The 89900-nt window shown below is 69.2% G+C and carries 93 protein-coding genes, 1 tRNA gene and 1 pseudogene; 46 read left to right on the plus strand and 49 right to left on the minus strand.

Translation table 11 applies throughout. The features are described 5' to 3' along the window. Positions 1–276, plus strand: a 276-nt coding sequence (locus KLK06_RS55565; RefSeq protein ID WP_214639903.1) for an aldehyde dehydrogenase family protein, incomplete at its 5' end; no start/stop codon positions are given. 179 nt (positions 277–455) lie between these two features. Then, positions 456–1301 carry an aldehyde dehydrogenase gene (locus KLK06_RS55570; RefSeq protein WP_214643989.1) on the plus strand — a complete coding sequence of 282 codons (846 nt, stop codon included), beginning with the start codon at positions 456–458 and terminating at the stop codon, positions 1299–1301. Positions 1302–1304: 3 nt separating this feature from the next. Here the strand turns inward: KLK06_RS55570 and KLK06_RS55575 are convergent, their stop codons facing one another. After that, a complete protein-coding gene (locus KLK06_RS55575; protein ID WP_214643990.1) occupies positions 1305–2621 on the minus strand; it encodes an FAD-binding oxidoreductase in 1317 nt (438 codons plus the stop codon). Between the two features lie 70 nt (positions 2622–2691). Here KLK06_RS55575 and KLK06_RS55580 point away from each other — a divergent pair, with 70 nt between their 5' ends. Next, complete coding sequence (locus tag KLK06_RS55580; RefSeq protein ID WP_214643991.1) at positions 2692–3582, plus strand: LysR family transcriptional regulator; 891 nt, start codon at positions 2692–2694, stop codon at positions 3580–3582. A 13-nt stretch (positions 3583–3595) separates the two neighbouring features. Here the strand turns inward: KLK06_RS55580 and KLK06_RS55585 are convergent, their stop codons facing one another. From KLK06_RS55585 to KLK06_RS55595, 3 genes are read right to left on the minus strand one after another with little or no spacing between them, the layout of a single operon-like run. Then, the gene (locus KLK06_RS55585; protein ID WP_214643992.1) at positions 3596–5038 is read right to left on the minus strand and encodes an amidase; all 1443 of its coding nucleotides are present in this window, start codon (positions 5036–5038) and stop codon (positions 3596–3598) included. Positions 5039–5057: 19 nt separating this feature from the next. Beyond that, positions 5058–5219 (minus strand): hypothetical protein, encoded by a 162-nt coding sequence (locus KLK06_RS55590; RefSeq protein WP_214643993.1) that lies wholly within the window; start codon positions 5217–5219, stop codon positions 5058–5060. Further along, on the minus strand, positions 5212–6042 hold the full coding sequence (locus tag KLK06_RS55595; protein ID WP_214643994.1) for an SPFH domain-containing protein: 831 nt from the start codon (positions 6040–6042) through the stop codon (positions 5212–5214). Before KLK06_RS55595 ends, KLK06_RS55590 begins: the two co-directional genes overlap by 8 nt. Positions 6043–6100: 58 nt before the next feature. Here KLK06_RS55595 and KLK06_RS55600 point away from each other — a divergent pair, with 58 nt between their 5' ends. Continuing rightward, entirely contained in the window at positions 6101–7276 is a 1176-nt protein-coding gene (locus KLK06_RS55600) for a pyridoxal-phosphate dependent enzyme (RefSeq protein WP_214643995.1), read from the plus strand. Between the two features lie 70 nt (positions 7277–7346). On the opposite strand, the gene KLK06_RS55605 is transcribed toward KLK06_RS55600, so the two are convergent. Genes KLK06_RS55605 through KLK06_RS55615 form a run of 3 tightly spaced genes read right to left on the minus strand, consistent with a single transcriptional unit; the run spans position 7347 to position 10960 of the window. Beyond that, positions 7347–8045: a hypothetical protein gene (locus KLK06_RS55605; RefSeq protein ID WP_214643996.1), complete on the minus strand. Its 699-nt coding sequence runs from the start codon at positions 8043–8045 to the stop codon at positions 7347–7349. 46 nt (positions 8046–8091) lie between these two features. Next, positions 8092–10656, minus strand: coding sequence for an ATP-dependent RNA helicase (locus tag KLK06_RS55610; protein ID WP_214643997.1), 2565 nt, complete (start codon positions 10654–10656; stop codon positions 8092–8094). Next, positions 10643–10960, minus strand: a complete 318-nt coding sequence (locus KLK06_RS55615; protein WP_214643998.1) for a helix-turn-helix transcriptional regulator — start codon at positions 10958–10960, stop codon at positions 10643–10645. The genes KLK06_RS55610 and KLK06_RS55615 overlap by 14 nt, the downstream gene beginning before the upstream one ends. Positions 10961–11043: 83 nt before the next feature. Here KLK06_RS55615 and KLK06_RS55620 point away from each other — a divergent pair, with 83 nt between their 5' ends. Then, the gene (locus tag KLK06_RS55620) at positions 11044–12219 is read left to right on the plus strand and encodes an MFS transporter (protein ID WP_214643999.1); all 1176 of its coding nucleotides are present in this window, start codon (positions 11044–11046) and stop codon (positions 12217–12219) included. On the opposite strand, the gene KLK06_RS55625 is transcribed toward KLK06_RS55620, so the two are convergent. Both KLK06_RS55625 and KLK06_RS55630 read right to left on the minus strand, forming a co-directional pair. Continuing rightward, on the minus strand, positions 12188–13018 hold the full coding sequence (locus KLK06_RS55625; protein WP_214644000.1) for an undecaprenyl-diphosphate phosphatase: 831 nt from the start codon (positions 13016–13018) through the stop codon (positions 12188–12190). The two genes, KLK06_RS55620 and KLK06_RS55625, sit on opposite strands and share 32 nt — an antisense overlap. Positions 13019–13059: 41 nt before the next feature. After that, positions 13060–13941 carry a MurR/RpiR family transcriptional regulator gene (locus KLK06_RS55630; RefSeq protein WP_214644001.1) on the minus strand — a complete coding sequence of 294 codons (882 nt, stop codon included), beginning with the start codon at positions 13939–13941 and terminating at the stop codon, positions 13060–13062. 115 nt (positions 13942–14056) lie between these two features. Between KLK06_RS55630 and KLK06_RS55635 the strand changes: the two genes are divergently transcribed. The 6 genes from KLK06_RS55635 to KLK06_RS55660 are packed head-to-tail and all read left to right on the plus strand — an operon-like array spanning position 14057 to position 20270. After that, a complete protein-coding gene (locus KLK06_RS55635; RefSeq protein WP_214644002.1) occupies positions 14057–15190 on the plus strand; it encodes a C45 family peptidase in 1134 nt (377 codons plus the stop codon). After that, positions 15187–16794 (plus strand): ABC transporter substrate-binding protein, encoded by a 1608-nt coding sequence (locus KLK06_RS55640; protein WP_214644003.1) that lies wholly within the window; start codon positions 15187–15189, stop codon positions 16792–16794. The genes KLK06_RS55635 and KLK06_RS55640 overlap by 4 nt, the downstream gene beginning before the upstream one ends. A 2-nt stretch (positions 16795–16796) precedes the next feature. Then, positions 16797–17711 (plus strand): ABC transporter permease, encoded by a 915-nt coding sequence (locus KLK06_RS55645; protein WP_308168964.1) that lies wholly within the window; start codon positions 16797–16799, stop codon positions 17709–17711. After that, positions 17708–18547, plus strand: a complete 840-nt coding sequence (locus tag KLK06_RS55650) for an ABC transporter permease (protein ID WP_214644004.1) — start codon at positions 17708–17710, stop codon at positions 18545–18547. The genes KLK06_RS55645 and KLK06_RS55650 overlap by 4 nt, the downstream gene beginning before the upstream one ends. Further along, complete coding sequence (locus tag KLK06_RS55655) at positions 18547–19488, plus strand: ABC transporter ATP-binding protein (protein WP_214644005.1); 942 nt, start codon at positions 18547–18549, stop codon at positions 19486–19488. The genes KLK06_RS55650 and KLK06_RS55655 overlap by 1 nt, the downstream gene beginning before the upstream one ends. Next, the gene (locus tag KLK06_RS55660) at positions 19488–20270 is read left to right on the plus strand and encodes an ABC transporter ATP-binding protein (protein ID WP_214644006.1); all 783 of its coding nucleotides are present in this window, start codon (positions 19488–19490) and stop codon (positions 20268–20270) included. Before KLK06_RS55655 ends, KLK06_RS55660 begins: the two co-directional genes overlap by 1 nt. On the opposite strand, the gene KLK06_RS55665 is transcribed toward KLK06_RS55660, so the two are convergent. Continuing rightward, positions 20271–21083: an NAD(P)H-binding protein gene (locus KLK06_RS55665; RefSeq protein ID WP_250907556.1), complete on the minus strand. Its 813-nt coding sequence runs from the start codon at positions 21081–21083 to the stop codon at positions 20271–20273. A 74-nt stretch (positions 21084–21157) separates the two neighbouring features. On the opposite strand from KLK06_RS55665, the gene KLK06_RS55670 reads away from it, so the two are divergent. The 4 genes from KLK06_RS55670 to lipB are packed head-to-tail and all read left to right on the plus strand — an operon-like array spanning position 21158 to position 23474. Next, positions 21158–22072, plus strand: coding sequence for an AraC family transcriptional regulator (locus KLK06_RS55670; RefSeq protein ID WP_214644008.1), 915 nt, complete (start codon positions 21158–21160; stop codon positions 22070–22072). Beyond that, entirely contained in the window at positions 22069–22575 is a 507-nt protein-coding gene (locus KLK06_RS55675; RefSeq protein ID WP_214644009.1) for an HAD domain-containing protein, read from the plus strand. Before KLK06_RS55670 ends, KLK06_RS55675 begins: the two co-directional genes overlap by 4 nt. A gap of 60 nt (positions 22576–22635) precedes the next feature. Further along, complete coding sequence (locus tag KLK06_RS55680) at positions 22636–22818, plus strand: PspC domain-containing protein (protein ID WP_214644010.1); 183 nt, start codon at positions 22636–22638, stop codon at positions 22816–22818. A gap of 20 nt (positions 22819–22838) precedes the next feature. Beyond that, positions 22839–23474 (plus strand): lipoyl(octanoyl) transferase LipB, encoded by a 636-nt coding sequence (gene lipB / locus KLK06_RS55685; protein ID WP_214644011.1) that lies wholly within the window; start codon positions 22839–22841, stop codon positions 23472–23474. On the opposite strand, the gene KLK06_RS55690 is transcribed toward lipB, so the two are convergent. From KLK06_RS55690 to KLK06_RS55700, 3 genes are all read right to left on the minus strand, one after another. Next, the gene (locus KLK06_RS55690) at positions 23471–25000 is read right to left on the minus strand and encodes an amino acid permease (RefSeq protein WP_214644012.1); all 1530 of its coding nucleotides are present in this window, start codon (positions 24998–25000) and stop codon (positions 23471–23473) included. The two genes, lipB and KLK06_RS55690, sit on opposite strands and share 4 nt — an antisense overlap. 126 nt (positions 25001–25126) lie before the next feature. After that, the gene (locus tag KLK06_RS55695) at positions 25127–25753 is read right to left on the minus strand and encodes a Pr6Pr family membrane protein (protein WP_214644013.1); all 627 of its coding nucleotides are present in this window, start codon (positions 25751–25753) and stop codon (positions 25127–25129) included. Between the two features lie 9 nt (positions 25754–25762). Then, positions 25763–26101 carry a DUF2809 domain-containing protein gene (locus KLK06_RS55700; RefSeq protein ID WP_214644014.1) on the minus strand — a complete coding sequence of 113 codons (339 nt, stop codon included), beginning with the start codon at positions 26099–26101 and terminating at the stop codon, positions 25763–25765. Between the two features lie 28 nt (positions 26102–26129). Between KLK06_RS55700 and KLK06_RS55705 the strand changes: the two genes are divergently transcribed. The 6 genes from KLK06_RS55705 (at position 26130) to KLK06_RS55730 (ending at position 33590) form a co-directional block, all read left to right on the plus strand. Continuing rightward, positions 26130–27758 (plus strand): ABC-F family ATP-binding cassette domain-containing protein, encoded by a 1629-nt coding sequence (locus KLK06_RS55705; RefSeq protein WP_214644015.1) that lies wholly within the window; start codon positions 26130–26132, stop codon positions 27756–27758. Positions 27759–27876: 118 nt separating this feature from the next. After that, positions 27877–29688, plus strand: coding sequence for an ABC transporter substrate-binding protein (locus KLK06_RS55710; protein ID WP_214644016.1), 1812 nt, complete (start codon positions 27877–27879; stop codon positions 29686–29688). Beyond that, complete coding sequence (locus KLK06_RS55715; RefSeq protein WP_214644017.1) at positions 29685–30737, plus strand: ABC transporter permease; 1053 nt, start codon at positions 29685–29687, stop codon at positions 30735–30737. Before KLK06_RS55710 ends, KLK06_RS55715 begins: the two co-directional genes overlap by 4 nt. Next, positions 30734–31618: an ABC transporter permease gene (locus tag KLK06_RS55720; RefSeq protein ID WP_214644018.1), complete on the plus strand. Its 885-nt coding sequence runs from the start codon at positions 30734–30736 to the stop codon at positions 31616–31618. Before KLK06_RS55715 ends, KLK06_RS55720 begins: the two co-directional genes overlap by 4 nt. Next, positions 31615–32589: an ABC transporter ATP-binding protein gene (locus KLK06_RS55725; RefSeq protein WP_214644019.1), complete on the plus strand. Its 975-nt coding sequence runs from the start codon at positions 31615–31617 to the stop codon at positions 32587–32589. The genes KLK06_RS55720 and KLK06_RS55725 overlap by 4 nt, the downstream gene beginning before the upstream one ends. Beyond that, positions 32586–33590, plus strand: a complete 1005-nt coding sequence (locus KLK06_RS55730) for an ABC transporter ATP-binding protein (RefSeq protein ID WP_214644020.1) — start codon at positions 32586–32588, stop codon at positions 33588–33590. The genes KLK06_RS55725 and KLK06_RS55730 overlap by 4 nt, the downstream gene beginning before the upstream one ends. 36 nt (positions 33591–33626) lie before the next feature. On the opposite strand, the gene KLK06_RS55735 is transcribed toward KLK06_RS55730, so the two are convergent. Beyond that, positions 33627–34451 carry an NAD(P)H-binding protein gene (locus KLK06_RS55735; RefSeq protein WP_214644021.1) on the minus strand — a complete coding sequence of 275 codons (825 nt, stop codon included), beginning with the start codon at positions 34449–34451 and terminating at the stop codon, positions 33627–33629. Between the two features lie 67 nt (positions 34452–34518). Next, entirely contained in the window at positions 34519–35697 is a 1179-nt protein-coding gene (locus KLK06_RS55740; protein WP_214644022.1) for an FAD-dependent monooxygenase, read from the minus strand. A gap of 73 nt (positions 35698–35770) precedes the next feature. Here KLK06_RS55740 and KLK06_RS55745 point away from each other — a divergent pair, with 73 nt between their 5' ends. Beyond that, positions 35771–36343: a TetR/AcrR family transcriptional regulator gene (locus tag KLK06_RS55745; protein ID WP_214644023.1), complete on the plus strand. Its 573-nt coding sequence runs from the start codon at positions 35771–35773 to the stop codon at positions 36341–36343. Here KLK06_RS55745 and KLK06_RS55750 read toward each other — a convergent pair. Both KLK06_RS55750 and KLK06_RS55755 read right to left on the minus strand, forming a co-directional pair. Continuing rightward, positions 36340–36978, minus strand: coding sequence for a maleylpyruvate isomerase N-terminal domain-containing protein (locus KLK06_RS55750; RefSeq protein WP_214644024.1), 639 nt, complete (start codon positions 36976–36978; stop codon positions 36340–36342). The two genes, KLK06_RS55745 and KLK06_RS55750, sit on opposite strands and share 4 nt — an antisense overlap. Positions 36979–37073: 95 nt before the next feature. After that, on the minus strand, positions 37074–37802 hold the full coding sequence (locus KLK06_RS55755; RefSeq protein WP_250907557.1) for a nucleotidyltransferase domain-containing protein: 729 nt from the start codon (positions 37800–37802) through the stop codon (positions 37074–37076). Between the two features lie 10 nt (positions 37803–37812). Between KLK06_RS55755 and KLK06_RS55760 the strand changes: the two genes are divergently transcribed. After that, complete coding sequence (locus tag KLK06_RS55760; RefSeq protein WP_250907558.1) at positions 37813–38571, plus strand: SDR family oxidoreductase; 759 nt, start codon at positions 37813–37815, stop codon at positions 38569–38571. Here the strand turns inward: KLK06_RS55760 and KLK06_RS55765 are convergent. Continuing rightward, a complete protein-coding gene (locus KLK06_RS55765; RefSeq protein WP_214644025.1) occupies positions 38568–39344 on the minus strand; it encodes an SDR family NAD(P)-dependent oxidoreductase in 777 nt (258 codons plus the stop codon). The two genes, KLK06_RS55760 and KLK06_RS55765, sit on opposite strands and share 4 nt — an antisense overlap. A 14-nt stretch (positions 39345–39358) precedes the next feature. Here KLK06_RS55765 and KLK06_RS55770 point away from each other — a divergent pair, with 14 nt between their 5' ends. Next, entirely contained in the window at positions 39359–39910 is a 552-nt protein-coding gene (locus KLK06_RS55770; RefSeq protein WP_214644026.1) for an SDR family NAD(P)-dependent oxidoreductase, read from the plus strand. Here KLK06_RS55770 and KLK06_RS55775 read toward each other — a convergent pair. Genes KLK06_RS55775 through KLK06_RS55785 form a run of 3 tightly spaced genes read right to left on the minus strand, consistent with a single transcriptional unit; the run spans position 39897 to position 41953 of the window. Then, a complete protein-coding gene (locus tag KLK06_RS55775) occupies positions 39897–40835 on the minus strand; it encodes a ribose-phosphate pyrophosphokinase (protein ID WP_214644027.1) in 939 nt (312 codons plus the stop codon). The genes KLK06_RS55770 and KLK06_RS55775 overlap by 14 nt on opposite strands. An 18-nt stretch (positions 40836–40853) precedes the next feature. Then, a complete protein-coding gene (locus KLK06_RS55780) occupies positions 40854–41327 on the minus strand; it encodes a GNAT family N-acetyltransferase (protein ID WP_214644028.1) in 474 nt (157 codons plus the stop codon). Continuing rightward, entirely contained in the window at positions 41324–41953 is a 630-nt protein-coding gene (locus KLK06_RS55785) for an HAD family phosphatase (protein WP_214644029.1), read from the minus strand. Before KLK06_RS55785 ends, KLK06_RS55780 begins: the two co-directional genes overlap by 4 nt. Positions 41954–42053: 100 nt before the next feature. On the opposite strand from KLK06_RS55785, the gene KLK06_RS55790 reads away from it, so the two are divergent. Then, positions 42054–43823 carry an alkyl/aryl-sulfatase gene (locus tag KLK06_RS55790; RefSeq protein ID WP_214644030.1) on the plus strand — a complete coding sequence of 590 codons (1770 nt, stop codon included), beginning with the start codon at positions 42054–42056 and terminating at the stop codon, positions 43821–43823. Positions 43824–43827: 4 nt separating this feature from the next. On the opposite strand, the gene KLK06_RS55795 is transcribed toward KLK06_RS55790, so the two are convergent. Together KLK06_RS55795 and KLK06_RS55800 are read right to left on the minus strand one after the other, a co-directional pair. Continuing rightward, positions 43828–45234 carry a cytosine permease gene (locus KLK06_RS55795; protein ID WP_214644031.1) on the minus strand — a complete coding sequence of 469 codons (1407 nt, stop codon included), beginning with the start codon at positions 45232–45234 and terminating at the stop codon, positions 43828–43830. Positions 45235–45284: 50 nt separating this feature from the next. Further along, positions 45285–46274 carry an NAD-dependent epimerase/dehydratase family protein gene (locus tag KLK06_RS55800; RefSeq protein WP_214644032.1) on the minus strand — a complete coding sequence of 330 codons (990 nt, stop codon included), beginning with the start codon at positions 46272–46274 and terminating at the stop codon, positions 45285–45287. Between the two features lie 265 nt (positions 46275–46539). On the opposite strand from KLK06_RS55800, the gene KLK06_RS55805 reads away from it, so the two are divergent. Then, entirely contained in the window at positions 46540–47862 is a 1323-nt protein-coding gene (locus KLK06_RS55805; RefSeq protein WP_214644033.1) for a HAMP domain-containing sensor histidine kinase, read from the plus strand. Here KLK06_RS55805 and KLK06_RS55810 read toward each other — a convergent pair. After that, positions 47819–48799, minus strand: a complete 981-nt coding sequence (locus KLK06_RS55810; RefSeq protein ID WP_214644034.1) for a D-glycerate dehydrogenase — start codon at positions 48797–48799, stop codon at positions 47819–47821. The genes KLK06_RS55805 and KLK06_RS55810 overlap by 44 nt on opposite strands. A 116-nt stretch (positions 48800–48915) precedes the next feature. Beyond that, complete coding sequence (locus KLK06_RS55815) at positions 48916–50700, minus strand: bifunctional UDP-sugar hydrolase/5'-nucleotidase (RefSeq protein WP_214644035.1); 1785 nt, start codon at positions 50698–50700, stop codon at positions 48916–48918. A 108-nt stretch (positions 50701–50808) separates the two neighbouring features. On the opposite strand from KLK06_RS55815, the gene mshD reads away from it, so the two are divergent. Beyond that, complete coding sequence (gene mshD, locus KLK06_RS55820; RefSeq protein WP_308168969.1) at positions 50809–51774, plus strand: mycothiol synthase; 966 nt, start codon at positions 50809–50811, stop codon at positions 51772–51774. Here the strand turns inward: mshD and KLK06_RS55825 are convergent. The 3 genes from KLK06_RS55825 to dcd form a co-directional block, all read right to left on the minus strand. Further along, the gene (locus KLK06_RS55825) at positions 51707–52711 is read right to left on the minus strand and encodes an inorganic phosphate transporter (protein ID WP_214644037.1); all 1005 of its coding nucleotides are present in this window, start codon (positions 52709–52711) and stop codon (positions 51707–51709) included. The two genes, mshD and KLK06_RS55825, sit on opposite strands and share 68 nt — an antisense overlap. Positions 52712–52716: 5 nt before the next feature. Beyond that, on the minus strand, positions 52717–53334 hold the full coding sequence (locus KLK06_RS55830; RefSeq protein WP_132627671.1) for a DUF47 domain-containing protein: 618 nt from the start codon (positions 53332–53334) through the stop codon (positions 52717–52719). Between the two features lie 570 nt (positions 53335–53904). Further along, a complete protein-coding gene (dcd, locus tag KLK06_RS55835) occupies positions 53905–54480 on the minus strand; it encodes a dCTP deaminase (RefSeq protein WP_214644038.1) in 576 nt (191 codons plus the stop codon). Between the two features lie 98 nt (positions 54481–54578). Here dcd and KLK06_RS55840 point away from each other — a divergent pair. Further along, a tRNA-Gly gene (locus KLK06_RS55840) sits at positions 54579–54652 on the plus strand. A gap of 348 nt (positions 54653–55000) precedes the next feature. Here KLK06_RS55840 and KLK06_RS55845 read toward each other — a convergent pair. After that, positions 55001–55282 carry a hypothetical protein gene (locus tag KLK06_RS55845; protein ID WP_214644039.1) on the minus strand — a complete coding sequence of 94 codons (282 nt, stop codon included), beginning with the start codon at positions 55280–55282 and terminating at the stop codon, positions 55001–55003. 379 nt (positions 55283–55661) lie between these two features. On the opposite strand from KLK06_RS55845, the pseudogene KLK06_RS61120 reads away from it, so the two are divergent. Next, positions 55662–55808, plus strand: a pseudogene (locus KLK06_RS61120) (XRE family transcriptional regulator); the annotation flags it as partial. A 270-nt stretch (positions 55809–56078) separates the two neighbouring features. Further along, entirely contained in the window at positions 56079–57074 is a 996-nt protein-coding gene (locus KLK06_RS55850) for an XRE family transcriptional regulator (protein WP_250907578.1), read from the plus strand. Here the strand turns inward: KLK06_RS55850 and cutA are convergent. Beyond that, on the minus strand, positions 57040–57372 hold the full coding sequence (gene cutA, locus KLK06_RS55855; RefSeq protein ID WP_214644040.1) for a divalent-cation tolerance protein CutA: 333 nt from the start codon (positions 57370–57372) through the stop codon (positions 57040–57042). The genes KLK06_RS55850 and cutA overlap by 35 nt on opposite strands. A gap of 1008 nt (positions 57373–58380) precedes the next feature. On the opposite strand from cutA, the gene KLK06_RS55860 reads away from it, so the two are divergent. Further along, entirely contained in the window at positions 58381–58623 is a 243-nt protein-coding gene (locus tag KLK06_RS55860) for a hypothetical protein (protein ID WP_214644041.1), read from the plus strand. Between the two features lie 226 nt (positions 58624–58849). On the opposite strand, the gene KLK06_RS55865 is transcribed toward KLK06_RS55860, so the two are convergent. The 3 genes from KLK06_RS55865 to KLK06_RS55875 form a co-directional block, all read right to left on the minus strand. Further along, positions 58850–59113, minus strand: a complete 264-nt coding sequence (locus KLK06_RS55865; protein WP_214644042.1) for a hypothetical protein — start codon at positions 59111–59113, stop codon at positions 58850–58852. 728 nt (positions 59114–59841) lie between these two features. Next, positions 59842–60198, minus strand: coding sequence for a helix-turn-helix domain-containing protein (locus tag KLK06_RS55870; RefSeq protein WP_250907560.1), 357 nt, complete (start codon positions 60196–60198; stop codon positions 59842–59844). Next, complete coding sequence (locus tag KLK06_RS55875; RefSeq protein WP_214644043.1) at positions 60195–60566, minus strand: type II toxin-antitoxin system RelE/ParE family toxin; 372 nt, start codon at positions 60564–60566, stop codon at positions 60195–60197. Before KLK06_RS55875 ends, KLK06_RS55870 begins: the two co-directional genes overlap by 4 nt. Positions 60567–61026: 460 nt before the next feature. Here KLK06_RS55875 and KLK06_RS55880 point away from each other — a divergent pair, with 460 nt between their 5' ends. The 4 genes from KLK06_RS55880 to KLK06_RS55895 all read left to right on the plus strand — a co-directional run bounded on the left by KLK06_RS55880 (position 61027) and on the right by KLK06_RS55895 (position 62524). Then, positions 61027–61236, plus strand: a complete 210-nt coding sequence (locus tag KLK06_RS55880; protein ID WP_214644044.1) for a hypothetical protein — start codon at positions 61027–61029, stop codon at positions 61234–61236. A 245-nt stretch (positions 61237–61481) separates the two neighbouring features. Then, positions 61482–61814, plus strand: coding sequence for a DUF6247 family protein (locus KLK06_RS55885; RefSeq protein ID WP_214644045.1), 333 nt, complete (start codon positions 61482–61484; stop codon positions 61812–61814). Beyond that, positions 61815–62060: a hypothetical protein gene (locus KLK06_RS55890; protein WP_214644046.1), complete on the plus strand. Its 246-nt coding sequence runs from the start codon at positions 61815–61817 to the stop codon at positions 62058–62060. Between the two features lie 224 nt (positions 62061–62284). Next, positions 62285–62524 carry a hypothetical protein gene (locus KLK06_RS55895; RefSeq protein WP_214644047.1) on the plus strand — a complete coding sequence of 80 codons (240 nt, stop codon included), beginning with the start codon at positions 62285–62287 and terminating at the stop codon, positions 62522–62524. Here the strand turns inward: KLK06_RS55895 and KLK06_RS55900 are convergent. Further along, positions 62494–63417, minus strand: coding sequence for a zinc-binding dehydrogenase (locus tag KLK06_RS55900; RefSeq protein WP_214644048.1), 924 nt, complete (start codon positions 63415–63417; stop codon positions 62494–62496). The genes KLK06_RS55895 and KLK06_RS55900 overlap by 31 nt on opposite strands. A gap of 13 nt (positions 63418–63430) precedes the next feature. Then, positions 63431–63763 (minus strand): helix-turn-helix transcriptional regulator, encoded by a 333-nt coding sequence (locus tag KLK06_RS55905; RefSeq protein WP_214644049.1) that lies wholly within the window; start codon positions 63761–63763, stop codon positions 63431–63433. 102 nt (positions 63764–63865) lie between these two features. Here KLK06_RS55905 and KLK06_RS55910 point away from each other — a divergent pair, with 102 nt between their 5' ends. The 4 genes from KLK06_RS55910 (at position 63866) to KLK06_RS55925 (ending at position 67137) form a co-directional block, all read left to right on the plus strand. After that, positions 63866–64600, plus strand: coding sequence for an SDR family oxidoreductase (locus tag KLK06_RS55910; RefSeq protein ID WP_214644050.1), 735 nt, complete (start codon positions 63866–63868; stop codon positions 64598–64600). A gap of 245 nt (positions 64601–64845) precedes the next feature. Continuing rightward, complete coding sequence (locus KLK06_RS55915; RefSeq protein ID WP_214644051.1) at positions 64846–65460, plus strand: MBL fold metallo-hydrolase; 615 nt, start codon at positions 64846–64848, stop codon at positions 65458–65460. A 416-nt stretch (positions 65461–65876) separates the two neighbouring features. Continuing rightward, the gene (locus tag KLK06_RS55920) at positions 65877–66578 is read left to right on the plus strand and encodes an ATP-binding protein (protein ID WP_250907561.1); all 702 of its coding nucleotides are present in this window, start codon (positions 65877–65879) and stop codon (positions 66576–66578) included. Positions 66579–66807: 229 nt separating this feature from the next. Then, positions 66808–67137 carry a hypothetical protein gene (locus KLK06_RS55925; protein WP_214644052.1) on the plus strand — a complete coding sequence of 110 codons (330 nt, stop codon included), beginning with the start codon at positions 66808–66810 and terminating at the stop codon, positions 67135–67137. Between the two features lie 522 nt (positions 67138–67659). Here the strand turns inward: KLK06_RS55925 and KLK06_RS55930 are convergent. From KLK06_RS55930 to KLK06_RS55940, 3 genes are all read right to left on the minus strand, one after another. After that, a complete protein-coding gene (locus KLK06_RS55930) occupies positions 67660–68310 on the minus strand; it encodes a CPBP family intramembrane glutamic endopeptidase (RefSeq protein WP_214644053.1) in 651 nt (216 codons plus the stop codon). Between the two features lie 329 nt (positions 68311–68639). Further along, positions 68640–69806, minus strand: a complete 1167-nt coding sequence (locus tag KLK06_RS55935) for a serine hydrolase (RefSeq protein ID WP_214644054.1) — start codon at positions 69804–69806, stop codon at positions 68640–68642. Positions 69807–69850: 44 nt separating this feature from the next. Continuing rightward, positions 69851–70975 (minus strand): serine hydrolase, encoded by a 1125-nt coding sequence (locus KLK06_RS55940; protein ID WP_214644055.1) that lies wholly within the window; start codon positions 70973–70975, stop codon positions 69851–69853. A 283-nt stretch (positions 70976–71258) separates the two neighbouring features. On the opposite strand from KLK06_RS55940, the gene KLK06_RS62850 reads away from it, so the two are divergent. From KLK06_RS62850 to KLK06_RS55955, 3 genes are all read left to right on the plus strand, one after another. Beyond that, the gene (locus tag KLK06_RS62850) at positions 71259–72044 is read left to right on the plus strand and encodes a GbsR/MarR family transcriptional regulator (protein WP_214644056.1); all 786 of its coding nucleotides are present in this window, start codon (positions 71259–71261) and stop codon (positions 72042–72044) included. A 545-nt stretch (positions 72045–72589) separates the two neighbouring features. Continuing rightward, a complete protein-coding gene (locus KLK06_RS55950) occupies positions 72590–73759 on the plus strand; it encodes a DUF4041 domain-containing protein (protein WP_250907562.1) in 1170 nt (389 codons plus the stop codon). A gap of 168 nt (positions 73760–73927) precedes the next feature. Beyond that, positions 73928–74548, plus strand: a complete 621-nt coding sequence (locus KLK06_RS55955) for a hypothetical protein (RefSeq protein ID WP_250907563.1) — start codon at positions 73928–73930, stop codon at positions 74546–74548. A gap of 183 nt (positions 74549–74731) precedes the next feature. Here the strand turns inward: KLK06_RS55955 and KLK06_RS55960 are convergent, their stop codons facing one another. Beyond that, on the minus strand, positions 74732–75634 hold the full coding sequence (locus tag KLK06_RS55960; RefSeq protein WP_214644059.1) for a LysR family transcriptional regulator: 903 nt from the start codon (positions 75632–75634) through the stop codon (positions 74732–74734). 91 nt (positions 75635–75725) lie between these two features. Here KLK06_RS55960 and KLK06_RS55965 point away from each other — a divergent pair, with 91 nt between their 5' ends. Continuing rightward, positions 75726–76928, plus strand: a complete 1203-nt coding sequence (locus KLK06_RS55965) for an MFS transporter (protein WP_214644060.1) — start codon at positions 75726–75728, stop codon at positions 76926–76928. Between the two features lie 81 nt (positions 76929–77009). Here KLK06_RS55965 and KLK06_RS55970 read toward each other — a convergent pair whose 3' ends face one another. The 4 genes from KLK06_RS55970 to KLK06_RS55985 form a co-directional block, all read right to left on the minus strand. Beyond that, positions 77010–78143 carry a hypothetical protein gene (locus KLK06_RS55970; RefSeq protein WP_214644061.1) on the minus strand — a complete coding sequence of 378 codons (1134 nt, stop codon included), beginning with the start codon at positions 78141–78143 and terminating at the stop codon, positions 77010–77012. Further along, positions 78140–79300, minus strand: a complete 1161-nt coding sequence (locus tag KLK06_RS55975) for a serine hydrolase (RefSeq protein ID WP_214644062.1) — start codon at positions 79298–79300, stop codon at positions 78140–78142. Before KLK06_RS55975 ends, KLK06_RS55970 begins: the two co-directional genes overlap by 4 nt. Beyond that, positions 79293–80510 (minus strand): esterase family protein, encoded by a 1218-nt coding sequence (locus KLK06_RS55980; RefSeq protein WP_214644063.1) that lies wholly within the window; start codon positions 80508–80510, stop codon positions 79293–79295. The genes KLK06_RS55975 and KLK06_RS55980 overlap by 8 nt, the downstream gene beginning before the upstream one ends. 79 nt (positions 80511–80589) lie before the next feature. Further along, positions 80590–81630: an Lrp/AsnC family transcriptional regulator gene (locus tag KLK06_RS55985; protein WP_214644064.1), complete on the minus strand. Its 1041-nt coding sequence runs from the start codon at positions 81628–81630 to the stop codon at positions 80590–80592. A gap of 81 nt (positions 81631–81711) precedes the next feature. Here KLK06_RS55985 and KLK06_RS55990 point away from each other — a divergent pair, with 81 nt between their 5' ends. Continuing rightward, positions 81712–82923: a M20 family metallopeptidase gene (locus tag KLK06_RS55990; RefSeq protein ID WP_214644065.1), complete on the plus strand. Its 1212-nt coding sequence runs from the start codon at positions 81712–81714 to the stop codon at positions 82921–82923. On the opposite strand, the gene KLK06_RS55995 is transcribed toward KLK06_RS55990, so the two are convergent. The 5 genes from KLK06_RS55995 to KLK06_RS56015 form a co-directional block, all read right to left on the minus strand. Further along, complete coding sequence (locus KLK06_RS55995; RefSeq protein WP_214644066.1) at positions 82865–83680, minus strand: SDR family NAD(P)-dependent oxidoreductase; 816 nt, start codon at positions 83678–83680, stop codon at positions 82865–82867. The genes KLK06_RS55990 and KLK06_RS55995 overlap by 59 nt on opposite strands. A 2-nt stretch (positions 83681–83682) precedes the next feature. Then, positions 83683–85218: an AMP-binding protein gene (locus KLK06_RS56000; RefSeq protein WP_214644067.1), complete on the minus strand. Its 1536-nt coding sequence runs from the start codon at positions 85216–85218 to the stop codon at positions 83683–83685. A gap of 4 nt (positions 85219–85222) precedes the next feature. Continuing rightward, positions 85223–86446: a thiolase family protein gene (locus tag KLK06_RS56005; protein ID WP_214644068.1), complete on the minus strand. Its 1224-nt coding sequence runs from the start codon at positions 86444–86446 to the stop codon at positions 85223–85225. Between the two features lie 94 nt (positions 86447–86540). Then, positions 86541–87671, minus strand: a complete 1131-nt coding sequence (locus tag KLK06_RS56010) for a CdaR family transcriptional regulator (RefSeq protein ID WP_214644069.1) — start codon at positions 87669–87671, stop codon at positions 86541–86543. Then, complete coding sequence (locus tag KLK06_RS56015) at positions 87661–88092, minus strand: hypothetical protein (RefSeq protein WP_214644070.1); 432 nt, start codon at positions 88090–88092, stop codon at positions 87661–87663. Before KLK06_RS56015 ends, KLK06_RS56010 begins: the two co-directional genes overlap by 11 nt. 45 nt (positions 88093–88137) lie before the next feature. Here KLK06_RS56015 and KLK06_RS56020 point away from each other — a divergent pair, with 45 nt between their 5' ends. Further along, positions 88138–88323, plus strand: a complete 186-nt coding sequence (locus KLK06_RS56020; RefSeq protein WP_214644071.1) for a DinB family protein — start codon at positions 88138–88140, stop codon at positions 88321–88323. A 155-nt stretch (positions 88324–88478) separates the two neighbouring features. On the opposite strand, the gene KLK06_RS56025 is transcribed toward KLK06_RS56020, so the two are convergent. Beyond that, the gene (locus KLK06_RS56025; protein ID WP_214644072.1) at positions 88479–89111 is read right to left on the minus strand and encodes an alpha/beta fold hydrolase; all 633 of its coding nucleotides are present in this window, start codon (positions 89109–89111) and stop codon (positions 88479–88481) included. A gap of 58 nt (positions 89112–89169) precedes the next feature. Here KLK06_RS56025 and KLK06_RS56030 point away from each other — a divergent pair, with 58 nt between their 5' ends. After that, on the plus strand, positions 89170–89712 hold the full coding sequence (locus KLK06_RS56030; protein ID WP_214644073.1) for a GNAT family N-acetyltransferase: 543 nt from the start codon (positions 89170–89172) through the stop codon (positions 89710–89712). Positions 89713–89900 lie beyond the last annotated feature (188 nt).

The raw sequence follows: 89900 nt of genomic DNA on the forward strand, positions 1-89900 counted from the left end.
GAGGAGATCTTCGGGCCGGTGCTGTCGGTGCTGACCTTCCGCACCCCGGCCGAGGCCGTCGAGAAGGCCAACAACACGCCGTACGGGCTGTCGGCGGGGGTGTGGACGGAGAAGGGGTCGCGCATCCTGTGGATGGCCGACAAGCTCAGGGCCGGCGTGGTCTGGGCCAACACGTTCAACCGGTTCGACCCGACCGCCCCGTTCGGCGGGTACAAGGAGTCCGGGTACGGCCGCGAAGGCGGCCTCCTCGGGTTGGAGGCCTACCTTGATGTGTGAGCACCGCCGTTCCCGCCGGGGTGAACGCCGGGAGCAGGCCACTCGGGGCCACGCCTTCGCCCGCGCGGGCCGGCCCGTACGCACTGGCTGGTACGCCCACCGCTGCGGCGTGAGCCGGTGCGGTCAGGTCTTCGCGCCGGTCCAACTGTCGGAGGAGACCATGTGGAGGGGGCGCGGCGATGAGTAGGTTGGCCGTTCGCAAGACCTACAAGCTGTACATCGGCGGGGCGTTCCCGCGCTCCGAGAGCGGGAGGTCCTACGCCGTGACCTCGCCCAAGGGCGACTTCCTCGCCAACGCGTCGCGGGCCTCGCGCAAGGACGTCCGTGACGCCGTGGTGGCGGCACGCAAGGCGTTCCCCGGCTGGTCGGGCGCCACGGCCTACAACCGGGGCCAGATCCTCTACCGGATCGCCGAGATGCTGGAGGGCCGCCGCGCGCAGTTCGCCGAGGAACTGGGCGGCGGCAAGAAGGCGGCGCTGGAGGCCGTGGACGCCACGGTCGACCGGCTGGTCTGGTACGCGGGCTGGTCCGACAAGATCGCCTCCGTGCACGGCACGGCCAACCCGGTCGCCGGCCCGTACTTCAACCTCTCCTCACCGGAGCCCACGGGGGTCGTCGCGGTCGTCGCGCCCGAGGACCCGCTGATGGGGCTGATCTCAGTGGTCGCGCCGGTGATCGTCACGGGCAACACCTGCGTGGTGATCGCCGCCGAGAGGACACCGCTGCCGTCGATCACGCTGGCGGAGGTGCTGGCCACCTCGGACCTGCCGGGCGGCGTCGTCAACGTCCTCACGGGTCACCAGCGGGAGCTCGCGCCCTGGCTGGCGGCCCACATGGACGTCAACGGCCTGGACCTGACCGGTGTGTCCGACGCCGACCTGGCGCTGACCTGCGAGCAGGCGGCGGCGGAGAACCTCAAGCGGGTCCTGCGCCCGTCGGACGAGGACTGGCGGGCGGCGCCGGCTCTCACCCGCATGACGCGGTTCCTGGAGACCAAGACGGTCTGGCACCCGATGGGAGCCTGACCGTCAGGCCGGTGGGATGTTGGCGTTGAGCCGGAACAGGTTGCCGGCATCCCACACGGCCTTCAGCGCCGCGAGCCGCCGGTAGTCGTCCGGGTCGTAGGCCAGGCGCACCTGGTCGGGCGTGGTGTTCTCGCCGTACAGGAAGTTCAGGCTGCGGCCTCCGGTGGCCCACGGCGACAGCGCCTCGCGGACCTGCTGGTGGAGCGGGCGCACCTCGCCGGGGTCGCCGCCCGGCGCGAGCCGGGAGAGGACACCGACCTGGTATTCGGCGTCGGAGTTGACCACGGGCCCGAGGCCCGGCTTGGCCAGCGCGCCACCCATGTGCCTGATCTCCAGAATGGCGCGCTCGGCCGCCAGCAGCGCGTCCACGGCCCGCGCGGGGAGCTCGCGCAGCAGCGAGTGGGTGGCGTAGTAGGCCATCGGCTCGGCCGGGTCGTTGTGGATGCTGCCCGACTCGGTGTAGGGCAGCTCCTTCACCGAGTCCACGAGCCGGGGGCCGATCGCGCGCAGCGGCTCCAGCAGGCGCTCGCCCTCCTGCGGACCGCCGGTGTACGCGATCCGCACGTGGGCGACGCGGCGCCCGCGGAACACCTCGGGCACCTGCGGGGCATCGGGGAACGGGATCACCGCGACGGACGAGGTCATCTCCTCGGGCAGCCCCTGTGTCCACTCGGCCCAGCCCTTCACCACGCCGGTGGCGAGATCGAAGAACAGGCCGCCCCCGTACAGTCCGGCCACCGGGACCAGTCCGATCTCCAGCGCCGTGACCACCCCGAAGTTGCCCCGCCCGCCGAGCAGCGCCCAGAACAGGTCCGGCTCCGTCGCGGCCGTCACCTCCCTGAACTCGCCGTCGGCGGTGACCACCTCGACGGCGCGTACCTGGTCGACGGCGTACCCGTAGCGGCGCGCCATGAGCCCCAGCCCGCCGCCGAGCGTGTACGACACTGCGCCGACGGACGGGGCCGAGCCGGACAGCGGGGCCAGCCCGTGGCGGGCCGCCTCCTCGATGACCCGCTCCCAGCGCACCCCGGCCTCGATCCGAGCCGTCGCCGCCTCGGGGTCGATCCGCACGCCGGTCATCCTGCGCGTGCTGATGAGCAGGCCGCCGTCGGCCGCGATCGGCATGCCGTGCCCGGTGGCCTGTACGGCCACGGGCAGCCCTTTCGCCGCCGCGTGGGCCACGGCCGCGCGCACGTCGGCGGCGTCCGTCACGCCGACGATCACGTCCGGCCGGTGGCGGGCGAGTGCCTGGAAACCGGCGCGTTCGCTGTCATATCCCTCATCACCCGGTCGGAACACCGGGCCCTTCACCATGTCCATGGTTCCAGCCTGTGTGCGTCTCATCCAGAAGTCAAAGATATGGATTGTCTGGCTGCTAGCATGCTTGCTTATGGAGCTTCGGCAGCTTGAATACTTCGTGGCCGTGACCGAGGAGTCCGGCTTCACCCGGGCCGCAGCCCGGCTCCATGTGGCCCAGCCCGGGGTGAGCGCGCAGATCCGGCAACTGGAGCGGGAGCTGGGCCAGCCGCTGTTCGACCGCTCCGCGCGGCAGGTGCGCCTCACCGAGGTCGGCAAGGCCGTGCTGCCCTACGCGCGGGCCGCGCTCGCGGCGGTCGCCGCCACCCGGCTGGTCGTCGACGAGATCACCGGGCTGCTGCGCGGGCACGTCGTGATGGGCGCCGTCTCCGCGCCCTCCGTGCTCGACCTGCCCGGGCTGCTGGCCGAGTTCCACGAGCGGCATCCGGCCGTGGAGATCTCGCTCCGGGAGACCGACCCCGAGAGCCTGATCGAGGCGGTGCGGGCGGGACGGATGGACCTCGGGCTCATGGGCATCGGATCGAGCGTGCCGGCGGGGCTCGACGCGCAGGTGGTGCTCGACCAGGCGCTGGTGGCCGCCGTCGGCCTCGGCCACGACCTGGTGGGGGAGCCCGCCATCACGCTGTCCGAGCTGGCGGACCGGGCGCTGATCTGCCTGCCGCACGGCACCGGTCTGCGGGCCGCCCTCGACGAGGCGTGCGCCGCCGCCGGGGTCACGGCACACGTCGCCTTCGAGGCCAGTGAGCCGTACGTGCTGGGGCAACTCGCGGCCAAGGGGCTCGGCCTGGCCGTGCTGCCCGAGTCGGCGGTCGCCGCCGCGCGCGACGAACTGCACGTACTGGAGATCACCGAGCCGGGCATGCGCGGCCGGATGGCGCTCGTCTGGCGGTCCACGGGGTCGTCGGGCCCCGCCGCGCGGGCGTTCATCGACCACGCTCGCCGTCGGCTGCCCGACTTCGACTGAGCGTCGGGCACAGTCAGTTCGAGTAGCCCCGTGGGCGGACCGGTGGGTGTGCGGCCGAGAGCTGGGCGGCCAGGCCAAGCAGTTGCGGTTCGCCGCCGGGTGGGGCGATGAGCTGGACGCCGATCGGCAGGCCGCTGGAGTGCGTGGCGATGGGGACGGTGAGCGCGGGCCAGCCGCACATGTTCCAGGCGCCCGTGGCGGGTGCGTACCTGATGTTGGCCAGCAGGTTGCGCGCGAAGCCGCGATCGCCCCAGCGGTCGGCCTTCGGCGGGATCGCGGCCAGCGTCGGCGTGATCAGCACGTCGGCGTCGCCGAACCACTGGTCGGCACCATAGCCGTGCCAGCGGGCACGGCCCCGCTCGCCGTCCAGCCTGAGCGCCTGGAGCACACGGCCCGCGCGGGCGAGCCCGCGGGTGCGGCGTTCCAGGCGACTCCGGTCGAGGTCGGCGGCCGCTCTCGACGCACGGGTCAGCCAGGTGGCGATCGTGGCGGGGCCCAGCGCGGCCGGCAGGCGGCGGTCGTGCTCGACGATCGTGTGCCCGGCGACCCTGAGCGTCTCGGCCGCCGCGCGCACCGCCGCCTGGAACTCCCGGTCCATCGGCAGGCCGACCGGCAGTGGCTGCGGAGCGTAGGCCACACGCAGGTCGAAGGGCTCCGGGCTGTCGGGCGGCGGCTGGGCGGCCCACACCTCGTCGTCGTCGGCCCAGACCGAGCGGAGCAGGGACGGCCGGGGCTCCACCCGCGTGCCGCCCCGCCACGCCTCAGCCAGGCCCTGGTCGGCGGCCAGGATGGAGAGCATCAGCGCCAGGTCCGGCACGTTCCTGGCCAGCGGGCCGTTCTCAGTGAGGCCGCCCCAATCCTCCGTCGGCGGAGGGACGAGGCCCGTGCCCGGTTTGATGGCGAACACCCCGCAGCACGCGCCAGGGATGCGCAGCGAGCCCATCCCGTCGTTGCCCAGCGCCACCGGCACCATCCCGGCCGACACCGCCGCGGCGCTGCCCGCCGACGAGCCGCCGGCCGTACGGGCGAGGTTCCAGGGGTTGCGTACGATGCCGTAGGCGCTGTCACCGAAGGCGACCAGGCCCAGCTCGGGCAGGTTGGTCAGCCCGATGATCACCGCGCCGGCCGCCCGCAGCCGGCCGACCGTCTCGTGGTCCTTGGGCGCGGGCGTGTCCGCCGTCACGGCGGATCCGCCGCGCGTGGCCTCGCCCGCGACCTCCAGATTGTCCTTCACCGCCACGGGCACGCCGGCGAGCGGCAACTCCGCGAGGTCGCGGCGCTGCTGCAGGGCCCGCGCCTCGTCCACGGCCCGCTCCCTGACCAGGCGGAACGCCCCGACTCCCGGATCGCGCTCGGCGATCGCGTGAAGATGCTCCTCGACGACGGCCGCGGCCGTCACCTCACCTTGACGTACGGCTGTCGCTATCTCGATGGCGGACCTGCCTGCCCACAACATGCCTAAAGTGTGCGGGTTTTCACTCTTCCTTGCGAGGCTCCCGGCCCGCCTGCTTCAGCGCGAGCCGCAACGCGTACTCGATCTGCGCGTTGACGCTGCGGAGATCGTCGGCCGCCCACTTGGCGATCGCGTCGTAGACGGCCGGGTCGAGGCGCAGCAGGAGCTTCTTACGCTCAGGCATACAGGCTGCCGGTGTTCACCACCGGCTGGATCGCCCGGTCACCGCAGAGGACGACCAGGAGGTTGGAGACCATCTGCGCCTTGCGCTCCTCGTCCAGCTCGACCACCCCCTCGGCGGCCAGCCGGTCGAGCGCGAGGTGAACCATGCCCACCGCGCCCTCGACGATCCGGGTGCGGGCGGCCACGACCTGCCCGGCCTGCTGGCGGACCAGCATGGCCTGGGCGATCTCCGGGGCGTACGCGAGGTGCGTGATGCGGGCCTCCAGGACCTCGATCCCGGCCAGCTCGGTGCGGTCGCGCAGCTCGGCGGTGAGCTCGGTGGCCACCTCCGCACCGTCGCGCAGGCTCGTGCGCCCGGGGTCGTGCGAGTCGTACGGGTGGGTGGTGGCCAGGTGGCGCACCGCGGCCTCCGACTGGATCGCGATGTAGTTCTCATAGTCGTCCACCGAGAACTTGGCCTTGGCCGCGTCGCTCACCTTGTAGACGACCACCGCGGCGATCTCGACCGGGTTGCCGTCGGCGTCGTTGACCTTGAGCTTGGCCGTCTCGAAGTTGCGAACCCTGAGCGTGACCTTGCTCTTGTTGCTGAACGGCAGCACCCACGTGAAGCCCGCCTCCTCGACCGTGCCGATGTAGCGGCCGAAGAACTGCACCACCTTCGCCTCGTTGGGGTTGACCACGGTGAACCCGCTGGCGGCCAGCACGAAGACGACGACCCAGGCGGGGCCCAGAACCGTCGGCGACACCACGGCCGCGATCGCGGCGAGCACCAGCAGGACGAGCAGGACGAGGAAACCGTTCAGGCGGAAAGCGCGTCTTTCCATTCCGACTCCTAGCTATCGAAGTGATATCACGATGATAGCGCGTTTAGGCTTGGGCGGCGTGAACGGACCATCTCTCGCCTCGGGCCAGCGTTCCCTGGGCGATCCCTCGATCACGTATCCGCTGTGGCCGCCGCTGACCCGTGGCTGCCCGACGACGAGCACCGCCTCGCTGGCCTACCCGGTCGAGGTCGACTACGACTACGCGCGGGTCGGCGCGAGCCTGTTCGAGCAGGAGCCGGGCCCCGACCTCGCCCGCTGGTCACCGCTGCTGCCGCCGCTGCACGCGCCCACGCTGGGCGAGGGCGGCACGCCGCTGATCCCGCTGGAAGGCGTGTACGTCAAGGATGAGTCGCGCAATCCCACCTGGTCGCACAAGGACCGGCTCAACCGGATCACGGTCAGCGCGGCGCTGGGTGCGGGGGCGCCCGGCGTGGTGGTGGCCTCGTCGGGCAACCACGGCGCCTCGGCCGCCGCGTACGCCGCCCGCGCCGGCCTGCCCGCGATCGTGCTCGCCTCGGCCGACGCGCCGCCCGCCGTCCACTCGTTCGTCCGGTCGTACGGGGCCAAGGTGCTGGCCGTGCCGGTCGAGGCGCGCTGGCCGCTGATGCGCGAGATCGTGGACCGGCTCGGCTACCACCCGGTCAGCAACCTGACCGTCACCCACACCGGGCACCCGTTCGGGCCCGAGGGCTACAAGACGATCGCTTACGAGCTGTTCCTGCAGCTCGGCGGGGTGCCCGCGGCGGTGTTCGCGCCGACGGGCTACGCGGAGCTGCTCTATGGCGTGTGGAAGGGATTCACCGAGCTGCGCCGGCTGGGGCTGGCGGGCACGACGCCGCGCATGTTCTCCTGCGAGGCCATCGCGGGCGGTCCCATCGCCCGGGCCGTCGCCACGGGCGCGCCGGCCGCGATCGTCTCGCTCCAGCACACCGAGGCGTACAGCATCGGCTGCTCCGTGGGCGGGCACCGGGGCGTACGGGTGGTGCGCGACAGCGGCGGCGAGGCGCTGCTGGTCACCGATGACGAGATGCGGGCGGCGCAGCGGGCGCTCGCGGCTCGGGGGCTGTGGCAGGAGGTGTCGGGGGCCGCGGGGCTGGCGGCCTATCGCAGGCTGGGGCGGGACTTTGACGGGCCGGTGGTCTGCATTGCCACATCCAGCGGGTTCAAGGATGTGGGGGTGGGGGTGGAGACGGTCGAGGTGCTGACGAACCCGACGGTGGACGACGTGTTGTGAGGTCGGGTGTGGTGCTGCGCGGTGACGTGCTCTGAGGCGGCGTCTGTGGGCCGGGTCGGCGCGTGTGGGGTCACGCCTTCAGCCACACGCGGAGCGGGCCGATCGGGGTGAAGCCGTGCCGGGACGCGGGGGCCGGGTCGGTCTCGTAGCCGACCAGCGGGCGGCCGGGGAACAGCTCGGCCGCCAGCGCCACCGTGCCCGACCAGGCGGCGTCCAGGTCGCAGCCGGAGGCGAACACGTTCGACACACCTACGACACCGCCGCTCGTGTTGAGCGCGGCCCCGCACACGATGTCGCCGCCGATCCGGCCCGCCAGCATGGTGGCCGCACGCAGCAACGGCGGCCGGAACAGGTTGGTGTTCTGCCCGGGGAAGCAGGCGCGCTCCCAGTCACGGAGCGTGCCGGGGTCGCGGACCACCTCCCAGTCGATGACGTCACCGGTTGCCGCGGTGGCGATGGCCGCGCCGGTCTTCGCGGGGGCGGGGCGGTGGATCCACTCGGCCTCGAACAGCAGGTCCCACCCGGGCGGCCGGATCGCGGCGAAACTGTCCTTGACGGAGGCGCTCTCCTTGCCCGCGACCCCGTCCAGCAGGTCGGCCCACGTCGCGTCCGGGGTGAGGGTGATGGCGTCGGGGTAGTAGGGCGGGGTGACGCCGGGGTGGGTCCAGCTCAGCGCGCCGAAGGTGCCGGGCGATCCGTGCGAGCGGCATACCGCGTCACACCACTCGGCGTTGTTACGCACCGCCTCAAGCAGCCGATCATCGGTCATCTCGCACTCCATCTCACCCGGCTCGCCCGTCGTTCGGGGGCGTGGGTCATCTCGGGTTTGCGCGGCGGGTGGGGGCCGCTGTCAGTGGGTCCTCCGGCCAGGGGTGTCTGGGGTAGCGTCCGCGGAGTTCCGCGCGGACCGCGCGGTAGCCGTCGCGCCAGAACGACGCGAGGTCCGCGGTGACCGCCACCGGGCGGCCGGCGGGGGAGAGTAGGTGTACGAGCAGCGGTACGCCGGCGATCCTCGGTGTCTCCGTCCAGCCGAACAGCTCCTGCAGCTTGACCGCCAGCACCGGCTGCTCGCCCGAATAGTCCACGCGGACGCGGGAGCCGGTCGGCACCGCGATGCGCTCGGGCGCCACCTCGTCCAGTCGACGGTTCCACGGGATCAGCCGCTTCAGGGCGGTGGCCACGTCGATGCGCTCCAGGTCGGCGCGGCGACGGGCTCGGGAGAGTTCCGGCTCCAGCCAGCGTTCGGCCAGGGCGGTCAGGTCGTCCATCGGGGGCCACGGGTCGCCGAGCTCGCGATGGCAGAACGCCAGGCGGTCCCTGAGCGCGGTGGCCTCCTTGGTCCAGGTCAGCACGTCTTCGGTGCGCAGGCCGTACAGGATGGCCGCGCGCACGTCGGCGTTCTTGAGCGGGGCGGAGGAGAGCTCGATCGCGCCGAGCCGCTCGACCACGCGGGCGGACACGTCGCCGCGGCGCTCGCCCGGCGGGGTCCGCCACGCGATCTCCTCCTCGGTGGTGACCGGGAGCGCCAGCCTGGCGGTCTCCTCGTCGATCACCACGGCCTGACGAATCCGCGCCGACGCTGACCCGGTGGGACGGTCCGCCACCGCCACGGCCAGCCACTTCGCCTCGCCAAGCCGCGACCCCTCGGCCAGCTGGGCCTGAGTGCCGGACGCCATCAGGTAGCCGCCGCCACGCCGCCGCGCCACCCGCTCGGGAAACGCCAACGCCACCGCCAGCCCGGCCAGCGCATCGTCGGTCATGTCCCGCACATCCGGCCGGGCTTGGGGGGTGCTTCTGGTGAGGCGGCGGACCTCCTGGCGCCAGCGGGCGGTGAAGCCGTCGCGGCTGTGGCGGGCCGAGCGCCAGATCTCTACGAGGTCGTCACCTGCCTCCCGTGGGAGCTGGTCGGACAGGAGCGCCACCACCTCGGCTGCCCGCGGCCCGAGGTCGAGGAGTGCTCTGGCCAGGCGCGGGTGTACGCCGACGAGCGCCATTCGCCGTCCTCGCTCGGTCACGCGCCATGTCACCCGATCGGCCCCGTCGCTTGGCGCCTGATCGGTTCCGTCATCCGTCGCCCCATCGGTCCCGGTGTCGGTGTTGTCGCTCAGCGCGTACGGGGGCGGGTGGGCGGAGGTGTTGGGGGCCGGTTCCAGGGCGCCCAGGGTGTGGAGGGTGCGGGTGGCGGCGGTCATCGCGGCGGGTGGGGGTGGGTCCAGGAGGGCGAGGCCGGAGGCGTCGGGGGTGCCCCAGCAGGCGGCCTGGAGGGCGAATCCCGTGAGGTCCGCCAGCGCGATCTCCGGCCGGGCGTGGTCGGCGAGGCGCTCGTGTTCCGCGGCTGTCCAGCATCGGTACACCGTGCCGGGGGCCTCTCGTCCGGCTCGTCCGGCACGCTGGTCGGCTGAGGCCTTCGAGACTCGTACGGTGGTGAGCGAGCCGAGCCCGCGTGCGTGATCGGTGCGCGGCTCTCTGGCCAGGCCCGAGTCCACCACCACCCGCACTCCGGGCACGGTCAGGCTCGACTCCGCCACCGACGTGGCCAGCACCACCCGGCGCGCCGACCCGGGTGACAGCACCGCGTCCTGGACCCGGGCCGGCGCCTGGCCGTGCACCTGAAGCACCTCGACGCCACCAGGCATCCCGCCGTTGGACGTTCCGGTGCCGAGCATCGCGGCCACTCTGGCGATTTCGCCCGTGCCGGGGAGGAAGCACAGGATGTCGCCGTCCTGTTCCGCCAGTGCTTGGTGTACGACCTGGGCGACGTGAGAGAGCAGGGCGGGGTCGACTCGGAGGCCGTGGGGTGGGGCCGTTGGGCGTAGCGGTGGGGTCCACACGATCTCTACGGGGTGGGTCGCGCCCGAGGCGCGGACGATCGGGGCGTTGCCGAGGAGGCGGGACCATGGGGCGGCGTCCGCGGTGGCCGAGGCGGCGAGGATGCGTAGGTCGGGGCGGAGTGTGTCCCGTACGTCGAGCAGGAAGGCGAGGGCGGTGTCGGCGTCGAGGTGGCGTTCGTGGCATTCGTCGAGCATCACCACGTCCACGCCGGGCAGTTCCTGGTCGCGCTGGAGGCGCTGGAGGAGTACGCCGGTGGTGACGACCTCCACCATGGGGTTCGCGCCGGTGTGCCGCTCGCCGCGGATGGTGTAGCTGACGCCCATCCGCTTGGCGGCGGCTCGTACGGCCAGTCGTCGCGGCTCCGCCACCAGCACGCGTAGCCCGGCCTCCGCCAGCGCGAGCGGCACGACGGTGGTCTTGCCCGTGCCGGGTGGGGAGGTCAGGACGGCCGCGCCGGCGCGATCGAGCACCCCGAGCAGCTCGGGCAGGACATGCCGGATGGGCAGCCCATCAGCCGGAGAGCCCAGCCGTCTGTCAGACCGGGACATGGGCCGCCGACAGGATCGAGTCGAGCAGGCCGGGGAAGCGGGCGTCGAGGTCGGCGCGCCGCAGGCTGATGTACTTCAGCCGCCCCTCCTGCTTCGACATGATCACCCCGGCCTCGCGCAGCGCCCGGTAGTGGTGCGAGGCGGTCGACTTGTGGACGCCGAGGTCGTCGCCCGCGGTGGTGCACGTCATCTCGCCGCGGAGGGCGAGCCGGATGACGATCTCCATGCGTACGGGATCGGACAGCGCGCGCAACACCTCGGTGAGCTGGATGTCCTCGGTGGCCGGATGTGGGAGCAGGCGCATGGTCCGACCTTACCTCCGTCTTATTGTTTGACAACAATCCAACTATGCGTCAGTTTGATGGGCATCCAACTAAAGGAGATCCAGTGAGCAGTAGGCTCTACCCCCTCGCGCTCGGGAACTTCGCCGTCGGCACCGGCATGTTCGTCACCGCCGGGCTGCTGTCGCCCATCTCCCGTGACCTTGATATCTCGCCGTCGGCGGCCGGTCAGTTGATGACGGTGTTCGCGCTGGCCTACGCGTTGCTGTCGCCGCCGCTCGCCGCCCTGACCGCCCGGCTGTCGCGCAGGCGGGTGCTGCTGATCGCGCTGGGGGTGTTCGTGCTGGGCAACACGTTGACCGCGCTGGCGCCCACGTACCCGCTGGTGATGGCCACCCGCGTGGTCGCCGCGGCCGGTGCGGCGATGTTCACGCCGACCGCCTCCGGCGTCGCCACCGCGCTGACCTCGCCGGAACGGCGTGGTCGCGCGCTCGCGCTGGTGATGGGCGGCCTGACCGTCTCCTCGGCGATCGGGGTGCCGCTGGGCACCTGGCTCGGCTCCGCGTCGAGTTGGCGGGCCACGATCTGGCTGGTGGTCGTGCTCGGTGTGCTCGGGTTCGCCGGGGTGGCCGCCGTGGTGCCCGACGTGATGATCGAGACCACGCGACGGCTGGCCGATCGGTTCGCCCCGCTGGCCGACCGGCGCGTCTTGGCGGTGCTGACGACGCAGCTGCTGATGTTCGCCGCCGCGTTCGCCGCCTACACCTACATCGGCTCGCTGTTCGACCTGCCGCTGCCCGCCGTGCTGTGGGCGTGGGGGATCGGTGGGATCGTGGGCAACCAGGTCGGTGGGCGCTTCACCGACGCGTACGGGCCGCGGCGGATGGTGCTGATCGGCATAGGCGCCTCGACGGTGCTCATGGCGCTCATCCCGGTCGCGAACCTCGCGCTGCCCGTCGCCCTGGTGTGGGCGTTCTGCTGGGGCGCGCTCGGCTGGCTGGTCGGGCCGGCGCAGCAGTACAGGACCGTCGCGGCCGTGCCGCACAACGTGCCGATCGGGCTCGGGCTACTGGCGTCGGCGCAGTACGTCGGGTTGTTCGTGGCGGGCATCACCGGCGGCCTGGCGCTCGACGGGTACGGCCGGACGGGCGTCGTCGTGCTGGCCACCGGGCTCGGGCTGCTGGCGCTGCTGTTCACGCTGGTGACCTATCGGTCGGAGCCGGCCGACGCGCCGAGCGAGAGCGCGCCCGTCAGCCCTGGGCGGGAATCCAGCCGATCGTGACCGCGAGGATGACGAACAGGCCCAGCAGGATGCGGTAGATGACGAAGGCGGTGAAGCGGTGGCTGCCGATGTATTTCAGGAACCAGGCCACCGCGGCGTAGCCGACGAAGAACGAGATGACCGTCGCCACGATGGTCGGGCCCCAGGCGGGGGCCTGACCATTGCCGATCTGGGCGACCTCCAGCAGGCCGGACGACAGGACCGCGGGGATGGCCAGCAGGAAGGAGTATTTGGCGGCGTCCTCGCGCCGGTAGTCGAGCAGCAGGCCCGCCGTGATCGTGCCACCGGAGCGGGAGACGCCGGGGATCAGCGCCAGCGCCTGCGCGAAGCCGTACACGATGGCGTGCGTGAAGCTCAGGTGCTTCTCCAGCGTGAGCTTGTTGCGGGCGGTGTGGTCGGCGAACCAGAGGATGAGGGCGAAGACGATCAGTGTGGTGCCCACCAGGCGCAGGTCGCGGAAGACCGTCTCGATCTGGTCCTTGAACGCGATGCCCAGGACGCCGATGGGCAGGGAGCCGACGATCACGTACCAGCCCATGCGGGCCGCGTAGTGGCTGCGCAGGGCCGGTGTCCACAGGGCGCGGGTCCAGGTGGAGATGATCTCCCAGATCTCTTTCCTGAAGTAGATCAGCACGGCGGTCTCGGTGCCGAGCTGGATCACCGCCGTGAACGCGGCGCCCGGATCCGGCCAGCCGAAGAACGCGGAGACCACCCGGATATGGGCGCTGGAAGAGATCGGCAGGAACTCTGTAAGGCCCTGAATGAGCCCCAGCACCACCGCTTCGAGCCAGCCGATCACGACTTCACCTTTCCTGCGCCCGCGTAAGTGACGAGGCGAGGCTAGCGGATCCGCGGGCCGAGCAGTTGCTCGCGGAGGGCGGTCAGCTGGTGGGAGTGCTCGACGGAGCGGGTCTCGTCGACCGAGTCGAGCGCCAGCAGCAACGCGTCGGCCACGATGATGCCGGTCAGCGGCTCTGCGCTGATGCCGGTGGGGGTGTGGGGGGCGGCCAGCACGGCGTCGACCCGGTCGGCGAAGGTGCCGCCCAGGTCGTCCGAGATGAGGATCACGCCGGCGCCCACCGCGTGCGCCCGGTCGATCAGGACCGTGAGCTCCCTGAGCTTGCGGGCGGGCTGGAAGATGACGACGGCCTCGCCGTGCTGGAGCGAGAGCAGGTCGTCGGCCAGCGCGAAGCCGGTGGCGGAGACCGCGCGGGCGCGGTGGCCGCGGCGGCCCAGCTTGAGCGCGAAGTAGCGCGCCGACGGCTCGGAGGCGCCCGCGCCGTAGACGAGCACCGAGCTCGCGTGGGCCATCACCTCGATCGCGCGCTGGAACGCCTCGGCGTCATAGAGCCGCCGGCAGTGGTCGACGCGCTCGCGGGCCTCGTCGAAGACCCTGGTCCAGATCGCCGAAAGGTCGTGGCCCACATGGCTGATGCGCTGCCGCAGGCGTACGTCGGGCGCGACCGCCGAGGTGAACTCGCCGGCCAGCGCCCGCTTGAGCCCCGGCAGCCCGCCGAAGCCGAGCCGCTGCATGGTGCGGATCACGGTGGCGTTGCTCGTGCCGGAGGCCGTGCCCAGCTCCTGCGCGCTGGAGAAGAGGATCTGCTCGGGCGCGGCGGAGACCAGAAACTGGCACACGGCTCGCTCGGCGGGCGACAGCTCGTCCCAGAGCTGCTTGACCGCGCTCCTGAGCTGCTCGATCGGGCTGTGTGAATTTTCCATTACGACTCTTGACTCCCGTGTAGCGCTCATTACTCTTGCTTGGAAACGACCGCTACAGACTCGTTGCCTTGCTGAAACAAACGTTACAGGCAATCGGCCGGTCCAAGGAGAACCATTGAGCCTCACTTCCCTGCCCGTCGTCGAGATCGCCGGTGGTCCGCGAGAACGCGGCCGCCAGTACGGCGAGCAGGCCCGCGACCGGATCCACCGCGCGCTGGCCTACTACACCGAGGCGTTCGGCCACTCCAGCGGCCTGGTCTGGGAGCAGGTGACGCAGCGGGCGGCGCGCTGGGTGGAGCCGAGCAAGGCGTTCGCCCCCGACCTGGTCGAGGAGATGGAGGGCGTCGCCGAGGGCGCCGGCCTGGGCTTCCTCGACGTCGTCGCGCTGAACGCCCGCGGGGAGATCATCTACGACACCACGTTCAACTCCATGGAGCCCGACGGGTGCACCTCCTTCGCCCTGCTGGAGCAGGCGTCCGGCGACGGCCACGTCTACGCCGGCCAGAACTGGGACTGGCGCGACGGCGTGTCCGACACGCTCATGGTGCTCAGGGTGGTCCAGCCGGGGAAGCCCACGGTGATCATGCATGTCGAGGCGGGTCAGGTCGGGCGGCAGGGGGCCAACTCGGCGGGCATCGCGCTCAACGCCAACGGGCTCGGCGGGCGCTTCGACGACGCGATCGGCGTGCCGCAGACGCTGATCAGACGCCGGGTCCTCGACAGCGCCGACCTCAACACGGCACTGGAGGCACTGACCAAATCGCGGGCCCACATCGCCAGCAACGCGCTGATCACCCATCGCGACGGCTTCGCGATCGACCTGGAGACCACGCCGGGCCCGGTCGGCTGGATGTATCCCACCGACGGGCTGCTCGTGCACGGCAACCACTACCAGGCGTTCATGCCGCCCCAGCTCGCCGCCACCTATCGCCCCGGCTCGGCCGACTCGCTGTTCCGGGTGCCGCGCGCGGAGGGCGGGCTGCGGGCCGTACGGGACGCCTCCGGCAGTGATGAGGCCCGCAAGCTGATCAGGCACGCCATGTCCGACCACCTCGGCTACCCCGAGTCGCTCTGCACCCACCCGGACGAGACCCGGCCCCCCGTGAACCGGTGGGCCACCCTGCTGTCGAGCTGCGTCGACCTCACCACGGGCGACTACTTGATCGCGGCCGGCACGCCCTGCGACCACGAGTACGAACTCGTGCCCTGGAACCTCTACGACGGACCGCACGGAGAAGAGACGTTGTGAAGAAGACACTCGCCCTGGCCGGTCTGATCGGGCTCACCGCCGCGTGCGGCGGCCCGGCCGCCACCACCAAGGCGCCCGACCCGGCCAAGCTCACCCTGGTCAACCAGACGGCCAAGGCGACGGGCGCCCTCGACTCGGCCACCTGGCTGCTCGACGAGGAGCCCGGCACGCTGGACATGGACATCGACGGCAACACCAGCAACCGCACGGTCATGGCCAACGTCTGCGAACGGCTCATGCAGACGCAGCCCGACATGACGGTCAAGCCGTGGCTGGCCGAGAAGATCGAGCAGCCCGACCCGAAGACCATGGTGCTGACCCTGCGCAAGGACGCCACCTTCCACGACGGCTCGCCGGTCACCGCCGACGACGTCGTGTGGAGCCTGAAGCGGCACGCGGGCGAGGGCATGGACGAGTCCGACGAGTTCGAGGACGTCGACTCGATCACCAAGTCCGGCGAGGGCAAGGTCACGATCGCGTTCAAGAAGCCGAACGCGCTGTTCGTCCAGGCCATGGCGGGCGGCGGTGGCATCGTCCTGAACAAGGAGATCGTCGACAAGCTCGGCAAGGAGTACGGCACACCGGGCCACGAGGACGCCTGTAGCGGGCCATACCTGGTGAAGGACTGGAAGTCGGGCACCGAGCTGTCCATCGAGCGCTATGCCTCCTACTGGAACAAGGACGTCAAGCCGCTCACCAAGACGGTGACCTTCAAGTGGGCCGCCGACACCGCGCTGGTCAACAGCCTGACGACCGGCGCGGCCGACGGCGCGTACCTCTCCGAAACCGGCCCTGCTGTCGCGCTGCAGGGCAACCAGGCGGTCAGCGTCGCCTATGGGCCCACCACGCGGGTGTTCGTGCTGCTGCCCACCGATCGTGGCGTGATGAAGGACCCGAAGATCCGCCGGGCGCTGTCGCTGGCGGTGGACCGGGCGGGCATCGCCAAGTCCGGGTTCGCCGGGCTGGCCAGGCCGTGGAAGGTGCCGGTGGGCGCGGGCGCCTGGTCGTACGAGAAGCAGGCCTTCCAGACGGCCTATGACCAACTGCCGGGCGCGCCCGAGACGCCGTCGCTCAACGAGGCCAAGAAGCTCGTGCAGGAGGCCGGCACGCCCAAGGAGCCGATCGTGGTGGCCACCAACGGGGACGAGGCCCGTACGGTGATCGCCAACGCGGTGGTCGACGCGGCCAAGAAGATCGGGCTCACCGCGCAGATCAAGACCGTGCCGCCGTCGGAGTTCGGCAGCTTCTACACCGACAAGTCGCTGCGCGCCCAGGTCGACCTGGTGCCCGACGACTGGTACATCACCAAGTCCGACCCGATCGGCTTCTACGACAACGGGCTGACGGGCTCGGCCAACAACTGGGTCGGCTTCAGCTCGCCCGACTACGACGCGCTCGTCGCGAAGGCGCTGGCGGGCACCGACGACGCCCAGCGCGCCAAGGACGTCATCGAGCTGCAGCGGCGGTTCACCGCCGACATGGTGTGGATCTCGCTCGTCGAGGTGCCGTCCGCGGTCGTGCTCGGCGGCAAGGTGACGGGGCCGCCCGCCTCCCAGGTCTACATGGGCTACCCGTGGGCCGCCGATCTCGGTGCCAAGGGCTGACCGTGATCCGCAAGCTGGCGGGCGTACTCGCGACGCTGCTGGTCACCTCGTTCGTCATCTTCGGGGCGTCGTACGCGGCGCCCGGTGACCCGGTGACGTTCCTGGCGGGCGGCAAGGAGAACCTGACGCCCGAATATCTGGCGGCCGTCCGCGCCCAATACCACCTGGACGACCCGTTCCTCGTCCAGTTCGGGCGCTGGCTCGGCGACGCCGTGACCGGCGACCTGGGGCGGTCGACGCAGTACAACGACCAGGTGGGCGACCTGCTGGCGGCGCGGCTGCCGAGCACGCTCGGGCTGGTCGCCTACGCGGCCGTGCTGTTCGTGGTGTTCGGCATCGCGCTGGGCGTGCTGGCGGCGGTACGCGGCGGGCGGACCGACGCGGCGGTGGTGGCGGGCACGACGTTCGCCACCTCCGTGCCGCCGTTCGTGGTGGCCACCGTGCTGATCTCGCTGTTCGGCGTCCGGCTCGGCTGGTTCCCGGTCATGGGCGGCGGCTCGCTCTGGCACCTGACCCTGCCCGCCGTGACGCTGGCGCTCGGCGCGCTCGCGATCATCAGCCGGGTCACCAGGCAGGCCATGGTCGAGCAGCGCGAGCTCGACCACGTGACCGTCGCCCGCGCCTCCGGGCTGGCCGAGCGGCTGATCGTGGTCAGGCACGTGTTCCGCGGCGCGCTCGGCCCGATCGTGACCATGTGCGGGCTGGTGACGGCCGGCATGCTCGCCGGCACGGTGACCGTGGAGACCGCGTTCGGCCTCAGCGGCATCGGCTCGCTGCTGGTCAACGCGATCAACACGCACGACTTCCCCGTGACGCAGGCGGTGCTGCTGCTCATGGTCACCGCCTACATCCTGGTGACCACGCTGGTGGAGCTGGTCCAGCCGCTGATCGACCCCCGAGCAAGGAGGAGCACATGACCGCAGTGGCAACCCTGTCCCCGCGGCCCGCCCGGCCGCTCGGTTACCTGCTCGCCGCCGCCTTCCTCGCCCTGGTCGTGGTCGCCGCGGTGTGCGCGCCGCTGGTCACGCCGTTCGAGCCGGACGCGGTCGACTTCGCCGCCTCGCTCGCGCCGGTCTCGCCCGAGCACCTGCTCGGCGCCGACCAGTCGGGCCGCGACCTGTTCACCCGGATCCTGTACGGCGCCCGCACCTCGCTGGTCGGGCCGCTCCTGCTGCTGGCCATCGCCTCGGCCCTCGGTGTCGCCCTGGGCACGCTGGCGGCCTGGCACCGGGGCTGGGTCGACGCCGTGGTGTCCAGGGTGACCGACGTGATGTACGCCTTCCCCGGGCTGCTGTTCGTGGTGCTGATCGTGGCGGTCTTCGGCAACGGCATGACCACGGCGGTCATCGCGCTGGGCCTGGCCTACGCGCCGACCATCGCCAAGTACACCAGGAGCGTCGCGCTGGCCGAGTGCGGCAAGCCGTACATCGACTCCTATCGGGTGCAGGGCATGGGCGGACTGGCCATCTGCGTGCGCCACCTGGTGCCGAACATGGCCCGCTCGATCGTCGGCTACCTCGTGGTGCTGTTCGGCGAGGGGCTGATGAGCCTGGCCACGCTGAGCTTCCTGGGGTTCGGCGCACAGCCGCCGTCGTCCGACTGGGGCCTCATGGTCAAGGAGGGGCAGCCGGCGATCGTCCAGGGCGCCTTCCTGCCCGTGCTGGTGCCCGGTGCGGCCATCGCCTTGGTGGTCGTGTCGTTCAACGTGATCGGCGTACGGCTCGCCGACCGCATGGGCGTGAGGGGAACCTGATGCTGCTCTCCGTGGAGGACCTCACGATCGAGGCGGGCGGCCGGCGGCCGATCCTGCGCGAGGTGTCGCTGAGCGTCGGCAAGGGCGAGGTCGTCGGCCTGGTCGGCGAGTCCGGCTCGGGCAAGTCCACGATCGCCCGCGCGGTGCTGCGCCTGCTGCCGCAGGGGGCGACGGCGTCGGGACGGGTGCTGGTCTCGGGCGTCGACGTGCTCTCGATGAGCCCCGCCGCGCTCAGAGACCTGCGTGCCTCGCAGGTGTCGATGATCTACCAGGATCCGCGCTCGTCGCTCAATCCGGTACGCCGGATCGGCGACTTCCTCACCGAACGCATGGTGCACACCCTGGGCCGGCCCAAGGCCGAGGCGCGGGCACGGGCGCTGGAGCTGCTGGCCGCCGTCGGCATGCGCGACCCCGAGCTCTGCGTCCGTCAGTACCCGCACGAGCTGTCCGGCGGCATGCTCCAGCGTGTGGTCATCGCCGCCGCGCTGGCCGCCGATCCGGCGCTGCTCCTGGCCGACGAGGCGACCAGTGCGCTCGACGTCACCACCCAGGCCGAGACGCTCGCCCTGCTCCGCCGTATCCAGGCCGAACGGGAGCTCGGCATGCTGTTCATCACGCACGACCTGCACCTGGCCGCCGCCTACTGTGACCGGGTGCACGTGCTGTACGCGGGGACGGTGGTGGAGTCCCGGCCGGCCAAGGAGCTGTTCGCCGATCCGCGGCATCCGTACACCGCCGGGCTGCTCGCCTGCACGCCCGAGCTCGGCGACCCGCGCCCGATCCGCCCCATCCCCGGGCGGCCGCCGTCGCTCGACGACGCGTTCACCGGGTGCCCGTTCGCGCCGCGCTGCCCGCACGCGAGCGCCGAGTGCGACACCTGGCAGCCGCACCCCCTGACCGTCGCGGGCGGCTCGGCCGCCTGCCGCCTCGTGGAGGCCTGATGCCGGCCGTACCAGACTCGATGCTGGTCGTACAGAAGCTCTGCAAGTCCTTCCAGAGCACCGTGGCGGCCGACGAGGTCTCCTTCGAGCTGCCGCCGGGCGGCTCGCTCGGCCTGGTCGGCGAGTCCGGCTCCGGCAAGACGACGATCGCCCGCATGCTGGTCGGCCTGGTCACCCCCGACTCCGGCACGATCACCGTGGCCGGGCGCGCCCGCGGCCCGAAGGAGCGCGGCAAGGCGGTCAGGCTGCGCAGGGCCCGCGAGATCCAGATGGTCTTCCAGGATCCCTACCTCTCGCTGGACCCCCGGCTGACCGCGACCGAATGCCTGCACACCTCGCTCCGCCTGCACGGCAAGCCGGTCGGCCGCGCCACCGAACTCCTCGACCAGGTGGGCCTCGGCAGCCGCGAGGCCGGCGCGCGCCCGCACCAACTGAGCGGCGGCCAGCGGCAGCGCCTCGCGATCGCCAGGGCCCTCGCGGTCGAGCCGTCGGTGCTCGTGCTCGACGAGGCCGTGGCCGCGCTCGACGTCTCCATCCAGGCCCAGATCCTGGAGCTGCTGGCCCAGGTACGCCGCGACTCGGGCGTGGCCCTGCTGTTCGTCAGCCATGACCTGGCCGTCGTCAGGCATCTGTGCGACGAGACGCTGGTGCTGCACCGGGGGGTGGTCGTGGAGCGGGGCCCGGTCGAGCGGGTGCTGTCCGAGCCCGAGCACCCCTACACGCGCCTGCTGCTGGCCTCCGTGCCCGGCCCAGGCTGGGACCCGGCCAAGGTGGTGCGCTAATTAGCGCACGGTCCAGGTCGACGCGTTCGCGGCGGCGTAGTCGGAGAAGTCCCGGGCGGGTCGGCCGAGCGCCTGGCGTACGCCGTCGGCCAGGTGCGCGTTGCGGCCGTCGAGCACCTCGGCGAACAGCCCGTTGAGCCCCTCGATCTCGTCCTCGGGCACGCCCTGCTCGCGGGCCCCCGCCGCGAACTGGTCGGCCGTCACCGGCACGTAGGAGATGTCCCGGCCCGTGGCCTTGGACAGCTCGGCGGCCACGTCCGTGAACGTGAGCAGCCTCGGCCCGGTCAGCTCGTACAGCTTGCCGGTGTGGCCGTCCCGGGTCAGCGCCGCCACCACGACGTCGGCGATGTCGTCCACGTCCACGAACGGCTCGGCGACGTCCGCGATCGGCAGCGCGATGACCCCGTCGAGCACGGCGTCCAGCAGGTAGCCCTCGCTGAAGTTCTGCATGAACCAACTGCACCGGACGATCGTCCAGTCGGCCCCCGACGTCTGGACGACCCGCTCGCTCGCCTCGGCCATCGGCTCGCCCCGGCCGGACAGCAGGACCAGCCGCCCGACGCCGCCCGCCACGGCGAGCGAGACGAACGCCTGAACGTTGTCGAGCGCCCCGGGGAAGGCGAGGTCGGGATAGTAGGTCACGTACACGGAGTCGACGCCGTCCAACGCCGGCGCCCACGTCGACCGGTCGGTCCAGTCGAAGGGCGGTCTTGCGGAGCGTGAGCCGATCCGCCACGGATGGTCGAGAACGGTGAGTCGGTGAGCCACGCGGCGGCCGGTCTTGCCCGTGCCGCCCAGCACCAAAGTTGTCATGGCTCCAGTAAGCCGCCAAAGGCTGAGACTCTCCATCGTTGAGAAGCGCAATCCCATATGCGATCGTCTAACCCATGGACCAGCTTGCCGCTCTACTCGACGGTCCGCGGGCGAGGGGCGCCTTCATGCTCCGCTCCATCCTCGATCCGCCTTGGTCGTTGCGGATTCAGGACGAGGCGCCGCTCACCGTGGTGGTGATGGTGCGCGGGCAGGCGTGGGTGGTGCCCGACGACGGTGACCTCACCATGCTGCGCCCCGGGGAGGTGGTGATCGTGCGCGGGCCCAAGCCGTACACGGTGGCCGACGACCCCGCCACGCCGCCGCAGGTCGTCATCCACCCCGGCCAGCGCTGCGCCACGATCGACGGACAGTCCCTCTACCAGGAGCTGGACCTGGGCGTACGCACCTGGGGCAACGCCACGGACGGCGGCACCGTGATGATCACCTGCACTTACCACATGGAGGGGGAGGTGAGCAGGCGGCTGCTGGAGGCGCTGCCCACGCTGCTGGTCCAGCGGGGCGACCCGCTCCTCCCGCTGCTGGCCACCGAGATCGTCAAGGACCAGCCGGGGCAGGGAGCGGTCCTCGACCGGCTGCTCGACCTGCTGCTCATCTCCGTGCTGCGGTCCTGGTTCGCCACCCACGAGGCGCCGGCCTGGTATCGGGCCCAGAGCGATCCGGTGGTCGGCCGGGCGATGCGGATGCTGCAGAACAACCCGGCCCACCCGTGGACGGTCGCCACGCTGGCCGCGCAGGTGGGCGTCTCGCGGGCCTCGCTGGCCAGGCGCTTCACCGAGCTGGTCGGCGAGCCGCCCATGGCGTTCCTGACCGGCTGGCGGCTGGCTCTGGCCGCCGACCTGCTGCGCGAGCCCGACACGACGATCGGCTCGGTGGCCAGGCAGGTCGGCTATGGCAGCCCGTTCGCGCTCAGCGCGGCCTTCAAGCGGGTGCGCGGCGTCAGCCCGCAGCAGCATCGGGCCGTCCGATGAGACCGTTGCTGCTGCTGGACGTCGACGGTGTGCTCAACCCGTTCAGGCGGCCCACACCCGACTTCCGCCGGTACGAGTGCAAGGTCGGCGAGGAGGCCTACACCGTGCACCTCAACCCCAGGCATGGCACCAGGCTGCTGGAGCTGGCCCTGGTCACCGGTGCCGAGCTGGTCTGGGCGACGACCTGGGAACAGCACGCCAACGAGTGGATCGGGCCCCGGATCGGCCTGCCCGAGCTGCCCGTCATACCCATGGGGCCGGACCATGGCAGTCTGTACGGCGAGATGTTCAAGACGCCGCATGTGGCGGCCTATGTCGAGCGCAGGCCGTTCGTGTGGTTCGACGACCAGGTGTGGCTGGAGGACGAGGAATACCTCAGGGGCACTCAGGGTCTCGATGATTTCCTGCTCATTCATGTTGATCCCAGAGAGGGTCTGACCAGCCGACATCTCGCCCAGGCGCACGAGTGGCTGACCCTCTCAGGGTTTTCTCGGGGTTCCTAGTGGGATATCTCCTGCCTGACTATCCGTTTCTCAAGTAGGTGCAACCAACGGAGGAACACGATGTACCGCTCACGAGAGCACAGAATCCTGGCCGGCGTCTGCGGCGGTCTCGCCGACAAGTTGGGCTGGTCTCCCACCCTCGTCCGGATCCTCTGGCTGCTGCTGTCGCTCATCCCAGGCCCGCTCTGGGTGGTCTACGTGGCCATGTGGATCCTCGTCCCCGAGGAGCCGAAGCGCTACTAGGGCGACCTATCCTGGAACGCATGAGGGCAAGGCCGCTGACACTCGTCCAGGATGAGCTCGTCGATTACGACAAGGCGATGGAGCGCATGACCGACCTCGTCGGTGAGCGCCAACGGGACGAGCGCCCGGACACGCTCTGGCTGCTGAGCCACCCGCCGGTCTACACGATCGGCCGCCGCACACCGGTGACCCACCTGCCCGACCCGTCGCGCGGCATCCCCGTGGTCGAGACCGGCCGCGGGGGCCAGCTCACCTACCACGGCCCCGGCCAGCTCGTCGGCTACCTCATCGTCAAGCTGGGCGAGGAGGAGGGCATCGTCGACTACGTGCGGGAGGTGGAGCTCCGGCTGGTCGCGGCGCTGGGCGCGCTGGGCCTGCCCGCGGAGCGCCGCGACACCCCGCCCGGGTCGGAGTTGCTGACCGGCGTCTGGACGTCCGAGACGGGGCGCAAGGTCGTGTCCATCGGCATGAGGCAGAGCCGTGGCGTCACCAGCCACGGCTTCGCGCTCAACGTCGACGGCGACCTGGAGCCGTGGCACTGGGCCGTCGCCTGCGGCATGCCCGACGTGGACATGACCTCTCTCAAGAGAGAGCTCGAGGCCACGTCGATGGAGACCGTCCGCTCGGCCGTGGCCACGGCTTTCGAGGCGTCCTAAGGCGTGGGCAGTTCGTCGACCGTCCTGCGTGGCCCGGTGAACCAGTGTTTGGCCGACAGCTTCCACCACAGGGCGATGCCGATCAGTACGACCCCGACCAGGACCGGCGCGTAGTTCACGTCCGTCCAGGTGAACTTCTCGTTGCCCGGGATCGCCGAGGGCTTGATCGGCATGATGAAGTAGATCGAGATGATCACGATCTCGATGCAGGCGATCCAACACATGGCCCGATATTTCCGGCCAAGCGTCCACGGGCCGGGCCGGAACTTGTCGCCCATCCGCAGCCGCAGCCAGATGGGGATGAGGAACGCCAGATAGAGCCCGATGACCGCGATCGACACCACGGCGAGGAAGGCCACCGGAGTGGTCGAGCCCGCCGGCGCCCAGAGCGCGGGCAGCGTGATCAGCGCGGCCACCACACAGCCCGCGATGATGGCGTTGACCGGCGTGCGGTTGCGGTCGACCTTGGACCACAGCCGCCAGCCCGGGATGGCACCGTCTCGCGAGAACGCGTAGGTCATCCGCGACATCGAGGTCACGCAGCTCATCCCGCAGAAGAACTGGCCGATTGTGGAGATCGCGAAGATCGCGGTGGCCAGCGGTGAGGAGAGCGCGGTCTCGAAGATGGCGCCCACGAAGCCGCCCTGCTTGTTGATCTCGTCCACGTTCGTCGCGGCGAACAGGAACGCCAGCAGCAGGACCCAGCCGCCGATCGCCGAGTAGAAGATCGACTGCCAGAGCCCGCGGGCCGCCGCCGTGGAGGCGCCCTGCGTCTCCTCCGACACGTGCGCGCAGGCGTCGAAGCCGGTGATCGTGTACTGCGTGAGCAGGAAGCCCAGCGGCAGCACGTAGAACCAGAACGGTATGCCGCCCTCACCGTTGCCGAAGCCGGAGTTGTTGATGGTGTCGGTGAAGACGAAGCCGAGCGTCTGGTGGTGGGTCGGGGCGAAGATCAGGATCGCCACCACGATCGCGGCACCCGCCACGTGCCACCAGACCGAGACGTTCTGCAGCAGCGAGATGAGCCGGTGGCTGTAGATGTTGATCAGCGCGTGGAGCACCAGAATGATCACGAACAGCAGGAACGCGTTCCCGAGCGAGGCATCCCAGCCGCCGCCGGTGAGCCGGTTGATGGTGATGTTCAGGAACGTGGCGCAGCCGTAGTCGACCGACGCGGTGACCGCGATGAGGCCGATGAGGTTGAGCCAGCCGGTGAACCAGCCGTGGATCGGCTTGCCCATGGTGGCGGCCCACCAGTAGATGCCGCCCGCCGTCGGGTACGCGGAGACCAGCTCCGACATACAGAGACCGATGATCAGGATGAACACGGAGATCAGCGGCCAGCCCCACGAGATGGCGATGGGGCCGCCGTTGTTCCAGGCCTGGCCGAAGGTGGTGAAGCAGCCGGCGAGGATCGAGATGATGGAGAAGGAGATGGCGAAGTTGGAGAAACCGCTCCAGGTCCTCGCCAGTTCCTGCTTGTAACCGAGTTCGGCGAGGCGCTTGGAATCCTCTTCTGTGGTCATTGAGGTCTCCCTGGGGGGTATGTGAAGGAGGGGACTCTCTGGGTATTTGGTCTAGGTCTAGACCATTTCCATCTCACAGGCAAGGCGTTACAGCGGAGTTTCGAGCTGGTAAGGACCGTTCTTTACCTAAATACGGCTGTCCGGGATCGCCGTGCCGGGCTTCCTGCGGTCGAGCGCGGCGAACCGGTGCAGGCCGACCAGCAGGTAGCCCATGGCGACGAACGTACCGGCCAGCGCCAGTCCGGCCAGCGTGAAACCGCTCCATCCGAGCCGGTCCACGTCCAGGAACGGGTAGACGTAGCGCCGCGACATGGTCACCGGCAACGTGGGAGCCCGCAGCAGCACGAACGCCCCGTACACCAGGGGGAAGGCGAGCCAGATGAGCGGGTCGGCCCAGCGCGGGCGCCGATCCCGGTCGAAGGCCAGCCAGTCGGTCAGCGCCATGACCGGTGTGACGTAGTGCAGCAGGAAGTTGCCGATCTGCCTGGTGCCGCCCGCGAGCAGTGGCAGCGGGTTCGCGCCGTGCCCCAGCGTGAAGTGCGCGACCAGGCCGGTGATCACCAGGTAGAGCGTGACCGCGCCCTTGATGGTCGCCGACGTCTCGCGGCCCAGCAGCCGCCAGCCGTAGTAGAGCGCCAGGATGAGGTTGCTCTGGACGGTGAAGTACACCCACGGCGTACGGATCGACACCCAGGTGCAGACGATCCCGGCAACGGCCGCACCGACCAGGAGTAACCGCCAGCCCACCCGCATCCGGCCAGACTAATCGGCGAACCGCATATGCACCGCATACGAGATCGCGGCCCCCACGGCGTACCAGAACAGGTCGGGCGCGTTGAAGGTGCTGCCCAGCAGCGGCCGGAGCAGCGGCGGGATCTCCCAGAGCTGGGCGAACTCGATCGCCCAGCTCAGCCCGGCCGCCCCCAGCGCGGCCCGCAGCGGCCGGACGCGCGGCAGGACGAGCACGATGAGCAGGTAGATCAGGACCGTGTAGAGCGCGTCGCCCGCGTATTTGGCGAACGGGCCGTCCCACAGCAGCCGCACCCCCAGCCCGGCCACGACGGTGACAACGGCGGCGGCGAGTACGGGCCAGCGAGACATCCCGCTCACGTTAGTAGCATCGGCTTACATGAGCGCGACGATGGTGGTGAAGGACCTCGCGGCGGGGCACGGCGAGCGGGTCCTGTTCTCGGGCCTCGACCTGGTGGTGGCCCCCGGCGACGTCATCGGGCTCGTGGGGGCCAACGGCGCGGGCAAGTCCACGCTGCTGCGCCTGCTGGCCGGGCTCGACCGGCCCGAGGAGGGTTCGGTACGCCTCAGCCCGGCCACGGCCACGGTCGGCCATCTGCCGCAGGAGCCGGAGCGCCGCCCCGGCGAGACGGTCGGGCGGTTCCTGGCCAGGCGCACCGGCGTCGAGCGGGCGCAGCGGGAGCTCGACGAGGCCACCCAGGGCCTGGTCGACGAGCGGCCGGGCGCCGACGACGACTACAGCGTCGCACTGGAGCGCTGGCTCGCGCTCGGCGGCGCCGATCTGGAGGAGCGGGCGGCGGAGATCGGGCTGCCGGTGGACCTGGAGCAGCCCATGACCTCGCTGTCCGGTGGCCAGGCGGCCCGCGCGGGGCTGGCCTCGCTGCTGCTCAGCCGCTATGACCTGTTCCTGCTCGACGAGCCGACCAACGACCTCGACCTTGACGGGCTCGACCGGCTGGAGGGCTTCGTCCACGGCCTGAGGGCCGGCACGGTGGTGGTCAGTCACGACCGTGAGTTCCTGGCCAGGACCGTCACCAAGGTGCTGGAGCTCGACCTGGCCCAGCAGCAGATCCGGCTGTACGGGGGCGGCTACCAGGCCTATCTGGACGAGCGCGAGGTGGCCAGGAGGCATGCCCGCGAGCGGTTCGAGGAGTACGCCGACACCCGCGCCCAGTTGGAGTCCCGGGCCAGGACGCAGCGGTCCTGGATGGAAAAGGGCGTCAGGAACGCCCGGCGCAAGGCGACCGACAACGACAAGATCGGCCGCAACACCCGCATAGAGACAACAGAGAAGCAGGCCGGCAAGGCCCGCCAGTCGGAGAAGCTCATTGAGCGCCTCGAGGTGGTCGAGGAGCCGCGCAAGGAGTGGGAGCTGCGGATGGAGATCGCCGCCGCGCCCCGTTCCGGCGCGGTGGTGGCCACGCTGCGCGGCGCGGTGGTCAGGCGGGGCGCGTTCACGCTCGGGCCGGTCGATCTGGAGATCGGCTGGGCCGAGCGGGTGGCGATCACCGGGTCCAACGGCGCGGGCAAGACGACGTTGCTGGCCGCGCTGCTCGGGCGCACCCCGCTCGACGAGGGGCACGCCACGCTCGGCCCCGGCGTGGTGGTCGGCGAGGTGGACCAGGTCAGAGGGCTGTTCGAGGGCGAGGAACCGCTGCTCGACGCGTTCGTCGCGCAGACGCCGGAGCTGCCGCCCGCCGAGGTGCGGACGCTGCTGGCGAAGTTCGGGCTGCGGGCCGCGCACGTGCTGCGGGCCGCCGACACGCTGTCGCCCGGCGAGCGTACCCGCGCGGCACTGGCCTTGTTGCAGGCCAGAGGCGTTAATCTGCTGGTGCTTGACGAACCGACGAACCATCTCGATCTTCCCGCGATCGAGCAACTGGAGTCGGCCCTGTCGAGCTACCCGGGCACGCTGCTGCTGGTCACCCACGACCGGCGGATGCTCGACGCCGTTCACGTCGATCGCCGCCTGAGTGTGAGCGACGGGACGGTCCTTGAGCTCGCCTGAAAATTTACACCGCCCAAGGAAACGAAGGTGAAACAATTTTCCGGCACTCGTTGACACGCAGTGTTCGTATGGTGTGCCTTTCTCTACACAGGAAACCCCCGCCTGAAGGTGAGGCACAATGAGGAAATGGTTCGCACGCCTGGCTCTGCTGGGCGTAGCGGTATTAGTTGCAGGTCAGGGCCAGGCGGCCCAAGCTGCGGAACCGGCAGCGGGGAAGAAGATCGTCCGCATCGGCGCGACACAGTCGATTGACTCGATGAACCCCTTCCTGGCGGTCAGGCTGGTCTCGTCGGCGGTCCAGCGTGAGATCTACAGCTTCCTGACCGTGCCCGACCCCAAGACGCTGAAGCCCAGCCCGGACCTGGCCGAGTCGTGGACGACCGCGCCCGACGGGCTCACGTGGACGTTCAAGATCCGCAGCGCCAAGTGGTCCGACGGTCAGCCGATCACGGCCGAGGACGCGGCCTGGACGTTCAACAAGGTCATGACCGACGAGGCGGCCAAGACCGCCAACGGCCCGGCCGTCGAGAACTTCGAGAGCGTCACGGCCAACGGCCAGGACCTGGTCATCAAGACCAAGGCTCCGCAGGCGTCCATGCTGGAGAACCCGATCCCGATCATGCCCAAGCATGTCTGGGAGAAGGTCACCGACATCGCCAAGTACGAGGCCGACGTCTACCCGGCCGTGGGGAGCGGGCCGTACATCGCGGTCGAGCACAAGAAGGACCAGTACGTCAAGCTCAAGGCCAACCCCAACTACTGGCTGGGCAAGCCCAAGATCGACGAACTGCAGTTCATCTTCTACGACAACCCGCAGGCCGCCATCGCGGGCCTGAAGAAGGGTGACGTCGACCTGATCGGCCGCATGACGCCGCCGGACTTCGAGTCGATCAAGGGCGACCCCAACATCGAGCAGTGGAACACGCAGGGCCGCCGCGCCGCGTACCTGGAGATCAACCACGGCGCCACCACCACGGACAACAAGCCCGTCGGCGACGGTCACCCCGCGCTGCAGGACCCGAAGGTGCGCACCGCACTGCACTACGCGATCGACAAGCAGAAGCTGGCCGACGAGGTGCAGGGCGGCCTGGCCAAGCCCGCCGACGGCTCGATCATCCCGCCGTTGTACAAGGAATTCTTCTGGGAGGCCACGGGCGACCAGAAGATCACCTACGACGTCGCCAAGGCCAACAAGATCCTCGACGACGCGGGTTACAAGAAGGGCGCCGACGGCGTCCGTACGATGCCCGACGGCAAGAAGAAGCTGGAGTTCCGCTTCAGCATCCACACCGACACCCCGATCGAGGACAAGCTCGCCGAATACCTGACGGGCTTCTTCAAGGAGATCGGCGTCACGCTGACCACGGTGAAGCTCGACTCCAGCAAGTTCGGTGAGGAGACGGGCGTCACGGGGCTGTTCGACATCGCGATCAGCGGCTGGTCGGTCAACCCCGACCCCGAAGAGGTCCTGGCCACGCACCTGTGCAGCCGCAGGCCCACCGCGACGGGCGAGGGCGGCGGCACCGAGTCGTTCTACTGCGACCCGACCTTCGAGAAGCTCTACCAGGAGCAGCTCAAGGAGCTCGACCGGCCCAAGCGCGTCGAGATCATCAAGAAGATGCAGGAGCGCCTCTACACCGACGCTCCGGTGATCGCCATCTACTACCCGAACGACCTTGAGGGCTACCGCAAGGACCGGATCACCAGCATCACCCCGGTCCCCGAGGACAAGGGCCTGATCTACGGCGGCAGCAGCGGCTATCCGTTCTACGCCATGGACGTCAAGGCCACCGCCACCGCGGGGTCCGCCGCCGACGGCGGCTCCAACACCGGCCTCATCGCCGGCGTGGTCGGCGGTGTCGTGGTCATCGGCCTCGCCGCGTTCTTCCTGACCCGGCGGCGTAAGAGCGTCGCCGACGAGCGCGAATGACAACTCCGCTCGAAGCGGCAGAGCCCGCCGTCCAGGCGGCGGGCTCTGGTGACGACCGCCCCGCCTACCGCGGCACGCTGAAGTACGCGCTGTCGAAGGTCGGCGGGGCGTTGTTCAGCATCGCCATGGTGATCGTCGGAACGTTCTTCGTGTTCCGGCTGCTGCCCGGCGACCCCGTGCGCAACCTCGCGCAGGGCCGCAACATGACCCCGACGCAGCTCGCCCTGGAACGGCACCGGCTCGGCCTGGACAAGTCGCTGATCGACCAGTTCTTCGACTTCGTCGGCAAGACGCTCCACTTCGACCTCGGCACGTCGTACGAGTACAAGCGACCGGTCCTCGAGCTCATCGGCGAGCGATTCCCCGCGACGCTGCTGCTCGCGGGCGGGGGTCTGGTCATCGCGGTCAGCCTGGGGATCTGGCAGGGCGCGCGGGCCGGATGGCAGCGCGGCAGCCGCTTCGACCGGGTCTCCACGGGCGTCTCGCTGGTGCTGTGGTCCATGCCGACGTTCTGGCTGGGGCTGCTCCTGCTCATGGTGTTCGGCGTCGGGATCGGGCCGATTCCCGGCCTCTTCCCGACCCGGGGCATCGAGAGCGTGGACGCGCCCGACGGCTTCGCTTACGTGCTCGACGTGGCCAACCACATGGTGCTGCCGTGCCTGACCCTGGTGGCCGTGGTCTACGCCCAATATCTGCTGGTCATGCGGTCGTCGCTGCTGGAGGAGGTCGGCCAGGACTACGTGAACGTGGCCCGCGCCAAGGGCCTGCGCGACGAGGAGGTCCGGCGCCGTCACGCGGTCCCCAACGCGCTGCTGCCCACGGTGACCCTGGTCTTCATGCGCATCGGCTTCGTGGTCGGCGGCGCGGTCACCGTGGAGACCATCTACAGCTGGCCCGGGCTCGGGCAGTTGTTCTACGAGGCGATCAGAGTGCCTGACTTCACCCTCATGCAGGGCACGTTCATGCTGATCACCGTGTCGGTGATCCTCATGAACACGCTGGCCGACGTGGTCTACCACATCATCGACCCGAGAGTGAGGTCGGCATGAGCTCGGTGGCCACGTCCCGCAGACGACTGGCGTTCAGCCGCTTCTGGGGGAGCTTCCGTCAGGAGCGGGCCGGAATGGCCGGGCTGGTGCTGCTCGTCGTCGCCGTGGTGCTCGCGCTGGTCGCGCCGCTGTTCATCGACGACAGCGTGACCAGCGTGGTGCGCGCCACAGGCAAGCCGTGGGCGGCGCCGAGCCTGGACCATCCGTTCGGCACCGACGAGTCCGGCCGCTCCATCCTGCTGATGGTCTGGTGGGGCTCGCGTACGTCACTGCTCATCGGCTTCCTCGCCGCCCTGCTGAGCATCGTGATCGGCATGGTCGTCGGCATCGCCGCCGGCCACTTCCGCGGCTGGATCGGCGCCGTGCTCATGCGGGTCACCGACTGGTTCCTGGTGCTGCCCTCGTTGATCACGGCCCTGGTGCTGGCGGCCATCCTGGGCGGTAGCACCTTGACGATCATCATGGCGATCGGGGTCACGACCTGGCCGTCGACCGCGCGGCTGATCAGGGCGCAGACACTGAGCGTCGAGGCCAGGCCGTACATCGAGCGGTCCAAGGCGCTCGGCGGCGGGCACTGGCACATCACGACCAAGCACGTGCTGCCGAACGTGGCGCCGCTGCTGCTCGCGAGCACCACACTGGAGGTGGCCAGCGCGATCGTCACGGAGTCCACGCTGGCCTTCCTCGGCGTCAGCTCGAACAAGACCTCCTGGGGCACGATGCTGCGCGCGTCCTACGACTTCGGTGCCCCCACCAAAGGCGCGTGGTGGTACATCCTCATCCCCGGCCTGTGCATCCTCGCCGTCGTCATGGCGTTCACGCTGGTGGGGCGCGCGCTGGAGGCCGTGCTCAACCCGCGACTCAGGAAGGCGGGCGCATGAGCTTGCTCGAACTCGACGACCTGTCGGTGACGTACCGGATCGCCTCGGGCGAGGTGCCCGCCGTGCGCGGAGTGTCGCTGAAGCTGGACTCGGGTGCCGCGCTCGGTGTCGCGGGCGAGTCAGGATCCGGCAAGTCGACGCTGGCCATGGCACTGCTGCGGCTGCTGCCACGGGACGCCCGCGTCGGGGGCCGGATCCTGCTCGACGGCGACGACGTGCTCGCGATGAAGTGGGGCCGGCTGCGTGCGGTCCGCTGGGCGGAGGCGTCGATCGTCTTCCAGGGCGCCCAGCACGGCCTCAACCCGGTGCAACGGATCGGTGACCAGATCGCCGAGCCCCTGTTCGTCCACGGCCAGGCCGACCCGCGGCAGGCCCGCAAGCGCGTGGCGGAGCTGCTGGAGCAGGTCGGGATGCCCACCTGGCGAGCCCGCAGCTACCCGCACGAGCTCTCCGGCGGCCAGCGGCAGCGCGTGATGATCGCGATGGCGCTGGCCTGCTCGCCGCGGCTGATCATCGCCGACGAGCCGACGACCGCGCTCGATGTGATGGTCCAGGCCCAGGTACTGACCTTGATCAAGGAACTGATCGCCGAGCAGAGCATCTCGCTGGTCATGATCTCGCACGACCTCTCGGTGCTCGCCGACGTCTGCGACCAGCTCGCGGTCATGTACGCCGGCCGTGTCGTGGAGAACGGCCCGTCGCGCGAGGTGTTCCACGAGGCGAAACACCCCTACACGCGGGCACTGGCGGCGGCCTTCCCCACGGTCGGCGACCCGGTGTCGCGGCTGGCGCCCAAGGGTCTCGGCGGCGATCCGCCGGACCCGATGGACCTGCCCACCGGCTGCTCGTTCCATCCGCGCTGCCCGGTGGCGCTGGAGGAGTGCGCGACCCTCGATGTCGGGCTCTGGCCCGCGGGCGACAGACGTACCGCCGCCTGCGTGCACGTACGGGCGAAGGAGGAGGCCTCATGATCGAGACGGAGACGTCCTCGGACACCGTCGACACGGCGCACCACACCCTGCTGGAGGCCCGTGACCTGCACGTGGAGTTCCCCTCGCGCGGGCGGCGGGCCCGTGCGGTCGACGGGGTGAACCTGTCGATCGGCGCGGGCGAGATCGTGGCGCTCGTCGGCGAGTCCGGCTGCGGCAAGACCACGCTGGCGCGCACGCTGATGGGCCTGGAACGTCCTACCTCGGGCTCCGTCGTGTACGACGGGACGGCGCTGGACTACCGCTCCAAGGCGCTCAAGGCGTACCGGAAGATCGTCCAGCTCGTCCTTCAGGACCCGATGGGCTCGCTGAACCCACGGCACACCGTCTACGAGGCGGTCGCCGAGGGCCCGCGCATCCACGGCCTGTCCGGCGAGCGGGAGATCGTGGCCGAGGCGCTGTCCAGAGCCGGGCTGCGGCCTCCTGAGCGGTTCTTCCTGCGCTATCCGCACGAGCTGTCGGGCGGGCAGCGCCAGCGGGTGGTCATCGCCGGGGCGCTGGCCCTGAACCCCAAGGTGCTGGTCGCCGACGAGCCGGTGGCCTCGCTCGACGCCTCGGTGCGGGGCGAGATCCTCGCGCTGCTGCTCAAGCTCCGCGCGGACCTGGGCCTGTCGGCGCTGGTCGTCACCCACGACCTCGGCCTGGCCTGGAACATCGCTGACCGGGTCGCGGTCATGTACCTCGGCAGGATCGTCGAGTCGGGCCCGGTCGAGCAGGTGCTGACCGCTCCCCGGCACCCGTACACGCAGGCCCTGCTGTCGGTGCTGCCGGAGTCGCCCGAGCGGATCGTGCTGACCGGCGAGCCGCCGGACCCGACGCGGATCCCGGGCGGCTGCCGCTTCCACGCCCGCTGCCAGGTGCTCGCCTCCGGCAAGGCGGCCGAGGCGGGCGTGGACGCCAAGTGCCGGTCGGAGCTGCTCGACATCCTGCCCGCCACCGCGGCGGCGCAGGCGGCCTGCCACTACGCGGAGCTCAGCGCTTGAGCTGAGCTGCGCGGAGCCGCTTGAGCTGCCCGGCGCTCAGCGCTTGAACGCCGCGGCGTGCTCGGCGGCCCACTGGGCGAAGGAACGCGGTGCCCGGCCGGTGACCTGCTCGACGGCCGGGACCACCGTGTAGCCGATCTCGGGGGTGTCGCCGAGCGCGCCGATGAGGAACTCGATCGTCTCCGGCCCCATGCCGTCGGCGCGCCACTTGGCGCGGGCCTCGTCCTCGGAGAGCTCGACGAAGCGGATCTCCTGGCCGACGGCCTCGCTGAGGATGCGCACCTTCTCCGTGGTGGTGATGGCCTGGGGCCCGGTCAGCGTGTACGTCCTGCCCGCGTGGCCGTCGCCCGTCAGCACGGTGGCCGCCACGGCGGCGATGTCGCGCTCGTGCACCATGGCGCTGAGCCGGCCGCCGAACGGCTCCCTGATGACCCCTTCGGCCTTGATCGTCTGAGCCCACCATTGCAGCGTGTTGGACATGAACTCGACCGGCGCCAGCAGCGTCCACTCCAGCTCACTGGCGGCCAGGGCCTGCTCCAGCGGGCCGTCGGCGCGCCCGCCCAGGACGGTGACCTTGCGCACGCCCGACTTGGCGGCCAGCGCCACGAGCTGCTCGCCGGTCTTCAGCGGCGCGTAGTCGTCGCCCGCGAAGTTGATGAGATGCACGGCCTCGACGCCCTCGAAGGCGGTCATGAGGCTGTCCGGCACGGCCAGGTCCCCGGCGACGACCTCCACACCCTCGGGCAGGCCGGCCTTGGCCGGGTCGCGGGTCAGGGCACGCACCTGGTGCCCGTTCCGGGCGAGCTCGTCGACGATGAGGCGGCCGACGGTCCCGGTGGCACCGGTGACGAGGATCGTCATGACAGGCTCCTTCTGGCATTTATGCGGAACGGAACGTTCGGTTCTCACTCTACCAGAACGGAATGCTTTATTCCATGTAATTCTTCAGTGTGATGGCCGTCGCGGCGCGGGCCATGGGCCCGGCGATGCGGTCGATCATCCGGTCGCGGCCGGGCAGGTGGGGGAGCAGCCTGATCATCCTGGTCTGGAACCAGATGACCGCGCGCGACGGCAGCACCATGCCCTTGACATTGGCCGGGCCCAGCTTCTGGTTGACGTCCACGAACCCCCGCATCTCCCGCTCGTAGCCGTCGACGCCGCCGCCGCCGGACGCCAGCTCACCGGCCAGCACGTACGCCCCCACCAGGGCCAGGCTCGTGCCCTGACCCGAGGCCGGTGAGGCGCAGTAGGCGGCGTCGCCGACCAGCACGACCCGGTCCGTCGACCAGCGGTCCATGTGGATCTGGCTGACGGAGTCGAAGTAGAAGTCCGTCGACCCGCGTACGGCTTCGAGCAACTCGGGCACCTCCCACTCGACCCCGGCCATGGCCTGGGCCAGCAGTTCCTTCTGCTGGGCGAGGTCGCGGTGGTCATAGGCGAGCGGCTGCGACGACCACATGAACAGCGCCTTGGCATTGGAGTCCTGCCGCGTGCTGTAGACGTTCGCGGTCCGGCCGGGGGCGGCGTGGACCGCCTCCTCGCGGTCGAGGCCCAGGCGGTTGGGGACCGTACAGATCGAGATGTAGTAGCCGAGGTCGCGGACGAACGCCGACTCGTCGCCGAAGGCCAGCCGGCGGGTGTTGGAGTGCACCCCGTCGGCCCCGACGACCAGGTCGAACCGCCGCGGCGCCGACCGCTCGAAGGTCACCGTGCCGTCCTCGGAGATGCCGGTGATCGAGTCGTCGAAGATGTACTCGACGTCGTCGCGGGTCAGGTCGTACAGGAGCTCGTTGAGGTCGCCGCGCATGATCTCGGCGTCGGTGCCCTCGCGCCCGCCGAACAGGTCGGCGTCCATCTCCGCGATCCGCCGGCCCTTGGCGTCGTAGTGCGTCGCGATCCGCATGTCGGTGCTCTTCGCGCGGACCGCGTCGAGGAGGCCCATCCGCTCGATCACGTCGAGTGCCACGCCGCGGATGTCGACCTTGTAGCCGCCCTCGCGGAGTGAGGGCGCCCGCTCCACCACGGTCGGGGTGAAGCCGTGCTGCCGCAGCCAGTAAGCCGTCGCGGTGCCGGCGATGCTCGCGCCGGAGATCAGGATGTTCGTCATGCCCTGAAAGGTACACACGTCTCAGACGCTTGTCTAGGACTAATTTCTAAGACGGTTGTGTTAGACTCCTGGCATGGGAAACCGGGAAGATCTGCTGGCCGGGGCCAAGCGCTGCCTGATCGAGAAGGGCTACTCGCGCACGACGGCGCGCGACATCGCCACCGCCTCCGGCGTGAGTCTGGCGGGCATCGGCTATCACTTCAGATCGAAGGAAGCGCTGATGAACGAGGTGCTGTTCGAGGTGATGCGCGAGTGGGGCGATGACCTGGCGGCGACGCTGACCGCCGACGTCAAGGCCGACGCGACGCCTCTCCAACGCTTCGAGGCGGCGTGGGACCGGGTGATCGAGTCGTTCGACCGGCTGCGGCCGCTCTGGGTCACCCAGTTCGAGCTGCTGGGCCAGATCGATCACACGCCGGACATCCGGCAGCAGCTCGTGGCCGGCATCCAAGAGGGACGCATCGGGCTCGCGGAGCTGTTCGACGGCATCGACCCGGCGGCCGACCCGGAGCGGGCGCGGCTGGTCGGCACGTTCTACCAGGCCATGCTGACGGGGTTCCTGTCGCAGTGGCTGGTCGACCCGGACAGCGCGCTATCGGGCCGCGAGGTGGTCGCGGCCCTGCGCATGGTCCAGAACTCGGGTTAGAAGGCGCTGATCGTGGCGGGCGCCCGCTCGGCCCGGCTCAGCGTGCGGATCACCGCCGTCGCGCCATGACGGTGTACGGCCAGCCGCGCCAGCAGCTCGACGACCGGATCGATGACCGAGGCCGGCAGCTTGGGGGTCTCCACGCCCACGCTGGCGGCCAGGTCGTCGGAGTGCACGACCAGCTCGATCAGGCGGGTGAGCAGGAAGTCGTCGAATCGCAGGGACCAGCCCGACCACGGCAGGTGCACCACCTTGTCGCGGGCCTGCGCGGGCAGCTCGGCCCGCTGCCGGTCGAACAGCTCGCCGGCTTTGGTGGCCAGCGCCGCCGGGCCGTCGGCGGCGGCCGCCTCACCGGCCCGCCTGATGCCCACGTTGCTCTCGTGGTCGAGACCCGCCTGCACCCACGGCGATCTGGTGTAGTGCTCGATCAGCGGGACCGGCTCGCCGGGCCGCTCGCCGTCGTTGAGCAGGTTGTCCACCCGGACGAGCTGGTGGGCCAGGTGCGCGGCCAGCCCCGCGACGCTGAACTCGTTCAGCGCGCTCGGCTTCTCCCACGAAGCGGCCACAGCGGGCTCGCGCAGCAGCGCCACCGCGGACTCCGCGGCGACCAGATAGGACTCTCTGATCTCCCCCATGTGCCGCCCTTCCCCGGGTTCTGGTGATATGACCCGGCCCACACTATCCCGCGCGGGATCAGGGTGAGCGGGTGCCTCCGAGGGGGAGGTGGGTGTCAGTCCAGGGCGCGCTTGATCGCCGCCCTGATGAAGACCCGGGCCAGCGTCCCGCGCCTGAACCGGCTCAGGAACGGCCGCGGCATGTCGTACCTGCGGGCTCGGATGTCCGCCACCACGTTCATGGGCGCGCCCAGCTCGGCCAGCACGTCCAGGGCCTCCCGCTTGGTGATCAGCCGCCCGTCCCGCAGCGTGACCGTGGCTCTGGCGACGGTGATCATCCCGAGATCCACCCAGACGTCCTGCAGCCAGCGCTTCCGCCCGCGCGTCTTGTCCAGCCAGAAGTCCCGGAGATCGGTCCGGACGAACTCGCTCAGCTCCTGGTCCGACACCGGCGGCAGCAGTCCCGCGGGCGGCTCGCCGTACAGCTCGAGAGCGCCCGCGTGCAGCTCGCGGCGGGTCACCGGCGTGACCGGCCGCTCGTACAGCTCCTGATGTGCCCAGGTCACATGCTCGGTCGCGAAGTCGGACAGCCGGTGCCTGGGCATGTAGGAGCAGTGCAGGTGCTCGACGAGCGGCAGATCGAGCTTCTCGTGCAGCTTGGCGAGCCGCCGCCGCTGCTCCTCGGTGACGTCCGTCTCGACCACCGCGATGAGATCGAGATCGCTCTTGCCCGGCTGGTAGTCGCCCGCCGCGAGCGACCCGTGCGCCCACAAGGCGACGAGGGGTACGGCCGGCCTGAGGTCGTCGAGGAAACGAGTTAGCAGAAGATCGGTGGGCCCGTGCATGATGGCCACTATGGTCGACACGAGATCCAACGGAAAAGTGGCCCTGGTCACCGGCGTGGGCCGCACCGTCGGCATCGGCGCGGGGATCGCCCGCCAGTTGGCGGCCTCGGGCTGGGACATCGCCTACACCTACTGGACGCCGTACGACGAACGCATGGCCTGGGGCGCCGAGCCCGAGGCGGCCGACGCGATCGGCAAGTCCCTGGCCGGGCGCGGCGCGGCGATCGAGGCGGACCTGGCGCACGTCGACACCCCCGCACGGATCTTCGACGAGGCCGAACGCCGGCTGGGCAACGTCACCGCCCTGGTGATGTGCCACTGCGAGTCGGTCGACTCGAGCCTGCTCGACACCACCGTCGCGAGCTTCGACCGGCACTTCGCCGTCAACGCGCGCGCCACCTGGCTGCTGGTCCGCGAGTACGGGCGCCGCTTCACGGGCACCCGCGGCACCGGCCGGATCATCGGCCTCACCAGCGACCACACCGTCGGCAACCTGCCCTACGGCGCGAGCAAGGCCGCCCTGGACCGCATCATCCTGGCCGCCGCCCGCGAGCTGGCCCACCTCGGCGTCAGCGCCAACGTCGTCAACCCCGGCCCGGTGGACACCGGCTGGATGTCGGACGAGACGCGGGAGAGCCTCATCCGCCAGACCCCGCACAACCGCCTCGGCACGCCCCAGGACACCGCCCACCTCGTCGACTTCCTCTGCTCACCCCAGGGACAGTGGATCAACGGTCAACTGCTGATGAGCAACGGCGGCTTCGCCTAGAGCGCGTGGCCCCCCGCCACCTGGAGGACTTGACCGGTGATCCACCGTGCCTGGTGCGAGGCGAGGAACACGACGGCGTCGGCGATGTCGGCCGGCTCGCCCACGCGGCCCAGCGGCACGATCTCGCCGACCCGCGCGTACGTCTCGGCGTCCATCCAACCGGTCTGCACGGGGCCGGGAGCCACCGCGTTGACGCGGATGCCGGCTTTGCCGAGATCGAGTGCGGCGGCCCGGGTAAGGGCCTCCAGCGCCGCCTTGGACGTCCCGTACCCGATCTGGCCGGGGAAGGCGCGGGCGGCGTCCGTGGAGACGTTCACCACGCACGGCCGGCGGCCGTCCCGCTGCCGCCTGGCCAGTTCGGACACGAGCAGGGCGGGGGCGATCGCGTTGACCTCGTAGTGGCGGCGCAGGCCATCGGCGGTGAGGGAGCCGAACGAGTCCGGGGCCTCGCAGTGCGCGGCGTTGTTCACCAGAACGTCGACCGGTCCCAGCCGCCGCTCGACCTCGTCGAGCAGGTGCCGCGCCGCGTCCGGTTCGCGTAGGTCGGCGGGTACGGCCACCGCGTCACGGAGCTCGGCGGCCAGCGCCTCGGCGACGTCCGCGGCGGGGGTGATGTGCTCCCAGGTGACGCCCGGGGGAGCGGATTTCTCGCTGAAGTAGTGCACCGCCACCCGCGCCCCCTCGGCCGAGAAGGCCCGGGCGATCGCCGCGCCGATTCCGCCGCTCGCGCCGGTGACGAGCACGGTCTGACCCGTGAGTTTCGTATCAACCATCCGAGGAGCATGTCGTGATCGATCCACAATTGCGAGGAAGGGTGGCTCTGGTGACCGGGGCCAACCAGGGCATCGGCGCCGCCACCGCGGTCGCCCTGGCCGCGCAGGGGGTCGCCGTGTTCCTGACGTACAAGCGGCTGGCGCCGGTGCGCCATCCGGCCTATCCGGAGGAGTACTACAGGTCGCGGGGCGCGGGGGCCGACGACGTCGTACGGCGCATCCGCGAGGCTGGCGGCACGGCGGAGGCGGCCGAGGCCGACCTGACCGACCCCGAGACGCCGCGAACGCTGTTCGACCTGGCCGAGCGGGCGCTGGGGCCGGTGGACGCGGAGAGTTACGACCGGCAGTTCGCCGTGGACGTACGCGCCGCGACGCTGCTGATCGCCGAGTTCGCCCGGCGCCACATCGAACGCCGAGCGGGCTGGGGCCGCATCATCGGACTCACGTCCGGCGGCCCCGACGGCTTCCCGACCGAGGTCTCGTACGGCGCGGCGAAGGCGGCCCAGGAGAACTTCACCATGTCGGCGGCCCACGAACTGGGCCGCTACGGCGTCACGGCGGGCTGAACAGCGCGCTCACCGACTCGCCGTCGTGGATTCGCCGCATCGCCTCGGCCAGCGCCGGGGCGATCGACAGGACCGTGAGCTTGTCCGTGGGCTTGGGCACGGGCACGGTGTTGGTGCAGACGATCTCCTCGACCTCGGGCAGCGAGCTCAGCCGCTCGATCGAGCCGGCGGCGAACAGCCCGTGCGTGCACGCGATGCGTACGGAGTTGACGCCACGCTCGCGCAGCCGGTCGAGCAGCTCGATGACGGTCGTGCCCCTGGCGATCTCGTCGTCCAGGACGATCACGTCCTTGCCCTCGACCTCGCCGATGACCGAGCTGATCACCACCCGGTCGTCGCTGAAGCGTTGCTTGGCGCCCATCGCCACATCGGCACCGAGCAGCCGGGCGAAGTGCGAGGCCTCCTTGGCGTTGCCCAGGTCGGGGGAGACGACGACGGTGTTGGACAGGTCGTACTGGCGGAAATGGGCGGCCAGCTCGCGCAGCGCGTGCAGGTGGTCGACCGGCACGCTGAAGAAGCCGTGCACCTGCGGCGAGTGCAGCGTCATCGTCAGCACCCGCCCGGCGCCCGCCGTCGCCATCAGGTCCGCCACCAGCCTGGCGCCCATGGAGATGCGCGGCGCATCTTTTTTGTCACTCCGGGCGTAGGCATAATGCGGCATCACCACGGTCGTCCTGGCGGCGGACGCCCCGCGGGCGGCGTCGAGCATGAGCAGCAGCTCGACCAGGTTCTCCTGTACGGGCGGCACCAGCGGCTGGATGATGAAGACGTCGCGTTCCCTGCAGTTGGCCTGGAGCTGGACCTCCAGCACGTCGTTGGCGAAGCGGTTGACCTTGACCGGGTGGAGCGGGGTGCCCAGGTGGGAGCAGATCTCCTCAGCCAGATCGGGGTGGGCACTGCCGCTGAATACCGTGATGTCTCGCACGATTCCGAAAGGATAGCTTCACGGGCTCAGGTAGTGGTGCACCAGGGCGGGTTGACCGGCCGAGTTGTGCCATCGGGCCCGTGAGCTGGCGACGCGCCGCCAGCCGTACCTCTCGTAGGCGGCGATGGCCGCCCGGCCCTCGTCGGAGACCTCCAGCGTGAGGCGCCCGCCCTCGGCGGCGTGGGCGGTGTCGAGCAGGCGGGCGGCGAGTCCGCCGCGCCGGGCGGGCGGCGTGACGAACAGGCGGGTCACGGACGCGCGGACGGGCGTGCCGAGCAGCTCGGCCACCCGCGCCTCGACCTGAGCGAGCCCGACATGGCCGACGATGACCCCTTCCTCGTCCGTGGCGACCCAGGCGCGGAGCAGGTCGCCGGGGGTCAGCCAGCCGTGCGGATCGTCGGGCCAGTCCACGGGATAACGGTCGGCGGCCTGGACCTCGGCCAGGGCCCTTACGCACGCGTCGAGGTCGGCGGGGGTTCTGAGCCTGATCATCGGTTCATCGCCGCCACGGTGAGAGAGTCGAGGTCGGGCACGACCCGCCAGGCGAGGGCCAGCGCGTCGGGAGCGGGCGGATAGCGGGGATGGGGGACGGCGATCACCCGCATCCCGGCCGCGTGCGCCGAGCGCAGGCCGTTGCTCGAATCCTCCACCGCCACACACTCGCGCGGATCGACGCCCAACTGGGCGCTCGCCTCCAGGTAGCCGTCGGGGGCGGGCTTGCCGCGCGGCACCTCCTCGGTGGAGACGGTGACGGCGAAGCGGTCACGGAACCCGGCCGCGTCCAGGACCACCTCGATCAGCGCGCGCGGCGAGGAGCTGGCCAGACCCAGCGTGAGCTCGTCCGCCAGGCGCCGCACCGCCTCGGGCGCCCCCTTCATGAGGGGTACGCCGTGCCGGTAGCGCTCGGCCATCTGGTCCACCACGCCGCGGGCGATCTCGTCGGGAGGCAGCGCCACGCCGAGCTCGTGCAGGTAGGCGGCCCACTCCTGGGTGCTCATGCCCATGAGCCTGGACTGGGTGTCCTCCTGCCAGGTGCCGCCGTGATCGGCGACGAACGCCCGTCGTACCTCCTCCCAGACCGGCTCGGAGTCGACGAGCACCCCGTCGAGATCGAACACGCACGCTTCCACGAAACCCCCCTGTAGCTACTGCGGTCTTTGTCGGGATTGCCCATTATCGAGGATATGCGTTGACCGGTTTCCGGGAATGGGCCCCGTCATGGCGGACCTTCCACTCCACGATCACGGTGACTTCGAGGCGGCGGCGGACCGTGGTTTCGTCGCGAAGTTCAGCCCGGCGGTGGTCAGCTCCGCCGACAGCAAGGTCATCTGGGACGGTGACTCCAACGCCTTCCTGGACCAGGAGTGTCCCGGCAGCGCGCATCCCAGCCTGTGGCGGCAGGCGCGGCTGTCCGCCCGGCAAGGGCTGTACGAGGTGACGGACGGCGTGTACCAGGTACGCGGCTTCGATCTGTCGAACATGACGATCGTCGAGGGCGAGACCGGCGTCATCATCATCGATCCGCTCATCTCCACCGAGTGCGCGGCCGCGGCGCTGCGCCTCTACCGAGCCCATCGCGGCGCCCGGCCGGTGACCGGCGTGATCTACACGCATCCGCACGTCGACCACTTCGGCGGCGTACGCGGCGTCACGGGCGGCGGCGTGCCGGTCCTGGCGCCCGCGGGGTTCCTGCGGAGCGTGGCCCGCGACCACCTCCACGCCTGGTCCGCCACGGCCCGCCGGTCCGTCTACCTGTACGGTCAGGCCCTCGAACGGTCACCGGACGGCCAGATCGGCACGGCCCTGGGCAAGCCAGGGACGATCTCTCTCATAACCCCCACGATCCACGTCGAACGCACGGGACAGGAGGAGACGGTCGACGGGGTACGCATCATCTTCCAGCTCGCCGAGGCGCCACCGGAGCTGGCCCTGTACCTGCCCGGCCACCGGGCCCTGTGCCTGGGCGAGAACGCCACCCGTAACCCGCACAACCTCCTGCCCCTGCGAGACGCCAGGGAGCTGGCCCGGCAGCTCGACGAGATCGTCACGCTGTTCGCGGGGGAGTTCGACGTCGCCTTCGCCTCGCACCACTGGCCCATCTGGGGCGGCCCGGAGATCGCCGGCTACCTGTCGCAGCAGCGCGACCTGTACGCCTACCTGCACGACCAGACCCTGCGGCTGATGAACAAGGGCCTGACCGGAGCGGAGATCGCCGAGGCCATGCGGGTGCCGCCCGGGCTTGAGCAGGTCTGGCACACGCACGGCTACCACGGCCCGGTCGGCCACAACGTCAAGGCCATCTACCAGCGCTATCTGGGCTGGTTCGACGGCAATCCCGCGCACCTGTGGGAGCACCCGCCGAGGGAGAGCGCGATCCGCTACGTGGAGTGCCTCGGCGGCGGGAAAGCCGTCGTCGCCCTCGCCAGGGGCTACCTCAAGGAGCACGACCTGCGCTTCGCCGCGCAACTGCTCAACCACGCGGTCTTCGCCGACGAGGGCAACAAGGAGGCCCGTGACCTGCTCGCCGAGGTGTACACCCGGCTCGGGCACGCCGCGGAGAACGGCACCTGGCGCAACGTCTACCTGACGGGCGCGCTGGAGCTGAGCGACGGCGTCGTGCCGGCCGCCACGGAGCGGGCCGCGCCCGGCCTGGTCGACGCGCTCGGGGTGGACCAGATCCTCGACTCGATCGCCCTCCGCGTCGACGGGCCGCGGGCCTGGAACGAGAGCCTGTCCATCGACTGGCACCTGACCGATCTGGGCGAGAGGTATCGGATCACGCTGTCGAACGGCGCGCTCATCCAGCGGGCCGACCCGCCTGACGGGCCGGTCGACCTGACGCTGCGGCTGACCAAGGCACAACTGCTCGGCCTGCTGGCCGGCCGGGGGGTCGAACGGGTCGAACGGGAGGGCGACATCGGGGTGCTGCGGCGGCTGGTGGCCGTGCTCGACCACCCGATGCCCGACTTCGCCATCGTGACCGCCTAGGTGGTCAGCCGCTACGGCGGGGCGCGAGGCCCGAGATCACGTAGTAGAGGATCCCGGCGAGCACCAGCGCGACCACCACGCCGATGTTGGCCGCCCCGAACGTGCCCGCCTTCATCTGGTCGCTCATCAGGAAGCCCACCACGCGGGCGATGTTCGGGTCCAGGGAGGTGATGAGCCCGATGCCCACGATCGAGGCCACAACCAGCGAGATCACCCCGGGCCAGTTCAGGGCGGGCGCGCCGGGGCGCAGCAGCCGCTCGTCGTAGGACCGGCCGCCCGCGCGCCACCGCCACATGTCGACGAGGAAGACGGCCACCCAGGCGGCCATCACCACCCCGATGATCGCCAGGAACGCCTGGAAGGTCGCCAGGAAGCTGGCGGAGACGAACAGCAGGTAGTAGCCGCCGAGCACCATCAGCGCGCCGTCGACGAGCACCGCGTAGTGCCGCTTGATCGGCACCCCCAGCGCCAGCATGGACAGCCCCGACGAGTAGATGTCCATGATCGCCCCGGCCAGGAACCCGCCGATGGCGGTCAGCAGGTACGGCAGCAGGAACCAGGTCGGCAGGGCGCTCGCCAGCGCCCCGACCGGATCCGCGCCCGCGGCCTCGGCCAGCTTGGGGTCGCCGCCGGCCAGCAGCACGCCGAAGACGAGCAGCACCATGGGCGGCACCGCCCCGCCCACCGCCGTCCACAGGGCCACCGACGACGGCTTGGAGCCGGCGGGCAGGTAGCGCGAGTAGTCGGCGCCGCAGTTGACCCAGCCCAGGCCGAGCAGCGTCATCGCGAAGATGACCGAGCCCACCCAGGCGCCGGGCCCGGCGGTGGTGTCCAGTGTGGTGCCGAGCCTCGGGGCCATCAGGATCATGTACACGACGGTCAGCACGACGAACGCGTACGTCAGGTACCGCTGCACCACCATGATCAACGCGTGGCCGTACACCCCGACCACGATCACGACCAGCGCGGCGACCGCGAAGCAGACCGCCACGGCGGTCGTGCCGGGAATGCCGGGCGCCACCCGGTTCAGGATCGCCGCGCCGCCCTGGGCCGACAGCGTGACGAGCACGATCTCCCAGCCGACGTTCGAGATGTAGGACAGGACGGCCGGCAGCTTGTTGCCCTGGTAGCCGAAGGGGGCGCGGCCGAGCGTCATCGTCGGCACCCCCGACCGGGTGCCCGCGATCGCGACCAGCCCGACCAGCCCGAACGACAGCGCGTAACCGAGCGCCCCGGTGATGATCGCCGGGAAGACCCCCAGGCCCAGCCCGACGATGTAGACACCGAAGGCGACGCCGAAGAGGGAGAGGTTGGATCCGGCCCACGGCCAGAACAGGTCCGCGGGCTTACCATGCCGCTCGGCGGCCGGAACGGCGTTGATGCCGTTCTGCTCAACGGTCATCGTGTCCATGATCGGACATTACACCCGGCGACCTCGCCTGCCCCAGAGCGAACGCCGGATCAGCCGCCGAGCTCCAGCAGGGTGGCCTCCACCTTCGGGTCCAGGCCGACGGGCGGCCGGTCGGTACGCATGGGCGCCCGGCCGCCGATGCCCCGCAGCCAGGCCCACGTGTCGGCCACCGTCTCCGCCACCGGCCGGATCCGCAGCCCCGCCGCCACCGCCTTCGACACGTCACCCCGGTGCATGCTGTCGTGGTCCTCGCCCTGCAGCCAGATCGGCAGATCGGTCCACGGCGCCACACCGGCCGCCAGGATCGCCTCCGGCTCCACCCACCGCAGCTCGGCCCCGGACCCGGTCACGCGGACGCAGGCCTCCAGCAACTCCTCCATGGTGGCGAACCCCGACGGGCTCACCACGTTGTACGCCCCGCCGAGCCCGTCGCCGGCCGCCTCAAGACACCACTGGGCCAGGTCGCGCGCGTCCACGTACTGCAGGGGCAGCCCGGCGGGCCCCGGCGCGAGCACCGGCCCGCCCCGCGCGATCCTGCTCAACCACCACGGCAGCCGCCCGATGTTCTCGTAGGGCCCCAGAATCAGCCCCGCCCGAGCCAGCAGCGCCCGCTCACCGAACGCCGCCACCGCGGCCAGCTCGCCACCGGCCTTGAACCGCGCGTAACCCACCTCGCCGCCGTCATCGGCCGACGCCTCCACCATTGGAGCGTCCTCACCGGCACCGGCCGCCGTCGGATAGGTGTAGACGGACCGGCTGGACACATAGACGTAGTGTCCCGCCCGCCCGGCCAGCAGCGCCGCCGTGTCGCGTACGGCGGACGGCGCCCACGACCAGGTGTCGACCACGACGTCCCACTCACCGGTGCCGAGCGCGGCCAGCCCGCCCGGCTCCGCCCGATCGCCCCGCAGCGCCGTCACCGCGGGTGCCGGGGCATGCGTGCCCCGGTTGAACACGGTCACGTCCCAGCCGGAGGCGAGCGCCTCGTCGACGAAGGCCCGCCCCACGAACTCCGTCCCGCCCAGCACCAGAAGCCTCATGCCCACACCCTGCCGCCCATGGCGACCGCCCGGTAGCCGTGCACGCTGAAAGCGGAATCGCCGAAAGCAGAATCTTGTCACTCTCCGCTACTCCTTAGCGCTGCAAAGGTAGATATATCAGCAGGTAGGACCCAATAGCGGTTTAAGCGTCATGAATGGGTATGGGATTACAGGCAGTGATATAGGGAGACATTGGTTAGTGAAAAGGATCTATCCTCGCTCGATCCGGGCGCGTTTGACCGTACTTGCGAGTCTGATCGCGGCCGTGGTACTCACCTCGACGGCGGTCATCACGCTGGCCACGCTGCCCAGCAGCCTCCGCGGCGCCGTGCAGAACAGGGTTGAGCTGGACGTACGGCGGGTCGCGAGCGACGCCCGGACGACCCAGCTGCGCAGCATGCTGCCCACGTCGCCCCGCGTCCACCTCCTTCAGGTGGTCTCCCGCGAGGGCACCGTTCTGGCGGCCAGCCACAACCTGCGGGGCAAGCCGCCCATCACGGACATTCAGCTGGCCAAGCCGGAAACGATCTACGCCACCGAAGGCCGGCTCACCGGCGACCCCGAGGTCATAGAGCCCGATGAAAAGTACCTGATCATGGCCATGGAGTCGCAGACGCCATACGGCAAGGTGACGGTGTACGGCGCGGCGTCGCTGGGCGATGTCGACCGAGCGCTGGGGTGGCTCTATGCCGTGATCTTCCTCGGCATCCCTTTGGTGCTGGTCATCGTCGGGAGCATCACCTGGACCGTGGTCGGCCAGGCCCTGAGCCCGGTCGAGCGCATCCGGACCGAACTGGCCGAGATCACCGGGCACGACCTGAGCCGCCGGGTTCCCGTACCCGACAACGGGGACGAGATCACTCAGTTGGCCGCGACCACCAACCACACCCTCGAGCGGTTGGAACGTTCCGCCGAGACGCAACGCCGCTTCGTGGCCGACGCCTCACACGAGCTCCGCAGCCCCATCACCGCGCTGCGCACCCAACTGGAGGTCGCCACCGCCTACCCGGACGACACGGACTGGCCCTCGACAGGCGCCAGGGCCCTGATGTCCGCCGACCGCCTGACCCACATCATCGACGAGCTCCTGATGCTGGCCCGGCTGGACGCGGGCGCGGTCACCGACCGGTACGTCGTCGACACCTGCCGCCTGGCGGAGGAACAGGAGCGGCGCCGCGCGGGAGGCGCCGTCAGCATCGTCACCGACGCGCCGGGCACGGCCCCCGTCCTGGGCTCTCCCCTGCAGCTTGACCGGCTGCTGACCAACCTGCTCGACAACGCCACCAGGCACGCGAGCGCCAAGATCTACCTCCAGGTGGCAGTGGACGAATGGGACAAGGCCGTCATCATCAAGGTCACGGACGACGGACCGGGCATCGCGCCGGAGTATCGGGACTGCGTCTTCGAGCGCTTCACCCGCCTGCCCGAAGCCCGGGCCAAGGACAAGGACGGCAGCGGCCTCGGCCTGGCCCTGTCGCGGGAGATCGCCCTGGCGCACCAGGGGACCCTGACGATCAGCGACCACTCCCCCGGCGCCCAGTTCGTCACCCGCCTCCCGCTGTACGTGGAAGGCTATTCACCGGCGTGAGCGGTTCGCGCCCGTCCAGGACGGCCGCCACGTTCGACACCGACAGGCCGCACATCCGCTCGCGGGTCGCCGTGCCCGCGCTGCCGATGTGCGGGGTTAGCACGGTGTTGCCGAGCTCGACCAGCGCCGGGTTCACCGCCGGCTCGCCCTCGAACACGTCGAGGGCCGCCGCCCCGATCGTCCCCGACCGCAGCGCCGCCACCAGCGCCTCCTCGTCCACGATGCCGCCACGAGCGGTGTTGACCAGGATCGCGGTGCGCTTCATGCGGCGCAGGGCAGCGGCGTCGATGAGGTGACGGGTGGCCGGGGTGAGCGGGCAGTGCAGGGTGACCACGTCGGCACGCTCCAGCAGCCCGGGGAGCTCGACGAACTCGACACCCCGCCGCTCGTCGTCCGACAGCGGCGAGGAGGTGGGCGTGGCCAGGATCTCCATGTCGAAGGCGCGGGCGCGGCGGGCGACGGCCCGCCCGATGCGGCCGTAGCCGACGACGCCGAGCGTCGTCCCGGCACTGAGGTCCAGGCCGAGCAGCATGCGCGGCCCCCAGATCCATGGAGTACGGTCCCGCAGCAGCCGGTCGCCGTCGAGCACGCGGCGCGCGGCGGCCAGGATCAGCGCCATCGTCAGGTCGGCGGTGGCGCCGTCGAGCACGCCCGGGGTGTTGGTGACCTGGATCCCGCGCTCGGTGGCCGCCGCCACGTCGATGTTGTCGTAGCCGACCGCGGTGTTGGCGACGATCCGCAGCGCCGGGCCCGCCGCGTCGAGGAACTCGGCGTCGATGCGCTCGGTGAGCGTGCACACGACCGCCTCCGCGCCCGCGGCCCGGCTCAGGAGCGTGGCCCGGTCGGGCGGGTCCTCCTCGCCGGCCACCACGGGATGGCCGAGTGAGCGTACGAGCTCCATGGCGGCGTCGGTCAAGGTGCGGGTCACGTAGATCATCGACTCTCCTCCCTACGGACGGCCCACGATAGAGGGTCAGGCGGGTGGACGCGGTGCTCTGGAAGCGGTGAGGGGCCCGCTTCGGAAACCGGAAGCGGGCCCCTCAGATTGTTTCGCTAGGGAGTGACGGTGATGCGGTTGGTGGCGGGCGGAGCGATCGGGTTGTCGCGGCCCAGCTGGTCGACGAAGGCGTCGATGTCCAGCGGCCCACTCCAGAGGTCCGTACCGTCCTTGAAGCCCAGGAAGGCGTCACCGCCGCCGACCAGGAAGTTGTTCGCCGCGACCCGGATCGTCTGCGTGTCCGTCACCGCGACGCCGTCGATCTTCATGTTCGAGACCTTGGCCCCCCACGCCGCGCCACTGCTGTAGGTGTAGGTGAAGTTCGCCGACGGCTGGAGGATCTTGGTGAACGGCTGGGCGTTCGGCCCACCGGTGAACTGCTGCTCCAAGACCGTCTTGAGCTGCGCACCGGTCAGCGTCACGACCTGCATCAGGTTGTTGAACGGCTGCACGGTGAACGCCTCGCCATAGGTGACCACGCCGTCACCCTCACCCGCCGAGGAGCCGGCGTAAGTGAGCGAGGCTCGGACGCCACCCGGGTTCATCAGGGCGATCTGCGCGTTGCCGCCCGTCTTGGTGGCAGCGAGTTGGCCGTCGGCGATGAGGTCACCGAGCGGCGACTCGCCGCTGGGGGCGGCGGTGTTGGTGATGTCCGCGGTGATCCGGCCGACGGCCTTGTTGGCGACCGGGGCGACACGATCCTTCCACGTCTGCACGAACGCGGAAATTTCGGGATCTGGGGTGACTGTGCGGGTCACTACGTGGTTGTCCGCCACCACCGAGGCGCGGTCGATGTCCCGCGTCTTGACGTTCACGTTGAGGTCGACCTGCGTGATGACGCGGCCGAACGAGCCGCCCTGCGAGTACAGGCGGTCCTGGCCGGCCGGGTCCTTGACCTTGCACAGGTACGCCTGGTGCGAGTGGCCGCTGAGAATCACGTCGATCTCGGGGTCGACCTGCGTGGCGATGCGGTTGCCCGCGCCCGGGACGGCGCTGCACGCGTCCGGCGACTGGCCCGCGGTCACCTGGTCGCCCTCGTGCACGAGCACGACCTGGGCCTTGACGCCTACCAGCTTGAGCAGCTTGGACGCCAGGTTCGCGGCCTTGACCTCGTCCACGAACTTGAGGTCCTTGATGCCCTCGGCCGTGACGATGTTCGGGGTGGTCTGGGTGACCAGGCCGATGAAGCCGATCGGCACGCCGTTCATCCACTTGACGCTGACCGGCGGCAGGGCGGGCACGCCCCAGTCGCTCATCAGCTTCTTGGCCTGCGCCTGCTGCGCACCCAGCGCCGCGAGCGCGTCGGTCTTCTCGTCCGGGTTCTTGAACAGGACGTTGGCGCCCACGTAGTCGTACTGGGCGCCCTTCCACGGACCGGCGGGCGAGCACCCGTCCACCGGGTGGCAGCCGCCCTTCATGATCCGGCGCAGCTCCGTGTAACCCTCGTCGAACTCGTGGTTGCCGACCGCGGCCACCTTGAGCCCGAGCTTGCCCATGAACTCGACGGACGGCTCGTCGTGGTAGGCCGCCGAGATCAGCGGGCTCGCGCCGATCAGGTCGCCCTGGGCCACCGCGATCGTGTTCTTGTCGGTGAGGGCCTTCATGTGCGTGGCGACGTACGCGGCGCCGCCCGCCTCGACGGTGGCGCCCGTCTCGTCGACCATCCGGCTGGAGGAGCCGGTCGGGGGTTCGAGGTTGCCATGGAAGTCGTTGAGCGCGAGCAGCCGGACCGGAACGGTCTTCGGTGCCTTGCTCGCGTCCGCGGGGGCGGCCGCCGCGGCGAACCCGCCCGCGGCGACGGCTCCGGCCAGGACGAGCCGGAGGAGGGAACGTGGGGTCATGGCCCTAGACGTTACGGCGGTAAGCCATGCAGCCAATGTCGCAAAGGTAACGATTCATCGGCCTGCCACATGGCGTTATTTGCCAGCCGTACGCCTAGAGTTCGTGCTGTGACAGCGCACGTGGAGATCAGACAACGACTTGATGACCGCGAGATCACCCAGGTCCTCGGCGTGGTGGAAGCGGCGACGGAGGCCGACGGCGTCCGCCCGCTCAACGAGCATGTCATGCTCCACCTGCGCTACGGCGGCGATCCGCAGGCCCGTTCCCTGCTGTTGTACGACGACGAGACGTTGGTGGGCTATGCCCACATAGATCCCACCGACGAGGTCGAGGGCCCCAGCGGCGAACTGGCCATCCACCCCGCCCACCGCCGCCAGGGGCACGGCTCCCGGCTGCTGCGGGCCGTACTCGAGATGTCGGGTGGCAGCCTGCGCCTGTGGGCGCACGGCGATCATGAGGGCGCGGGCGCGCTGGCGGCGTCGGCGGGGTTCGAGCGCGTGCGCTCGCTCTGGCAGCTGCGGCGGTCGCTGTCCACGCCGCTGCCCTCTTTCAACCTGCCCGATGGGGTACGGCTACGCACCTTCGTACCAGGTCAGGACGAGGAGGCGTGGCTCAAGGTCAACGCCGCGGCCTTCGCCCACCACCCCGAACAGGGCGCCTGGACGGCCAACGACCTGCGCCAGCGCGAGCAGGAACCCTGGTTCGACCCGGAGGGCTTCTTCCTGGCCTTCCGCGGCGAACGGCTGGCCGGCTTCCACTGGACCAAGATCCACGGCTCGTCCGAGCACGGCCACGAGCCGATCGGCGAGGTGTACGTTGTCGGCGTCGACCCCTCACAGCAGGGCACCGGCCTGGGCAAGGCGCTCACACTGGCGGGCCTGGACCATCTACGCGCGCGCGGCCTCGCCCAGGCGATGCTCTACGTGGACGAGGCCAACACGGCGGCGATCCGCCTGTACGAGTCCCTGGGCTTCGACCGCTGGGACGTCGACGTGATGTATGCCGCTACTCAATCACCCAGTGCAGGACGAAGTAGGACACCGCAGCCACCAGAGCCGCAGCCGGAATCGTAAGGATCCACCCGGTCACGATGTTGCCCGCGACGCCCCAGCGCACGGCCGAGAGCCGCTTGGTGGCGCCGACACCCATGATCGCCGAGGTGATCGTGTGCGTGGTGGAGATGGGTGCGCCGAACCCGATCGCCGCCGTGTACAGGACCACTGCCGCCGCGGACTCGGCGGCGAAGCCCTGCGGCGGGTCGAGCGCGATGATCCGGCGGCCCAGCGTACGCATGATGCGCCAGCCTCCGGAGTATGTACCGAGCGAGATCGCCCCCGCCGACGCGAGGATGACCCACTGCGGGATCTCCGCCCCCGGATTGATGTACCCGCCGACGACGAGGGACAGGAAGATGACGCCCATCGTCTTCTGCGCGTCCTGCAGACCGTGGCCGAGCGCCATCGCCGCGGCCGAGACGGTCTGCGCGTAGCGGAAGCCGCGGTTGGTCTTGCCGGGCTGGCTGTTGCGGAAGATCCAATAGATGGCGATCATGATCGCCGCGGCGAGCGTGAACCCGAGCAGCGGTGACAGCACCATCGGGAGGACCACCTTCTGCAGCACACCGTCCCAGTGCACGGGTCTGGTCGCCGCGAGTGCCGCGCCGACCAGACCGCCGATGAGGGCGTGGCTGGAGGAAGAGGGCAGGCCGAAGTACCAGGTGATCAGGTTCCAGCAGATGGCGCCGATGAGCGCCGAAGCGACGATGACCAGGCCGTGTGAGCCGTCCGGCGCGTCGATGATGCCCTTGCCGACGGTCGCGGCGACCTGGGTGCCCAGGTGGGCGCCGATGAAGTTCATCGCGGCGGCCATGAACAGCGCGGCCCTGGGAGTGAGCGCGCGGGTCGAGACCGAGGTCGCGATGGCGTTCGCCGCGTCGTGGAACCCGTTGGTGTAGTCGAAGGCCAGTGCGATGACGACCACGCCGATGACGAGGGCGAGCGAAAGGTCCACAGAGCTTAGCTTTCCTTGACCGCGATCGACTCGACCGTGTTGGCGACGTGCTCGAAGGCGTCGGCCGCCTCTTCCAGCGCGTCGACGACCTCCTTCATCTTCATGACCGTGAGCGCGTCGTACTCGCCGCTGAACAGCTTGGCCAGCAGCCTCCTGTAGACCTGGTCGCCCTGGTTCTCCAGTCGGTTGACCTCGATCCAGTACTCGTTGAGGTTCTTCATCGACCGCAGCCGGGGCATGGCCTCGGCGGTCAGCTCCGCGGCCCGCTCGAGGACTTCCACCTGGCGGACGACGTCCTTGGGGAGGTGGTCGATCTGGTACAGCACGATGAGGTCGGACGCCGCTTCCATGGCGTCCATCACGTCGTCGAGGTTCGAGGCGAGGCGGTAGATGTCCTCGCGGTCGAACGGGGTGATGAAGCTCTCATTGAGCCGGTTCATGATCGCATGGGTGCGTTCGTCCCCGGCATGCTCGCAAGCGCGCATCTTTTCGGCCAGGGTCTCCCTGTCCGATCCGTCGCTGATGATCTCGACCAGAAGGCGGGATGCCGTGACCAGGTTGTTCGCGGAGTCGGCGAACAGGTCGTAGTAGCTGTCCTCACGTGGCGTGAGACGCAGGCGCACGTCGTTCTCCAGATGTGCGGGGATGGTCCGTGGTAGAGAGTACGGGTTACCAGGTGAAATGCGAACTTCATGTCCCCTTCTCCTAGTGGCTACCCTCTGTTTGCTGTACGACACCGGGCCTGTCGGTAGTTTGATCGCCCTTTTTCCCGCGGCGAGCTGGGGGAGGCTTGACCGGGGGTTTCGGTCACGGCTCGTCCAGTCCATCTTGGTGACATTTCCGGACCACCGCTAGACCGGGGGTGCGTGTTGGGCGTGTCTTTGGGCGGGGTTAGCTGGGGGCCGCAGGCCGGTCCTCCTTCGGAACTACTCCTGGCGGGTCCGCAGTGGGTTGCTCCTCGGGGGTGCTTGGGGCCCGCTACTGGCGGGCCTGGGGCCGCTCCTCGGGGGTGCCTGGGGCCGATGCTGAGGTGTCTGGGGCTGCTACTGAGGTGCCTGGGGCTGCTTCCCGTAAAGCGCCCCTGGACGACGATGTCCCGAAAAACAGCCGTTCAAGAGCTGTTTCCCTCAAGACGCCTTGCAGGAACCGCCTTCACGGGCCGCCCACTCCAGCCGAGCCCTCACCCATGGGCGTCAGATTTTGGTCCGGTGAAAGTTCCGAAAAGATCGAGACGGCGTTGGCCCACGTTGCCCCTGATACCGCGACCCGTACTTCGGCGACCCATACGGATGCTCAGCCGGAGAACTCAACCGGAACACACACAACTGCCCGATCTTCATCCCCGGCCACAGCTTGATCGGCAACGTGGCCACATTGGACAGCTCCAACGTCACATGCCCACTGAACCCCGGATCGATGAACCCGGCAGTCGAGTGAGTCAACAACCCAAGCCGCCCCAGCGAACTCTTCCCCTCCAACCGCGACGCCAGATGATCAGGCAAGCTGATCACCTCGTACGACGAGGCCAGCACGAACTCCCCGGGATGCAGAATGAACGGATCATCCCCGTCGGGCTCCACCATCCGCGTCAGATCCGGCTGCTCCACGGCCGGATCGATGTGCGGATACCGATGATTCTCGAACACCCGGAAGAACCGATCGAGCCGGACGTCGATGCTGGACGGTTGAATCATGTCCCGATCGAACGGATCGAGGGCGAGGCGCCCCGAGTCGATCTCGGCCAGGATGTCGCGGTCAGATAGCAGCACGCAGAGCAACCTACCGCGTGCCAGCGGGAAACTTGAGGGCACGGCTGGCTGATGTGGGCCGAGTTTCCGCTAGAGTGGTGGTCGCGGTTGCGGCCGATGCGGGTGTAGTTCAATGGCAGAACATCAGCTTCCCAAGCTGACAGCGCGGGTTCGATTCCCGTCACCCGCTCCACAAGCAAGGCCCTCTCCTATGGGCGCTTCGCGCTTAGTAGCTCAGACAGTGTTTAGTGGGGGCGCGGCCCCCACACCCCGCTTGACTGCATCGCCTTCGCTCATGGGGCGCTTCGCGCCGATCAAGCTCAGACTGTGTCTATTGGGGCTCCCGCCCCAAACCCCAAGTCGAGGGGCTACCGCCCCTCGAACTCCCCGACCGCTGAGCCTTGCCGACGGTGACTACTTCGTTGACCTGAGTCGAATCGGCAAAGCTGGGTGGCCGTTGACATCGATGTGAACCGGCCCGGGAAATGGTCAGCGCATCTCTCCAGGTTCGAGGGTTCACTGCCGCCGTGTCCACGCCCGCTCAGAGCATTTGGCCGGTGATTAGTGACACCCATATCGCGCCTGCCTCGTGGAGCGCTAGCGGGTAGGTTTCGTGGACTTCCGTCCTGGTCTGCGTGGTCGTGCGCCGGATGAATGCCCGGCTGCTGGCGTAGCAGAGCTCATAGATCGTGTCGCGGCAGTAGCAGGTCCAGGCGATCACTCGGACTCGTTCGCTTGACCATGGGGGCAGCCAGTCCAGCCGGTAGGCGCCCTGCTTTGGAGTGGCGACGTGCGGGCTGACGCAGTCCATGATGATCTCCATTACGTGGCCCTCCTCCTGCCAACGCCCGAGCACTCGAAGCAGGTGACCCTCACCGGAGCGACAGCCACGCCGTCAATGCGGCGCTCATTGTCGGCGCGGCGCCTGCGCATCCAGCGCCAGCCCTTCGCACGGAAGGCCCTGCACCTCTCGTTCGTCGGCTTATCGTTGGTGTTCTTGGATCAAGGGTCTTCACCTGCGGTTATCGGTCCCATCCCGAGCCGTGATCCTCAGGCCAGATAGGCGGTATCCCTTGACGGGATGACTCCGAGCCGTGAGCGTGTAGTTACCGGCAGTCCAAGGACGCAAGGGGAAACGGCAGATGCCCGCAGAAGCGGCTCAACCGGTCGTCGTACCGGCTGACCTCTGGCAACGCCCCGAAATGCTCCACGCGCTCCGAAATCGCGACATCGGCCATCTCTTCCGGCTTGTCCGTCAGTTCGCCGGGGTGAGTCAGACCCGCATCGGCGTCGCCGTCAGCCTCAGCCAGGGCAAAGTCAGCGAAATCATGAAGGGTAGCGTCCAGGTCACCTCGCTGGATGTCTTCGAGCGCGTCGCTGATGGCCTGCGGATGCCTGACGCCGCTCGGATGAGTCTCGGCCTGGCGCCGCACGTTGTCACCGGCGTCCCGGTTCCGCGCACACCCATCCTGGCAGGGGATGGGATACCAACAAGTGCGGTGCCTAGCGTGGAACAAGTTGCCGTCGGCCCGCGTCAGCTGGACGCCCACCAAGACGTAGATGTGCTCACGCTGGCCTGGATAGTCGGAAGGCTGGACGCACACGTGGACCGTCGAACCATGCTCATTCTCGCCGCAGGCATGACCGCCGAAGCCGCCGCCTCCATCGCTGACCCGTGGGAGCGCCTGACACGAGCCTTGAGCGGACCGCAGGCTCTCGACGAGGACACCGTCGAACGCCTCGAAGCCCGCACCATTGGCTTCCACCGCCTGGAGTACACGCTCCCTGCTCGGTCCATCTACCAGGGCTTGACCAGCCACATCAACGAGCTGAGCAGCCTTCTTCAGAGCAGCCCGCCTGACCGCTTCCGTCGCCGCCTGGCTGCTACCGCGGGGGAAGCCGCCACCCTCGCTTCCTGGCTCGCATGGGACCTCAAACAGCCTGCGCAGTCCGCCTCGTTCGACCGTGTGTCGGCGTTGGCGGCCAAGGAGAGCGGGCACCCCGTCATCCAGGCATGCACCTACGCCTACAGGTCCTACGCCGTCGAGGGAAACGCCGCCTTGCAGTTGGTACGGCAGGCGCAGCAGTTCCTCCCCGCCCAGGGCGACGACGCGACGCGAGCATGGCTGCTCAGCCGAGAAGCCGAAGAACTGGCAGCTCTCGGTGACCGTCACGCCATTCAACTACTGCACCGGGCCGAGGAGGTATACAGCGGCGCACGACCTCACCGCGAACGCGCCTGGACCCGCTTCCTTGACCCGGGTCGCATGGCCGCCTTCCAGCTCTCCACCTACGTCCGACTCGGCGACGAGCGCCGCGTCATCGACGCCGGCCAAGCCGCCCTCGGCTCCATCTCCCAGGACACCGACCAAAAGCGATCAGCCGTTATCTACACCGACGTAGCCCAAGCACAGTTCCAACTCGGCGACACCACCCAGGGGCTTACCTACGCTCGCCGAGCCCTGGAGTCCGCACAGCGCAGCGAGTCAACATGGGGCCTCCAGCACCTCGCCACCATCGAGAAGACCCTTGCCGCCCAGAAGGACCATGCCGCCCGCGAACTACTCAGCGACCTCACCTCTACACGCTGGACTCGGGGCTCGTCTCCCGCCTGATCCACTCCAGATAGTCGGCCGTACCCGCCACTAGCGGAACGGCGACGACCTCGGGGACCTCGTAGGAGTGCAACTCCCGAACACAGGCGGCCAAGTCCTCGAAGCGCTCCACGGTTGTCTTCATCAGCAACAGCCACTCGTCGGCTCGCTGCACCTCACCGCCCCACCAGTAGGTCGAGACGATCGGCGCTACTACCTGTGCCGCCGCAGCCAGCCGACGCCCCACAACTGCCGAACACATCTGGTCCGCCAGCTCACGGCTATCCACTGTCACACGAACCTCGATGCAGTCGGTCACGTGGCTAACACTGCCGAATTGTTCTCATAGGTATCAAGGCGGCGGCGCGGCGCGCCGCCGCACCCCCGGCCCTCCGCCCGCCCGCCGTCCGGGCGTGCGGCCTGGGGGCCGGTCCCGGACGGCGGCGGGACACCGGGCCGGGCGCCGCACACCAGCTCCGCCGTACTTACCGAAAAGCCCGCTCGGGGGTTGCCGCGCCGTCTGAGCAGGCTCTCCACATCCGCCTCTACACTCTCCGATCCTCACGTCGGCGACGTCGTTGCCACCATGTCCAGTCGGAGTCGGGGGACGTAGGCGATTGTGGTGAGGTTCGACGGAGGTAATACCGGTCGACGGGTAGGACCAGGGCATACAGATGCGGTCTGGCCCACGAAGGTAAGTCGACGAGAGCCCGTTGAAGTCGCCGGCGGGGCGCATCTCCGGTGCACTCCTCGCACTCGCACCTGAAGAAGAGGCGGTCAGCGGTCCCGACCAGGGCCGCCTCCTGCCAAGCCACCAGGGACGCCGCCACCGCCCCCGGCCACATACGGGTGTGTTCGAGGGCGATCACCGCGGCCATGGGACGGCGGCCAAGCCCGGGAACATGATGAATCACAGCTCTGTGGGTCCCACACGCCGAACCTGGCGTACGGACCTCGGAAGGGCGCCTACGCGGCATGGCCCTTTCTGGTCGATGACATGCCCATGATGATCGCATGCGAAGTGCGTCACGTCCAAGCACCTACCGCCCAAGGCAATGCACGCCTCCGGCGGGGGAACTCCGGCTCCGGGATGATCGCCCGCGCTAGGCGTCAGATCGTAAACGGCTGAGGAGGAAGCCTGATCATCCCGCCCACCATCGACCCGGGACAAGCCGAGCAAACCAGGGCCACGGGGCCAAGGTCGTTCCTCCAGTTGGGGGCTCCACCTTGTCCCCGTGGCCCTGGCCCGCTTCCCCTTCGGGCGGGTCGACGGCGGACGGGATGATCAGGCAGGGTGGGATGCGCGCGGTGCGCCTCAACATGCACAATGCCGCTTGTGGAAATCGTTTGCACCACCGCCGATGTGATCACCGTGAACTTGGGGCCAGAAGACGTCCTCGCGATCAAGAACGCCCTCAACGAGGTCTGCAATGGCATCCACCTCGACGACTGGGACTTCCGGCTTCGCATAGGCGTTGACCGCGATCAAGCTCAGGTTTTGCTGCGCACCATCTACGACTCCTTCGTCGTGATGGAGGAGCAGCGCCTGGGGAAGGGCAAGCAGCGGTAGAGCAACAGGTCAGGGTCCTGATCATCGTGCCATTAGCGTGCCATTAAGGGCGGTAACGAGGGGTCAACCACGGTCACTCATGACCGTCCTCAGTCGCAGGTCAACGCCTTTACGAGCCAAGATCCCTGCAATTCCCAAGCTGACAGTGCGGCACTGCCCCTCCGCTGTACCAGGCGACAACACAGCTGCTCCTAGAAACCCTTCGAGGTCATCACACTCAGCCCTTTCAAGCGCCTTCCCATGCCCACACAACCACAAGGGCTGCAGGCTTGGCTGATTTCTTCCTAATCTCCTCCTGAATCTCAGGTTCATTTTCCACTTCGACAGGGTCAAATGGGCGCACAACCAGCTGATCAGTTCCCCATTTTGGTGACTCCATAGTTACCGAAGTCGGTAGGTTGGTGCGCAATATTTTCCAGCCGCGTCTACCCAAAAGATCGATGGCCCTGTTGACCGACTCGGGGCCCCTCTTGCCACCGACATCGATCACAAACATAGTGATGATATCGTTCGTATCTTCCCAGATTCCTTCAGAGGTCGACTCGCCTATTACCTTTCCGATGCTGCGAACCTCAACCAGAACTGCCGGATCAACCTGCCATGTTGTATATCCGCACCCTGACATGAGTAGGGAAGCGATAAGAAGAATTGCGAAATTTCTACGAACTAAGCGTGCTCGTCTTCGGCGTGGGCAGGCATGGGACGACATGGCCATGAGGGACCTCGGTCTCGGGAGATCACGGATGTCTGCAAGGACGGCCCGATCATTCCGTTGAGTGTCGAGTTGAGACAAGCCCCACGTAGGTCAGCATCTAAGGGCAGGACTGTTCGTGCTGTGTCTCGCACTCCGACCACATGGCGACAGGGGCTTCAGACCTGACCGCGGCACGCTCGTTGCGTGCCCGTGGCGTGCCCGTTCGTAGAGCGATCAGTGGGGAGTCACGGGGACTCACGGTCACTCGACCGGCATATGCCCAGGTCAGCGTTTCCCCTGCTCAGAGGCCATGATCGTGAAAGACTTCCCAAGCTGACAGCGCGGGTTCGATTCCCGTCACCCGCTCCAACATCGAAGGCCCAGCTCAAGAATGTGATCTAGAACTGGCCCCTCTTCATTCCCCTGATGCTGACTCTCGAGCAAGCCTGTCGCGGCTGAAGACCGCTCCTACGAAAGGAGCGGCGGACGCCTACGGACTGAGCCTCGAAGTGGCCGCCTGCAACTTATGCGGTCGCGAGCGGTCGATGATGCACCGTTAGGGGCTCGATTTCAGTGGTGTCGTCGTCGACGACGAGTTCGATGCGGAACCGAACCCCCATTGCCGCACCGAGGCGCAGCAGTGTCGCTATATCCGGAATGCCGCCACCGCCCTCGATGCGAGACAGGGCGGGTTGGGACATCCCAGAGCGCTCCGCTACGATCTTCTGAGACAGGCCTCGGCGCTTACGGATCTCACGCAGCTGGTCTCCGAGCTCCAGGTCACGGCCCGCCTGCTCGTATTCGGAGTGGGACTGCGCATCCGCTTCCATCTCGCGCAGACGCTTCGCCTTGTAGGTTTCCCAACGGCTGTGACCCATCATGCGCTCCTCTCGAACACGTGTGTGGTGATTAGGTCGTGCTCTGCCTCACACCGCTTCTTGGCAGCGATCGCTCGGTCGATGTCGGCGGTCTGCGTCCCATCCTGTGTCTTGCGGAAGACCGTCAGGATCACGATCACCTTGTTGGATGGCTTCCAGAAGGTCAACCGCCAGGTCGTGCGGTCAAGAGCAACACGCAGCTCGTGCACACCTTCGGCATCCTTCAGCTTCTTTACGTGATCCCCATCAGGGATGCCACCAGTGACGAAATAGTCGTCTACGTTTCGCATGACCCGCTGGTAGAGCGGAAAAGAAAGTCCGTCCAGCCAAGACTCCACCTCCGGCTCTAGGTCGATCTCCCACTGAGGCATACCATCAATAGTATATGTACTCGATGGTAACCCGTGGCGGTGATGAGTACCAGGCCTGGCCCCGCGTCTGCTCCTCGATCTTGGTTGTTATCCCAGATCGGCGGCTAGGCGCTCAGCTGAGCCCTTGGCCTGGCTGAGGCGATAGTTGGCCTCGCCGATCGTTTGCTAGACCTGTGTGGGTTTGAGATCAGGGGGATCGCCGACGCGGTGGTTGGCCTTCCTGGTAGGCCATCGCGATGGCGCCTGGAGACCTCGCTGATAACGACCTTGTCCCCGTGGCCCTGGCCCGCTTCCCCTGCGGGCGAGTCGACGGCAGACGGGATGAACAGGCGAGGCGGAGTGCGCGCGGTGCGCAACCGTGGACACTGCTGGCATGAGCAACCGCCCCGATCCCACCCGATCTGTAACCATCCAGGTCCCTGTATACGTTCCGGACTATGGAGTCACCAGGGCGTGGCCCATGGATCATCTGCTGGGCATCCGAGTGCATCCCGGCGAGGTCGTGATCAAGGGAGACAAGATTGCGCTTCGTACTCTTGCCGAACTCCTGCTGACGCTTTCTGAGCCCAATACACCCTCTAGCTTTCACTTCCATCTAGAGGCATCCAAAGGAGAACTAACACCAGACTCCGTAAACCTCGTGTTCGATCACGATGAGTGGGACGAGTGACGGCCGGGCCATTAGTGGGCCATAAACCAGGGTGACGAGGGGTCAACCACGGTCACCCACGACCGGCCCGACGCCCAGATCGCCGCCCCTACGAGGAGCGATCGGATGCACTTCCCAAACTGACAGCGCGGGTTCGATTCCCGTCACCCGCTCCACTTCGTGCTGTGGCAGGCCCAGCTCTCGTGTGTGCGTGAGGGATGTCACCCTTCCTCTGTAGTCTCTTGAGGACAAGGAAGGGAGCGGGCATGACCGCACAACCGCAGGACTTCATCTCCGTCGGCGCGCCTCTGCCTGAGAAGAACCTGCGAGGCATCCGCGCCGCGCTGGTCGTCCCGGAAGATCGCGAGGCTTTCGACGCCGGGCTCAAGGCTGTGCTCGACGAGGTCAGGGTGAGCCTGGATCTTGGAGCGCTGAACGCTTTCGTGCACCGCTGGTGGATCTCCGCGTGTGACACCGCAAAGGATCCCGAGGGGCGCCGTCAGATGCACGTCCGCGCCCAGCAGGCTCTGGCCGGCGAACCCGTTCCTCAGGGAAGGCCATGGCGGGAGATCCTTGCTGCTCGTGGGATCGATGTCTAGGTGTTCAAGCTCATCATCGATCCCGTAGCCGAGGAACAGATCGCCGCGCTACCCGATCATGCACTGCATCCGCTCGCGGATCTGTTCGCGCTGTTGGAGACCGCTCCTTGGAGTGGAGCCCCGTACAACTCCAAGAATCCAAGGGCGAACATGCTTACGCACCCGTTCGGAGAACGCGGTCTCGCCACCTATGTGGTCCTGGACCGGCAGCGCGAGGTCTACCTTGTTCGCATCGAATGGCCATAGGGGTCCGTGCCCGTTGCGTGCCCGTTCCCGCAGCGATCGGCGGGGAGTCACGAGGACTCGCGGTCACTCGACCAGCTAGGCCGTCTGGGGTGGTCACTTCGTTGACCTGAGTCGAACCAGTGACGCTACACAGGTTCGAGCGTTCACTGCCACCGTGCCGCCGCGTGTATCGCGGTCGCTACCGCTGGTTCAACCCGGCACCATCAGGATGGAAGGGAGACATCATGAACTTCGATCGGATCACCGTCGAGCCCGACAAGCTCGAAGGCAACCCCAACCATCCGGGGGCTGCGCGCGCAAAGCGGGACCCTGCCGAGTCCGCCGCTGCGATCGGTCGCCGATCAGCCCAGTCCTGGTCGCGCTACCAGGCACACGTGGAGTTGTTACGCGGCCGTCGGTACAAAACGATCTTTGTGATCGCCTTGGCTTGCCTTCACGGCAGGGTCAGCACGGCCTTGCCGTAGATCTTTCCCTCGGCGAGGGCTTCGAGCGCTTCGGGAGTCTTCTCCCAATCCATGGTGAATCCGATGCGGGGAACGAGTCGGCCGCCCGCGACCAGCGCGGCCAGGATGGCCAGGTCCTCACCCTTGGTTTCGTCCGGGTCGGGGCTGATGAAGCCCACGACGTGGGTGTTCCATGCCTGGCCGTAGAAGTCGGCAAGGCGCAGTTCGGCGGCTCCGCCGAGGTTGCCGTACCAGATCAGGGTTCCTCGCGGGGCCATCCGCCGGACGGCCTGAGCCGTGAGCGGACCTCCGATGCCGTCGAGCACTGCGTGAAACGGGCCGAGATCCTGCTCGTCGAGCGAGGTGATGACCCGGTGCGCGCCCAGTTCGAGAGCTGCGACGCGTTTTTCGGGGCGGCTGACGTACGCGGTGACATACGCCCCCGAGGCCACGGCGAGTTGCACAGCGAACTGGCCGACGCCGCCGGTCGCGCCGGTGATCAGCACCTGGCGCCCGAGTACGACGCCCGCGGCGCGTAGCGCCCGCAGCGCGGTCAGCCCGGCGATCGGCAAGGTCGCGGCCTGGTCGAAGGAGACCCGGTCATCGAGTACGGCGGCCCGGTGCGCCGGGACCGGCGCGCGCTCGGCCCAGCCCTCCCAGTCAAGGTAGGCGGCCACCCGTGCGCCGGCGGGCGGGCCGCTGCCGTCGGCCGCGGGCCGTAGCACGATCCCGGCCGCGTCCTGCCCGGGGCGCCATCCCTCAGGTCGCCGGCGGATCAGGTTGAGTTCGTCGTGGTTGAGGGCGTACGCGCGCACGCCGAGCAGGAACTCGTTCGGCGCGGGCTCGGGTTCGGGCAGGTCGTCGTCCAGGCGCAGCCCAGCTCGGCCGGTCGGGTCGGTGATGAATCCACGCATGCCGCGCCTCCTGTCAGGATCCGATGTGCTCGGGGGCGGTGCCGAGCACGGCGTCCAGCAGACCGGGGAAACAGGCGTCCAGGTCGTCGCGGCGCAGGCTGAGAATGCGTTCGGAACCGCGCACCCTGACCTGGATCACCCCGGCCTCGCGCAGGACCCGCTGGTGATGGGAGAAGGTGGACCGGCTGATCGTCAGGCCGGCCGCCTGCTGGAGCCGAGTGCACGCCGATTCCCCTGCCCGGTGCAGGGCGCGTACGGTCAGCAGCCGCGCCGGGTCGGCCAGAGCCGCCAAGACCTTCGGCAGCCGCAACTCGGCGGTGGCCGGGTGCATCTCCTCGATCAGCATGGGTGCTCCCTTACGTGCATCGCTTTTGCCATCATGTCGAAGGCTATCGTACTGTTCGATGATTATCGACGTGTTCGTTGTCTATCGAATCGAGGTCAGGACATGACGGGCAGCAGAGTGGCGTTGGTCACCGGTGGTTCTCGGGGGATCGGCGCGGCCATCGTGCGGCGGCTGGCACGCGACGGCATGCGTGTGGCCTTCACCTATGCCACCAAGCAGGACCGCGCTGGCCAGGTCGTCGATGAGGTCGCCGCCGGTCAGGGGCAGGCGCTCTGCCTGGAGGCCGATGTCGCTGATCCCGCCGCCATCGCTGCGGCCGTGGAGCGCAGCGTGGAGGTGTGGGGGCGGCTCGACGTGGTGGTGGCCAATGCGGGCGTGGCCCGCGCGGGAGGCATCGACGCCCTTGCCGCCGAGGACATCGATCGGATGATCGACGTGAACGTACGCGGGGTCGTGCACACCATCCGGGCGGCGCTACCCCATCTCGGCGACGCCGGGCGCATCGTGACGATCGGCAGTGTGAACGCCGAGCGTACGCCCTTCGCCGGGGCCGCCGCCTACGCCATGACCAAGGCGGCCGTCGCCGGCCTGGTCCGCGGCCTGGCCCGGGATCTGGGGCCACGCGGCATCACCGTGAACAACGTCCAGCCCGGCCCCACGGCCAACGACAGCATGAGCGCTGACGGCCCCGCGGCCCAGGCCATGACCAAATGGCTGGCCCTGCCCAGGATCGGTGCGCCGGAAGAGATCGCCGCGCTGGTCGCTCACCTCGTCGGCCCGGAGGCTGCGTTCATCACCGGCGCCAGCCTCACCATTGACGGCGGCCTCACCGCCTAGTGCGCTGACCACGAACCTTCGCCGGTGGTGGCGTAGCAGTCTCGGTTTCTTGTCTCTAAGGGATTCCCCTCGATGGGCAGAAGGAGCGAAGGTGGCTGAGCAGGCGAGAGCCCGCCGTTTGACCGACGAGGAAGGGCAGGAGTTGTTAGGGATCGTGCAAGTGGGGCAGGCACGAGACGATCCCGGGGCCGCCGGGCGCTGATCGTGTTGGCGTCGACGCCGAGGTTGGCCGATAGGGTGATCCGGTGAGACTGACGCATTTCGGGCACGCCTGTGTGCGCGTCCAGGACGGCGATCGGGTGCTGGTGATCGATCCGGGCACCTTCTCCGACGCGGAGGCGGCGCTGCCCGGAGCCACGGCCGTGCTCATCTCCCACGAGCACCCCGACCACATCGACGTCGAGGCACTCAAGGCCGCCCGGGCGGGCAATCCCGCGCTGACCGTGCACACCCATGCGGCGCTGGCCGCCGAGCTCGGCGAGGGAGCGGTCGCGGTCGCCGCAGGCGAGACCTTCACCGCCGGCGGCTTCACCGTGAAGGCCGTGGGCGGCGTGCACGCCGAGGTCATCGACGGACTGCCCGGCTGCCCGAACCTCGGGTTCATCGTGGACGGCCTCTACCACCCGGGAGACTCCCTGTTCGTCCCCACCGACGAGGTCGACACCCTGCTGGTCCCGGCGGCCGGCCCCTGGGTGAAGATCGGCGAGGCCATCACCTTCGTCCGAGCCGTCCGGCCGGCCCGCGCGTTCCCGATCCACGACATCCAGCTCAGCAAGGTCGGTCTGGAATACTTCGACGCGTGGCTTGAGGAGGAGATCGACTACGCCCGCATCCCGGTGGGTGATTCGATCGATCTCTAGACCAATCACGATCTTGGTGAAGATCGGATACTTCCCGCTGTTCACCAATTGCTGGATGCGCGGGTAGCTCCGCGCCATCCACTCTGACTCGCTGAGCCCGTTGCGGCGGACTTCCTCCGCCGAGCTGATCTCCTCACGGATCGGCAGCGGCAGGACCGAACGGTCACTGATCGCGGCCGCGGTCGACGACCATGCTGGTGCTGTCGGTTATGGTGGCGGCATGGGTTGCTTCGCCGCTATGAACATCCGCGCCGCCGCTTAGCGGCGGTATCGCGGTTGCCGTAAACCGCGGCCTCATTGCCTGCCCCGCTGGGGTCAGTGCCAGGGCGTACCGCCGGATCAGTGTCCCGCCGGCAGCCCAATCGCGTGTCTCGCTGTGCTGCCGGATCGTCCTGCGTGATCCGGGGAGCAAATCCATGTCGCAGCAGTTCCATCCAACGCACCAAGATCCTTTCCCTCGCATGTCCGAGGCATTCCTCGCCGTCGCCGACAAGCTGGCCGCAGCCACCGCGAAAGCGGAGCCGAACCATGACGTGCAGCCCGAACCCGCCAAACTTCTCCTGATGGTCGGGCTCCCCGGCGCCGGAAAGACCACCCGGGCCGAAGAACTCGCCGCGGCGCACCGCGCGCTGCGGCTGACCCCGGACGAGTGGATGATCTCCCTGTTCGACGGGTCGCAGCCCGACGGCAAGCGCGACATCCTGGAAGGACGGCTCATCGCACTAGCCCTGCAAGCGCTGCAACTGGGCACCAACGTCGTGCTCGACTTCGGGCTCTGGAGCCGCGACGAACGGTCGGCACTGCGCTGGCTGGCAACATCGGCCGGGGCAGCCTGCCAAGTCATCTACCTGCCCATCGACAAGGACGTCCAACGCGCCCGGATCGCACACCGCCAGGCAACCGCACCGCACACGACATTTCCGATGAGCGAGGCGGACATCGACAAATGGCGGAAGCAGTTCCAGGCACCAGATGCCGCCGAACTCGGCGGCGGCGACATCCCCGGTCCGCCACCGGGGTGGCTGGGCTGGCCGGAGTGGGCCGCGGACCGGTGGCCCTCGCTCGCACACGGCAATGCCTCCGAGGCGCGGAGGCGACATCGGCCAGCGGCCGAGTGACGGATCCGTCGGGCACCGGCAAGTAGCACAGTGCCGAACCATCATGAATACCGCCGCAACGGCAGATATTGGGCATCCGCTCCTAGCAGGTCAGCAACTTCAGGTGGCTCAATTCCGTGATCGTTGCCCGGCTTAATTAGACGATCGCTGACACTTGACCTGCATCCCCCGTTTTCCCAGCTCAGCACGGGAAGATCAGTAGCCGGTTCCCAAGCTGACAGAGGCGGCGTTGGGCGACCGGCTGAACACCCCGCTCACACCGGAGATCATCGAAAGCCTGCCTGAAGGACCCGATGAGGACAACCGCCGCACCCAGCACTTCACCTACGTGCTCGACGCCACCAGTACCGACGGCCGCCGCGCCCGCGGCATCGTCCAGGGCCCCGACACCTACGGCACGACCGCGATGATCGCCGTCGAAAGCGCCCGCCGTCTCATCGCCGACCCTGCCAAGCCGGGAGTACTCGCACCCGCCCAGGCCTACCACCCGACCGCCTTCCTCGACTTTCTTATCCCGCATGGGATCCAGTGGATCATCGAGGACGCGCCGGCAACCTGACAATGAGCCTTCTCCGGTAACGATCAGCCGCGGGTGTGTGATCGTCTGGACGGCTCGCTGGATTGAGCGAAGGTCCCAGAACCCCGCGAAGCCCCTGCTAGAAGTGGTCTTGCCTAGAGATCAACTTCATAGAGCAGGACTTCGCCATCCTCATGCCAAGCGGCGGACGTTCCATGCCCATAGATCCGCGCCGAGCCCTTCGGCATTACAGAAGGTCAGGCTAGGGATCTTCGAGGCTTGGCGGCCTATGACAGAGCTCTGGCAGCCATTGAGAACTGGTACCAGCCCCGGCCCACCGAGCACCAGAGCCACGAAGGGGCAGACGTTCCCCTGCGCCTTCGTGTGCCCGTCGCGTGCCCGTAAGGAGGGTGATCCATGGGAACTCACGGGGAATCACGAATACTCGGAGCGCTCCATCGCAGATCAGCGTTTCCCCAGCTCACGCGCCCAGACCGTTAGAGGCTTCCCAAGCTGACAGCGCGGGTTCGATTCCCGTCACCCGCTCCGCACTTAAATACGTCTTCAACGAACAGGGTCCGGTTCGAGGACCTGCCAGTTCAGGCGTTCTCGGTGAAGACGTTCCATGGCTACCCAGCCGAGCGAGAACGGCAGGCCGCCCAGAGCGACGATTCCCAGAATGCCAAGTCCGGTGACGTCGAAGACAGCCCCCGGGCCGTCGAACAACTGAGCAACGGTCTGGAAAGCGAGGTGGAAACCTATGCCCGCCCAGATATCACCGGTGGCGACGCGGAAGCCACCAAGGACGAGGGCGAAGAGGAAGAAGACAAGGAGCCTGTCAGGGGAGGTGGCGGCTCCGACGAGGAATCCGAACAGGGTGAACAATGCGGCCTGCCCGATGACCGCCTGCCAGGCCGGCAACACGGTGGCGAGGTTGCGCTGCAGGTAGCCGCGGAAGACGAGTTCCTCCGGCAGCGCCTCGTACAGGATGACGAGCACGACCAGGAGCGCTGCCACTCGGAGGGCGTCCGCAGCGGAGGGGGGCAGGCCGATCTCGACCCAGCCGAATCCGAGACAGAGCGCGAACCCGATAGCGGCGGGGATGAGCCAGCAGACCATTCCGAGCATCAGGCGCCGCCAGGCGACACGCAAGGAGGGCAGCCCGAGGCCGATCCAGGGACGACGGTCGAGCAGGCGGCGGGCGGCCACAACCATGGGAATGACGAGAACCGTCGTGAGGACGGCCCTGGCGGTATGGGTAAAGCGGTCGTAGTCATAGCCGAGCGGGGTGCCATGGCACCCTGCGAGATTCGCGGTCGGCCAAGCACATCGCCACCTTCGCCACGACTGGGATCCGAGTCCGTTCCTTTCCTGCGCTGACGGCCGTCGTGATCGGCGTGCCAGATGCGTGCCAGAACGGACGGGGAACCGCGGTCACTCACGGGCATCCGCCCTACCTTGATGCACCCCGCGAGGGCCCAGGTACGAGGCCGGCCCCGGCCGATGTCGTTCGGCCGGGGCTGTGGTTCGGACGTTGCGTGGTGTCAGCGGGATGGGGACGGGCAGAACTCGGCCTCGACCGCTTTGGTGAGGGCGGCGATCGGGTTGTTCCAGTCGCCGTTCATGTTGGTGACGATGGTGTGCTTGCCGTCGCGGCTGCCCATGGCGTAGGTGTAGGAGCCGTTGATGGCGCCGCCCATGCCCCAGACCGTCTCACCGCAGGACAGTTGCTGCTGCCAGGTGCCCATGCCGTACCGTGTGCCGGGGATCCAGCCCGCCCCCTCGGTCGAGACGCTGGTGTTCCATATCTCCTTCTGCTGGGCCGGCGGTAGCAGCGTGCCGTCGTGGAGTGCGGTGAGGAAGCGGCTCAGGTCCCTGGTGGTGGAGACGACGCCGCCGGCCGCCCAGGCGTAGGCGGCGTTCTGCTCGGTGACGTCGTACGTCTTGGCGTCGGGGTCGGTCGACCACAGCCGGGAGTAGTGCCGCGGGTGCGGTCCGTGGATCCTGGTCTCCTTGCCCGGCAGGTACGTCCCGGACAGGCCGAGCGGGCGGGCGATCCGCCGGGCGAGCTGCTCGGCGTAGGTCTTGCCGGTCGCCTTCTCGATGATCATTCCGGCGAGGTCGTAGTTGGCGTTGGAGTAGCGGAAGGCGGTGCCGGGCTCGAAGTAGGGCGGGTACGCCATCGCGACCGCGATCAACTCTTCCGGACTGACCTTGTCGAAGCGATGCTCGAGGAAGCCCGGCCCTGTGTACTTGTAGATCATCTTCTCATCCAGATACATGTTGTAGAGCCCGCTGGTCTGGTTGAGCAGCTGCCGAAGGGTGATCTTGCTGCCATCGTTGCCGTTGCCCGTGACCAGGCCGGGCAGCCACTTCTCCACCGTGTCGTCCAGGCTCAGCTTGCGCTCGGCCGCCAGTTGCAGCACCAAAGTGGCGGTGAACGCCTTGGTGATGCTGCCGATGCGGAAGCGTTCCTGCGGCGTGCGTCGGCGGCCGGTCTCGGTGTCGGCCACTCCCGCCGCGGCGAACGTACGCCGGCCGCTGTCGCGCACCTCGGCGACCATGCCCGGAATCCCGGCGGCCACCGTCTGGTCCAGCACGGTCTGGACCGCCGATCGGGTCTCGGCGCTCGCCGGGGCGACCGCCACGGTGGTGGCTGCCAAAAGCGTCACCGCGGTGACGAGCGTTCGCAAGGTCGTCAAAGAGGGCATCAGAAACTCCTGCTGATCGAAAGGGGTGTCCAGGCGGGCACAGGTCAGGCGGCAGGTCTGGCGGGGTGGAAGGCCGCGTCGAGGACGTCGATGAACAGGCCCATGGGCGGCACGCCCCAGTCGCCGTTGACGTTCTGGGTGACGACGTGCTTGCCGTCACGCGTGCCGTACAGGTACGACCAGGTGCCGGTGATCATGCCGCCGTGGCCGTACACGGTGGTGCCGCAGGGCAGGGTGATCGAGGAGATGCCCAGGCCGTAGCTGTACCCGTCCAGCCACTTGCCGTCGGGGACCGGGGCCATGGTGAGCATCTCGGTCTGCTGAACGGGCGGCAGCAGTCGGCCGCTGAGCAGGGTGCTGAGGAAGGTGTTGAGATCGGCGGCGGTGGAGATGATCTCGCCGACGCCGAAGGCGTACGACGGGCTCAGTTCGGTGACATCGTGGGCCGGCGCGTCGGCGTCGGGCAGCATGAGCTTGGAGTAGCTGCTCGTGTGGGGACCGCGGAAGCCGGTCTCGCCGCCGGGAGCGTAGGTGCCGGTCAGCTTGAGCGGGCGGGCGATGCGGTATGCGACGGCGTCGGCGTACGACATGCCGGCCGCCTTTTCGATGATCATGGCGGCGAGGACGAAGTTGGTGTTGGAATAGCCCCAGCTCTGGCCCGGCTGGAAGTCGGCCGGATGGGAGACGGCGATCTTCACCAGGTCCTCGGGGGTCAGCTTGTCGAAGCGGTGCTCCAGCAGTTGGGGGCTCCAGTAGCGCTCAAGAACGCCCTCGTCGAGGGTGTAGGCGAAGATGCCGCTGGTGTGGTTGAGCAGCTGCCGGATGGTGATCCTGCTGCCGTCGTGGCCGTTGCCCTGAACGAGGCCGGGCAGCCACTTCTCCACGGTGTCGTCCAGGCTCAGCAGGTATTCGGCGGCCAGTTGCAGGACCAGTGTGGCGGTGAACGTCTTGGTGATGCTGCCGACGCGGAACTGCTCCTGCGGCGTGCGCGGGCGGCCAGTGGCGGTGTCGGCCACGCCTGCCGAACCGAACCACTGCTGCGTGCCGTTGCGGATCTCGATGATCGCACCGGGGTAGCCCTGCTCGGCCACAGCGGCCTCAAGCAGGCGCTGAACCTCGGTCTGGCCGGGGACGATCAGGTGTGCGGCGGTGGTGTCCTGGGCGTTCATGTGAGGTCTCCTTCGAGGGCTGGCGGCGGGTGATCGCCCGCTCTTTCACCGATCTTCGCGGTGATGGAAAAATTACGTTGCATGCGAGGAATCGTCAATCACAAATCTGCGAAGCAACGGAGTTTACGCAGTTAAGATGCCTAAATTCGTTGCATTATGATTGTCGATTAATGCAACGTGGATCAGCGTGAGTTGCATCCTGTTGCCGTCGGATGCACACTGGCGGTCAACCGAGATCCCCTGGGCCGCGCGCGGGTGATCGAGCGATCAGGAGGCGGACGCCGTGCCCGGAGACAGGCTCACCCAGCAGGACCGCCGTAAGATCGCGGACGGGCTGGCCGACGGTCTCACCTACGCCGAGATCGCCCGCCGCCTGAAACGGCCCACTTCTACCGTCACGCGCGAGGTGATGCGCAATGGCGGCCCCGGAGCCTACCGCGCCGACCAAGCCCAGAGCGCCGCCGACCGGCGCGTCCACCGTCGCAGGACCACCACCCCGGCGGGCGCGCGCGGCGATGCCGACGCCTACGGGCGCGACCAGCAAACCGTGCGTGAGGTGGCCGACCAGCTCACCGTCCTGCTGGTGCAGGCAGGGATCCCGCAGATGATGGCCAAAGTGCTGGCCGCCCTGTACACCACCGACAGCGGCAGCCTCACCTCCGCCGAACTCGTCCAGCGCCTGCAGGTCAGCCCCGCCTCTATCTCCAAAGCCGTCGGCTACCTCGAAGCCCAGGAACTCATCCGGCGCGAACGCGACCCTCGGCGCCGGGCCGAGCGGTACGTCATCGACGACAACGTCTGGTATCAGGCCATGGTGGCCAGCGCTCGCGCCAACGCCCTGCTCGCCGACACCGCCCGGCAAAGCGCCCGCACCCTCGGCCCGACCACCCCCGCCGGAGTCCGGCTGGAGAACATGAGCCAGTTCCTCACCCGCGTCGGCGACGACCTGGTCCGCTCGGCCGTGCACTGGCGCCAGATCTACGCCACCCCCCAGACGAGCGAGCACGGGAAACCTGACGCAGTTGACCCTGATCTGCTTGGCCCCATACGTGGTCTTCAAACGCCGTAACCATCATCTGCCCCCGCCGGGACGCGCTGGCTCGCCATTGCCAGGCGCGCGCCAATGACACGTTTCCTACCGGCAGCCCAACTTGGCCAGTCATGTGTATCAAGTAGGTGAGGTGCGAAAAGTCGGAACTCCGACGCGCCAAAATAGGGCGCAATAGAACTCTGGCTGTTATCGCACAAAAGCCTCCGAATGCTTGCTTCGTGTAACCCTTACGGTGCTCACGGCTATCTCACCTGTGTATGGCTTGTGTATGGCTTGTCGTCTGCACGTGAGGAGCGCGCATGCCCGCGTACCGGTTCAACTCTCCCCCCGGCTGGCCGGTCCCGCCTCGTGGGTGGAAGCCGCCGCAGGGATGGCAGCCGGACCCGTCGTGGCCGCCGGCTCCCACAGGCTGGGAATTCTGGGTTTCTGAGGAGGCGCCGGCCGTACCGGCTCCGAGCGCACCGCAGCCACCAGAACGTAAGGGTGGCGGGTTTTTCGGCGCTAAGAAGCGGCTCGAAGAGGAGAACACCCAGCTACGCCAATGGGTGGAGCGATTGGGTGGGATGGACGCCATGCGCATCGCGGCGATGACCGAGGCCCTGCACGTAGAGCACGCGGGACTGCACACCGCCATCGATGACACCACCCGGCGCTTGCGTGAGACGGAGCAGCGGGTCGTGCAGACCGAGGAGACCGTTCTGCTCCAGGAGGTGGGTGTCTACGAGTACCGGCATCCGCTGAGCGACGCGGTGGACTATAAGGACCAACTCGCGCGGGTGAAGGCTCGTATCAAGGAGATGGTCAGAGAGGGGCGAGCCGTCGTCGGCGCCACCAGTTGGCAGGTGAACGGGTCGGTAGCCGAGGGACGCAAGATGGTGCGCGACTTCTCCAAGCTGATGCTGCGCGCGTACAACGCCGAGGCGGACAACTGTGTGCGGACCATGCGCCCGTACAAGCTTCAGTCGGCGATCGATCGGCTGGAGAAGGCCGTGGAGACGATCGTCAAGCTGGGACGGACGATGAACATCCACGTCCATGCTGACTATCACCGCGCGCGGATTCACGAACTGGAGTTGACGGCCGACTACCTGGCCAAGCAAGAAGAGGAGAAGGAACTCATCCGGGCGCAGCGCGAGCAGCAGCGTGAGGAGGAGGCCGCACGCCGCGAGTTCGAGCGTGAGAAGGCGCGCCTGCGCAAGGAGGAGGCGCACTACCGGTCAGCACTGGCCAAGCTGCTGAAGAACGGCGCCGCGTCCGCAGAGAGCGTGGACGAGTTGAAGGCCAAGCTGGAGGAGATCGGTGCGGCTGTCACCGACGTAGAGGCCCGCGAAGCGAACATCAGGGCTGGGTACGTGTACGTCATCTCCAACATCGGGGCGTTCGGGGAGAACGTCGTGAAGATCGGCATGACCCGCCGGCTGGAGCCTGAAGACCGCGTGCGCGAACTGGGTGACGCCTCAGTGCCGTTCAGGTTCGACACGCATGCGCTGATCTTCAGTGAGGATGCGGTGGGACTGGAGGCTCGACTGCACGCAGAACTGAGCGATCACCGGCTCAACAAGGTGAACCTGCGACGAGAGTTCTTCCACGCCACTCCGGCCGAGGTGCGTGACCTGCTACAGAAGATCGCTGGTCAACACCTCCTGGAGTACCGCGACACGGCCGAAGCCCTGGAGTGGCGGCAGTCGGTCGGGGCGACCGAAAAACGTAACTCCATCCGGGTTGGCGGATAGGGTACGCGTCCTCCGGACCCAGGCTTTGATTTTTTGCGAAGCTGTTCGATCTTCTCGGGCCCTTAGAGCTTTAAGGCTGAGGTTACGGGCTTGCGGATCGCCGTCAGCATCGATGGTCTTAAGAAATTCGAGTGCGCCATGAGTGCAGCCGGGTGTTGCATGAATCAGATGATCGACGAACCGCTGGAACGACTCCGCGCCGCCGCAAGAGGCACCCGCGAACTGGCCCTGAACCGGGCGGCCACCGGCCTGGGTCACGAGGACGCCGACGACGACGACGGCACGATCGGCACGGACGGTGCCCTCGGGTTCGACCCGTTCCCGCTGCTCGAAGCTCTCCACCGCAACGGCGTCCGGGCCGTAGTGATCGGGCAAGTCGCCGGCATCATGCACGGATCCACCGAACTGACCGGCGATCTGGACCTGCTCTGGGACGGCGCCCCGGCCCACGCCCCGGCCCTGGCGGCCGCCTTCACCTCCGTCAGCGCCCAACTCGCCGACGAGAAGGGCAAACCCGTAGCAACTCACCCGGATTCCCTTCTCCGCCCCAAAGTGCAGTTCACCTCACCCGAAGCCAGCGGCGACTGCTGCACCCCGGCGCTCCCCTGGGGAACCCTCCCGGTCCGAGAGTGTCTCGACCGCGCGATCACCGCAGTCGACCCGGGCGGCCTGGAAGTTCACTACGTCTCCCGAAAAGACCTGATCCAGCTGCGCCGCGCCATAGGCCGCCCTAAGGACCTCCGCCGAGCAGACGAACTGGACTCGTCCGCCTCAGACCGCCGAGGTTGACGGCCCACCTCCCAACCCCGCCGAAGTGATTGGAGACTCCTTCTAAAGGGCCCGGTGGAGCGGCTTGGATGACGCGCAACCGGCAATGCTGCAGGCCGGGCCCGCCGCTCATGGCTGGGGTGATCAGTGCTGGACGCTGGGCTGGGTCGTGGCGATGATCGAGCGGCGGCGTTTTTCTATGTCTTACGCCACCAGGACCGCCGCCCCGAGCGCGTGCCCGACGGCCGCCTCGTTGAACGCCCGGATGGCCGCCGTCTCCGCCGCCTTCACCCACGCCAGGCCGAGGATCGAGGGAGGCAAGCCCGTGACGGGGACGAAGCTGACATCCGGGCGCGTGTGGTGAGCCGCCGTGGGGGTGCAGAACAACATGCCGCCCCGGTCGAGCGCCACCTGGGTCAGGCCCTCCTGGCTGGTGGCCACCGTACCGGCCAGGGGAATGGGGCGGCCGGAAGGGGTTGTGGGCGGTGCCACTCGTTCGCGCCACGTGCGCGGGGCCGGGCCGTCCAGACCGATCAGGGATACTCCGGTCAGTTCCTCCGCGCCGATGCTCGCGCGGGCGGCCAGCGGGTGGCGTGAGGAGACGCCGAGCTGGTACGAGACCCGGTTCAGCCCTTCACCCGTCGTCAGATCGGGCTCGTCCACCGGGAGCAGCGTGAACGCGATGTCCACCTGCCCGGCCCGCAACTTGCCGAAGGGGTCGGAGAGCGGGATCTCCACCAGCTCCGCCTCGCACCCCGGGTAGCGGCTTTCGAAGGCGCGCACGCTGCCGGTGACGACATCCGTGGGCGTGGCCAGGAAGCCGAGCCTGATCACGCCTGTCACCTCGCGGGCGGCCGCCTTGGCCCGGCTGACCGCGTTCGCGAGGCCGTCGTAGGAGGGGCGCAGGTCGGCCAGGAAGCGTTCGCCCAGGGGTGTGAGGCGCACGCGCCTGCTGGTCCGGTGGAAGAGCCGGCCGCCGACCCTGGTCTCCAGCGAGCGCACGAGCTGGCTCACTCTGCCGGGTGACAGGTAGAGGCGTTCGGCCGTACGCGCGAAGTGCAGCTCCTCGCTGAGCACGACGAAGCACTCCAGCTCCCTGAACTCCATCTCCACCTCCACCTGATCGCTTAGCCCACCTAAACCAAGCCTTCGACCTTCGCCATTGTTCCCGCTGGTGGCCGGCAGAAAGCTGGCTGGCATGACCATGACTGATGTTTCCGTCGGCACTCGGGCGCGCTGGCTCGCCGTGTTCTCGGTCGCGGTGGGCACCTTCACCATCGTGACCAGCGAGATGCTGCCCGTTGGCCTGCTGACCTCGATCGCCGACACCCTCGGCGTCTCCGACGGGACGGCCGGGCTGATGATGTCGGCGCCCGGACTGGTCGCCGCTGTGTCCGCGCCCGTGGTGGCGATCACCACCCGACGGTTCGACCGGCGCGGCACGCTGCTGGGGTTGATGGCGCTGCTGGCGGTGGCGAACCTGGCGGGCGCGTTCGCGCCGAACTACCCCGTCATGCTGGCCGCCCGGGTGCTGACCGGGGTGAGCATCGGCGGGTTCTGGGCCTTCGCGGCCGGACTCGGCCCGCGGCTGGTGCCCGAAAGGTCCGTCGGGCGGGCCACGTCGATCATCTTGGCCGGGGTGTCGGTGGCGTCGGTATTGGGAGTGCCCGTGGCGACGTTCATCTCGTCGTTCGCGGGGTGGCGGACCGCGTTCATCGCCATGGGGGTGCTGGCCCTGGCCCTACTCGCGCTGCTGGCCACCACTCTGCCGCCCCTGCCCGGCGAACCTCGAGCCCACGCGTCCGAGCCGTTGTCCCGCGAGGCCCCGGCCCGCGCGTCGGAGGGGCGGCTCACGTGGCTCTCCGGCCCGCTCAAGGTCGTCCTCGGCCTGACCGTCTTGATCGTGTCCGGCCACTTCGCGGCCTACACCTACGTCCGGCCGTTCCTGGAGCAGGTCTCGCACGCCGGTCCCGCCCTCGTCAGCACCGCCCTCCTCCTGTACGGCGCCGCGGGCGTGGCCGGCAACTTCGCGGCAGGCGCATGGGCGGCCAGGAACCCCAAGCCGGTCCTGGTCGCGCTGGCCGTGCTGATGGCGTTCTCCATGGCGGCGCTGCCCCTGATCGGCCTGCCCTTGATCGTGCTCATGGTGTGGGGCTTGGGCTACGGCGGCGTGGGCGTGACCCTGCAGCTCTGGATCATGCGGTCGGGCGGCGGCGAAATGGGCACGGCGCTCTTCGTCGGTGCCTTCAACGTCTCCGTCGCGCTCGGCTCGTTCGCCGGCGGCCGGATCGTGGACAGCGTGTCGATCTCCGCGGTGATGTGGGTGGGAGCCGCGCTCGCCGTGGTCAGCGCGGCCGTCTCCGGCATCTCCGGCAGGAGCCGGCGGACGACTGGTTCATGAAAGGATCGCGCCCGATCGGGGTGCCGCAGTGGGAGCCGGGCAGGTCGTGGCGGTCGTACACCTCCAGCGAGTCGTCGGATGTCATGGCATGCGGGCCCACGCGCGGATGTGCGACACGTCCGTGACCTCCCATTCCGGCTCCTCCTTGAGGACGAAGCGGCGGAGGAACTCGAGCGTGAACCGGGACACCAGCCGGGTGACCCGCTCTCCGTCCGCGGAGCCGAGACGGTCGAGGTGCCGCTTGCCGGGAATCAGGGTCAGGTCGGTGAAGTCCCGGTGCATCGTGCCCTTGATCTTGATCCGGACGATGTCCTCGCGCAGGCCCATACCGGCGAAGTCCTCGTAGAAGAAGTCGTTGTAGTAGTACCGGTCGGTTGCCCCCTCCCGGTAGTCCGCGACGTTGGCCTGGTTGGCGCAGAGCGCGAGGATCGGCACGCGGGCCGGACGGCCGAACAGGTCGCTCCCGTAGTGCACCCCGTCGAGGTTGACGGCGGCGCGGGCCCTCGGATCGGCGTGAGCCGCGCTCACGGCGGCCGAGCCGCCGAAGGACATGCCGACGTAGGCCAGCCTCGACAGGTCGCAAGCGGCCACGAGGTCGTCAGCCGGCGAGCCTTCGAGCGCGTCGGCGACCGCGATCATGCGGTCGCGCCACTCCCTGGCGACGGCGACCACCTCGCCGGTCGCCCACAACTCGTCGAACCAGGCGAAACGAGCGTCGATGTCATTGCCCGCCCGCATGAAGCCCTCGATCCGGGCGAAGAGATCGGCGGCGGCGCTCAGGAACGTCTGGTCGGTGTCGAGCGTCGATCCGTCAGGGCGGGCGGCGAACCCGCCGCCCCGCTGGAGCACGCTGACGGCCACGAATCCGTGGGAGGCGAGTTCCTCCATGAGCGCGGTGTTCTGGGCGGGATACAGGTCCGCGCCGTGGGAGAACACGATCACCGGGTGGCGTCCCGGCAGGACTGGGGCGTCGGCGTGACTGTTCGTGGTCGCGTCGGCGAGGAGGGCCGTGGACGTCGCCGCGTCCCAGCCCGGATTGCGCCGGGCCGTCCACGCGAGGAGGAGTTCTCGCTCGGGCCCGACCGCGTAGGCGCGCGGCGGAGTGGCGGTCCCGGCGGGCGCCGGATACCACGCCCGGGTCAGGAGCTGGGAACCGAACTCCAGATCCCGTACTCCGACGGCGTGCGTACCCGTGGGCGTCGGTAGCCGGATCATCGGCGTCCCTCCGCGCAGTCGAAGGCTGTGGTCACATAGGCGATGCTCTGCCGCGTGCCGATGACGCCCGGGGTGTTCGCGTTGTCCATCCTGTTCATCACGTAGGCGATGGTCAGGTTGCGGTCGAGGTCGTTGACGACGATCGAGCCACCCCATCCGCCCCAGAAACAGATCTTGGATTCGGGCAGGTAGGGCAGCACCTCGGGCATGGTCAGGCCGAAGCCGACACCGAACCGCCGCGGCGCGCCGAGTACGAGGTCGACCCCGCTGGCCTGCTCGTCGAAGACCAGCTCGATCGTCTCCGGGCTCAGCAGACGGTGACCCCGCGCGACGCCGCCGTGCGACATCGCCGACTGGATGAGGGCGAGTGCGCGAGCGTTCGTGTGCCCGTTGCCCGAGCCGATGTCCGCGGCGCGCCACTCGTCGCTCCAGCTCGCGGCGGCGTCGGGGGCCGGCGAGGTCAACGCCCTGAACGTCACACCGGCGGGGTCGAGCGCCGTGAGGTCGACCGGCCGGGGCGGCGGCGGGACGATGTTGGCGACCCGGCCGTAGTCCGCGCGGGGCACACCGATGCTGAAGTCGGCGTCCAGCACGGAGGCGATGTCGTAGGCGACGAACTCCTTGAGCGAGCGGCCGGTGATCCGGCGGAGCACCTCGCCGACAAGGTGGCCCTGGCTGAGCGCGTGGTAGCCGGAGGCGGTGCCCGGCTCCCACCAGGGCGCCTGGGCCGCGAGCCGCGCGGTGGAACGATCCCAGTCGTAGAGGTCGTCGAGCGTGACCGGCTGGTCCCAGGCCGGAAGCCCGGAGGTGTGGGCCAGGAGGTGCCGGACCTCTATGTCCTGTTTGCCGGCAGCGGCGAACTCCGGCCAGTAGGTCGCGACCTTCTCTCGCACGTCGAGCAGGCCGCGGTCGACGAGCATCAGCGCGGCGAGCGCCATCACGGTCTTGGTCGAGGACCACACACAGGTGATGGTGTCCTCGGCCCACGGTGTCCTCCTGGCCTCGTCCATCCAGCCACCCCAGATGTCGACGACCAGTTCGCCCTCGTGCACGACGGCGATCGACGCACCGAGTTCGCCGTCCGAGTCGAGCTGCCCGGCGAACTCTTCGGCGAGCCGCGCGAACCTGCTCGTGTACGTGCCTGCGAGGTCAACCACGGTCCGCTCCTCGCGGGTCCGTCAGCCAGATCAGGCCGTCGCCGAGGCGGCTGCGCCACCATGTCTCGTCGTGGCCTCCGGCGAACTCACGGTAGACGTAGTCGTAGCCCTTGAGGGTGAGCACGTCGCGAAAGTGCCTGCTGGCGTGGATCTGGTGCGGAGTCGCGGGCGGCGGTCCCGTCTCGAACGCCCCGACGTCCTGGTAGATCCGGATCGGGGCCCGTTCCGCCCGTGTGTACTCCCCGATGATGGCGGGCGTCCTGGACCTGGCGCCGATCGCGCGAGGGCCGGAGCCGGCGAGCTGGAAGTACTCCCGCAGAGTGTCCGGGTCCCACCAGACCGACCCCGAAAGCATGAGTACGTTGCCGAAGACCTCCGGGTGGCGCAGGCCGGTGTAGGCCGCGCACAGTCCGCCCAGGCTGCAGCCGGCGATGACGGTTCCAGCCGGATCGGCGGTCAGGTGGTACGCCTCCCGCGCCCACGGCAGCAGTTCCTCGGCGAGGAAGCGGGAGAAGCCGGCGTCGCACGTCAGCTCGGCGTTGCGGTCGAGCTGCCCGACGAGGATCGCCGCCGTGGGTGCGATCCGACCGTCGGCGTGCAGGTTGTCCAGGACCGTCACGGCGCTGTGCCGGGCCTGACCGTCGAGGACCACCAGGACGCCGAGCGGGCCGGCGAGGTGGTCGTGGCCCGGCGGCGTGTACACCCACACCTCCCGGCCGTCGCCGAGGACCGCACCGGTCACGGTCCCGCGGGGCGTGTCCGGCCGCCGGTCGGCCCAGGAGAGCGGCTCGGCACCGGGGCAGACCAGGATCGACTCCGGGGAGCCGAGCACACTGTAGTCGTGCGGTTCGCGTACGCGGGCGTGCTCGTCGCCGATCCGCTCACTGCCGGACCCGGCAAAGACCTCGAAGTGGTACGTCGCCCGCACATCCGACTTCACCGGCCACGTGGCGAACCATGTTGACGTGCCCGGCGCCAGGGACAGGGTGCGGCTCTCCGGAGGGAGCGAACTGACCGCCTCGTTCACCACGACCCGCTCGACCGGCCGGTCGGCGTACCAGAGGAAGGTCACCAGGCACGCGTCCGGATCATCCGGATGGGGCTCGATCAGCGGCGTGCCGGCCGATCGCAGGTCGGCCCAGAGTGCCGCCTCGGCCGCGAGGGGGTCGTCCGACTCCAGCAGAGCCCTGATGCGCGGGCCGTCTTCCATACCATGCCAGCCTCTCCTGGTCGTGACGCCTTCCGACTCCACGAACCCAAGCACAGCCGTGCGGACGGATGGCCCATCGCTAGGGATCGGCCATCGCGGCCCGCGAGACGACGGAATCGTGCCAGGGATCGAGCGGAACTACCCCGATCGACCGCCCGTCCGCGTCGAGGATGCGACCCATGCGCTTGGCCGTCCGAAGCGTGACCATCCGGTCGCAGACCTCCAGAGCGGGGATGGCCGCGGTCATACGCGCCTCGGCGCTCTGGACGTCCGACATCCCGCGCAGCCACTGGCTGACGAAGAGGTTGGTCCGCGCGGCGATGGCGAAGGTGCCGCGGTTCTCCGGCAGCGCCGCCAGCGCCCGGCCGGCGGATTCGAGGGCTCCGGCGGGCACGCGCGTGAGGTAGTTGACGAGGATCGGCCAGCCCGCTGCCTCAGGGGTGACGTCGCATCGCATCGAGATGAGGCCCGCGGCCCGCATCGCCGCGAGCCTCCGGGTCGTCGTCGAGGCGCTCTCCCCGAGTTGCTGCGCGAGGATGGCAGCCGGGGCCCGGGCGTCCAGGCTGAGTGCGCGGAACAGCGCCCGGTGCCGCTCGGTGACGGCGATCGGCCGAGATCCCGGGTTGGGCCGCCGATCCAGATGCTTGATCTCGTCGCGGTCCAGGGCGTCGAGGCGCCAGGAACTGCCCTCGCCGTACATCTGGGTGATCGGATAGAGCTCGGTGCGCAGCACGCCGGGAAGTGCGCCGATCTGGTCGATCACGAGGTCGGCCAGCGCGTGTGGGGAGTCGGCCATCAGCGTCAGGACGAGGCTGCGACCCGACGCGGCGATCGCGATCGACGCGACTCGCGGATTGACCCGCAGGGCGGCGATGACGGCCGCCCGATCACCGGGACGGCATTCCAGGTCGAGGTACGCGGGCGAAAGCTGGCGCATGAGACTCGGCCCCGGCGTGACAAGTACGGACACGAGGCCGCGGTCGACGAGCCGCTGCCAGCGACGCGCGGCGGTGATCGGGTGCAGGCCGCAGGCCGGTCCGACGGTCGTCCAGGGCGCGCGGGGGGCGAGCTGGACGGCGTGGATCAGCCGGAGGTCGTGCTCGTCGAGCTCCTGGCGCACGAATCCTTCACCTCCGGCGAGGAAATGCCGATCCACTGATGATTACGGGTCACCACCACCATAAATGGCGTTAATCAGACGATGATGCTGACTGAGCTGCGCCGATCCCTGCACGCCGACCCCGAGCTGGGGCTGGAGCTCCCCCGCACCCAGCAGCGGGTACTGAGCGCTCTGGCCGGGCTCCCGCTGGAGGTGACCCGCGGAACAACGCTGAGCTCGGTGACCGCCGTGCTGCGAGGACGTCCGGGAAGCGGCGGCGCGCCGGTCGTCCTGCTACGTGCGGATATGGACGCGTTGCCGATCACTGAGCAGGCGGACGTCCCCTACAGGTCCCGCAACCCGGGGGCGATGCACGCGTGCGGGCACGACCTGCACACGGCGATGCTCGTGGGGGCGGCGCACCTGCTGTGCGCCGCCCGGGACGATCTGCCCGGCGACGTGATCCTCATGTTCCAGCCGGGCGAGGAAGGACACGACGGGGCCGCGAAGATGATCAGCGAAGGGGTCCTGGAAGCGGCAGGGCCTCAGCCGGTCGCGGCGTACGCGCTGCATGTGCAGTCCGTACGGCCGAGCGGCATGTTCGCCACTCGGTCCGGCCCGATCCTGTCAGGTCACGCGCAGCTGCGGGTCACCGTGCACGGCAAGGGCGGCCATGGCGCGGCGCCTCATCGCGCCCTGGATCCGGTGACCACGATGGCGGAGATGATCACGGCGGTGCAGAGCCTGGTGACGCGGAGGTTCGACGCGTTCGATCCGGTGATCGTGACCGTCGGCCACGTGTCGGCCGGCTCGCACGGCACGGCCATCCCATCGTCGGCGTACTTCGAGGCCACGATCCGCAGCTACTCCGAACACCACCGGGCCGAGGCCACGCGGCTCCTGACCGAGCTGATCAACGGCATCGCCGCCGCTCACGGCACGACGGCCGACCTCGGCTTCGACGCCGAACTCCCGGTGACGGTCACGGACGACGCCGAGACCGGCTTCGCGGCCGGCGTCGTCCGTGACCTCTACGGCGCGGAGCGGTTCGCCACGATGCCGCACCCTCACCCCGCGTCGGAGGACTTCTCCCGCGTCCTGGCCCAGGTCCCCGGCGCGTTCGTGTTCCTCGGCGCCCGCCCGGCCGGACTCGATCCCGGCGAAGCCCACGAGAACCACTCCCCTTTCGCGAGCTTCGACGACGGAGTGCTGCACGACGGCGCGCGACTGCTCGCCGAACTCGCCGCGCGCCGGCTCAACGAGGCCGCGGTGACTGCACCGTCATCGAGTCGGGTACGGCCAGGGCCGAGGTGAGACCGGCGTCCACGGGCAGGACCACTCCGGTGATCCACCGGGAGCGTCCGCCCGCGAGGAAGAGCACGGCCTCACCGACGTCCCATCCCGTGCCCTCGGTCCGCAGCGGCGCCGCCAGCCTGCGGCGCTCACGGTCGTCCTGGCTCAGCCCCTGAGCGTAGACGTTGGGCGTGTACATGTAGCCCGGCGCGACGGCGTTGACGCGGATGCCGTCCGGCCCGTGCGCGGCGGCCATACTCCTCGTCAGGTTGACGATCGCGCCCTTGGCCGTGCTGTAGGCGAGGGAGGGATGACCGCCGATCAGCCCGGCGGCCGAGGACAGGTTGACGATCGAGCCGCCACCGGCCGCGCGCATCCGCGGTATCGCGAACCGCGACATGAGCATCATCGAGGTGACGTTGACCCGCAGGCAGGCGTCCCAGGCGTCGAGATCGACGTCGACCGCGGTGCCGGGCGGCCCGGCGACACCGACGTTGTTCACCAGCACGTCGACGCGGCCCCAGGTCTCGACCGCGCGCCGTACGATCGCGGCGCAGTCGTCGGGGAGGGACACGTCGCCCCGCACGCACAGGCACTCCCCGCCGCGTTCGGCGATCAGCTCCTGCGTCTCGGCCATGTTCCGGTCGGCGATGTCCACGATGACGACCCGCGCGCCCGACTCCGCGAGCCGTACCGCGGCCGCTCGGCCGTTGCCGATTCCGGCGGCGAGGGAGCCGCCTCCCGTGACGATCGCGACCTTGCCGTCGAGCTCTTCCATCCTCACACCCGCCTCTCGCGCCCGGCCCAGTACGGCTCGCGGACGGCCTTCTTCAGGACCTTCCCGTTGGCGCTGCGCGGCAGCGAGCGCACGAAGTCGACGGTCTTCGGCGCCCGGATGCCGCCCAGGCGCTGCCTGCACAGGGCGATGAGCTCGCCTTCGGTTACCTGCTCGCCCGGATTGAGCTCGACGACCGCCTTGACGGCCTCGCCCCAGTCGTCATGCGGCACGCCGACGACCACGCAGTCCTGGACCGCGGGATGCGCCCAGATGACCTGCTCGACCTCGCTCGGGTAGACGTTGAACCCGCCAGAGATGATCATGTCCTTCTCGCGGTCGGTGATGTGCAGGTAGCCGCCCTCGTCGAGGAAGCCGATGTCGCCGGTGCGCAGCCAGCCGTCCACCACGGTTTCGGCCGTCAGATCGGGCGCGTTGTAGTAGCCCTTCATCACCAGGTCGCCCCGGACGCAGATCTCACCCGGCACCCCGCTCTCGACCGGGCGGCCCGCGGCGTCGCGGATCTCGACGCTGATCAGCGGGTACGGCCGGCCGCAGGAGGAGAGCCGCTCGGGCGGAGCGAGCCGGCCGTCGACGAAGTGCTCCTCGGGCCGCAGGAACGAGATGGCCGCGGGCGCCTCCATCTGCCCGTAGCACTCCATCAGCACCGGGCCGAACACCCCGATCGCGCGGGCGAGCTTCTCCGTCGACATGGGCGCGGCGCCGTACAGCAGGTAGCGCAGCGAGGGGAAGTCGTCGCGGTCGATCCCGGGCAGCTCCAGCATGCGGTAGATCACGGTCGGCGGCAGGAACAGCTCGGTGATCCGGTGCCGTGGAATCGCCTCCCGCACGGCAGCCGGTTCGGCCCTGTCCAGGATGACCACGGTGCCGCCGCGTGCGGTGACCGGCATGGTCAGCAACCCCGACGCGTGGGTCATGGGTGCGGCGGCGAGGTTCACGATGGGCTCGTCGGCCCGATAGGAGATCGCCAGCAGCTGGTGGGCGAACGACGCCGCGAAGCTCCGGTGGGTGTTCATCACGCCCTTCGGCAGGCCCGTGGTCCCGCCGGTCGGGGCCACCGCGACCACGTCGTCCAGGTCGTACCGGATCGCGGGCGGCCTGTCGTCCGCGCCCTCGACGAAGTCAGCCAGCGAGTCGATGCGGACGTACTGTCGCACCCCTGGCAGCATCGGCCGGAGCTGCTCCACCACCGGCTCCAGCGAGCTGTGGAAGAACACGACCTCGCAGTCGAACCTGTCGAGCAGGAGCCCGTTGTCATCCACCGGGGCGGCCGGGTTCAACGGCACCCACGTCATACCGGCGCGCCAGATCCCCAGCACGCAGATCCACGCGACCGGGTCGTTGGGCGACAGGACGGCCGCTTTGGTCTCGCGGGCGAACCCCCGGGCGAGCAGCGCGTGCGCGATCCGGCACGAGAGCCGGCCGGCCTGCTCGTAGGTCCACGTGCGCTCGTGCATGATGTACGCCGCCCCGGACGGGTTCTGCCGCCAGCCTCGGTCGAAGAAGTCGATGATCGCCATGCCCTCACCCGCCCAGCACGGTGATCGCGGCGACCGCTTCTTCTCCTGCGAGGAACCCGCCGCCGTTCTCGGCGACCGCGATCCGCGCGCCGGTCACCTGCCGTGCGCCCGCCTCGCCTCGAAGCTGCGTGACCAGCTCATACACCTGCGCGAGCCCGGTCGCCCCCAGCGGATGTCCCTTCGACTCCAGGCCGCCCGAGGGATTGACCGGCAGGCGTCCGCCGAGCGACGTGACACCCGACTCGGCAGCGTGGCCGCCCTCACCCATCGCGCACAGCCCGAGCAGCTCGGTCTGTGCGATCTCCGCGAACGCGGTCGCGTCGTGCACCTCGGCCACGTTCACGTCCTCGGGCCCCACTCCCGACTGCTCCCACGCCCGCTGCGCGAGCAGCCTCGTGATGGCCCGGTCGTGGTCGCCGAGCGCGCGGGTGTCGCCCGTGCCGACGACGCTGGCCAGCACGCGCACCGAGCGCCGCGAGCCGAGCCGAGCCAGCGCCCGGCCGCCGATCACCACGGCCGCGGCGGCGCCGTCGGTGGTAGGCGAGCACATCGGCACCGTCAGCGGGTACGACAGCGCCCGCCCCGCCAGCACCTCTTCCACGGTCATCGCGATCCGGTAGTGCGCCTTCTCGTTGTGTACCGCGTGCTGGTGGTTCTTCGCCGCCACCGCCGCGATCTGGCGCCGCGTGGTCCCGAACGCCGCCATGTGGGAGCGGGCCATGGCGGCGTAGATGTCCATGAAGACACTCCGGCGGCCCACCGCCGAGTCGTCGACGTCTCCGCCGAGCTCGGTGAGCACCCGCCCCAGTTCCTCCGGCGCTGACACGTCGTACCCGCCCTCGAAGACCTTCATGGTCCTTGCCCGGTCGCCGACGTTCATCCGCTCCACGCCGACAGCCAGCGCGATCTCCGCGGCGCCCGCGCGGACGTGGTTCACCGCCAGGTGCAGCGCCGTCGCCCCGGTGGCGCACGCGTTCTCCACGTTGAACACCGGAATCCGCCGTGTCCCCAGAGCCCGCAGGACGATCTGGCCGCCCACCATCAGCTGGCCCTCCAGCGCGCCCTGCGCGGTATTGCCGTAGAACGCGGCCTCCACTTCGCCCAGGGTCAACCCGGCATCGTCCAGCGCGCCGGTCACCGCCTCACGTGCCAGATCCCGCACGCCGCGGTCGGGATGGACGCCGAACGCCGTCATGCCGGTCCCGGCGATCCACACGGGTTCACTCACCTCGACCAACTCCTTCGATCACCAGCCATGCTGGCGCGCCGACGAATCGGGCGTCGAGGTCGAAACCGCCGACCATGGTTGTGCGATGGTCCAATCAGCCGAGGGCGCCGAACTCCAGGGCCCACGCCAGTTCGACGATCACCTCGGTGGACGCCAGCGATGCCCCGGTGAGCTCGGTGAACCTGTTCAGGCGATGGCGCAGCGTGTTGACGTGCACGACGAGGGCGGCCGCGGTGCGGGCGATGTTCTGCCCGTTGTCGAGATAGGCGCGCAGCGTCACCTCCAACTGCCGGCCGAACTCCCCGTGCTCGCGCAGCGGCGCGAGGTACCGCTCCACCAGGTAGGCCCCGACCTCGGGGGCGTTCGCGGCGGCGACCCGCCACGAGAGGTCCTCCAGGGCGAACACACCCTCGGTACGCAGACGCGTAGCCGTTTCCAGCACGTTGCCCGCGGTACGGAAGGACTCGGCCTGTCGGGCCAGCGGCAGTAGCGCCCCCATGCCGACCACCAGCCCCGGCACGGGCGCGGGCCTGCGCGCCACGACTCCGGCGCAGTCGCCGCCGAGCACGGCGATCAGCGCCGGCCTGCCGGGCGCGCTGCCTGCGCGTTCGAGCAGGCGCCGCAGCTCCTCGACGCCACCCCTGCTCTCGCCCCGCGCGCGCACCGCGATGTACCGCCCGAACTCGTCCAGCCCATAGGCGGCGCAGCGGCGGCCGAGGTCAGCCTGGCCGATCGTGCCGGTCAGCAGGTCGCGGACGAACTCCTCGCGCAGGTGGGAGTCGCGCAGGGCCTGCTCGACGGTCCATTCCTGATACCAGCGCATGACCTGGTGCGTGAACGCGTCGCCCAGCGACCACAGCAGCCGCGAGCCGTCGAGCGTCAACTCCGGGGCGACCCCTTCGGCGAAGGCGATCTCGATGAACCGCCGCTGGATCACCCCGATGTTCGCGCGGTAGCCCCACAGCATGTCCTCGATCGGCACGCCCTGCCGCGCCCGCTCACGTGTGATGCCGGACTCCGGCAGCTCCTCCGGCGAGAGCTCCCGCCCTGATCGCAGCGTGCGCACCGCCGTGTCGAGGTTGCGCCGCGCCGACTCCGCCAGCGCGGCTGACGGGATCGGCGCGTACGACGGCAGCTCTCCCAGCAGAACGAGTGTGCGCTCCAACAGCAGGTCGCCGTCACCCGCGAGCCGCCGCACGGCAAGGTCGAACGCCTCACGCGTCATGAGAGCACATCTCGGAGCCGGCCACGCGAGGGAATTTGGGGAACGCGCGGGAGCGCGGGGTGCTCACGGTGCGGCGGGACAGCTGGCCGATCTCGCGGTTCGACAGACCCTCGGCGGCCAGGCAGGCGATCTGGAGCACCAGGACGGTGAGCCGCTTCGAGGCAGCGGGAGTGCGCTTGCCGGTCCGCATACGGTGCCCGTCGATCAAGCCCTGATGACCCTTGAAGGGTTTGCCGATCGGTTCGCCGCTGGCCAGGTCCCATACCCCCACCGTGTGATCTCCTTCGCCGTTCGTCGGCGGCGGGCCACCGGAGACCGCCACCGGGCGTCCTTGGTGATCATTGAGGGGTTTGCGGACGGGAGCGCCGGTGGCCAGGGCCGACACCAGCACCGTACCGTTGTGGCCCCCGGAGACCACCACCGGACAACCATCCAACTGCGTCACCGCCACCGACAGGACCCACGCGTGTTCATCGTGGACAACGGGACCCGCGAGGTACGCGCCGGCATCTTCGTGGCCCAGGCCCTCAACCACGCCAACCATCACCGGGAGCAGGTCTGCGCCATCCTGACCGGCCTCGGTATCGAGCCGCCGGACCTCCAGGCCCGGGAGTACGCCTGGGACACCGGGCGGATCTGGGACCGAGAATGACTCCTCACCATCGTCCTGTGGCGGCTGATCTCACGACTCGTGGCGGGCCTAAGCCCACCGGTCCCTTGGCGCCGACGAACGAACACCTCGCTGTGGTCTGCCGTGTGCCGGTCCATGCGCGTCTGGGAGTGGAGGCGCCGCGACCGGTCGGTAGCTCACGCCGAGCCGGCCGACCGGGCGACCTGGGCCTGCAGCGCGCGCAACGATTCGGCCACCACCTCCGGGCACTCCTCGTGCAGGAGGTGACCCGCCCACGGGACCACCCGGACCGTGAGGTCGTCGGCGTACCGCTCGCCGCCCGGCAGGAGATCCGGCGGTATCACCGGGTCCTGTGCGCCGCCCAGGATCACCGTTGGTACAGCCAGCCGGAGGCTGCGGTGCGTGCCGAGGAGCAGCGCCGGAATGTCGCGCAGCACGTACTGCCAGAACATCGACTGCCCCGCGTGCGCCGACACGGCGGTCGCGGTGGCGAACTCGTTGAGGTCGGCGGCACGCCACGCCGACGGATCCGCGACGCCGTACCTCAGCAGGAACCTCGCGAAGCCCGGCCGGCGCCGCAGTATCCACCGGCCCAGCACCGGATACTCGACCACCGCGGTGAACCACATCCGCCACAGGTTCCGCAGCACGGACAGGTGCCGCGGCCACGGATGGACCATGTTCAGCGCCAGGTACGCGCCGACCCGCTCGGGGGCACGCAGGCACAGCCGGAAGCCGACCTGCGCGCCCCAGTCGTGCGCGACCAGGACAACCCGGTCAAGGCCAAGTTCGTCCAGCAGGGCCAGCACTTCGTTCCTCAGCTTCGGCGGGCCGGGTTTCGTGGCTGGCCTGGATTACCGTGTCGACATGAGTCAGAGGACTGACGTACACGCATCTGCCCACCCGAACCCTGTCGAGATCGCTATTGCGACCGACGATGACCTTCCTCAGATCGTCGAAATTCTGAACCACGCTACGGCGAACTCAACCGCTACCTTCGCCACCCGACCGACCAGTGTGGCCGAACGGCGCGATTGGTTTGAGCAGTTCTCCTCGACCGGGCTCTATCGACTGCTCGTTGCTCGAGACGGCAGCCAGGTCCTGGGGTTCGCTTACAGCCAGCGTTACCGAGAGGGCGATGCCTTCCAGGAGACTGTCGAGGTAAGTATTGCGCTGCACGTCAGTTCCCGAGGCCAGGGCATCGGCACCTTGCTCTATCGTGCGCTGTTCGATTGCCTTGCTCACGAGCCGGTTCACGTCGTCCTCGCAGGCATTGCCATGCCCAATGACGCATCGGTCGCACTGCACCGAAAGTTCGGCTTTACGGAGGTTGGCGTGTTCCGTGAGTATGCCGTCAAAAATGGACAGTACATCAGCTCGCTGTGGATGCAGCGTCTTTCCCCTCGGTAGCTACACAGGTTGAATTCGTAGAGTCGGTCATGGCTTTGTCGGGGTATCGAGGGTGAGTCCGGTCTGGGCCAGGCAGCCGGTGAGCAGGTGGGGCCGGTATTGGATCTTCTTCAGCTTGCGTTTGACGATCCGGACGAGACCGGCCAGGTCGGTGACAGCGAAGTTGGTCATGGCCCGGCGGAGCAGAG

The organism is Nonomuraea sp. NEAU-A123 (genome assembly GCF_018603905.1).
Lineage (GTDB): Bacteria > Actinomycetota > Actinomycetes > Streptosporangiales > Streptosporangiaceae > Nonomuraea.

Coding starts and splice junctions, on each gene's coding strand:
- KLK06_RS55580 (WP_214643991.1), top strand. CDS start 2,692: ATGGAGCTTCGGCAGCTTGAATACTTCGTGGCCGTGACCGAGGAGTCC.
- KLK06_RS55740 (WP_214644022.1), bottom strand. CDS start 35,697: ATGACGAACATCCTGATCTCCGGCGCGAGCATCGCCGGCACCGCGACG.
- KLK06_RS56000 (WP_214644067.1), bottom strand. CDS start 85,218: ATGGCGATCATCGACTTCTTCGACCGAGGCTGGCGGCAGAACCCGTCC.
- KLK06_RS55655 (WP_214644005.1), top strand. CDS start 18,547: ATGCTGCTCTCCGTGGAGGACCTCACGATCGAGGCGGGCGGCCGGCGG.
- KLK06_RS55950 (WP_250907562.1), top strand. CDS start 72,590: ATGGACGCCATGCGCATCGCGGCGATGACCGAGGCCCTGCACGTAGAG.
- KLK06_RS55860 (WP_214644041.1), top strand. CDS start 58,381: ATGCCGCTTGTGGAAATCGTTTGCACCACCGCCGATGTGATCACCGTG.
- KLK06_RS55780 (WP_214644028.1), bottom strand. CDS start 41,327: ATGATCAGGCTCAGAACCCCCGCCGACCTCGACGCGTGCGTAAGGGCC.
- KLK06_RS55675 (WP_214644009.1), top strand. CDS start 22,069: ATGAGACCGTTGCTGCTGCTGGACGTCGACGGTGTGCTCAACCCGTTC.
- KLK06_RS55990 (WP_214644065.1), top strand. CDS start 81,712: ATGATGCTGACTGAGCTGCGCCGATCCCTGCACGCCGACCCCGAGCTG.
- KLK06_RS55680 (WP_214644010.1), top strand. CDS start 22,636: ATGTACCGCTCACGAGAGCACAGAATCCTGGCCGGCGTCTGCGGCGGT.
- KLK06_RS55900 (WP_214644048.1), bottom strand. CDS start 63,417: ATGCGTGGATTCATCACCGACCCGACCGGCCGAGCTGGGCTGCGCCTG.
- KLK06_RS55630 (WP_214644001.1), bottom strand. CDS start 13,941: ATGGAAAATTCACACAGCCCGATCGAGCAGCTCAGGAGCGCGGTCAAG.
- KLK06_RS55870 (WP_250907560.1), bottom strand. CDS start 60,198: ATGATGGGTCACAGCCGTTGGGAAACCTACAAGGCGAAGCGTCTGCGC.
- KLK06_RS55705 (WP_214644015.1), top strand. CDS start 26,130: ATGAGCGCGACGATGGTGGTGAAGGACCTCGCGGCGGGGCACGGCGAG.
- KLK06_RS55690 (WP_214644012.1), bottom strand. CDS start 25,000: ATGACCACAGAAGAGGATTCCAAGCGCCTCGCCGAACTCGGTTACAAG.
- KLK06_RS55810 (WP_214644034.1), bottom strand. CDS start 48,799: ATGATCTACGTGACCCGCACCTTGACCGACGCCGCCATGGAGCTCGTA.
- KLK06_RS55745 (WP_214644023.1), top strand. CDS start 35,771: ATGGGAAACCGGGAAGATCTGCTGGCCGGGGCCAAGCGCTGCCTGATC.
- KLK06_RS55760 (WP_250907558.1), top strand. CDS start 37,813: ATGGTCGACACGAGATCCAACGGAAAAGTGGCCCTGGTCACCGGCGTG.
- KLK06_RS55940 (WP_214644055.1), bottom strand. CDS start 70,975: ATGAACGCCCAGGACACCACCGCCGCACACCTGATCGTCCCCGGCCAG.
- KLK06_RS56010 (WP_214644069.1), bottom strand. CDS start 87,671: ATGACGCGTGAGGCGTTCGACCTTGCCGTGCGGCGGCTCGCGGGTGAC.
- KLK06_RS55755 (WP_250907557.1), bottom strand. CDS start 37,802: ATGCACGGGCCCACCGATCTTCTGCTAACTCGTTTCCTCGACGACCTC.
- KLK06_RS55965 (WP_214644060.1), top strand. CDS start 75,726: ATGACCATGACTGATGTTTCCGTCGGCACTCGGGCGCGCTGGCTCGCC.
- KLK06_RS55650 (WP_214644004.1), top strand. CDS start 17,708: ATGACCGCAGTGGCAACCCTGTCCCCGCGGCCCGCCCGGCCGCTCGGT.
- KLK06_RS55615 (WP_214643998.1), bottom strand. CDS start 10,960: ATGCGCCTGCTCCCACATCCGGCCACCGAGGACATCCAGCTCACCGAG.
- KLK06_RS55570 (WP_214643989.1), top strand. CDS start 456: ATGAGTAGGTTGGCCGTTCGCAAGACCTACAAGCTGTACATCGGCGGG.
- KLK06_RS55935 (WP_214644054.1), bottom strand. CDS start 69,806: ATGCCCTCTTTGACGACCTTGCGAACGCTCGTCACCGCGGTGACGCTT.
- KLK06_RS56030 (WP_214644073.1), top strand. CDS start 89,170: ATGAGTCAGAGGACTGACGTACACGCATCTGCCCACCCGAACCCTGTC.
- KLK06_RS55905 (WP_214644049.1), bottom strand. CDS start 63,763: ATGCTGATCGAGGAGATGCACCCGGCCACCGCCGAGTTGCGGCTGCCG.
- KLK06_RS55850 (WP_250907578.1), top strand. CDS start 56,079: ATGCTCATTCTCGCCGCAGGCATGACCGCCGAAGCCGCCGCCTCCATC.
- KLK06_RS55720 (WP_214644018.1), top strand. CDS start 30,734: ATGAGCTCGGTGGCCACGTCCCGCAGACGACTGGCGTTCAGCCGCTTC.
- KLK06_RS55595 (WP_214643994.1), bottom strand. CDS start 6,042: ATGGAAAGACGCGCTTTCCGCCTGAACGGTTTCCTCGTCCTGCTCGTC.
- KLK06_RS55970 (WP_214644061.1), bottom strand. CDS start 78,143: ATGATCCGGCTACCGACGCCCACGGGTACGCACGCCGTCGGAGTACGG.
- KLK06_RS55725 (WP_214644019.1), top strand. CDS start 31,615: ATGAGCTTGCTCGAACTCGACGACCTGTCGGTGACGTACCGGATCGCC.
- KLK06_RS55575 (WP_214643990.1), bottom strand. CDS start 2,621: ATGGACATGGTGAAGGGCCCGGTGTTCCGACCGGGTGATGAGGGATAT.
- KLK06_RS55800 (WP_214644032.1), bottom strand. CDS start 46,274: ATGAGGCTTCTGGTGCTGGGCGGGACGGAGTTCGTGGGGCGGGCCTTC.
- KLK06_RS55605 (WP_214643996.1), bottom strand. CDS start 8,045: ATGACCGATGATCGGCTGCTTGAGGCGGTGCGTAACAACGCCGAGTGG.
- KLK06_RS55880 (WP_214644044.1), top strand. CDS start 61,027: ATGGATCATCTGCTGGGCATCCGAGTGCATCCCGGCGAGGTCGTGATC.
- KLK06_RS55895 (WP_214644047.1), top strand. CDS start 62,285: ATGAACTTCGATCGGATCACCGTCGAGCCCGACAAGCTCGAAGGCAAC.
- KLK06_RS55735 (WP_214644021.1), bottom strand. CDS start 34,451: ATGACGATCCTCGTCACCGGTGCCACCGGGACCGTCGGCCGCCTCATC.
- KLK06_RS55910 (WP_214644050.1), top strand. CDS start 63,866: ATGACGGGCAGCAGAGTGGCGTTGGTCACCGGTGGTTCTCGGGGGATC.
- KLK06_RS55695 (WP_214644013.1), bottom strand. CDS start 25,753: ATGCGGGTGGGCTGGCGGTTACTCCTGGTCGGTGCGGCCGTTGCCGGG.
- KLK06_RS55590 (WP_214643993.1), bottom strand. CDS start 5,219: ATGCCTGAGCGTAAGAAGCTCCTGCTGCGCCTCGACCCGGCCGTCTAC.
- KLK06_RS55790 (WP_214644030.1), top strand. CDS start 42,054: ATGGCGGACCTTCCACTCCACGATCACGGTGACTTCGAGGCGGCGGCG.
- KLK06_RS55845 (WP_214644039.1), bottom strand. CDS start 55,282: ATGGAGATCATCATGGACTGCGTCAGCCCGCACGTCGCCACTCCAAAG.
- KLK06_RS55710 (WP_214644016.1), top strand. CDS start 27,877: ATGAGGAAATGGTTCGCACGCCTGGCTCTGCTGGGCGTAGCGGTATTA.
- lipB (WP_214644011.1), top strand. CDS start 22,839: ATGAGGGCAAGGCCGCTGACACTCGTCCAGGATGAGCTCGTCGATTAC.
- KLK06_RS55960 (WP_214644059.1), bottom strand. CDS start 75,634: ATGGAGTTCAGGGAGCTGGAGTGCTTCGTCGTGCTCAGCGAGGAGCTG.
- KLK06_RS55980 (WP_214644063.1), bottom strand. CDS start 80,510: ATGGAAGACGGCCCGCGCATCAGGGCTCTGCTGGAGTCGGACGACCCC.
- KLK06_RS55585 (WP_214643992.1), bottom strand. CDS start 5,038: ATGTTGTGGGCAGGCAGGTCCGCCATCGAGATAGCGACAGCCGTACGT.
- KLK06_RS55765 (WP_214644025.1), bottom strand. CDS start 39,344: ATGGTTGATACGAAACTCACGGGTCAGACCGTGCTCGTCACCGGCGCG.
- KLK06_RS55995 (WP_214644066.1), bottom strand. CDS start 83,680: ATGGAAGAGCTCGACGGCAAGGTCGCGATCGTCACGGGAGGCGGCTCC.
- KLK06_RS55875 (WP_214644043.1), bottom strand. CDS start 60,566: ATGCCTCAGTGGGAGATCGACCTAGAGCCGGAGGTGGAGTCTTGGCTG.
- KLK06_RS55815 (WP_214644035.1), bottom strand. CDS start 50,700: ATGACCCCACGTTCCCTCCTCCGGCTCGTCCTGGCCGGAGCCGTCGCC.
- KLK06_RS55670 (WP_214644008.1), top strand. CDS start 21,158: ATGGACCAGCTTGCCGCTCTACTCGACGGTCCGCGGGCGAGGGGCGCC.
- KLK06_RS55930 (WP_214644053.1), bottom strand. CDS start 68,310: ATGGTTGTGGCCGCCCGCCGCCTGCTCGACCGTCGTCCCTGGATCGGC.
- KLK06_RS55920 (WP_250907561.1), top strand. CDS start 65,877: ATGTCGCAGCAGTTCCATCCAACGCACCAAGATCCTTTCCCTCGCATG.
- KLK06_RS55700 (WP_214644014.1), bottom strand. CDS start 26,101: ATGTCTCGCTGGCCCGTACTCGCCGCCGCCGTTGTCACCGTCGTGGCC.
- KLK06_RS55665 (WP_250907556.1), bottom strand. CDS start 21,083: ATGACAACTTTGGTGCTGGGCGGCACGGGCAAGACCGGCCGCCGCGTG.
- KLK06_RS55885 (WP_214644045.1), top strand. CDS start 61,482: ATGACCGCACAACCGCAGGACTTCATCTCCGTCGGCGCGCCTCTGCCT.
- KLK06_RS55660 (WP_214644006.1), top strand. CDS start 19,488: ATGCCGGCCGTACCAGACTCGATGCTGGTCGTACAGAAGCTCTGCAAG.
- KLK06_RS55730 (WP_214644020.1), top strand. CDS start 32,586: ATGATCGAGACGGAGACGTCCTCGGACACCGTCGACACGGCGCACCAC.
- KLK06_RS55795 (WP_214644031.1), bottom strand. CDS start 45,234: ATGGACACGATGACCGTTGAGCAGAACGGCATCAACGCCGTTCCGGCC.
- KLK06_RS55610 (WP_214643997.1), bottom strand. CDS start 10,656: ATGTCCCGGTCTGACAGACGGCTGGGCTCTCCGGCTGATGGGCTGCCC.
- KLK06_RS55715 (WP_214644017.1), top strand. CDS start 29,685: ATGACAACTCCGCTCGAAGCGGCAGAGCCCGCCGTCCAGGCGGCGGGC.
- KLK06_RS55750 (WP_214644024.1), bottom strand. CDS start 36,978: ATGGGGGAGATCAGAGAGTCCTATCTGGTCGCCGCGGAGTCCGCGGTG.
- KLK06_RS55955 (WP_250907563.1), top strand. CDS start 73,928: ATGATCGACGAACCGCTGGAACGACTCCGCGCCGCCGCAAGAGGCACC.